The sequence below is a fragment of the Marinomonas sp. AWM4_232 genome (assembly GCF_056158325.1).
Window position 1 is genome coordinate 3,086,744 of the sequence record NZ_JBSWTA010000001.1, and the last position, 115,343, is coordinate 3,202,086.

At 45.1% G+C, this 115,343-nt stretch carries 107 protein-coding genes and 1 tRNA gene (2 of these 108 running past the window's edge); 76 read left to right on the forward strand and 32 right to left on the reverse strand.

Annotation, left to right across the window (positions count from 1 at the left end; genetic code table 11):
* On the forward strand, positions 1-181 hold the 3' portion of the coding sequence (locus tag ACXAC1_RS14565) for a DUF1289 domain-containing protein (RefSeq protein WP_133564090.1). It extends 35 nt beyond the left edge of the window; the window shows 181 of its 216 coding nt (coding positions 36-216); its start codon lies beyond the left edge, outside the window; its stop codon occupies positions 179-181.
* Between the two features lie 5 nt (positions 182-186).
* Here the strand turns inward: ACXAC1_RS14565 and ACXAC1_RS14570 are convergent, their stop codons facing one another.
* Positions 187-1,422, reverse strand: a complete 1,236-nt coding sequence (locus ACXAC1_RS14570) for a glycosyltransferase family 4 protein (RefSeq protein ID WP_475062370.1) — start codon at positions 1,420-1,422, stop codon at positions 187-189.
* Positions 1,423-1,565: 143 nt separating this feature from the next.
* On the opposite strand from ACXAC1_RS14570, the gene fabV reads away from it, so the two are divergent.
* Positions 1,566-2,768: an enoyl-ACP reductase FabV gene (gene fabV, locus ACXAC1_RS14575; RefSeq protein WP_475062371.1), complete on the forward strand. Its 1,203-nt coding sequence runs from the start codon at positions 1,566-1,568 to the stop codon at positions 2,766-2,768.
* Between the two features lie 100 nt (positions 2,769-2,868).
* A complete protein-coding gene (locus ACXAC1_RS14580; RefSeq protein WP_475062373.1) occupies positions 2,869-3,465 on the forward strand; it encodes a hypothetical protein in 597 nt (198 codons plus the stop codon).
* A gap of 14 nt (positions 3,466-3,479) precedes the next feature.
* Here ACXAC1_RS14580 and ACXAC1_RS14585 read toward each other — a convergent pair whose 3' ends face one another.
* The 3 genes from ACXAC1_RS14585 to ubiG are packed head-to-tail and all read right to left on the reverse strand — an operon-like array spanning position 3,480 to position 7,870.
* Positions 3,480-6,338, reverse strand: coding sequence for an insulinase family protein (locus tag ACXAC1_RS14585; protein WP_475062375.1), 2,859 nt, complete (start codon positions 6,336-6,338; stop codon positions 3,480-3,482).
* Positions 6,339-6,384: 46 nt separating this feature from the next.
* Entirely contained in the window at positions 6,385-7,131 is a 747-nt protein-coding gene (locus ACXAC1_RS14590) for a YciK family oxidoreductase (RefSeq protein ID WP_475063837.1), read from the reverse strand.
* Positions 7,132-7,141: 10 nt separating this feature from the next.
* Complete coding sequence (gene ubiG, locus ACXAC1_RS14595) at positions 7,142-7,870, reverse strand: bifunctional 2-polyprenyl-6-hydroxyphenol methylase/3-demethylubiquinol 3-O-methyltransferase UbiG (protein ID WP_475062376.1); 729 nt, start codon at positions 7,868-7,870, stop codon at positions 7,142-7,144.
* A 342-nt stretch (positions 7,871-8,212) separates the two neighbouring features.
* Here ubiG and gyrA point away from each other — a divergent pair, with 342 nt between their 5' ends.
* The 6 genes from gyrA (at position 8,213) to rpsA (ending at position 17,979) form a co-directional block, all read left to right on the forward strand.
* Positions 8,213-10,900, forward strand: a complete 2,688-nt coding sequence (gene gyrA / locus ACXAC1_RS14600; RefSeq protein ID WP_475062378.1) for a DNA gyrase subunit A — start codon at positions 8,213-8,215, stop codon at positions 10,898-10,900.
* 72 nt (positions 10,901-10,972) lie between these two features.
* Positions 10,973-12,055, forward strand: a complete 1,083-nt coding sequence (serC, locus tag ACXAC1_RS14605) for a 3-phosphoserine/phosphohydroxythreonine transaminase (protein ID WP_475062379.1) — start codon at positions 10,973-10,975, stop codon at positions 12,053-12,055.
* Between the two features lie 22 nt (positions 12,056-12,077).
* Positions 12,078-13,199, forward strand: coding sequence for a prephenate dehydratase (gene pheA / locus ACXAC1_RS14610; RefSeq protein ID WP_475062381.1), 1,122 nt, complete (start codon positions 12,078-12,080; stop codon positions 13,197-13,199).
* A 27-nt stretch (positions 13,200-13,226) separates the two neighbouring features.
* Positions 13,227-15,431, forward strand: a complete 2,205-nt coding sequence (locus ACXAC1_RS14615) for a prephenate dehydrogenase/arogenate dehydrogenase family protein (RefSeq protein WP_475062382.1) — start codon at positions 13,227-13,229, stop codon at positions 15,429-15,431.
* Between the two features lie 15 nt (positions 15,432-15,446).
* Entirely contained in the window at positions 15,447-16,130 is a 684-nt protein-coding gene (gene cmk / locus ACXAC1_RS14620; RefSeq protein ID WP_475062384.1) for a (d)CMP kinase, read from the forward strand.
* Between the two features lie 166 nt (positions 16,131-16,296).
* Entirely contained in the window at positions 16,297-17,979 is a 1,683-nt protein-coding gene (rpsA, locus tag ACXAC1_RS14625; RefSeq protein WP_475062386.1) for a 30S ribosomal protein S1, read from the forward strand.
* A 141-nt stretch (positions 17,980-18,120) separates the two neighbouring features.
* On the opposite strand, the gene ACXAC1_RS14630 is transcribed toward rpsA, so the two are convergent.
* Complete coding sequence (locus ACXAC1_RS14630; protein WP_475062388.1) at positions 18,121-18,381, reverse strand: hypothetical protein; 261 nt, start codon at positions 18,379-18,381, stop codon at positions 18,121-18,123.
* Positions 18,350-19,099 carry a tRNA (N6-threonylcarbamoyladenosine(37)-N6)-methyltransferase TrmO gene (gene tsaA, locus ACXAC1_RS14635; protein WP_475062390.1) on the reverse strand — a complete coding sequence of 250 codons (750 nt, stop codon included), beginning with the start codon at positions 19,097-19,099 and terminating at the stop codon, positions 18,350-18,352. Before tsaA ends, ACXAC1_RS14630 begins: the two co-directional genes overlap by 32 nt.
* A gap of 131 nt (positions 19,100-19,230) precedes the next feature.
* On the opposite strand from tsaA, the gene ACXAC1_RS14640 reads away from it, so the two are divergent.
* From ACXAC1_RS14640 to ACXAC1_RS14700, 13 genes are all read left to right on the forward strand, one after another.
* Positions 19,231-20,487, forward strand: coding sequence for a glutamate-5-semialdehyde dehydrogenase (locus ACXAC1_RS14640; RefSeq protein WP_475062392.1), 1,257 nt, complete (start codon positions 19,231-19,233; stop codon positions 20,485-20,487).
* Positions 20,477-21,139 carry a nicotinate-nucleotide adenylyltransferase gene (gene nadD, locus ACXAC1_RS14645; RefSeq protein ID WP_475062394.1) on the forward strand — a complete coding sequence of 221 codons (663 nt, stop codon included), beginning with the start codon at positions 20,477-20,479 and terminating at the stop codon, positions 21,137-21,139. Before ACXAC1_RS14640 ends, nadD begins: the two co-directional genes overlap by 11 nt.
* 14 nt (positions 21,140-21,153) lie before the next feature.
* The gene (gene rsfS, locus ACXAC1_RS14650) at positions 21,154-21,507 is read left to right on the forward strand and encodes a ribosome silencing factor (protein ID WP_133564121.1); all 354 of its coding nucleotides are present in this window, start codon (positions 21,154-21,156) and stop codon (positions 21,505-21,507) included.
* Between the two features lie 9 nt (positions 21,508-21,516).
* A complete protein-coding gene (gene rlmH / locus ACXAC1_RS14655) occupies positions 21,517-21,984 on the forward strand; it encodes a 23S rRNA (pseudouridine(1915)-N(3))-methyltransferase RlmH (RefSeq protein ID WP_133564123.1) in 468 nt (155 codons plus the stop codon).
* Positions 21,985-22,101: 117 nt separating this feature from the next.
* On the forward strand, positions 22,102-23,871 hold the full coding sequence (mrdA, locus tag ACXAC1_RS14660; protein WP_475062396.1) for a penicillin-binding protein 2: 1,770 nt from the start codon (positions 22,102-22,104) through the stop codon (positions 23,869-23,871).
* Positions 23,868-24,989 (forward strand): rod shape-determining protein RodA, encoded by a 1,122-nt coding sequence (rodA, locus tag ACXAC1_RS14665; protein ID WP_475062397.1) that lies wholly within the window; start codon positions 23,868-23,870, stop codon positions 24,987-24,989. The genes mrdA and rodA overlap by 4 nt, the downstream gene beginning before the upstream one ends.
* Positions 24,989-26,005, forward strand: a complete 1,017-nt coding sequence (mltB, locus tag ACXAC1_RS14670; RefSeq protein ID WP_475062399.1) for a lytic murein transglycosylase B — start codon at positions 24,989-24,991, stop codon at positions 26,003-26,005. The genes rodA and mltB overlap by 1 nt, the downstream gene beginning before the upstream one ends.
* Positions 25,992-26,900 (forward strand): septal ring lytic transglycosylase RlpA family protein, encoded by a 909-nt coding sequence (locus ACXAC1_RS14675; RefSeq protein WP_475062401.1) that lies wholly within the window; start codon positions 25,992-25,994, stop codon positions 26,898-26,900. The genes mltB and ACXAC1_RS14675 overlap by 14 nt, the downstream gene beginning before the upstream one ends.
* A gap of 81 nt (positions 26,901-26,981) precedes the next feature.
* Positions 26,982-28,130, forward strand: a complete 1,149-nt coding sequence (locus tag ACXAC1_RS14680; RefSeq protein ID WP_475062403.1) for a D-alanyl-D-alanine carboxypeptidase family protein — start codon at positions 26,982-26,984, stop codon at positions 28,128-28,130.
* An 18-nt stretch (positions 28,131-28,148) separates the two neighbouring features.
* Positions 28,149-28,454 carry an HP0495 family protein gene (locus ACXAC1_RS14685; protein ID WP_475062404.1) on the forward strand — a complete coding sequence of 102 codons (306 nt, stop codon included), beginning with the start codon at positions 28,149-28,151 and terminating at the stop codon, positions 28,452-28,454.
* A gap of 3 nt (positions 28,455-28,457) precedes the next feature.
* Positions 28,458-29,096, forward strand: a complete 639-nt coding sequence (gene lipB / locus ACXAC1_RS14690) for a lipoyl(octanoyl) transferase LipB (protein WP_475062406.1) — start codon at positions 28,458-28,460, stop codon at positions 29,094-29,096.
* Between the two features lie 8 nt (positions 29,097-29,104).
* Entirely contained in the window at positions 29,105-30,064 is a 960-nt protein-coding gene (lipA, locus tag ACXAC1_RS14695) for a lipoyl synthase (protein WP_475062407.1), read from the forward strand.
* 302 nt (positions 30,065-30,366) lie between these two features.
* On the forward strand, positions 30,367-31,245 hold the full coding sequence (locus ACXAC1_RS14700) for a GNAT family N-acetyltransferase (RefSeq protein ID WP_475062409.1): 879 nt from the start codon (positions 30,367-30,369) through the stop codon (positions 31,243-31,245).
* 1 nt (position 31,246) lies between these two features.
* Here ACXAC1_RS14700 and ACXAC1_RS14705 read toward each other — a convergent pair whose 3' ends face one another.
* Positions 31,247-31,930 carry a hypothetical protein gene (locus tag ACXAC1_RS14705; protein ID WP_475062411.1) on the reverse strand — a complete coding sequence of 228 codons (684 nt, stop codon included), beginning with the start codon at positions 31,928-31,930 and terminating at the stop codon, positions 31,247-31,249.
* Positions 31,931-32,119: 189 nt separating this feature from the next.
* Here ACXAC1_RS14705 and parC point away from each other — a divergent pair, with 189 nt between their 5' ends.
* The 3 genes from parC (at position 32,120) to bfr (ACXAC1_RS14720) (ending at position 35,418) form a co-directional block, all read left to right on the forward strand.
* Positions 32,120-34,378, forward strand: a complete 2,259-nt coding sequence (parC, locus tag ACXAC1_RS14710) for a DNA topoisomerase IV subunit A (RefSeq protein WP_475063839.1) — start codon at positions 32,120-32,122, stop codon at positions 34,376-34,378.
* A gap of 78 nt (positions 34,379-34,456) precedes the next feature.
* Complete coding sequence (gene bfr, locus ACXAC1_RS14715; RefSeq protein WP_133564154.1) at positions 34,457-34,924, forward strand: bacterioferritin; 468 nt, start codon at positions 34,457-34,459, stop codon at positions 34,922-34,924.
* An 11-nt stretch (positions 34,925-34,935) separates the two neighbouring features.
* Positions 34,936-35,418 (forward strand): bacterioferritin, encoded by a 483-nt coding sequence (gene bfr / locus ACXAC1_RS14720; RefSeq protein WP_475062413.1) that lies wholly within the window; start codon positions 34,936-34,938, stop codon positions 35,416-35,418.
* Positions 35,419-35,431: 13 nt separating this feature from the next.
* Here the strand turns inward: bfr (ACXAC1_RS14720) and ACXAC1_RS14725 are convergent, their stop codons facing one another.
* From ACXAC1_RS14725 to ACXAC1_RS14735, 3 genes are all read right to left on the reverse strand, one after another.
* A complete protein-coding gene (locus tag ACXAC1_RS14725; protein ID WP_475062414.1) occupies positions 35,432-35,629 on the reverse strand; it encodes a (2Fe-2S)-binding protein in 198 nt (65 codons plus the stop codon).
* Positions 35,630-35,773: 144 nt separating this feature from the next.
* Positions 35,774-36,418 (reverse strand): DsbA family oxidoreductase, encoded by a 645-nt coding sequence (locus tag ACXAC1_RS14730; RefSeq protein WP_475062416.1) that lies wholly within the window; start codon positions 36,416-36,418, stop codon positions 35,774-35,776.
* A 10-nt stretch (positions 36,419-36,428) separates the two neighbouring features.
* Positions 36,429-37,106, reverse strand: a complete 678-nt coding sequence (locus tag ACXAC1_RS14735) for a DNA-3-methyladenine glycosylase I (RefSeq protein WP_475062418.1) — start codon at positions 37,104-37,106, stop codon at positions 36,429-36,431.
* 134 nt (positions 37,107-37,240) lie between these two features.
* On the opposite strand from ACXAC1_RS14735, the gene ACXAC1_RS14740 reads away from it, so the two are divergent.
* From ACXAC1_RS14740 to ACXAC1_RS14760, 5 genes are read left to right on the forward strand one after another with little or no spacing between them, the layout of a single operon-like run.
* Positions 37,241-37,966 carry a pyridoxine 5'-phosphate synthase gene (locus tag ACXAC1_RS14740; protein WP_475062420.1) on the forward strand — a complete coding sequence of 242 codons (726 nt, stop codon included), beginning with the start codon at positions 37,241-37,243 and terminating at the stop codon, positions 37,964-37,966.
* Positions 37,966-38,616, forward strand: coding sequence for a tRNA-uridine aminocarboxypropyltransferase (locus ACXAC1_RS14745; protein WP_475062421.1), 651 nt, complete (start codon positions 37,966-37,968; stop codon positions 38,614-38,616). The genes ACXAC1_RS14740 and ACXAC1_RS14745 overlap by 1 nt, the downstream gene beginning before the upstream one ends.
* Entirely contained in the window at positions 38,609-38,905 is a 297-nt protein-coding gene (locus tag ACXAC1_RS14750) for a DUF1244 domain-containing protein (RefSeq protein ID WP_475062423.1), read from the forward strand. The genes ACXAC1_RS14745 and ACXAC1_RS14750 overlap by 8 nt, the downstream gene beginning before the upstream one ends.
* Positions 38,906-38,911: 6 nt before the next feature.
* The gene (locus tag ACXAC1_RS14755; RefSeq protein WP_475062425.1) at positions 38,912-39,604 is read left to right on the forward strand and encodes a transglutaminase-like cysteine peptidase; all 693 of its coding nucleotides are present in this window, start codon (positions 38,912-38,914) and stop codon (positions 39,602-39,604) included.
* A gap of 10 nt (positions 39,605-39,614) precedes the next feature.
* Positions 39,615-41,570: a bifunctional diguanylate cyclase/phosphodiesterase gene (locus tag ACXAC1_RS14760; protein WP_475062427.1), complete on the forward strand. Its 1,956-nt coding sequence runs from the start codon at positions 39,615-39,617 to the stop codon at positions 41,568-41,570.
* On the opposite strand, the gene ACXAC1_RS14765 is transcribed toward ACXAC1_RS14760, so the two are convergent.
* The gene (locus tag ACXAC1_RS14765; RefSeq protein ID WP_475062429.1) at positions 41,567-41,917 is read right to left on the reverse strand and encodes a hypothetical protein; all 351 of its coding nucleotides are present in this window, start codon (positions 41,915-41,917) and stop codon (positions 41,567-41,569) included. The genes ACXAC1_RS14760 and ACXAC1_RS14765 overlap by 4 nt on opposite strands.
* A gap of 118 nt (positions 41,918-42,035) precedes the next feature.
* On the opposite strand from ACXAC1_RS14765, the gene ACXAC1_RS14770 reads away from it, so the two are divergent.
* The 5 genes from ACXAC1_RS14770 to ACXAC1_RS14790 all read left to right on the forward strand — a co-directional run bounded on the left by ACXAC1_RS14770 (position 42,036) and on the right by ACXAC1_RS14790 (position 48,716).
* Positions 42,036-45,674 (forward strand): type I secretion system permease/ATPase, encoded by a 3,639-nt coding sequence (locus tag ACXAC1_RS14770; RefSeq protein WP_475062431.1) that lies wholly within the window; start codon positions 42,036-42,038, stop codon positions 45,672-45,674.
* A 2-nt stretch (positions 45,675-45,676) separates the two neighbouring features.
* Entirely contained in the window at positions 45,677-47,017 is a 1,341-nt protein-coding gene (locus ACXAC1_RS14775) for an HlyD family type I secretion periplasmic adaptor subunit (RefSeq protein WP_475062433.1), read from the forward strand.
* A 100-nt stretch (positions 47,018-47,117) separates the two neighbouring features.
* A complete protein-coding gene (locus ACXAC1_RS14780; protein ID WP_475062435.1) occupies positions 47,118-47,648 on the forward strand; it encodes a hypothetical protein in 531 nt (176 codons plus the stop codon).
* Entirely contained in the window at positions 47,573-47,785 is a 213-nt protein-coding gene (locus tag ACXAC1_RS14785; protein WP_475063840.1) for a helix-turn-helix domain-containing protein, read from the forward strand. The genes ACXAC1_RS14780 and ACXAC1_RS14785 overlap by 76 nt, the downstream gene beginning before the upstream one ends.
* Before the next feature lie 346 nt (positions 47,786-48,131).
* Positions 48,132-48,716 carry a molybdenum cofactor guanylyltransferase gene (locus ACXAC1_RS14790; RefSeq protein WP_475062436.1) on the forward strand — a complete coding sequence of 195 codons (585 nt, stop codon included), beginning with the start codon at positions 48,132-48,134 and terminating at the stop codon, positions 48,714-48,716.
* Here the strand turns inward: ACXAC1_RS14790 and ACXAC1_RS14795 are convergent.
* The 3 genes from ACXAC1_RS14795 to purM are packed head-to-tail and all read right to left on the reverse strand — an operon-like array spanning position 48,688 to position 51,186.
* Positions 48,688-49,464, reverse strand: a complete 777-nt coding sequence (locus ACXAC1_RS14795) for a DUF3108 domain-containing protein (protein WP_475062438.1) — start codon at positions 49,462-49,464, stop codon at positions 48,688-48,690. The genes ACXAC1_RS14790 and ACXAC1_RS14795 overlap by 29 nt on opposite strands.
* A 10-nt stretch (positions 49,465-49,474) precedes the next feature.
* Positions 49,475-50,134 (reverse strand): phosphoribosylglycinamide formyltransferase, encoded by a 660-nt coding sequence (purN, locus tag ACXAC1_RS14800; RefSeq protein ID WP_475062440.1) that lies wholly within the window; start codon positions 50,132-50,134, stop codon positions 49,475-49,477.
* Entirely contained in the window at positions 50,131-51,186 is a 1,056-nt protein-coding gene (gene purM / locus ACXAC1_RS14805; RefSeq protein WP_475062442.1) for a phosphoribosylformylglycinamidine cyclo-ligase, read from the reverse strand. The genes purN and purM overlap by 4 nt, the downstream gene beginning before the upstream one ends.
* 174 nt (positions 51,187-51,360) lie before the next feature.
* Here purM and ACXAC1_RS14810 point away from each other — a divergent pair, with 174 nt between their 5' ends.
* Positions 51,361-52,398 (forward strand): DUF2066 domain-containing protein, encoded by a 1,038-nt coding sequence (locus ACXAC1_RS14810; RefSeq protein WP_475062443.1) that lies wholly within the window; start codon positions 51,361-51,363, stop codon positions 52,396-52,398.
* A complete protein-coding gene (locus ACXAC1_RS14815) occupies positions 52,391-52,624 on the forward strand; it encodes a hypothetical protein (RefSeq protein WP_475062445.1) in 234 nt (77 codons plus the stop codon). Before ACXAC1_RS14810 ends, ACXAC1_RS14815 begins: the two co-directional genes overlap by 8 nt.
* A 63-nt stretch (positions 52,625-52,687) precedes the next feature.
* Here the strand turns inward: ACXAC1_RS14815 and gltA are convergent, their stop codons facing one another.
* The gene (gene gltA, locus ACXAC1_RS14820) at positions 52,688-53,971 is read right to left on the reverse strand and encodes a citrate synthase (RefSeq protein WP_475062447.1); all 1,284 of its coding nucleotides are present in this window, start codon (positions 53,969-53,971) and stop codon (positions 52,688-52,690) included.
* 567 nt (positions 53,972-54,538) lie between these two features.
* Between gltA and sdhC the strand changes: the two genes are divergently transcribed.
* The 11 genes from sdhC (at position 54,539) to ACXAC1_RS14875 (ending at position 68,468) form a co-directional block, all read left to right on the forward strand.
* Positions 54,539-54,916, forward strand: a complete 378-nt coding sequence (gene sdhC, locus ACXAC1_RS14825) for a succinate dehydrogenase, cytochrome b556 subunit (protein ID WP_475062449.1) — start codon at positions 54,539-54,541, stop codon at positions 54,914-54,916.
* The gene (sdhD, locus tag ACXAC1_RS14830) at positions 54,910-55,257 is read left to right on the forward strand and encodes a succinate dehydrogenase, hydrophobic membrane anchor protein (protein WP_133564212.1); all 348 of its coding nucleotides are present in this window, start codon (positions 54,910-54,912) and stop codon (positions 55,255-55,257) included. The genes sdhC and sdhD overlap by 7 nt, the downstream gene beginning before the upstream one ends.
* 3 nt (positions 55,258-55,260) lie before the next feature.
* The gene (gene sdhA / locus ACXAC1_RS14835) at positions 55,261-57,033 is read left to right on the forward strand and encodes a succinate dehydrogenase flavoprotein subunit (RefSeq protein WP_475062451.1); all 1,773 of its coding nucleotides are present in this window, start codon (positions 55,261-55,263) and stop codon (positions 57,031-57,033) included.
* Between the two features lie 12 nt (positions 57,034-57,045).
* A complete protein-coding gene (locus ACXAC1_RS14840; protein WP_133564218.1) occupies positions 57,046-57,750 on the forward strand; it encodes a succinate dehydrogenase iron-sulfur subunit in 705 nt (234 codons plus the stop codon).
* A 348-nt stretch (positions 57,751-58,098) separates the two neighbouring features.
* Positions 58,099-60,936 carry a 2-oxoglutarate dehydrogenase E1 component gene (locus ACXAC1_RS14845; RefSeq protein WP_475062452.1) on the forward strand — a complete coding sequence of 946 codons (2,838 nt, stop codon included), beginning with the start codon at positions 58,099-58,101 and terminating at the stop codon, positions 60,934-60,936.
* A gap of 31 nt (positions 60,937-60,967) precedes the next feature.
* Entirely contained in the window at positions 60,968-62,482 is a 1,515-nt protein-coding gene (gene odhB / locus ACXAC1_RS14850; protein WP_475062454.1) for a 2-oxoglutarate dehydrogenase complex dihydrolipoyllysine-residue succinyltransferase, read from the forward strand.
* Positions 62,483-62,563: 81 nt separating this feature from the next.
* Positions 62,564-64,003, forward strand: coding sequence for a dihydrolipoyl dehydrogenase (lpdA, locus tag ACXAC1_RS14855; protein ID WP_133564225.1), 1,440 nt, complete (start codon positions 62,564-62,566; stop codon positions 64,001-64,003).
* 87 nt (positions 64,004-64,090) lie between these two features.
* The gene (gene sucC / locus ACXAC1_RS14860) at positions 64,091-65,257 is read left to right on the forward strand and encodes an ADP-forming succinate--CoA ligase subunit beta (protein ID WP_475062456.1); all 1,167 of its coding nucleotides are present in this window, start codon (positions 64,091-64,093) and stop codon (positions 65,255-65,257) included.
* Positions 65,258-65,259: 2 nt separating this feature from the next.
* The gene (sucD, locus tag ACXAC1_RS14865) at positions 65,260-66,132 is read left to right on the forward strand and encodes a succinate--CoA ligase subunit alpha (protein WP_067210799.1); all 873 of its coding nucleotides are present in this window, start codon (positions 65,260-65,262) and stop codon (positions 66,130-66,132) included.
* A 520-nt stretch (positions 66,133-66,652) separates the two neighbouring features.
* Positions 66,653-67,882, forward strand: coding sequence for an L-2-hydroxyglutarate oxidase (gene lhgO, locus ACXAC1_RS14870; RefSeq protein WP_475062457.1), 1,230 nt, complete (start codon positions 66,653-66,655; stop codon positions 67,880-67,882).
* A 127-nt stretch (positions 67,883-68,009) separates the two neighbouring features.
* Positions 68,010-68,468: a hypothetical protein gene (locus ACXAC1_RS14875; RefSeq protein ID WP_228191124.1), complete on the forward strand. Its 459-nt coding sequence runs from the start codon at positions 68,010-68,012 to the stop codon at positions 68,466-68,468.
* 16 nt (positions 68,469-68,484) lie between these two features.
* On the opposite strand, the gene ACXAC1_RS14880 is transcribed toward ACXAC1_RS14875, so the two are convergent.
* Entirely contained in the window at positions 68,485-68,973 is a 489-nt protein-coding gene (locus ACXAC1_RS14880) for a MarR family winged helix-turn-helix transcriptional regulator (RefSeq protein WP_475062459.1), read from the reverse strand.
* Between the two features lie 111 nt (positions 68,974-69,084).
* Between ACXAC1_RS14880 and ACXAC1_RS14885 the strand changes: the two genes are divergently transcribed.
* On the forward strand, positions 69,085-69,963 hold the full coding sequence (locus tag ACXAC1_RS14885) for a DMT family transporter (protein WP_475062460.1): 879 nt from the start codon (positions 69,085-69,087) through the stop codon (positions 69,961-69,963).
* On the opposite strand, the gene ACXAC1_RS14890 is transcribed toward ACXAC1_RS14885, so the two are convergent.
* From ACXAC1_RS14890 to ACXAC1_RS14905, 4 genes are all read right to left on the reverse strand, one after another.
* Positions 69,929-70,612, reverse strand: a complete 684-nt coding sequence (locus tag ACXAC1_RS14890; RefSeq protein WP_475062462.1) for a response regulator — start codon at positions 70,610-70,612, stop codon at positions 69,929-69,931. The two genes, ACXAC1_RS14885 and ACXAC1_RS14890, sit on opposite strands and share 35 nt — an antisense overlap.
* 1 nt (position 70,613) lies before the next feature.
* Complete coding sequence (locus ACXAC1_RS14895; protein ID WP_475062464.1) at positions 70,614-72,221, reverse strand: ATP-binding protein; 1,608 nt, start codon at positions 72,219-72,221, stop codon at positions 70,614-70,616.
* A 61-nt stretch (positions 72,222-72,282) separates the two neighbouring features.
* Positions 72,283-73,569: a 2-hydroxycarboxylate transporter family protein gene (locus tag ACXAC1_RS14900; protein WP_475062465.1), complete on the reverse strand. Its 1,287-nt coding sequence runs from the start codon at positions 73,567-73,569 to the stop codon at positions 72,283-72,285.
* 231 nt (positions 73,570-73,800) lie between these two features.
* Positions 73,801-75,375 carry a methyl-accepting chemotaxis protein gene (locus tag ACXAC1_RS14905; protein WP_475062466.1) on the reverse strand — a complete coding sequence of 525 codons (1,575 nt, stop codon included), beginning with the start codon at positions 75,373-75,375 and terminating at the stop codon, positions 73,801-73,803.
* A gap of 232 nt (positions 75,376-75,607) precedes the next feature.
* On the opposite strand from ACXAC1_RS14905, the gene ACXAC1_RS14910 reads away from it, so the two are divergent.
* Positions 75,608-76,645 carry a pirin family protein gene (locus ACXAC1_RS14910; RefSeq protein WP_475062467.1) on the forward strand — a complete coding sequence of 346 codons (1,038 nt, stop codon included), beginning with the start codon at positions 75,608-75,610 and terminating at the stop codon, positions 76,643-76,645.
* Positions 76,646-76,661: 16 nt separating this feature from the next.
* On the opposite strand, the gene ACXAC1_RS14915 is transcribed toward ACXAC1_RS14910, so the two are convergent.
* Positions 76,662-77,060: a GtrA family protein gene (locus tag ACXAC1_RS14915; RefSeq protein WP_475062469.1), complete on the reverse strand. Its 399-nt coding sequence runs from the start codon at positions 77,058-77,060 to the stop codon at positions 76,662-76,664.
* Between the two features lie 127 nt (positions 77,061-77,187).
* Between ACXAC1_RS14915 and ACXAC1_RS14920 the strand changes: the two genes are divergently transcribed.
* From ACXAC1_RS14920 to ACXAC1_RS14930, 3 genes are read left to right on the forward strand one after another with little or no spacing between them, the layout of a single operon-like run.
* Positions 77,188-78,072, forward strand: coding sequence for an EamA family transporter (locus tag ACXAC1_RS14920; RefSeq protein ID WP_475062470.1), 885 nt, complete (start codon positions 77,188-77,190; stop codon positions 78,070-78,072).
* 12 nt (positions 78,073-78,084) lie between these two features.
* Positions 78,085-78,447 (forward strand): VOC family protein, encoded by a 363-nt coding sequence (locus ACXAC1_RS14925; protein ID WP_475062471.1) that lies wholly within the window; start codon positions 78,085-78,087, stop codon positions 78,445-78,447.
* Positions 78,448-78,467: 20 nt separating this feature from the next.
* Entirely contained in the window at positions 78,468-78,665 is a 198-nt protein-coding gene (locus ACXAC1_RS14930) for a CPXCG motif-containing cysteine-rich protein (protein ID WP_475062473.1), read from the forward strand.
* A gap of 3 nt (positions 78,666-78,668) precedes the next feature.
* On the opposite strand, the gene ACXAC1_RS14935 is transcribed toward ACXAC1_RS14930, so the two are convergent.
* The 3 genes from ACXAC1_RS14935 to ACXAC1_RS14945 all read right to left on the reverse strand — a co-directional run bounded on the left by ACXAC1_RS14935 (position 78,669) and on the right by ACXAC1_RS14945 (position 81,628).
* On the reverse strand, positions 78,669-79,073 hold the full coding sequence (locus ACXAC1_RS14935; protein WP_133564259.1) for a DUF2721 domain-containing protein: 405 nt from the start codon (positions 79,071-79,073) through the stop codon (positions 78,669-78,671).
* A 119-nt stretch (positions 79,074-79,192) separates the two neighbouring features.
* Positions 79,193-80,209: an asparaginase gene (locus ACXAC1_RS14940; RefSeq protein ID WP_475062474.1), complete on the reverse strand. Its 1,017-nt coding sequence runs from the start codon at positions 80,207-80,209 to the stop codon at positions 79,193-79,195.
* Between the two features lie 9 nt (positions 80,210-80,218).
* On the reverse strand, positions 80,219-81,628 hold the full coding sequence (locus tag ACXAC1_RS14945; RefSeq protein WP_475062476.1) for an aspartate ammonia-lyase: 1,410 nt from the start codon (positions 81,626-81,628) through the stop codon (positions 80,219-80,221).
* Between the two features lie 236 nt (positions 81,629-81,864).
* Here ACXAC1_RS14945 and ACXAC1_RS14950 point away from each other — a divergent pair, with 236 nt between their 5' ends.
* Both ACXAC1_RS14950 and ACXAC1_RS14955 read left to right on the forward strand, forming a co-directional pair.
* On the forward strand, positions 81,865-82,677 hold the full coding sequence (locus tag ACXAC1_RS14950) for a helix-turn-helix domain-containing protein (protein WP_475062478.1): 813 nt from the start codon (positions 81,865-81,867) through the stop codon (positions 82,675-82,677).
* 15 nt (positions 82,678-82,692) lie between these two features.
* Entirely contained in the window at positions 82,693-83,934 is a 1,242-nt protein-coding gene (locus tag ACXAC1_RS14955) for an amidase family protein (protein ID WP_475062480.1), read from the forward strand.
* A 63-nt stretch (positions 83,935-83,997) separates the two neighbouring features.
* On the opposite strand, the gene fhuB is transcribed toward ACXAC1_RS14955, so the two are convergent.
* Genes fhuB through ACXAC1_RS14970 form a run of 3 tightly spaced genes read right to left on the reverse strand, consistent with a single transcriptional unit; the run spans position 83,998 to position 87,661 of the window.
* Positions 83,998-85,977, reverse strand: a complete 1,980-nt coding sequence (fhuB, locus tag ACXAC1_RS14960) for a Fe(3+)-hydroxamate ABC transporter permease FhuB (protein WP_475062481.1) — start codon at positions 85,975-85,977, stop codon at positions 83,998-84,000.
* The gene (locus ACXAC1_RS14965) at positions 85,974-86,888 is read right to left on the reverse strand and encodes an ABC transporter substrate-binding protein (protein ID WP_475062482.1); all 915 of its coding nucleotides are present in this window, start codon (positions 86,886-86,888) and stop codon (positions 85,974-85,976) included. The genes fhuB and ACXAC1_RS14965 overlap by 4 nt, the downstream gene beginning before the upstream one ends.
* The gene (locus tag ACXAC1_RS14970) at positions 86,879-87,661 is read right to left on the reverse strand and encodes an ABC transporter ATP-binding protein (RefSeq protein ID WP_475062484.1); all 783 of its coding nucleotides are present in this window, start codon (positions 87,659-87,661) and stop codon (positions 86,879-86,881) included. Before ACXAC1_RS14970 ends, ACXAC1_RS14965 begins: the two co-directional genes overlap by 10 nt.
* Positions 87,662-88,043: 382 nt before the next feature.
* Here ACXAC1_RS14970 and ACXAC1_RS14975 point away from each other — a divergent pair, with 382 nt between their 5' ends.
* Positions 88,044-89,945, forward strand: coding sequence for a PhoX family protein (locus tag ACXAC1_RS14975; protein WP_475062486.1), 1,902 nt, complete (start codon positions 88,044-88,046; stop codon positions 89,943-89,945).
* 97 nt (positions 89,946-90,042) lie between these two features.
* On the opposite strand, the gene ACXAC1_RS14980 is transcribed toward ACXAC1_RS14975, so the two are convergent.
* Positions 90,043-91,044 carry a LacI family DNA-binding transcriptional regulator gene (locus ACXAC1_RS14980; protein ID WP_475062487.1) on the reverse strand — a complete coding sequence of 334 codons (1,002 nt, stop codon included), beginning with the start codon at positions 91,042-91,044 and terminating at the stop codon, positions 90,043-90,045.
* Between the two features lie 162 nt (positions 91,045-91,206).
* Between ACXAC1_RS14980 and iolG the strand changes: the two genes are divergently transcribed.
* Complete coding sequence (iolG, locus tag ACXAC1_RS14985) at positions 91,207-92,193, forward strand: inositol 2-dehydrogenase (RefSeq protein ID WP_475062489.1); 987 nt, start codon at positions 91,207-91,209, stop codon at positions 92,191-92,193.
* Between the two features lie 69 nt (positions 92,194-92,262).
* Here the strand turns inward: iolG and ACXAC1_RS14990 are convergent.
* Positions 92,263-92,348 (reverse strand) — tRNA-Leu (locus ACXAC1_RS14990).
* A 222-nt stretch (positions 92,349-92,570) separates the two neighbouring features.
* Between ACXAC1_RS14990 and queA the strand changes: the two genes are divergently transcribed.
* The 5 genes from queA (at position 92,571) to secF (ending at position 98,043) form a co-directional block, all read left to right on the forward strand.
* Complete coding sequence (gene queA, locus ACXAC1_RS14995) at positions 92,571-93,632, forward strand: tRNA preQ1(34) S-adenosylmethionine ribosyltransferase-isomerase QueA (RefSeq protein ID WP_475062491.1); 1,062 nt, start codon at positions 92,571-92,573, stop codon at positions 93,630-93,632.
* A 32-nt stretch (positions 93,633-93,664) separates the two neighbouring features.
* Complete coding sequence (gene tgt, locus ACXAC1_RS15000) at positions 93,665-94,783, forward strand: tRNA guanosine(34) transglycosylase Tgt (RefSeq protein WP_133564322.1); 1,119 nt, start codon at positions 93,665-93,667, stop codon at positions 94,781-94,783.
* A gap of 85 nt (positions 94,784-94,868) precedes the next feature.
* Positions 94,869-95,195 carry a preprotein translocase subunit YajC gene (yajC, locus tag ACXAC1_RS15005; RefSeq protein WP_199463365.1) on the forward strand — a complete coding sequence of 109 codons (327 nt, stop codon included), beginning with the start codon at positions 94,869-94,871 and terminating at the stop codon, positions 95,193-95,195.
* A 74-nt stretch (positions 95,196-95,269) separates the two neighbouring features.
* Positions 95,270-97,123, forward strand: a complete 1,854-nt coding sequence (secD, locus tag ACXAC1_RS15010; protein ID WP_228191144.1) for a protein translocase subunit SecD — start codon at positions 95,270-95,272, stop codon at positions 97,121-97,123.
* 14 nt (positions 97,124-97,137) lie between these two features.
* Positions 97,138-98,043, forward strand: a complete 906-nt coding sequence (gene secF / locus ACXAC1_RS15015; protein WP_475062493.1) for a protein translocase subunit SecF — start codon at positions 97,138-97,140, stop codon at positions 98,041-98,043.
* 96 nt (positions 98,044-98,139) lie between these two features.
* On the opposite strand, the gene asd is transcribed toward secF, so the two are convergent.
* Positions 98,140-98,997, reverse strand: a complete 858-nt coding sequence (asd, locus tag ACXAC1_RS15020; protein WP_475062494.1) for an archaetidylserine decarboxylase — start codon at positions 98,995-98,997, stop codon at positions 98,140-98,142.
* A gap of 17 nt (positions 98,998-99,014) precedes the next feature.
* Positions 99,015-100,490 (reverse strand): HDOD domain-containing protein, encoded by a 1,476-nt coding sequence (locus ACXAC1_RS15025; RefSeq protein WP_475062496.1) that lies wholly within the window; start codon positions 100,488-100,490, stop codon positions 99,015-99,017.
* Positions 100,491-100,618: 128 nt separating this feature from the next.
* Between ACXAC1_RS15025 and motA the strand changes: the two genes are divergently transcribed.
* A complete protein-coding gene (motA, locus tag ACXAC1_RS15030; protein WP_475062498.1) occupies positions 100,619-101,473 on the forward strand; it encodes a flagellar motor stator protein MotA in 855 nt (284 codons plus the stop codon).
* 8 nt (positions 101,474-101,481) lie between these two features.
* Positions 101,482-102,384 carry a flagellar motor protein MotB gene (locus tag ACXAC1_RS15035; protein ID WP_475062499.1) on the forward strand — a complete coding sequence of 301 codons (903 nt, stop codon included), beginning with the start codon at positions 101,482-101,484 and terminating at the stop codon, positions 102,382-102,384.
* 29 nt (positions 102,385-102,413) lie between these two features.
* Here the strand turns inward: ACXAC1_RS15035 and rsgA are convergent, their stop codons facing one another.
* Positions 102,414-103,448 carry a small ribosomal subunit biogenesis GTPase RsgA gene (gene rsgA / locus ACXAC1_RS15040; protein WP_475062501.1) on the reverse strand — a complete coding sequence of 345 codons (1,035 nt, stop codon included), beginning with the start codon at positions 103,446-103,448 and terminating at the stop codon, positions 102,414-102,416.
* Between the two features lie 74 nt (positions 103,449-103,522).
* Here rsgA and orn point away from each other — a divergent pair, with 74 nt between their 5' ends.
* The 12 genes from orn to ACXAC1_RS15100 form a co-directional block, all read left to right on the forward strand.
* Positions 103,523-104,071, forward strand: coding sequence for an oligoribonuclease (orn, locus tag ACXAC1_RS15045; RefSeq protein WP_475062502.1), 549 nt, complete (start codon positions 103,523-103,525; stop codon positions 104,069-104,071).
* Between the two features lie 115 nt (positions 104,072-104,186).
* Positions 104,187-105,665 (forward strand): NAD(P)H-hydrate dehydratase, encoded by a 1,479-nt coding sequence (locus ACXAC1_RS15050; RefSeq protein WP_475062504.1) that lies wholly within the window; start codon positions 104,187-104,189, stop codon positions 105,663-105,665.
* A 42-nt stretch (positions 105,666-105,707) separates the two neighbouring features.
* Positions 105,708-106,175, forward strand: coding sequence for a tRNA (adenosine(37)-N6)-threonylcarbamoyltransferase complex ATPase subunit type 1 TsaE (gene tsaE, locus ACXAC1_RS15055; protein ID WP_228191151.1), 468 nt, complete (start codon positions 105,708-105,710; stop codon positions 106,173-106,175).
* Positions 106,176-106,284: 109 nt separating this feature from the next.
* Positions 106,285-107,613, forward strand: a complete 1,329-nt coding sequence (locus ACXAC1_RS15060; RefSeq protein ID WP_475062505.1) for an N-acetylmuramoyl-L-alanine amidase — start codon at positions 106,285-106,287, stop codon at positions 107,611-107,613.
* 24 nt (positions 107,614-107,637) lie between these two features.
* Positions 107,638-109,650 carry a DNA mismatch repair endonuclease MutL gene (mutL, locus tag ACXAC1_RS15065; RefSeq protein ID WP_475062507.1) on the forward strand — a complete coding sequence of 671 codons (2,013 nt, stop codon included), beginning with the start codon at positions 107,638-107,640 and terminating at the stop codon, positions 109,648-109,650.
* 3 nt (positions 109,651-109,653) lie between these two features.
* A complete protein-coding gene (gene miaA, locus ACXAC1_RS15070) occupies positions 109,654-110,586 on the forward strand; it encodes a tRNA (adenosine(37)-N6)-dimethylallyltransferase MiaA (RefSeq protein ID WP_474975046.1) in 933 nt (310 codons plus the stop codon).
* Between the two features lie 88 nt (positions 110,587-110,674).
* Entirely contained in the window at positions 110,675-110,920 is a 246-nt protein-coding gene (gene hfq / locus ACXAC1_RS15075; protein WP_067097470.1) for an RNA chaperone Hfq, read from the forward strand.
* Positions 110,921-110,955: 35 nt separating this feature from the next.
* Entirely contained in the window at positions 110,956-112,245 is a 1,290-nt protein-coding gene (gene hflX, locus ACXAC1_RS15080; RefSeq protein ID WP_475062509.1) for a ribosome rescue GTPase HflX, read from the forward strand.
* Between the two features lie 38 nt (positions 112,246-112,283).
* On the forward strand, positions 112,284-113,522 hold the full coding sequence (hflK, locus tag ACXAC1_RS15085; protein WP_475062511.1) for an FtsH protease activity modulator HflK: 1,239 nt from the start codon (positions 112,284-112,286) through the stop codon (positions 113,520-113,522).
* The gene (gene hflC / locus ACXAC1_RS15090) at positions 113,522-114,388 is read left to right on the forward strand and encodes a protease modulator HflC (protein WP_475062513.1); all 867 of its coding nucleotides are present in this window, start codon (positions 113,522-113,524) and stop codon (positions 114,386-114,388) included. Before hflK ends, hflC begins: the two co-directional genes overlap by 1 nt.
* 119 nt (positions 114,389-114,507) lie before the next feature.
* Positions 114,508-114,705, forward strand: coding sequence for a DUF2065 domain-containing protein (locus tag ACXAC1_RS15095; protein ID WP_273101900.1), 198 nt, complete (start codon positions 114,508-114,510; stop codon positions 114,703-114,705).
* A 14-nt stretch (positions 114,706-114,719) separates the two neighbouring features.
* Positions 114,720-115,343 carry the 5' portion of an ATP phosphoribosyltransferase regulatory subunit gene (locus ACXAC1_RS15100; protein ID WP_475062514.1) on the forward strand. It continues 552 nt past the right edge of the window, so the window shows 624 of its 1,176 coding nt (coding positions 1-624); its start codon is at positions 114,720-114,722; its stop codon lies beyond the right edge, outside the window.

Genomic DNA, 115,343 nt, shown 5'->3' on the forward strand with positions numbered 1-115,343 from the left:
ACAAAAGGCCGTGCGCTCTCCTTGTATCAATGTCTGCAGTTTGGATGACAATGACCTTTGTATAGGTTGTTATCGTACTGGGCAAGAAATCAGTTACTGGGGGCGTATGACCTATAAAGAGCAGCTGGCAGTCATGGAAAAAGTACGCCAGCGCGAAAGTGAAAGTGGGTTTGTTAGCTAGCCGTATTATTTTGTCTCAGTATTGGCTTGTTGGTTTTTAAGGGTGATCCACTGAGACATATATTGAGTGCTTTTCATTGAATGGTGGCGTACCAATTTGCCTAAGAAGAAATTATCTCTCAGACGCTCTTTCAGCTGTTGCTGAATAGTTAAGCGAGACACCAGCTTGTTCATCCAATCGTCTTTATCATAACGCTGCTTAATAATAGCGTGGCCATTTTGTTGCATGAGTTCAAAGCTTTGTTGGTCTTGGTAAAGACTCACCGACGCATTAACAAATTCCTCTACGTCATCTGTCACGATACCATTCCACGGCATACTGCCATGCATAGCTTCCGCGCCAATAGATGTAGTGATGCTTGGTGTGCCGATTTGCATGGCTTCTACTAGCTTGCCTTTTATACCTGCGCCAAAGCGAATTGGGCTGAGCATGATGCGCGCATCTTCGATGACTTCAAACGCATTTTCCGCCCAGCCTTTGGCTAAAAAGCCTTCCTTTTCATTATGAAGTTGGGTTGCTTTTGGTGGCGGGTAGGCACCGTAAATATTGAGTTTGGCATCGGGTAAATGTTTGCGAATTTTTGGCCAGTACACTTGTTTTAACTGTAATACCGCATCCCAATTTGGTGCATGGCGAAAATTGCCAATAAAAACGAAGTCTTGTCGATCAGCGAAAGGTTTTGCTGTTAATGACTGTGTATCCAGCATAAATGGCAGGTGCATCATATGTGTTTCAGGTACATTGAATTCACGTTTTAAAAGCTCTGTTTCATACTCAGAGATCATTAATGTAAGGTCGCTACGATAAATCGATGCAATCTCGCGAATGCCTAGGTCGCTGTACATGTCAGATTGAGCGAAAGGGCGAGCTTGCTTAATCGCTGTATGGCGTGCATCACGTAAAGAGTGTAAGTCTTCGGTATTCAAAACACGTAGTGCGTTAGGGGCAAACTTCTCCACTCGCCAGCCGAACTGTTCTTCCATCATAAAGCGATCAAATACCACCATATCGGGATTGTAAGCCGCAATATAGTCGTTAAAGCTGTCATGGTTTAGTTCAATATGAGCTGTGTTGACTTCATGTTGTGCAAGGTCTTCCATATGTTCAGTAGTCTGCGCTGGCGACGCAAACTCTACTTCCCAATTTTGAGCGCGAAAAGTTTTGATAAGCTGCATCATACGGCTGCCAGCAGCAGAGGAATTGGGTTCAGGCCAAACATAGCCAATGATTAATGTTTTCATAGGAGGCGAGTGATTGATTTTTATGGAAATAAAGAAAAGGGACAAGTATTGCTGGGTATTGTATCATGTGCGCCAACTTTGTGTTGCTGTGCGGTAAAAGGGCTCAGTAACATGCTATGGAAACATGACGTTGAGACTTAACTATGATCATTAAGCCGAAAATTCGTGGATTTATTTGTACGACAACTCACCCAACAGGTTGTGAGAAAAACGTTTTAGACCAGATTGCTAAAACGAAAGCTAACGGCGAAATTAAAAACGGCCCGAAAAAAGTATTGGTGATTGGTTCATCAAGCGGTTACGGCCTATCTTCTCGTATCGCTGCGGCATTTGGTTCTGGTGCTGCGACAATCGGTGTATTTTTCGAAAAACCTGCTACTGAGAAAAAACCAGGCACTGCTGGTTGGTACAATGCTGCGGCATTCGACAAAGCTGCTCATGAAGCGGGTCTGTACGCGAAAAGCATCAACAGCGACGCATTCTCAAATGAAGCACGCGATAAAGTAATCGAGCTGATCAAAGAAGATCTTGGTGAGATCGATCTAGTGGTTTACTCACTTGCGTCACCTGTTCGTAAAATGCCTGAGTCTGGCGAAGTAATTCGCTCAGTACTTAAGCCAATCGGCGAACCATACCGTTCTACAGCGATTGATACCAACCGTGATGTGATCATCGACGCAGAAATCGAGCCAGCAACTGAAGAAGAAGTGGCGCAAACGGTTACTGTAATGGGTGGTGAAGACTGGGAGCTTTGGATGTCTGCGCTTTCTGAAGCTGGAGTTCTAGCTGAGGGTGCACGTACGGTTGCTTACTCTTACATTGGTTCTGATATCACTTGGCCAATCTACTGGCACGGTGCCCTAGGTAAAGCAAAAGAAGATTTGGATCGCGCGTCTCAAGCAATCAATGCTGACCTTGCGAAGCAGGGCGGTGGTGCGAACGTAGCGGTACTTAAGTCTGTTGTGACGCAAGCGTCTTCTGCGATCCCAGTGATGCCACTATACCTATCTATGGTATTTAAAGTGATGCGTGAAAAAGGTCTTCACGAAGGCTGTATGGATCAGATTTACCGCATGTTTGCTGAGCGCTTATACAACGACAATAATCCAGCTGAGTTGGTAGATGATAGTAATCGTCTGCGTCTAGATGACTGGGAACTTCGCGAAGACGTGCAGCAGGCTTGTCGCGACCTTTGGCCGCAAATCACTGACGAAAACCTATTTGCTGAAACAGATTACCAGCTTTATAAAGATGAGTTCTTGAAGTTGTTTGGTTTCGGTGTTGAAGGTGTGGATTATGAAGCTGAGGTTGACCCTCAAGTTGAGTTTGATGTGATTACACTTTAAGACATTCGTTTACATGACGATAAACAAAGGAGACCAATGGTCTCCTTTTTTTTGGTCTGGGTTTCTTCTATAGTGAGGGAACTGATTTTGGAGTGGTGCAATGTTCTCTGTAAGATATTCTTGGCTGGCGTTTTCATTGATTCATGTGAGTGGATCTTGGGCGCAGACAATTTATACCCAGCCTGTAGAGGTGATGTATGGGAACCAAGTGTACCGTGGTGAGCACCAAGTGGTTGTAAACTCTCCAGAAGCTGTCACCATTATCCCAGCTGAACAGCCTAAAAATATCAATTTGCCAAACATGGTTGTCTCGGCCAATCCCAACAAGCTTTCTTATCTAGAAGAATCTGCTATCGCCAAGCGTGAGCAGGAGATTTACCGTGAGGTAAATCGCCGTACAGAAGAGTCTCCTTTCACTGTATTGTTTACAGGGCACATTCCTGAAGAAATTCAAAAGAAGCGTCTAAGTATGATGCCTGAGATCGGTATCTTTGGTGATCAGAAAGAAAAGCTTGAACGAGATCAGGCTGAGTTAAATGGTGGGTCGACTGTTGCACCAGATGAAGGAGAGTTTAGTCAAGTAACGCCTGGAAACCTGGTGCAGCCGCCAACCCAGCCTGCCGATGCGTCTGAGCAAGGGCAGGATCAAGCTGAGTTAACGAATGAGCAGAAGTTAGAGCAGCTGATTGGCGGCTAGTAGTTGCGCTGCCGCTAATTTATAGTGATTGGCTTCCACCCGCTTGTATCGTCCCATTGATTAGTGATCAGCAGGCGAGCTGCTTGGTTGTTTTCAACTTTCACGCGCATGTAGGCCAAGAATTCCTCTTTTTTCATGGATTGTAAAGCATCAATCCAGTGTTGTCGGTCACCAAAGTTTTGCTCTGGCTCGACAATATGTGGCCACTCTTCCAGGGCTTGCTCTTTTAGGTTGGTTGGTTGCTTTTGGTAGGCGGCAAGTACTGCTTGTCGGGCCTGCTCAAATGCCGTATCAGAAATGTCCTTGTCACCCCATCTTCGTTCATCAATGAAGCGCTCGATTTCCTCTACTAGCACCTTGGTTGAAGTGTTGGGAGACTGGATCAGAAAGCCTAAAGCAGGTGTTTTTTCAATGGTCTGATTGGTTACTGCGACGATGTAGCCGTACTGCTTCTCGGTGCGAAACTCGTTATAAAATTGTGCGCCCAGAAGTTGCGCGAGTATTCGAATGTAGCAGCGCTCTAAATAGGTGGCATTATTGTTGTCGGTGGCAATTAGGCTATATAGCACAACGCTGTCTGCGCTGCGGGTATTGAACTGGTATAAATAGTGCTGTTGTGCCTCAAAACTCTTCAGCTCAACATGGCGGTATGGGTGATCATAGAGGCAGCTTTTGACAATCGACATTATGCGCTGTGATAAGTGTGTGGCAGCCGTTTCTTTAAAGTTCCCCGTCATGTACCCAGCAAACTCAAAATGCTGGGAGTGTTGCTGGATAAACTGATTGATGTCCTCGATAGTGATTTGTGTAACCAGCTCTCGTAGTTCGCGTGTGGGGGCATTGCCTTGAATGGCGACTTGGCTAAAGTAATGTCTTGCTAGAGCGTAAGGGGGCTGGCTCTCAAGGTTGTTTAGGCCTTTTAGGATGTCTTGTTTGGCGATGGCTAAACGCTCAGAAGAGGCTTTGAAATCAAGAAGCATTTCAACCAGAGAGTAAAAGAAGTCGTCTTGTTTGTCGTTGTAGCCACTGGTCCGCAGGGTTAGACCGTTTCCGTGGGCATACAGTTGGTATCCTAGTCCAGCCATGTAGGGCTGATAAGTGCTTTCGCTGGCTGCATCGTTAAACAGTTTAGCCCAAAGTTGTAACAATAAGCGGTCTTTGGTTGTCGGGTTTTCCAGAAAACCAAAATAACCAAAAATCATGCCGGTGGGCTTATTATATTTGCTGTTTTGTTTGTACCAAAAGTGGAAGCCAGAGTCTGATGTAATGGGTCTAACATTGGCCTGTTCTGACTGGCTAAGTACCTCAAGGTTTTCTGGCATAAATGGATTTGCTTCGGGTAAACCGAAAGAGCTTGATAGTTGGCTATTCTTTAATAGTGTCTCTACTTGAAAGGCGATGGTGCCGTTGGCGTAATGACCGTTGTAAAGAGGTTCTACTTCCCAGCTAGGCGTCTTTGTCATCCAGTTCTTAGGGAATTGGCTGGGGTTGAGCCACTGAATGGTTAGGTTGTCTTGAGTTAGTTGTTTGAGTAATTGCTTGATATCGCTCTCGTCAGCATGTTGAGTAATGTGGAAACTAGAGAGCAAATCATGGGCGCCAACATCCAGGGCTCTACTGGACAGTATCTGAGATAGCTTCATTGGCTGGAGATAGTCGTGGAAGTCGTAGTTGAGCGTACTTAGAGTTTTTGTTTCAGTTAGGTACTGTTGTGAGATAGGCGCAGATTTTAGGTTTTTAATCGTTGTGAATAGACGTTCTAGCACCTTGTCGCGCTGTGCAATGCCTTCATCGGTTAGTTTGATGGTGACGGTAAATAGGGCGTTTTTACCATCATCTTGATTTATGCCAGCATGCAGCGCCTGAGCCCAATGATTCTGTTTGAGGCCTGCAAATAAGGAGTTTCTCGACTCATCGCCTAATACATAAGATAGATAGCGAGCTGGCTGCGAAGCGTGATTTTGGTTTTGGCTTGGTATTTGAAAAGAAAACTTAACCACGTTCTTTTCTGTGTTGGTTTTAAAGAACTGAATACTGCCTTGCTCTGTGCTTTTAAATTGCTCAGGTAGTGTTTTTTTAGGTTGGCTAGTATTTGGTTTAATGTCCCCAAAATAAGTACGTGCGTAGGTTGCCAGCATCTCGATTGGTAGGTTGGCTGTCAGCGTCAGCATCATGTTATCTGGCGTGTAGTAGCCATGGTAAAGCTCCAATAGCTTGGTGCGAAGCTGATCTGCTTTTATGTTGGCTAACGTTTCTTTGTTCCCAACGGTAAATCGACTGCCAGGGTGTTGTGGGTTTAGAAGCGTCTTGAAAGCTTGGTTGCTGCGTCTTTGCTCGTCGTCTAATTTTGCCCGGTATTCTGAGTCCACAGCATTGATCTCTCTCTCAATATACTGAGGATCGAGAGTGGGGGTGATAAAAAATTGCGCGAACCGATCCAGAGCTTCAGGGTACGCGTCTGGTAAAATATCAAAGTAGTAATTGGTGATTTGACTGCTGGTGTAGGCGTTGTGAGTTCCGCCGTGCTGCCTAATAAAAGCTTGGTAAGCGTCAGCTTCAGGATATTTCTCGGTTCCAAGAAAAAGCATGTGTTCTAGTAAGTGCGCTAAGCCTAAATGCTCGTCAGGATCCTGATAGCTGCCGACTTTGATGGCCAGTGCTGCAGCAGGTCTTTCGGCATTAGGGTCGCTTACTAAAATAGTGGTAAGTCCATTTTCTAGTGTGATGTAAGCGTAGGTATGTTGGTCTGACTGACCTTTTCCAGGGATTGTTTGCATAGTGGAAGCGAGCGTGTTGAAGCTAAAGAAAATGGCGCTTACTAAAAGGGCTGTAAGCTGTAATGATGCGCGTGTGAATAAAGTGATTTTCAGCATGAGAACAGGTTAGCGTGTTCTCATGCTGCAGTGCAAGATACCTAGGTTATTTAGGTTGGGCATCGAGTGATTGGCCGTTAACATCTGCACTGTCGTTGCCCATTAAATATAGATAGAGGGGCATAATATCCAGAGGGGTTTTTAGTGTATTTGGGTCTTCCGCAGGGTAAGCGTGTGCTCGCATGTTAGTGCGGGTGCCACCTGGGTTAATAGCGTTGACGCGTATGTTGGATATGTTTTCAAGTTCATCTGCTAGCAATTGCATCATGGCTTCTGTTGCAAATTTTGAAACAGCATAGGCGCTCCAATAGGCCTTGGCTTTTCTGCCAACGCTTGAGCTTGTAAAGATGATGGAAGCCTCAGGTGCCTTTTGTAACAAAGGTATAAGGGCTTGGTTTAATAGAAATGCTGCCGTGACGTTGACGCGCATGACCTGTTCAAACGTACTTGGCTCAAAATTTGCCAGCGGCGTCCGATCCCCGAGGATACTGGCATTATGCAGGATGCCGTCTAAGCGCCCAAACTCGGTTTCAATGGTGTTGGCAAGCTCGATGTAATCATGCTCGGCTGCAGTATCCAAATTAAGCGGCACTATGGCTGCTTGCGGGTAGCCAAGGCTTTCAATTTGATCGTAAACGGCTTCCAGTTTTTTAGTGGTGCGTCCAAGTAAAATTACGGTAGCACCGCAAGCAGCATAACTCAGTGCTGCCTGCTTGCCTATGCCATCACCGGCGCCTGTTACTAGGATTACTTTGTCTTTTAATAGATCTTTAGGTGCTTGATAATTCAGCATCATAGACCTCCTAGTTTTGTGTTGGTTTTTGTGTATGCATCAAATAGTTAACGGATACATCGCGCTCGTTCAATTTATACACTTTCGTTAATGGATTATAGGTCATGCCAGTCATGTGAGTGACATTTAACCCTGCTTGGCGTGCAAAATTGCTCAGTTCAGCCGGTTGAATGAATTTGGCGTAGTCATGAGTGCCTTTCGGTAGCATTCTTAGCACATATTCAGCGCCAACAATGGCAAATAGGTAGGCTTTCGGGTTGCGATTAATGGTTGAGAAAAAAACGTGGCCGCCAGGTTTGCAAAGTTTCATGCATGCGCGAATCACGGATGCCGGATCTGGGACGTGCTCTAGCATTTCAAGGCAAGTAACCACATCATATTGCTCTGCTTCGCGCTCAGCAATCTCCTCCGCGGTAATGCGTTCATAATCAATGTTTAGGCCGCTTTCTTCCTTGTGAAGGTTGGCAACAGCAAGCGGTGCTTCACCCATATCGATACCTTTTACATCTGCGCCCATTTGAGCAAGCGCTTCTGACAGGATGCCACCGCCACAACCAACATCAATGGCTTTTTTACCGTGTAGTGATGCGCGTTCATTGATGTAGTTGGCGCGCAGAGGGTTGATGTCGTGTAGAGGTTTGAACTCACTGTTTTTGTCCCACCAGCGACTTGCAAGCGCTTCAAATTTTGCGACTTCGTCTAAATCTACATTGGTGCTGTTGGTTTGGTTAGAGGTCATCTCTTAATCCTATTCTGTAAGGGCTACTGCAGTAACGTATAGTTACTTCCTAGTATTCGTGCGAATGTTGTTCTTTGGATCAACGCATTATAGCGATTATGTTCATGGCAACAAACTTTGCGTGATCAAAGTTTGATGTGAAGAGTTCGTTGTTCTCAGCCGATTTTATGCAGTGGATCTAGCCGTGATCAAGGTGTGCTCATAGTTCATTGATCGTCAAATAAAACCTGCATTGATAATGGGTGTTCGAGAAATGCTTGTGGTATAATGCCGCGCTTACAAAAAGATGGCCGGAGCGGTCGTATTGTTATCTCGCTCCAAACATAAGGAACGGTAGTATCTATGGGTGAATTAGCCAAAGAAATTATTCCCGTCAGTATCGAAGATGAGCTGAAAGGTTCTTATCTTGATTACGCGATGAGTGTAATCGTTGGGCGTGCATTGCCTGATGTTAGAGATGGTTTGAAACCGGTTCACCGTCGTGTTTTATACGCGATGAATGAGCTTAAGAACGATTGGAATAAGCCCTACAAAAAATCGGCGCGTATCGTCGGTGATGTGATCGGTAAATATCACCCTCATGGTGATTCAGCTGTGTATGAAACCATCGTTCGTATGGCACAGCCATTTTCAATGCGTTATATGCTGGTTGATGGCCAAGGTAACTTTGGTTCGGTAGACGGTGACAGCGCAGCAGCAATGCGTTACACCGAGATCCGTATGGCACGTATGTCGCACCATATGCTGATGGATCTGGAAAAAGAAACGGTTGATTTTGTACCAAACTATGATGGTACAGAGTTTATGCCGGATGTGTTGCCGACTCGTATCCCAGGCTTGCTGGTGAACGGCTCTGCAGGTATCGCAGTAGGTATGGCAACCAATATTCCGCCGCATAACCTAGGTGAAGTCATCGATGGCTGTTTAAACGTTATCGATAATCCAGAAGTCACCATCGATGAATTGATGGAGCATATTCCTGGTCCAGATTTCCCAACAGGTGCCTTTATTAATGGTCGTGCAGGCATTGTTGAAGCCTACAAGACTGGTCGTGGCCGCATTTATATGCGTGCTCGCCACCATGTGGAAGACATGGAAAAAGGTAATCGCCAAGCGATAGTCTTTACAGAGATTCCTTACCAGCTTAACAAAGCAAAAGTCATTGAAAAGATCGCTGAGCTGGTTAAAGAAAAGAAAATAGAAGGTATTAGCGAACTACGTGACGAATCTGATAAAGAGGGTATGCGTATCGTGATCGAGCTACGTCGCGGTGAAAATCCAGATGTGGTGGTGAATAATATCTTTACTCAAACTCAGCTTCAGTCTGTGTTTGGTATCAACATGGTTGCCCTAGTGGATGGTCGTCCAGAGCTATTGAACTTGAAGCAAGTTCTTGAGTGCTTTGTAAAACACCGTCGTGAAGTGGTCACTCGCCGTACCATCTTTGAACTGCGCAAAGCGCGTGAGCGTGGGCATGTTCTGGAAGGTTTAGCTGTAGCGCTTGCTAATATCGATCGCGTGATTGAATTGATTCGTCAATCGCCTACGTCTGCAGAAGCAAAAGAAAAGCTGATCTCAGAAACGTGGCAGCCTGGCAATGTCATGGCGATGCTTGAGCGTGCGGGTGCAGATGCATGTCGCCCAGATGATTTGGATGCCGCTTATGGTTTCAACGATGGTGTATACCGTTTGTCTCCAGAGCAAGCGCAAGCGATCCTTGATCTTCGCTTACACCGTCTAACGGGTCTTGAGCATGAAAAACTGCTTGGAGAGTACAAGTCTTTGATCGACTTGATTGCTGAGTTGTTGGAAATCCTTGGCAACCCTGATCGCCTAATGGAAGTGATTCGCGAAGAGCTGGAAGACGCTCGCGATCAATTCGGCGATGCGCGTCGCACAGAGATCCTGACATCCAAGCAAGATCTAACCATTGCGGACTTGATTGATGAAGCGCCAATGGTCGTGACGATTTCTGACACGGGTTATGCGAAAACACAACCGCTAGAAGAATACAAAGCTCAACGCCGTGGTGGCCGTGGTAAATCTGCATCGGGTATGAAGGATGAAGATCATATCAGTCACCTGCTGGTGACCAGCAGTCACGACACGGTCATGCTGTTCAGTAACTTCGGTAAAGTGTACTGGTTGCGTGTGTTTGAGATTCCTGTCGGTAGTCGTGCATCAAAAGGTCGTCCAATTGTTAACTTGCTGCCATTGGCGGAAGGTGAGCATATTTCGGCACTGTTGCCTTTGACTGCACCGGAGAAAACCGATGCGGACAGTGATGTTGATACAGAAGTTGACGAAGCGGAAGACGTTGCGGCAAGTAGCTACATCTTTATGGCGACTGCTAATGGTACGGTTAAGAAGACGGCGATGGAGCATTTCGCTCGTCCACGTTCAAGTGGTTTGATCGCGCTGAAGCTAGATGAAACAGATGCATTGGTAGGTGTCGCACAAACATCTGGCAATGATGACATTATGTTGGTTTCAAGCTCAGGCAAGACTATCCGCTTTAAAGAAACGGATGTTCGCCCAATGGGTCGTACAGCTGCCGGTGTTCGCGGTATCAAGTTGGCTGAAGAGGCGAAAGTGGTTTCTTTGATCGTGCCAAGTGCTGAGCAGGAAACAGCTGTACTGATGGCCTGCGAGAATGGTTACGGTAAGCGTACTATGATCAGTGAATTCCCTGTTTACGGTCGTGGTGGTCAAGGTGTCATTGGTATTCAAGTGTCCGAGCGTAACGGCCCAGTAGTGGGAGCAACGCAGGTTGAAGATACGGATGAAGTCATCTTGATTACAGACATGGGGACCTTGGTCCGTACCCGTGTTTCAGAAATTTCATGTCAGGGACGTAACACACAAGGCGTTACGCTTATTCGACTCTCGAATGAAGAGCGTTTAGTGGGTGTGGAGCGTGTCGTAGAGGATGACGATGCAGAAGCTGAAGCCGAGTTGGTGGATGCTGATGCTGAAACAACCGATACAGCAGACGAACTTCAGAGTAATCCCCCAAGCTCTGAAGAGTAAAGTTCTAGGCGCACCTTGAGTGCGCCTTCTTTTGTGCCATAGGGTACATTTTTAAATGAGGTTTTAGGCAGAATGAGCCGCGTTTACAACTTTTGTTCTGGTCCCGCCGCGCTTCCAGAAGCCGTATTGGAAAAAGCGCAAGCAGAGTTACTTGATTGGCATGGTAAAGGCGTGTCCGTCATGGAAATGAGTCACCGAAGCGAAGAATTCATGTCGATTTTGGCATCGACTAAAGCTCGCCTAATGCGTTTGTTAAACATCCCTGACAATTATGAAATTGTTTTTGCTCAGGGTGGTGCGTCAACGCTGTTTGCTCAAATTCCAGCGAACCTGACAAATGGCTTTGACTCCGCGTGTTACTTAGATACCGGTGCGTGGTCGACCAAAGCGATTAAAGAAGCGAAGAAATACACTAATGTGGTATTGGCTGGCTCGACAAAAGATGTGAACTATACATCTGTGCCTGACTTTTCTTCTTTGAATCTTGATGACAAGGCCGCTTACTTACACTTGACGCCCAATGAAACCATTGGCGGTTTAGAGTTTGCAGACTTGCCTGAAACCAATCTTCCTATCGTAGCGGATTTATCTTCGACCATCCTATCTCGTGAAATTGATGTGTCTAAGTACGGTTTGATCTATGCCGGCGCGCAAAAAAACGTGGGTCCTGCAGGTGTTGTGATTAACATTATTCGCAAAGACTTATTGGCGCGCAGTAACAATGAAGCACTGCCGAGTGTTTGGTCTTTTGAGAATCTTGCGAAAAACGACTCCATGATCAATACACCGCCAACCTTTGCTATTTATCTGGCTGACTTGGTTTTTGAGTGGTTAGAAGCACAAGGTGGTGTGGCAGCCATGGAAAAAATAAACATTGAAAAAGCGGATTTGCTTTACGGTGCCATCGATAACAGTGGTTTCTACTCAAACCCTATTGATGTTCGCTACCGCTCGCGAATGAATGTGCCATTTGTGTTGGCGGATGAGTCACTTGAAAAGACTTTCCTAAAAGAGTCTGAAGAAGCCGGGCTTCGCACCCTTGCTGGGCACCGTTCAGTAGGTGGTATGCGTGCAAGTATCTACAATGCTATGCCGATTGAAGGCGTGAAAGCATTGATCGATTTCATGCAAGCATTCGAAAAACGCTACGGTTAATTGTAACTAGGATACACGCTCTATGACGACTAAAAATGATACAACAACGATCACGCTGCCCATGCTTCGCGATCGAATTGATGCGATTGACGCGCAAATTCAAGACTTAATAAATGAGCGCGCAGCCTGTGCGCAAAAGGTAGCTGAAGTTAAGCTAACTGAGCAGGGCGATCAGAATGTTGTCTTTTATCGTCCAGAGCGTGAAGCCCAGGTATTGCGCCGTGTGATGGAGCGTAATAAGGGGCCATTAGGCAATGAGGAAATGGCGAAGATCTTTCGTCAGGTGATGTCGTCTTGTCTGGCTCTTGAGCGTCCAATGCGTATTGCCTTTTTAGGTCCTGAAGGAACGTTTACACAGCAAGCAGCACTGAAGCATTTTGGTCAATCCATCATTAGTGCGCCTATGGCAGCTATTGATGAGGTGTTTCGCGAGGTGGAGTCTGGTGCAGCGAATTATGGTGTGGTGCCGGTCGAAAACTCTACAGAGGGTGTAGTAAATCACACGCTTGATAGTTTCAGAAATTCGCGTTTGAAAATTTGTGGTGAAGTAGAGGTTCGTATTCATCATAACTTGCTGGTTGCGCCGAACATCAATCCTGATGATGTGACACATATTTATTCGCATCAACAATCTTTGGCGCAATGTCGAGCATGGCTGGATCGTTATTGGCCGCATGCTGAGCGTGTGGCGGTTAGCTCAAATGCAGAAGGTGCACGCCTGGCTGCTGAGGCAGGTAAAAATGGTAAGGCGGTTGCCGCTATTGCAGGTGATATTGCTAGTCAGCTTTATGATCTTGTTGTGGTGTCAGCCAACATTGAAGATCAACCTGATAACACGACTCGATTCCTAATTATTGGCAATGAAAAAGTGCCGCAAAGTGGCAAAGATAAAACGTCGTTGTTGGTTAGTGCCAAGAATGAACCTGGCGCTTTGTATCGCCTGCTTGAATCTTTTGAGCGTCATGGTGTCGATATGACGCGCTTGGAAACTCGTCCGTCCCTAATAAGTAAGTGGGGTTATGTCTTCTATATAGATTTCTGGGGGCATTGTGAAGATGAGGAGTGCCATGCAGTGATCGATGAGTTGCGTGAACGAGCGTCAGAAGTAAAAGTTCTAGGTTCATACCCTGTCGCAGTTCTTTAGGCGATAGTTCAGGAAAAGGCACTTGCGATGCAAGACAGTAAGAAAGAATTTGGCAATGTCTTAATTGTCGGTTTAGGCATGATTGGTGGCTCTTTTGCGAAGAGTCTTAAGCTACAAGGCTTAGCGACACTTTTTGGGGCTGACCGTCGAGCGGGTGAGCTAACGCTTGGGGTGTCTACAGGGGTGATTGATCACCCGGCTCAGTTGGACGAAGCTACAATTTCTAGCATGGATATCATTATCTTGGCGACGCCTGTGCGTGCTATGGAGTCTGTGCTGACAGAAATCAAACCATTTATTAAGCCTACGACATTAATCACGGATGTGGGCTCCACTAAAGGTAGTGTCGTAGCGGCTGCGAAAAAAGTGTTTGGCGAAGCACCTGCTAACTTCATTCCAGGTCACCCGATTGCGGGTGCGGAGAAAAGCGGTGTCTTGGCTGCGAATCCTCATCTATTTGAAAAGCATATGGCTATTGTGACGCCATTGCCGTATTCCGATCCTGAGTTGTTAGACCGGCTGCACCGTTTATGGCGTGCAGTAGGGGCTGATGTGGTTAGCATGGATGTGGATCACCATGACCATGTATTGGCGGCGTCAAGTCACTTGCCTCATTTGTTGGCGTATACGTTAGTCGACGCCTTGGCCAATGCGGAACGAAGCCAAGATATTTTCCGCTTTGCAGCCGGTGGCTTTAGAGATTTTACTCGAATTGCATCAAGTGACCCGGTGATGTGGCGAGATGTTTTCCTTGCAAATAAGGATGCAACATTAGCCACGCTAGATTTATTTACTGAGCGTTTAGATGAAATGCGCCAAGCGATCGTTGAGGCGGACGGTGCTTCAATGTATGGCGTGTTTACTCGAGCTAAGTCTGCACGTGATCACTTCTTGCGCTTACTAGAGCAGCGAACCTTAGGTAAGCCCCAAGAGAAAGCGGTCGCAATCAGTGTTAGCCCAGCTTCGGCGATTAATGGTGAAATCAAGTTGATCGGTGACAAATCTTTGTCACATAGAGCGCTTATAATGGCCGCCCTTGCCAAAGGGGTCAGTGAATTAAGTAATATTGACCTTACCGGTGATGTCAAAGTAACCATGCAGGCCCTTAAAGATATGGGTGTGGTTATTGAGGAGTTTGGCTATGGGGCAGTTAGGGTTCATGGTGTTGGTCGTCGTGGGCTAAGAGCCCCCATTGCGCCGATCAATGTTCATAACTCTGCAACCTCGCTGTATTTGCTTGCCCCGATATTGTCTGGGCAGACGTTCCACGTGGAAGTGATTGGTGAAGAGACGCTTCTTAATACACCGTTTACGCATTTGTTGGCATTAATGCGAGAAGCAGGGGCTTCTGTTACGAGTGCTGCTGCTGACTGCCTACCATTTAAGTTTGCACCGGCAGAATTGACGCCTGTGAAAATTGAGCTACCTGGACCTCCTTCATCGCGCTTGATGTCCAGCGCGGTGTTATTAAGTTTGTTTGCAGAAGGGCAAAGTCAGTTTTCTACGGTATTGCATTTCGATGACCAAGTCCGTGCATTGTTTGCGAGTTTTGGCGTGAGCATTGATGGAGAGTCTGACATTTCGGTTTTAAGTAATGAGCTGAAAGGAACGACTTTGGATTTGCCTGCAGACATGCAGCAAGCGCTTTGGTCTGTGTTGCTGGCGACTCTTTTGCCAGGATCGTCGCTTCGCTTAAGTGGTGTTTCTAGTCAAGGGCGTATGGCTAAGGTGCTGTCCTTGTTGCAGGGTGCTGGAGCAAAAATTGATTGGGTGGGTGAAGCTATTGGTGTGTTCGCTGCTCAAAGTGTTCAAGTAAGTTTTGCTAAACTCACGTCCTTTAATCTGGATGCCGCGCAATCTTACGAGATGAGAGAGTTTTTAACTCAGCTGGCGACGGCTGCGACATATGCAGAAGGTGATAGTCAGTTTGAAGGAATTTCACATTTACCTTATTTCTATGAAGATCGTATCACGACATTTGTAGATGGTGTGAATCACATTGGTGGTGTTGTTGAATGGCACGCCGGAACATTGTTATTAAAGGGATGTACCCCTCAAGGTGGGGATTTGGACAGTGCGGGTAATGAATTGGTTGCATTGGCATTTCTATTGCTTGCAGCCCGTTGCCGCAACGGTGCGACAGTCAGGGATTGTCAGAAATTGTTAGCGCAAATTCCAAACTTAGAAGAAATTGCTGCGCAACTAGGTCTTAAGTGCTTAGTGCAAAGCTAAATAAGAGGAACAGATATGATTAATCAAGCCCCAGTTATTACGATTGATGGCCCAAGTGGTGCTGGTAAAGGCACAGTAAGTCAATTAGTCGCGGAGAAGCTGGGTTGGCATTTGCTTGATAGTGGTGCGCTTTACAGATTGTTAGCGTTAGCGGCGTCTCATCATGGTATTCAATCGGATGATGTTGAGGCGTTGAAGGTATTGGCAGAGCATTTGGATATTCAATTCCAGCAGTCAGAAGAAGGCAAGGTTGAAATTATTTTAGAAGGTGAGGTTGTCACCCAGGCGATACGAACTGAAATTATTGGTAATCAAGCCTCAAAGCTTGCTGCTATACCTGATGTGCGTGAGGGGCTTTTATTGCGTCAAAGAGCCTTTGCTCACTCGCCGGGGCTAGTGGCAGACGGTCGCGATATGGGGACGGTTGTGTTTCCTGAGGCAAGTATTAAAGTATTTCTAACCGCTTCTCCTGAAGAGCGGGCTCAGCGACGTTTACTTCAATTAGAGCAGAAAGGTGAGGTTGTTGATTTTCAAGAGCTAGTTCAGAGCATAAAAGAGCGTGACGAACGTGACGCAAATCGCCCCATTGCTCCACTTGTTCCGGCGGCTGGAGCTGTTGTAATAGATAGCACAGACATGTCGATTGAGCAGGTTGTTGAAGTTGTGCTGGCTGAAGCGGCAAAAGCTTCCTACATTTAAGTATGCAACTATCTTAACGCTCATTCTTTGTGCTAAAATATTGCGATTAAAAATTTAGTCGACTTGGTGCCAGCAATAACCAAGTCGCAATCAATGTAAATTAGCCCCACATAAGCTGGCGATGTGGCAGGGAACATTTAGTTGTTCCGTATATATAGGAATCACAATGACTCAAAGCTTCGCAGAACTGTTTGAAGAAAGCCTAAAAAGCGTAGAAATGGCGCCAGGCTCAATTGTTACTGGTATCGTTGTTGACATCGATAGCGATTGGGTAACTGTTCACGCAGGTCTTAAATCTGAAGGCGTTATCCCACGTTCTCAATTCCTAAACGAGAGCGGCGAATTCACTCTAAACATCGGCGACGAAGTTAAAGTAGCTCTTGACGCTGTTGAAGACGGTTTCGGTGAAACTAAACTTTCTCGTGAGAAAGCTAAGCGTGCTGAAACTTGGTCTGTGCTTGAGAAAGCATACGAAGAAGGTGAAATCGTTAAAGGTATCATCAACGGTAAAGTTAAAGGTGGCTTCACTGTTGATATCGCTAACATCCGTGCTTTCTTGCCAGGTTCTTTGGTAGATGTTCGTCCTATCCGTGACACATCTCACCTTGAAGGTGTTGAACTTGAGTTCAAACTTATCAAGCTTGATCAAAAACGTAACAACGTTGTTGTTTCTCGTCGTGCTGTTATGGAAGCTACTAACAGTGCTGAGCGCGAAACTCTTCTTGCTAACCTTGAAGAAGGTCAAGAAGTTAAAGGTATCGTTAAGAACCTTACTGACTACGGTGCATTCGTTGACTTGGGCGGTGTTGATGGTCTTCTACACATCACTGACATGTCTTGGAAGCGCATCAAGCACCCAAGCGAAATCATCGCTGTAGGTGACGAGATCGACGTTAAAGTTCTTAAATTCGATCGTGAGCGTAACCGTGTATCTCTAGGTCTTAAGCAACTAGGTGAAGATCCATGGGTAGCAATCAAAGCTCGTTACCCAGAAGGTACTAAAGTTACTGCACGCGTAACGAACCTAACTGACTACGGTTGCTTCGCTGAGCTAGAAGAAGGTGTTGAAGGTCTTGTTCACGTTTCTGAAATGGACTGGACTAACAAAAACATCCACCCTTCTAAAGTTGTTCAAATCGGCGACGAAGTAGAAGTTATGATCCTTGATATCGACGAAGAGCGTCGTCGTATTTCTCTAGGTATCAAACAGTGCACTCCAAACCCATGGGAAGAGTTCGCTACATCTTTCAACAAGAACGACAAGATCTCTGGTGCAATCAAGTCTATCACTGACTTTGGTGTATTCATCGGTCTTGACGGTGGTATCGACGGTCTTGTTCACCTATCTGACCTATCTTGGGACGAAACAGGTGAAGAAGCTGTACGTAAGTACAAGAAAGGTGACGTTCTAGAAACTGTTGTTCTTTCTATCGATGCTGAACGCGAGCGTATCTCTCTAGGTGTTAAACAACTAGAGCAAGATCCTTTCGTTGCATTCGTTGCTGAAAACGACAAAGGCGCTATTGTAAACGGTACTGTTGCTGAAGTTGATGCGAAAGGTGCTGTTGTGACTCTGGCTGAAGGTGTTGAAGCTTACTTGAAGGTTTCAGAAATCAGCCGTGAGCGCGTAGAAGATGCTTCTTCTGTTCTTAAAGAAGGCGATTCTGTTGAAGCTGCAATCACTAACGTTGATCGTAAGGCTCGTACAATTGCAATCTCTGTGAAAGCTAAAGATGCAACTGAAGAAAAAGCTGCTCTTAAATCTCACGCTGAGAAGCAACAAGCAGAAGTTAGTGGCCCGACTACAATCGGTGATCTAATCAAAGCTCAACTTGAGAACCAAAACTAATTCTTATTAAGCTTTAGCTTAGTAAGACTTGTTTAAAAAGCGGACCCAAATGGGTCCGCTTTTTTTATGATTTTTTGAAGATCAGATTGACAAATAAACTATGCACAGAAGATGTGGATAAATGTGGGTATAGCTCTAAGTTCAGCGAAAAGTGGTCAGAAGCTTTTTGATGTCAGCTTCATCCCACTCTTCCTTTTCTAGTAATTCAGCAAGTTCTGGGCTGTTCTGAATAAGATCTAAATTCTTTTTAAATTTAGCGAAATGGTATTCTTTTATCAGTTTTTCGTCGTATTCTGAACGATAAAGTGGTTTGGGCTGATCTTCGGGTGAACATGTCTTCGATTGATCTGTTTTTAAGTTATTCACAGCTTTATAAGCGCTCAGCATTTTTGATTTGTTCATGTTGCTCACCTACCGGATATTCTATTTGCGTAATGAGGAAATGATCCTCTTTTGCTGTCCACTTAATATTAGCATTCCAAAGCTGATTGCCGTGGTTGCGGCTTTTAGATGTTTGCAAATAAGATGGGCGAGGGTCTTGACCGATCACTTGCTCAATTAACGGTACTAGATCTCTAGCATAGGTGGCTTTGTATGACTTTGCTTGGTCTAGTGCTAATTCAGAGAATTTGACGTTTTTTAATGTGGTAGGTAGTGGTGCAAAGCCGCCTTTTGCATTGGGTAGAGCATCTGCGTAAGGAAGATAAGGTTTGATATCGACGATAGGAGTTTTATCGAGTAGGTCTGCACCAATGATGTCAATGAAAACGCGATTGCCTTCTTTTCTTACGCCTTTGATCTCCACAACCGATAATCCTAACGGGTTAGGGCGATGGGTGGCACGCGTCGCGAAGATCCCTACTTTCTCTTTGCCACCTAGGCGTGGTGGACGAATTTTGGCCTTCCAGTTATCTGTCATGCACTGGTGGAAAATAAAATGTACCCAGATGTGTGAAAAGCCATCTAGGCCATCTAGTACATCAAGACGGTTAAAAGGAGGAAGCAACTCAATGGATGCTGTTGCTTCAGTAACTAAGCCTGGCTGCTTGGGTATGCCAAACTTTTGCGTGTAGCAAGAGTGGGCGAGGCCGATTTGTTGAAATGTGAAGGATTGGCTCATGATTATTTAGTTGCTAAGTAATGAATAATACGGAATCAGATAGGATAAGTTGTGTTAGTATACCGCTTATCTATTTTTATAGCGTCCCTACGATGGGAAATGAAATCGCTGGATAAAGAAGAGAGAAAATAATGTCCTTAGAATCTTACATGAACGAAGTTGGTCAAAAGGCTCGCGCAGCGTCGCGCCAATTGACTCGTGCAACCACTGAGCAAAAGAACAAAGCATTGTTCGCTATGGCTGATGCTCTGGAGCATGCACGACCTCGACTGAAAGAAGAGAATGCTAAGGACTTGGAAAATGGTAAACAGAAGGGGTTAGAGCCGGCGTTGCTGGATCGACTTGAGCTAAATGATGCACGCATTGATGGCATGATTGAAGGTCTAAAGCAGGTCGCCACTTTACCAGATCCTGTGGGTGAAATTACCGATATGGTTTACCGTCCTTCTGGTATTCAGCTTGGTAAGATGCGTGTTCCGTTGGGCGTGATCGGTATTATCTACGAGTCTCGCCCAAATGTGACGATTGATGCTGCGAGTCTTTGTTTGAAATCAGGTAACGCAACCATTTTGCGTGGTGGTAGTGAAGCATTTTACTCAAACCAAGCCATTGCTCAGGCGGTTCAGTCAGGTCTTGTGTCAGCGGGTCTACCTGAAGATGCGGTGCAAGTGATCAATACCGTAGACCGTGAAGCGGTGGGCCGTTTGATCTCTATGCCAGAGTTTGTAGACGTGATTGTTCCTCGTGGTGGAAAAGGGTTGATTGAGCGCATTAGCAAAGATGCCCGCGTACCTGTGATCAAGCATCTAGATGGTAACTGTCATGTTTACATTGATGATGAAGCTGACCTAGAAAAAGCGTTCAACATCGCAATGAATGCCAAAACTCGCCGTTACGGTGTATGTAATGCAATGGAGTCATTGCTTGTTAACACGAATGTTGCGAAAGAAATCTTGCCTCGTTTAGCTGACGCCTTAGCTGAAAAAGGTGTTGAATTAGTCGGTTGTGAGCAAACGCGAGCAATGATTGATGCAGCGCCTGCGACTGAAGAAGATTGGTACACTGAATATCTAGCGCCTAAGTTATCGATTAAGTTGGTAGCTGATATGGATGAAGCCATTGCGCATATTAACCAATATGGCTCGCACCACTCTGATGCTATTGTGTCTCAGAACTATTCAAAGACACGTGCTTTTATGACCGAAGTAGATTCCTCTTCTGTGATGGTTAACGCTTCAACGGCATTTGCAGATGGTTTTGAGTACGGTCTTGGTGCGGAAATAGGTATTTCGACCGATAAGATTCATGCCCGTGGTCCAGTCGGTTTAATGGGTCTAACCAGCCAAAAATACGTAGTGCTAGGGGATGGTCACACCCGTGACAACTGAGGCTTCCCAAGCGTTAAAGAAAGGCACGGTTGTGATGGGGGGAACTTTTGATCCAATCCATCACGGCCATCTTCGCTCTGCTGTTGATATCCTCGATTGCTTTCAATTCGAAACGCTGCGCTTAATTCCATGTTTTCAACCTGTGCACAAGGGTGAACCGACCGTTAGTGCTGAACAGAGACTGAAAATGGTGGAGCTTGGTATTGCCGCTGATAGCCGGTTAAGTGTGGATGCCCGTGAGATTCTCCGAGCGGGGCCTAGCTATACATTTGAAACGCTGGCCGAATTGCGTGCTGAGCTGGGTCAAGACGAGCCTCTCATTATGGTGGTGGGAATGGATAGTTTTCTGTCTCTACCAACCTGGGCGCGCTGGCAAGAGCTGGTATCTGTTGCGCATATATTGGTTATTTCAAGGCCAGGCTGGGAGCCTGATTTTATTTCGACCTTAGAGTCTTTTTATGAAAAACATCGAGCCGAGAGCGCGACTGAGTTACAATGCGCGCCCGCTGGCAAGATTTGGATGCAAAGTTTTACGCCATTAGCGATTTCATCCAGCCAAGTACGAAACCTTTGTCGCAAAAAAGCGTCTATTGCTTACTTGGTTCCAGAAACAATACAACGCTTCATTGAAGCACATTCTTTATATAAATAGGGTTATCTGAAACTATGAGCCAAAACCAATTATCTGCTGATCAAATTCTCGAAATTGCTGTTGAATCACTTGAGGATGTGAAGGGCGATAACATCACTGTACTGAACGTCAGTGAACTGACAGATATGATGGACTTTATGGTGATTTGTACTGGTACATCAAAGCGTCACGTAAACTCTTTGGGCCAAAACGTAGTAGAGCACGCAAAAAGTAAGGGTCTTCAGCCACTTGGCAGTGAAGGTCGTGACATGGGCAGTGAATGGGTTCTAGTCGACCTATACGATGTAGTGGTTCATGTGATGACGGAAGAAGCTCGTTCATTCTACGACCTAGAAAAACTTTGGGATATCAAACCAGAGCAACGTTAAGGCTTTAACATGCGCGTTAGGTTGATAGCAGTCGGTACAAAAATGCCGAAATGGGTAACCGAAGGCTACGAAGAATACGCCAAGCGTTTACCAAAAGACTTCGCCCTAGAATTGGTTGAGTTGCCAATGTCACCGCGTGGTAAGAACACGGACATTGCCAAAGCCATTCAAAAAGAAGGGGATGCAATGCTGGCCGCGATCCCAGCTGGCGATAAAGTCATTGCTCTTGAAGTCTTAGGTAAAGCGTGGAGCACTGAAAATCTGGCCGATCAGACCGCTAATTGGCGCATGGATGGATATAACATCTCTTTGCTAGTCGGTGGGCCGGACGGCTTGGATCCACGCTGTACTGCTCGTGCAGACCAAGCGTGGTCTCTCTCAAAATTGACATTACCTCATCCTATGGTGCGAATTCTGCTTGCAGAGCAGATATATCGCGCTTGGACACTGATGAATAATCACCCTTACCATCGGTAGGATTTTGCTTTGGGTAAACACCATCAAGTTTTTCGGAATTATCGCCAAGAACATTCTTTAACGAAACGAAGAGTTGTAGTCGCTGCTGTTTTCGTGTTGTTCATGGTTGGGGTCTTGATGGCTCGTTTGTTTTATCTTCAGGTGATGGAATACGAGCTATACCAAACTAAAGCCAACGATAACCGAGTCATGCTGGTGACTGAGCCGCCACCGCGAGGTTTGATTTATGATCGCAACGGCGTTGTGCTCGCTGACAATCGACCCATTCACAGTTTAACCGTCATTCCAGAACGTGCGGCCAGTTTGCCTGAACTTAAAGCAGAGCTTTCATCTATTATCGACATTTCGGAAGAGGACTGGAATGAGTACGAAAGTAAGCTAAAAGAATACCGTCGCCCGTATCAGTCTATTACATTGAAATCTCAGTTATCAGACGATGAATGGTCTAAAGTCTCTGTCGATCTCTATAAATTAGATGGGGTTCAAGTCGAGGCACAATTAACTCGTTATTACCCATATGGCGAGGCATTTGCCCATGCAATCGGCTACGTTGGACGAATCACTTCCCGTGACCTTGAACGTGTGGATAGAATGGCTTATCAAGGCGCTCTTTTCATTGGTAAAACCGGCGTCGAAGAGTATTACGAATCGACATTATTCGGTAAACCTGGGATATCGAAAGTTGAGGTGAATGCTCGCGGGCGGATCATGACCGAGATAGAGCGGCAAAACCCAACGCCAGGTAAAGATTTACACCTATATATGGATGCCCGTCTGCAACAGTATGCCTATGACCTCTTAGGCAACTATAAGGGGGCTGTCGTTGCCATTGACCCAAATAATGGTGGTGTTTTAGCGATGGTTTCTAAGCCAGGTTTTGATCCTAATTTGTTTGTCCGAGGCATTTCGGTGGATCAATACGCTGAACTTCGTGATGATAAGCGTCTTCCCCTCTTTAACCGCGCTTTGCGAGGAGGCTATCCTCCAGCCTCAACGATTAAACCCTTTATGGGGCTTGCTGGACTTGAATACGGTTTTTCTTCTTGGTCTGAAACCTATTATGCCCGTGGTTATTACCAGATAAATCCAAATGGACGCCGTTATCGCGATTGGAAACGAGGTGGGCATGGTTGGATTGATTTAGAACGATCCATCATTGAGTCTGTTGATACATATTATTACCAACTTGCTCATAAAATGGGGATTACGCCGATTCATACGTTTCTTTCAAAATTTGGTTATGGGCAGTCGTCTATTCTGGATTTAAATGGCGCTAGTAGAGGCTTGTTGCCATCGAATGAATGGAAAAAAGCACGCTACAAAGAACCATGGTATCCCGGTGACTCAGTAAACGTTGGTATTGGTCAGGGCTTTATGGTGGCAACACCAGTGCAGATCGCAACGGCGAATGCTGCTATTGCAGCGCGTGGGCACATGTATTATCCCCGAATGGTGAATGAAATTGATAATGCTCCCGCCACGTTTGAAGATAATGAAGGGGTAGAGCATGAAATTGTTCTAAAAGACCAGCGCAACTGGGAGCGTATGGTTCGAGCAATGGAGAAAGTAATTACCGATTCTCGTGGTACAGGCCGACGTCTACAAGGCACGGAGTATACCATCGCAGGGAAAACAGGAACGGGACAAGTGTTTAGCTTGGCAGATGACCAGGAGTATGACGCAAATAGCTTAGATAAAAGACTTCATGATCACGCCTTATTTATCGGTTTTGCACCGGCGGAAAAGCCCAAAATCGCAGTCTTTGCGATTTTTGAAAATGGCGGAAGCAGTGCTAAACCTGCAGATCTAACTAAAGCCCTTTTTGATGCGTATTTGTACGATGAGTACCCTCAAGAATATGATTACTTTGAGGAGCAGCACCGATGAACTGGCAGGTTTATCACCGATTTATAGCGTTTACGAATGCTAGGCTATGGCGTCTGACACACGTTGATGTGTTATTGCTGGTAGCGCTGTTAATCTTGATGTCAGGTGGCCTGTTTATTTTGTACTCGGCTTCTGGACAAGATGTTGCCATGGTGGAGCGTCAAGTATTCCGTCTAGGAATCGGTATGGTTACATGTCTTGGTTTAGCGCAGTTGCCGCCAAAGTACATGCGTCGGGCTTCCCCCTTTCTGTTTGTTGTACTGGTGGGCTTGCTTGCTTGTGTGTTGTTATTCGGTGTCGGGGCAAAGGGTGCTCAGCGTTGGCTGGCGTTGCCGGGTGGACTGAGGTTTCAGCCATCTGAAATCATGAAAATAGTCATGCCGATGATGGTTGCATGGTATTTTGCAAACCGCCCATTGCCTCCAAGTTTTAAAGAAATTGTCACGGTGCTTGTGATCATTGCGGTGCCGTCGCTGATGGTCGCTAAACAGCCCGATCTGGGTACCGCTTTGCTGGTCGGCGTGTCTGGTATCTTTGCGTTATTTCTTGCGGGACTTGGCTGGCGTTACATTATTGGCGCAGCGGCAGCGGTTCCAGTAGCGGCTTATGGTCTTTGGCAAGTGATGCGAGACTATCAAAAACAGCGTGTATTAACGTTCTTAGACCCCGAAAGTGATCCGCTTGGGTCAGGCTGGAATATTATCCAATCCAAAACCGCTATTGGCTCAGGTGGATTGCACGGAAAAGGTTACCTTGAAGGCACGCAAGCTCAGTTGAACTTTTTACCAGAGAGCCATACTGATTTCATTATAGCCGTGTTGGCAGAAGAATTTGGCATGATAGGGTGTGCATTGTTGATGTGCGCTTATCTGTTGGTGATTGCTAGAGGGTTGTATATTGCCGCTTATGCTGAAGATAATTATGCGAGACTACTAGCTGGAAGTGTCACTTTAACTTTTTTTGTATACATGTTTGTAAATATTGGCATGGTTTCTGGGATCTTGCCTGTTGTCGGTGTACCGTTACCGCTTGTTAGTTATGGTGGTACATCCATTATTACCATTATGGCAACATTTGGAATTTTAATGTCGATACAAACGCATAAAAGGGCAAGGTAATGTTCAACAAAGTACTGACAATCAGCTTAACGTTAGGATTATTGGGATGTTCCGCGACTGGCAGTCATGTCGAGGCGCAAACCGCGCAGCAAATTCCTTATATTAATCAGCCTGAAGTACAGCAATTTATCGATAAAATGGTTTCAGAGCACCGTTACGATCGCGATAAGTTGGTAGAAAAATTCTCTAATACCTTTAAGCGCACCCAGGTCATCACAAAATCTGATAACCAGCCAGAAGTTCTCGTGCCATTCCATAAGTACCGAACTAATTTCATTGATCCTGTTCGAGTTAAGCAGGGTGTGGATTTTGCAGAGCGCAATACAATTTGGTTGCAAAAAGCTGAGAACGATTACGGTGTTGATTGGCCTGTTATTGTAGCCTTGATCGGCGTTGAAACTGCCTATGGTAAGGTGACCGGTAGCAAAGATGTGTTCACATCGTTGACAACCTTATCATTCGATTACCCTCGTCGTGGTGGGTATTTTCAAAGTGAGTTGGAAGCGTATTTGTTGCTAGCGCGAAACCAAGGTTGGCCTATAGGTACGACGAAAGGATCTTATAGTGGTGCATTAGGTATGGTCCAATTTATGCCTAGCAATTATATGAAGTTGGCTGTGGATTATGATCAGGACGGACAGGTCGATCTTTGGCGCTCCGAAGCAGATGCCATCGGGAGTATTGCAAACTATCTGCGTCATCATGGTTGGATGTACCACGAAAAGGCTGCTGTCACAGCTAGGGTGGATAACCTTGAGTCTGTTCAAGAGTTGGTCAATAAAGGTCGTGCTCCCATTATGTCGATGAAAGAGTGGGCTGAAAAAGGGGTTTGGTCAACGACTCACTATAATAGCGCTAAAGCTGGTTTAATTGGTTTAAGAGAAAGTGATAGTCATGTTGACTATTGGCTTGCTTATGAAAATTTTTTCACCATTATGGATTACAATCCTAGCCGACGATACGCCATGTCCGTTTTAGAATTAGCAAATAGGATCGAACAGTATGAAGGTAGCTAAATATTTGGCTGCAGTGTCTGCTATGTGGTTGGTTGGTTGTACGAGTACTAGCCATATAAATGGTTCCTCTGTCGATTATGAAAAAGCATCTGGGGGAGGGCGTTATAGTATTCTGCAAGACCATGCACCTTCTGGGGATATCAAAGTAGATCATTTGCCAGATCTAGTTCCTAAGTATGAGCCTAAGAGTAGAGGTGGTAATAAGTCGCCGTATGAGGTTTGGGGTAAAAAATATTATGTCATGGACTCAGCTCAAGGCTATAAAGCCGAAGGCACGGCTTCATGGTATGGGCAGAAGTTTCATGGACATAAAACTTCAAATGGGGAAACATATGATATGTATGCTTTCTCGGCTGCCCATAAATCCTTGCCACTACCCACTTACTTAAAAGTCACCAACATCGATAATCAGCGCTCAGTAATTGTTCGAGTGAACGATCGAGGTCCTTTTCACGGTGATCGCTTAATCGATTTGTCTTATGCGGCGGCAGCACGTCTAGGGTATCACAAGAAAGGATTGGCTAGAGTGCGTATCGAAGCCATTACGCCAAGTCCCGGCGAGCGCTACTCATCAACTCCTGTTGCCGCTACGCAGTCAAAGGCAGCTGTTGCGCCTAGTGTTGCACCGGTGTCGGCACAAGCGCCAGCCAATGATTTACTATTTAGCCATCTTCAACTCGGTGCATTTTCACAACAGGCATCAGCTACGCGCCTAAAACAAAGACTTTATGAACGGTTCGATACACGTATTAACATTGAAGTGCTACATGCGCCGGATGGACTGTATAAAGTGTTAGTTGGTCCCTATGAAACGGATGCTTTGTTAGAAGATTGGCAGACAAAATTGAATGCAGCGGGCTTTGGCAAAAGTGTAAAAGTCGCGTTAGCTCCCTAGGGAACTTTATATAGGCTAGAGATTCAAAGCTCCCTCTAGTATCATTCTCGCCACCCAGTTTAGACAAAGACGTTTAAAATTATGAAACGACTGTTATCTCTATTTATTGTTATCTATTCACTTTCTATTTCCATTGCTAATGCAGCACCTTCATTGATACCAGCGCCACCGCAGTTATCTGCCAATAGCTACGTGTTAATGGATGCTTATACTGGTGATGTTTTAGTGGAACACAATAGCCGCGAAGAACTGCCGCCAGCCAGCTTAACAAAGCTAATGACGGCTTACATCGCTGAATACGAACTTGCGAAAGGGAATATTTCTTTTAATGATCAGGTAACGATCAGTGAAAAAGCGTGGCGCATGGAAGGCTCACGAATGTTTATTCGTGAGGGGACCCAGGTCCGTCTTGAGGATCTAATGCGTGGCATTATTATTCAATCAGGTAATGATGCAAGCGTTGCCGTGGCTGAGCACATTGCTGGCGGTGAAGCGGCTTTTGCTGATTTGATGAATCAGCATGCCAAACTGCTCGGCATGAACAATTCTCACTTTGTTAATTCAACGGGCTTCCCTGCTGAAGGACACTATTCAAGTGCCTATGATATCGCGCTACTGTCTCGTGCCACCATTGTGCATTTCCCTGAAAACTACAAAATGTATTCAGAGCAATACTTTACTTACAACGATATTCGCCAACCAAACCGAAATAAACTTTTATGGCGTGATAAAACCGTCGACGGTCTAAAAACCGGTCACACGGAAGCCGCTGGTTACTGCTTGGCAGCCTCTGCTGTTCGTAATGGCACTCGCTTGATTGCTGTTGTGATGGGTACCAGTTCTGATGAAGCGCGTGCTTCTGAGACTCAAAAACTGTTGAACTACGGATTCCGTTATTACGAAACGCGTAAGTTGTATAGCGCTGGCCAAGTATTGAGTGATGCACGCGTGTGGGGTGGTGAAGCAGATACGGTAAAAGTTGGTTTTGCTGATGATGTGTTGGTGACTATGCCACGTCAGAATGCTGATTCTATTCCTGCATCTTTAGAACTCACCCCTGAAATCGAAGCGCCGATTGAGGCGGGTGATGTATTAGGTAAAATTATCGTCGGTACAGCTGATAATGTACTGCTTGAAAGAGAAGTGGTGGCATTAGAACCTGTCGCGGAAGGTGGCTTCTTTAAGCGCCTGTTCGACAAAGTTAAATTGTTCTTTATGAACTTATTTTAAATGATGGTATAGCAAATAATGGCTTTAATTAATAAGCAAGGTGTTGTAGCAGCGGATGCGCCAGATGCCCCGAAAATCGAGTTTCCCTGTGACAATTACGTGATTAAAGTTGTCGCGATGGATGAGGCGGATATTCAAGCAACCGTGATTGCACGTGTCCGTACTCATGCGCCTGAGTTTGATGAGTCTTCGATTAAGAAGAATGTCTCTTCGAAAGGACGTTTTGTAAGCTTCAGTTTGCGTATTCGTGCTCAAAGTGAGACACAATTGGCTCGTTTACATGAAGATCTTATGGCGGTCGAATCCATCAAAATGGTTATGTAATTCATGCCGAACGCAATTCTATGTCGTGATCTTGGGGTTGTTCCGTATGAGTCTACATGGGAAGAAATGAAGCAGTTTACCCAGACTCGTACTAAACAAGACCAAGATCAGATTTGGCTCCTAGAGCACCCATCAATTTTTACGCAAGGGCAAGCAGGCAAGGAAGAGCACCTGTTAGATGCAGGGGATATTCCTGTCATTCAAGCGGATCGTGGCGGGCAGGTCACGTATCATGGGCCAGGCCAGTTAATCGCATACATCATGATTGACCTTAAACGCTTAGGAATCGGTGTGCGTGATCTGGTGACGCTTATTGAAAACTCAATTGTCGATGTCTGTAAGCAGCACGGCATTGAGTCTTACCCCAAGCCGGATGCGCCGGGTGTTTATGTGAATGGAATGAAAATATCCTCACTGGGCTTAAGAGTCCGTAGAGGATGTTCTTTTCACGGCGTTGCGTTGAACGTAGACATGGATTTAAATCCATTTCTGCGAATTAATCCCTGTGGTTATCAGGGACTTCAAATGATAGATATGAAGCGCTTGCAGCCACAGACCAGCATGGCGCAAGTTAAAGTTCAGCTAGCCAACATACTGGCCGAACGTCTCGGATATCCTCATCCGATTATCCAACAAGGGTGAATATAAGAATGACTACTCAGCAAAAGCGAGTTGTGCAGGGTGAAAAACTGCGCGGTGCCGACAAAATGGCCCGTATCCCTGTAAAAGTTATCCCAACAGAAGAGATTCCTCGTAAGCCTGATTGGCTTCGAGTACGTATGCCAGCATCGCCAGAGATTGCTCGTATTAAGAGTACTCTGCGTGAACATAAACTGGCGTCCGTTTGTGAAGAGGCAAACTGTCCAAACCTTGGCGAATGTTTCTCTAACGGTACCGCGACCTTTATGATCATGGGTGATATTTGTACTCGTCGTTGTCCGTTCTGTGATGTGGCACACGGTCGTCCCAATGCTCTGAGTCCAGATGAGCCAAAAGAACTGGCGACAGTGATCCGTGATATGCGTTTGAAATACGTGGTCATCACCTCAGTTGATCGCGATGATCTTCGTGATGGTGGTGCGCAACACTTTGTTGACTGTATCCGTGAGACCCGAGCGCAAAGTCCAAATATCGAGATTGAAACCCTAGTACCGGATTTCCGTGGTCGTATGGACGCTGCGTTAGACATTCTTGAAATTGCTCCGCCAGATGTGTTTAACCATAACCTAGAGTCGATCCCGCGTTTATACCGTCAAGTTCGCCCTGGCTCTGACTACCAATGGTCTCTTGATCTGCTGAAGAAATTCAAAGATCGTTGCCCAGACGTACCAACGAAATCTGGTTTGATGGTTGGCATGGGTGAGTCTTTTGAAGAGATCGTCGAAGTGATGAAAGACCTGCGTGCTCACAACGTTGACATGCTAACGATTGGTCAGTACTTGCAACCATCTAAGCATCACTTCCCAATGGATCGTTTTGTGCATCCAGAAGAGTTTGAACGCTACGAACAAGTGGCGAAAGAGCTTGGCTTTAAACACGCAGCCTGTGGCCCATTGGTACGCTCTTCGTACCATGCCGACAAACAAGCCCACGGTGAGCGCGTTTCGTAACAAGCAAAGCTATACAGGTAGTAGTTTGATTATGAAGAAACGAGAAGTGCTTTTTGTGCTTCTCGTTTTTTTATAAAAAAAGCCCGCCAAAATGGGCGGGCTAAGCTGTCCGTATCAGACGCCAAGGGGTAAGCGCCATATGTATGTTGGAACTAATGTCTACGTGGGCATTGTGCAAAGGTGTACGCTGCATTGCCCTAGTCAAGATCTAGCTCACTGTCCTTAATCTCAACTGGTTATATTATAGACAAATTGCTTGGGGCTTGGTTCCAATATTGTGAATATTTTTATGAGTATTGTTTATGGAAGGTGACTACGCAACGCCGTATTTTGCTGTCAGTATTGAAACATCGGAGTTGCGTGATGATGTTATGTACCGGGTAATGACTGAGAAGGTCATGGATTTGGCTGCCGAGCAGGCTGGGTATTTGTACGCTGATTGGGTGGTGGATGAATCGGCAAAGCTTGTTTTCTATTGGCGTAAAAAGGAGCAAGCTGAGAAGTGGATGGATCACTCTATGATGACTCGTATCTTATCGATAGGCAGTCAGTTTTGGTTTGATCGATATAGCTTGAAACTGTTAGAGGTACATAAAGAGAAAGTGGTGAAGAATCATACAAGTTGGCAAGACAATGCCAGATTTCCTGTGATTAAAACACCAAGAGGTGTGCTAAAACTATTGAGCTTAGAAGAAGCGCCACTTTTAAAAACTTACGTCAATGAGCAGCGGGAGCACCTCGCGCATTGGGAGCCGCTTCGAGGAGAAGATTACTACAGTGATGAGACATGCTTCCTTCGTGTAAAAGAGATGCGCCGCGATTTCATTGAGGATAAAGGTTGTGTCTTATGTTTGTTGAACCCTGAGCGGGACCGCATGTTGGCGTACAGTAACTATTCACAATTCGTTAGAGGCATTTCTCAATCCTGTTTTCTGGGCTACAGTTTGGCGGCAGATCTTCAGGGTCAAGGTTATATGCATGAATGTTTATCGGCTGGTATCGAATACATTTCAAAAGAGTTAAATATCGATCGAATTCAAGCATGTTATATGCCTAGAAATCACAAGAGTGCTGCCGTGCTAGCGCGCTTGAATTTCGAGAAAGAAGGTATTGCTCGCAATTATTTAAAGATAAATGGGCAATGGGAAGATCACTTAATGACGGCATTAACACTTCGTTAGATCACGCCTTGTTGTGAGAGTGGGCTTTGATAACTCGATCTTTATGAGGATAAGGCGTAGTAATGCTAAGGAAGGTGATTGGTTTTGAGGAATGGTTGAGTAGGCTTCTTGGGCATTGTTTAGGCACAACAGTACCCTTTTGAGAAACGGCTTGGGCAGTTTTTTGATCGAAGGTAATGCTTAGTGTGCCATCATAGTTGAGCGGTAGGATAAATTGCTCGCATTGCTTAAGATAATGGTCAGGCTCTTTGTATCCGGCCGGTAGCATGACCCATTCGACCTTGCCAAGTTCTTTATTCTCAACGGTCCAGCGTGTGACACCATTACTTGATTGCTGTTTATGTTCAGTACCACTGGCAAAACGCTCGCATTTTTTATGTTCTCGTTTGCTTTGTCCGACAAAGACAACCACAAACAGCCTTGCTAAATCTGAAACGGCAACACACTTTAAAGCTTGTTCATGGCTCAACCACGCCGCTTGGTTGGCTTTTAGAGAGGTTTCTTCACCCTCTGATTCGATGAATATTTGACCATTTGTGACAGTGATTAAGCTGTCGTATGGAAAAATTAGGTTATGGTTCGCGTGCGAGTTCATCGAGAGTTGTAATTCGTACACTCGTAGGGATCCGGAATGGTGAGCGATCTGTTGCCAGCTATCCTGCCCAAGTGTTGCTTTCATATTCATGTCTCTTCCTAAATGACGCTTTTGAGTTTACAACGTCCTGAAAGAAACGACTAATGTAGAATTAGTATAGGGTTTCGGTTGCAGCTCAAATGGTGCCTGATTATAGTAGGTGGCAATATTTAAGTTATAGAAATGCTTAGGCTTTTTACTAAGTATTCTCATATTGTAAGGATCCTGCTTTTGAGTGAAATGACTACCTTCGAAGCCAATGAAACGCTTTCATTAAAAGACTACACCGAAAAGGCTTATCTGAATTATTCAATGTACGTCATTTTGGATCGAGCTTTGCCGCACATTGGTGATGGGCTTAAGCCTGTTCAGCGACGTATTGTGTATGCAATGAGTGAATTGGGGCTGAAAGCCACGGCTAAATACAAAAAGTCAGCAAGGACCGTGGGTGATGTGTTAGGTAAATTCCACCCTCACGGTGACAGTGCTTGTTATGAAGCAATGGTACTGATGGCGCAGCCGTTTTCATATCGCTACCCATTAGTTGACGGTCAAGGTAACTGGGGCGCACCAGACGATCCTAAGTCCTTTGCTGCGATGCGTTACACAGAGTCACGCTTGTCCAAGTATGCCGATGTGCTATTAAAAGAAGTGAATCAAGGTACCGTAGATTGGGTGCCAAACTTTGATGGTACGTTGGATGAGCCCGCTGTTCTTCCAGCTCGATTGCCTAACCTTTTGCTAAACGGCACGACCGGTATTGCTGTCGGTATGGCGACAGATATTCCTCCACATAACTTGCGTGAAGTGGGGGGAGCTTGTATCCATATGCTTAAGCATCCAAAAGCGGACTTGGATGAACTTTTAGAATATGTGCAGGGACCAGATTTTCCGACTGGCGGTGAAATTATCACTCCGCGAGAAGATCTGCGTAAGTTGTACGAGACAGGTAAAGGGCAGGTTAAGGCTCGTGCTCGTTACAATGTCGAAGAGGGCGAAATCGTTGTTTACGAATTGCCCCATCAAGTTTCTGGTAGCAAGATCCTAGAGCAAGTAGCAGCGCAAATGCAGGCTAAGAAGCTTCCGATGGTGGTGGATCTTCGCGATGAATCTGACCATGAGAACCCGACTCGCTTGGTGATTGTGCCGAAGTCCAATCGAGTGGATATTGAAGGGGTAATGACACATCTGTTCGCGACCACAGATTTAGAGAAATCTTATCGTGTAAACATGAATGTGATTGGCCTTGACGGCCTGCCTCAAGTGAAAAGCCTGCCGGTATTTATTAGTGAATGGCTCAGATTTCGAATCGGTGTGGTTCGTAAACGCTTAGAATTCCGCCTCGATAAGGTTTTAAAAAGGCTGCACATTTTAGAAGGTTTGCTCGTTGCCTTCCTAAACATCGATGAAGTCATCGAGATTATTCGAAATGAAGACAAGCCTAAGCCGGTTCTAATGGCTCGTTTTGATTTGACGGACACTCAAGCGGAAGCCATTTTAGAGCTGAAGTTGCGCCACTTAGCAAAGCTTGAAGAGATGCGTATTCGAGGAGAGCAAGACGAGCTGGAAAAAGAGCGTCAGCTTTTAGAGGGTTATCTTGCGTCTGATGCGAAGCTTAAAAAGCTAATCATCAAGGAGATCGAAGAGGCAATTAATGACTTCGGTGATGAGCGTCGTACTCCAATTGTTGAGCGTAAAGAAGCGCAAGCTTTCAGTGAAGAAGACTTGCTGTCAAATGACCCTATCACGGTAGTGTTATCGAAGCAGGGTTGGATTCGAGCAGCTAAAGGTCATGAGATAGATGAGCGCGGACTTAGCTATAAATCTGGTGATGAGTTCCTGTTGTCAACCAAAGGGCGCTCAAATCAGACATTGGTCTTGCTAGCTTCAAATGGCCGCACCTATTCCATAAAGGCGCATACGCTTCCTTCAGCAAGGGGGCAAGGAGAACCCATTACTGGGCGCATCAGTTTAGATAAAGACACGCATATCGTAGCCGCTGTATTGGATACGGACGAGTCTTATTACCTTGTTGCTTCAGATGCGGGATATGGTTTCGTAGCCAAGCTTGGTGATTTGCATGCGAAAAACAAAGCGGGTAAAGCAACCTTAACATTGCCGGTCAATGCTAAAGTGATGGCACCTGTAAAAGTAGCGGATCCTGAGCGTTCTCGAGTGGTAGTGGTATCAAATGAAGGGCGTATGCTGGCATTCAATGTCGCATCATTGCCGCAAATGGCGAAAGGAAAAGGGAATAAGCTGATCAGCATTTCATCAGCACGAGCTAAGGATCGAGAAGAGTGGGTCTGCTCTCTAGCAACCTTGTTGCCTGAAGATTTGCTGTGTGCACACAGTGGCAAGCGCTTCATGACGTTTGCTGAGAAAGAATTGTTGGATTACGTTGGTGAGCGTGGGCGCCGTGGTTTAAAACTGCCACGAGGTTTCCAGCGTATCGATCAGCTAGAAGTAAAGGCAGGGGAAGGGAAGCCTTCTAATTAGGTTTCTTAGTTAAAGTTAATATTGAAACAAATTGATGCTATTTTTAAATAGCCACTAAGAATTAAGGGGTATATCCACATGAAAGGCAGTCAAAAAGTTATCGATAGCATGAATGCGCTATTAGAAAATGAACTGGCAGCGATCGATCAGTACTTCATCCACTCACGTATGTATGATGACTGGGGATTAAGCAAGCTTTACGAGCGTTTAAACCATGAAATGGATGAAGAAAAAGATCATTGTGATTGGCTAATTAAGCGTATTTTGTTCCTAGAAGGTACTCCTTGTTTGACTAAGCGCCGTGACTTACTTGTTGGTAGTGATGTTCGCTCCATCATGCAAAATGACCTTACGCTTGAGTTAGAGGTTGTTGCAGCGGTGCGTGATGTAATCGCCATTTGTGAGCAAGAAGGTGATTACCAGACTCGTGAGATGCTTGAGAAATTACTATTTGATACCGAAGAAGACCATGTTTACTGGCTAGAAAAGCAGTTGCGCTTGATGGATACCATCGGTGAGCAAAATTACATCCAGTCGCAAATGTAATAGGAGTTCCTATGAAAGGTGATAAGCAAGTCATTGCCAGCTTAAATAAGGTGTTAGCCAACGAGCTTGTGGGAATTAACCAGTATTTTTTGCACGCGCGCATGTTTAAAGATCAAGGCTTTGAGCTGTTAGACAAAGCAGATTACAAAACGTCAATCCAAAAAATGAAAAATGCAGATCGCTTGATTGAGCGTATTTTGTTTTTGGAAGGGCTGCCTAATTTGCAAGATCTAGGAAGACTTCGCATTGGTGAAGATAGCGAGGAAATGATTGCCTCTAATTTGTCTTTCGAATTGGCTACATTGCCTGATCTTCAGGAGGGTGTAAAACTTTGTGAAGAGAAGAAAGATTTCATCAGTCGTGAAGTGCTTGAGCACATCCAAGATGAGCAGGAAGAGCAGATTGATTGGCTGGAGACTCAGCAGCATTTGATCAAGACCGCAGGGCTAGAGAATTACTTGCAGTCTCAGATGGGTGAATCTTCTTCAGATTAAGTCTTGCTTTTTCTTAAGCAACTTTGACGAGGAGTTCGTCTGCCAGTTTCAAGAGCTCCTCGTTAAGGATTCCTTTTACGTCCTTACAGCACTTTCCACATTGGTTGCCTACACTATGCTCAGCATAAAGCTCGCGCATGGTCGTAGCGCCTTCGGCAATAGACTTTTTGATTGCTTTATCAGAAACAGCGTTGCAAAGACAAACGTACATAAAATGAAAATCACTCTCAGTTCGATTTGTTTTCGATTTTATGTGTAGTGATAATAGTTATCAATAAAAATAAATTTATTTAAACTTGAGGTCTGATAGATTTTCTGTACAAGGGAAGTGCAATGTACATAAAGAGAAGGACGCTTATGCGTCCTTCTCTTTTGTAATGTCAGTTAAGATTTCAGCAAAAGTCTCGGGCGGGTGAGCCCCTTGCACTAAGAACTGCTCATTGATGATGTAGGTGGGGACAGATTGGATGTTCAGTTTTACTAACTTTTCCATTTTCTCATCCACTAAGTATTCTGCCTCTCTCGACAACGCATCTTCTATGTCTTCAGGTTGGAAGCCTACTTCTTTTGCAATACGTTCTAGAATACTTTGATCGCCTATATTCTCCCCTTTGGTAAAGTAGGCATAAAAGAGAGCAACCATCATAGGTGTGGCTAAGTTGATTCGACTGGCCTGGGCAATAAATTGATGGGCTAGTTTTGTATTTGGGATGACGTCTTTTTCTGAAAAGTTAAACTCTAAACCAGCTTCATAGCCCACGTTTTGTAAGGCATGAGAGACTTCATTTAACTTTTCTTGGCTACCAAACTTTTTCCCTAGGAACTGAGCTCTAGGTTCTCCTAGTTTGGCTATGTCTGGGTGTAGCTCAAAAGGAAGCCAATGGATATCAAACCGGAAGTCGTCACCTAGATGCTCCATTGCAGCTTTTAAGCGAGTGTAACCAAGGTAACACCATGGACAAACTGGGTCGGCTACAATATCAATAGTTAAGTCGGCCATTTCTTCTCCGTTAGTTGACGCTGTAAGCAATGCACTGACTGATTTGACAATAGGGTAAGTTGGATTCCTTGTGCCAATGATTAAATGCGGATTGCGCCGCTTTTAGTGCAGCCTGAGTATCGCGCCCTGTTGTCAGTATCTGTTGATTACGCAAGTAACCTTCAACGTCTTTTGTTAGTAAAAAAGTATCTTTACCCATGATTCTTAGGGTGTAAGCACCAGTGTTGCCTCCGAGGCGAGCGCCATGCTTTTTAAGGTATTGCCACAACTCAACAATATTATTGCTAGGGTATGTTGCTACAAACTGTGCAAAGCTATCATGTTTAGCCTGAACTTCAGACATCATGATTGCGTTCTCACGAATCGTCATGACTTTACCAAAGTGCCGGATAATACTTGGGTCTTTGGCTTTTTCTTCCCACATTTCATCGTGGATTAGCAGCATTTTTTCCACATCAAAATGGAAGAATGCGTTTTCAAAATTAGGCCACTTATTACGGACTACTTGCCAGTTCATACCTGATTGAAAAATCTTTTGAGTGAAGGCAGATAGCCAACGATCATCTGATATGTTTAAAAGCTGCTGCCCTGACTTGGGGCTAATGAGCTGATTCCTCAATGTTGTCTCACTACCAAAACGTGAGACAGCCCTGCTGTAAATGTCTGAAAAAGGTTCGTATGAAGACAATGTGAACTCCTTCGCAAAAGTGATGGTGATTGTAGCATAAACGTAACTATGACGTTGATCCGCCGCATTTATTTCTTAAAGTTCGGCACGGCTATCGCGTATACTTGGTATGACGTGAAATGATAGGAAAGACCATGACTCATCTAAGTGTAAACCTAAATAAAATTGGCCTACTGCGAAACTCACGCGGCCGTGATTACCCCAATATGTTAACGATGGCCCAACGTACGTTAGAGCTTGGCGCGTTTGGTATTACTATTCACCCACGCCCAGACCAACGACATGCGACTTACCGTGATGCGTACGAATTAAAAGAATTGCTGAAGCAATATCCAGGTCGAGAGCTGAATATTGAGGGTTTTCCTGATGCTAAATTCCTTGAAGTTGTATTAGAGGTTATGCCTGATCAGTGCACACTGGTACCTGACGACCCGAATCAATTGACCTCAGATCATGGTTGGAATGTTGCGAGAGACCAAGATGCCCTGCGCCCTGTAATAGCCAAACTTAAGGAAAAAGGTATCCGAGTTGTGCTGTTTATGGATCCTGAGCCAGAGAATATGGCGATGGCTAAAATGGTTGGTGTCGATCGAGTAGAGCTTTACACTGAATCTTATGCGCAAGCATACCAAACCGAGAGAAAAGAAGCCGTTAATCAGCAATACCAAGAAGCCGCGCAAGCAGCAATGGACGCAGGGCTTGGCGTTAATGCTGGCCATGATTTAGATCTAGAGAATGTTGGTCTACTTTGCTCCGAACAACGCATTACTGAAGTCTCTATTGGTCATGCGCTGACAATTGAAGCACTAGATTACGGTTGGGATGATGTGGTTAAACGCTATTTGGAACAATTAGGTTAATGAATAGTGGTCGTCACGGTGTCGCTACCTCTACCTCTAAAAAGAGAGTTGTATGCCAGCGCTGCCACTATCCTGAAAGGCAATGCATTTGTCATTTGGTTGTGTCCATCAGTGGCGATAAGACCGTATGGATTATTCAAGATAAATTGGAAGCAAACCATGCTAAGAACAGTACTAGACTGTTTAAGCTCTGCTACGCTAATACGAATGTTATTGCTTTTTCTGATTCGTCAGCCATGCAATGCTTTTATGAACAAGTTGATGTGGATGCTGCGGTTCTGCTCTACCCAAGTGATACCGCGATTGCAATTGAAGCCCTAGATGAAGACAAAGCAAAGCAAATTAAGCACGTTATTTTGTTAGATGGTACGTGGCCTAAAGCAAAGAAAATGTTCTTAACAGATAGTCGATTGAAAAAATTCGCGACAGTGAATTTTGCGACGCCGCCAGTGTCTCATTATGAAATACGTAAATCACCTAACGCTAAAGCATTGTCTACCTTAGAGGCTGCGGCGTACTGTTTGGAAACGCTAGGAAGTTTACAAATGTATAAGGTTCGTAACTTTTTTAGTGAGGTAATCGAACTACAATGGCAATTACAGCCAGATTCTCATAAGCACCGAACAAGTAAAGAGATTAAAAGTGGATAAACAAACTGAACTTGAAGTACAAGCAGCTGCCTTTCGTCGCCTTTTAGAGCATTTAGATGAGCGAAAAGATGTGCAAAACATTGATTTAATGAACCTGGCTGGATTTTGCCGCAATTGCTTAAGTAAATGGTATGCGTCAGCTGCTGAAGAGCGAGGTATACCTGTTACGTATGAAGAAGCGAGGGAAGTCATATACAAAGAGCCGTACTCCTCCTGGAAAGAGAAATACCAGAAAGAGGCCACCCCTGAGCAACTTGCCGCCTTTAAAGCGAGCCAGCAAGGCGAGTAGTGCTTTATGACTCCGCACCTAGGTCGCTTCTTTTTACCGTTTGCCCGACGTATGCCATTTCTGATAATTGTATGCTCGTTAATGGTTTGGGGATCTGCATCTTACTTGATCGCTGATGTGTCACAAAAATACATTAATCTGGCAAAGCGAATAGGTGCCCAGTATGGCCATCGAGCTGAATTGCGCATTATGGCATGGCGTCGAGCCGTCGATGAATCCCGCGGACTGAGTGTTGGCCAACAACTGCAATCTATTAATAACTTCTTTAATATGTTGCAGTTCGTCGATGACTTGCCTCATTGGGGTAAAAAAGACTACTGGGCGACACCAATTGAGTTTTTAGCGACAGGTGGTGGTGATTGTGAAGATTTTACCATTGCGAAATATTTTGCTCTTCGAGAATTGGGGGTGCCAGATGAAAAGCTTAGGCTCGTTTATGTCAAAGCTCTTCGGTTAAACCAGCATCATATGGTTTTGGCGTATTATCACACACCCACTTCTGTACCAGTGATTCTAGATAATTTAGATAAAACCATTAAACCTGCTGTTCAGCGAAATGATTTGTTGCCGATTTACTCATTTAATGCTGAGAATCTTTGGCTAGCGAAAGAGAAAGGCCGAGGTCAATTAGTGGGAGGATCATCTCGATTAAGCTTGTGGACAGATTTAAATAACCGGTTAACAGATTTAGAGGGGTAGGAGGTCATACATGACGCTCTTTAGACAGTTATTACTGACAATCGTGTTGCTATTATCACTGATGTTAATGGTTGTAATGGCCATCAACTTTCAAACAACCAAGGATTATTTGATCGAGCAGTTACGTTCGACCACACAAGATACTGCGACGACGCTGAGTATGCAGATCTCCGATTTTATGGCGATGGAAGATTACACGTCCGTGGAAACAGCTGTAAATGCTGTATTTGACAGTGGGTACTTTTCTCAAGTTCGTGTACACGCTTACGCTAAAGATGAAGATATTATCCGAAGTAATAAGACCATTATTTCTGGTGTCCCCCATGGCTTTGTTGATTTGATTGATTTTGAAGTACCAACAGCGAGTGCGGTGATATCCAATGGTTGGAATGAGTTAGGGCAAGTTTATGTGACGGGTAGCGCTGGTTATGGTTATTATCAGTTATGGACTGCGACGCGCGATTTGTTTCTATCATTCTTGGTGATAGGTACGATATCGGTCCTAATGGGGGGCTTATTACTTCGTTGGCTGTTTAAGCCATTAGTGCAAGTCGAAAGGCAGGCTGAGGCGATTCAGCAGCGTCGCTTTATACAAATGGAAACCTTGCCAAAAACGCGAGAGTTGAAGTCGGTGGTCGAGTCAATGAACCGCATGGCTGCCAAATTAGAGCGTGAATTTGCTGCCGAGGCTCAGACCGCGCAATGGCTGCAAGCGAAAGCTTTTAAGGATCCAGTCAGTGGCTTGGGCAACCGTAATTTTTTTGAAAGCCAAGCTTCAGCGCATTTTGCAGATTCCGAAAGGGCTTTTGATGGGCTAATTTTAATCAGTTTGCTTGATCTAGCAAAAATCAATAATGAGTTTGGCTACGAGGCAGCTGATAGTTTTATAAAACGCTCAGCTGATATTCTTGAGAGGCATATTAGTACTTTTCAGAATGTAACCTTGGCGCGCTTAAATGGCGCTGACTTTATTGCGCTTGTGCCAAATATTGAAACCGAGAGTCTTAAGGTTTTAGTTGAGTCGATTATGTCCGATCTGCACGAGCTGGTGGGGGCGCGTGTAAGTTACTCAGAGAAAGTGGCTAACATTGGTGCGGTAGTTATTAGCGCTGATGTGGACCGCTCTAGCGCCATGGCTCAGGTCGATGCTGCTCTGCGTTCTGCAAAGCAGGCGGGTCCAAACAAATTCAATGTATTCGACTCCGAAACGGGTCAGCAAATGGCAATAGGTCGGATAGCTTGGAAAGAGATGCTTGAGCAAGCGATTGCCCATCAAAGCTTTGTCCTACGACGACAAGTGGTCGCTTCTTCTCATGATCTTAACAAATTGTTACAACAGGAATTGTATGCAAGTTTAGAATTCGACGGTAAGCAGTATCATGCAGGATACTTTATAGGTTTAGCGGAGCAATTCGATTTAGGCGATCAGGTTGACCAAGTGATCATTCTGCGTGTGATCAAAGCTATTCAAATGACCACGATTGAAGGCCCTTTCGTGATTAACTTGTCAGCGTCAGCCTACGCGAAAATGTCTTTTGTTAGCTGGCTTGATAAAACACTCAGTACTTTGGCTCCTACTATTAAGCAAAAATTAGCTTTTGAAGTTTCTGAGCAAAGTGTTTTAGGTACAGAGGATCATGCCTTTCTGCTGGCGAAAACCCTTAAAAGTCATGAAATTAAGTTTGGTATTGATAATGTAGGTAAGCAGTTTTCGGCTTTTCAATATTTACAGGATTTGATGCCCGACTATGTGAAAGTAGACCCGTCTTATACCAAGTTGGCCGTTGGCAAAGAGTCTGAGTCTTTCTTTATGCATACCTTGTGTAAAATGTTTAACAGCTTGAATATTGATGTGATTGCAACAGGAGTGGAAACTGACAAACAAGTTGAATTGCTGAAAAAATTTGATATCAGTGGCGTGCAAGGTTACGGTGTGGGTCGACCTGTAGGGCTCGATGATGCTTAGATTAAAGCATCATCATCACGAATTTCGCCAATTAAGCTGTCGTTGTTGCCTGAGTGTATGCCTCGGACGAACTTGCGACTGAGAAGTTTTTTCTGAGCTGCCATCGGTAACTCAGTAAACTGGATAAGGCGCTTTTCTGTTAGAAGATCTATCAGGTCTTCTAGTATCCGCATCATGTCTTGGTCGGAGGAGGTGAGTAATTCTTGTGAAGACGATTGATCAAGTTTTGCAGCAAGAATATTTGCAACATGAGGATCGTTTGGAGCAACGAGCTGGGTAAACTCATCATCCTGATATGGTGCGACATCGATGATTTTTCCTTGTTCATCGAACTTTGCGTAAAGCATGCGATTTACCCTCGAATAGTTAAGCGGTCATTAAGTAAAGATAATAGTATTATTTTTTGTTTTTAGAACCTAGTTCCGATATTTAGAGTGAACTAAGAAAAACTCAGAGCTAATTTATATGGCATTATTCTGGAAAAAGAAACTTACTAAGGAAAGTAACCAAGGATTGTCACAAGATGATCGAGTTAAGGAAAATGCGCATGCTTGGCTGGCTCGTGAAGAAGTGCAGCATGATATAGAGCTATCAACGGAGAAAAGCGAAAACCCTGTTTCTGTTTCAAGAAACAATAATGTTGATGCAGCTAAATCAGATGACATCAAAGCGACAGAGCCTCTGTCCATGCCAAGGGAAAACACAACTCCACAAGAAGAAAAGGAAGCACAACAGGATTCTAACGACAATTCATTAGGGAAAACACTTACCCACCTTGAGTCATTAGTTCAGGGATCTTCCAGTAAAACTAATGTGCCGACATCGACCGACGATAGCTTATCGGCGACCGTTCCAGCAGTAGAATTAGCGCAGGTTGAAAAAGAGTTTGAGGGCTCTCATCAGGCAATTAATGATGATACTGAAAACGATAATAATGATACGTTGTCAGAACCGAAAAATAATGAGTGGTCGGGCTTGTCTGCTTTTAAGCAAATTGAGAACGACAAGGCCAGTGAAATTAACTCTGATAATACACAGGTAGTGCAAAGCATAGAGCAGCTGTTATCTGAACAAATGGCAGGTGAAAGCACTGCTCCGAGTGATTCTGATAAAAGTGCAGAGCTAACGCAGGAACAAGCCTTTCCAAATTTACTTAAAGAGCAAAGCTCTGCAGCGCAAGAATCTAAAACAAGAGAAACGGAGCTTTCTTCATCAAGTTTGTTCTCAAAATCTTTTGCGGCGAGCGCTGATGAAGATGAGCCAATTGAAAAGACTGAAGCAAATTTATTTCGTACAGAGAACCTAACTGAACAGCTAGATAACGATAATGAAGCTCAAAAAGGGCTTTCTGAAGAAACAAAACTTTTTTCTAAGGTGCTATTGACTGACGTTGAACAACGTCCACCCTATGAGCCAGAGCCAGAGCCAGAGCCAGAGCCAGAGCCAGAGCCAGAGCCAGAGCCAGAGCCAGAGCCAGAGCCAGAGCCAGAGCCAGAGCCAGAGCCAGAGCCAGAGCCAGAGCCAGAGCCAGAGCCAGAGCCAGAGCCAGAGCCAGAGCCAGAGCCAGAGCCAGAGCCAGAGCCAGAGCCAGAGCCAGAGCCAGAGCCAGAGCCAGAGCCAGAGCCAGAGCCAGAGCCAGAGCCAGAGCCAGAGCCAGAGCCAGAGCCAGAGCCAGAGCCAGAGCCAGAGCCAGAGCCAGAGCCAGAGCCAGAGCCAGAGCCAGAGCCAATTAAAAAACGCTCTACGTTTTTTAATTTATTCCAACGTAAGTCTGAGACACATGTTTGGAAGGACGACTCTCAACAAAAAAAACCTCAGGTTAGTGAAAGCAGGGTTCCGGCAAGCGAAAATGCCAATGTTTCAGACTCACACCAACAGTTTGAAGGTGTTAATCCCCAAGCTAATGAAGAATTTTTTAAACCTGAACCTAAAACACAAGAACAGGCAAAAGTTGATCAATCATGGGCTGGTGACTTAGAGAAACTAGACAGTGTGGACCCACTTCTAGATTGCTTGGTGCTCATATCGAGATATTTTGATAATCCCTATACAGCTGATGGGGTGAAAGCGGGGATGCCTGTTTCAGATGAGGGGATGACGCCTGAGTTATTCATGCGGGCGTCAAAGAAAATTGGCTTTATTTCTCGCTTTGTTAAGCGTCCAATCGATCAAATTTCAGATGCCCTAATGCCGGTCGTTCTTTTACTTAAAGAGCGTAAGGCGTGCGTTGTATTGAGTATTGATTCTGAAAATGACTCAGCGGTCGTTATGTTGCCTGAATCTGGTGATGGTGAAGTCAATATGTCTTTATCTGACCTGAAGGCGTTGTACTCAGGCTATTGTTTTTTTGTTAGACCTCAGTTTCGTTTTGACAAACGTTCTGGTGTAGAAACCAATAATACAGGCCGTTCGCACTGGTTCTGGGGAACATTAGCCAGTTCTTGGCGCATTTATCGCGATGTATTCATTGCCTCTTTGTTAATTAATGTGTTTGCTTTGGTTAGTCCTCTTTTTGTTATGAACGTATATGACAGAGTTGTGCCAAATAACGCTTTTGATACATTGTGGGTGCTGGCCGCAGGCGTTTCTGTTGTTTACATATTTGATTTTATACTTCGCTCTTTACGTGCTTACTTCATCGATGTTGCAGGGAAAAAGTCGGATATTCTGATATCTGCTAATATATTTGCAAAAGTGAATAATATCACAATGGCTTCTCGACCAAACTCTATTGGAGGGTTTGCTAAGAACCTTCAGGACTTCGATAGTATACGTGACTTTATTACCTCTGCATCGGTAACGACTCTTGTAGATATTCCATTTATGTTTTTGATTGTGGCGGTCATCTATTTTGTTGGCGGTCCTTTAGCGTTAATTCCTGTCGTTACAATAGTATTAGTCTTGCTGTACTCTTTAGCTATTCAAAAACCACTGAAGCGCTCTATTGAAGAGAGTCAGAAAACGGCTACTCAAAAAAATGCTGTGCTAATTGAAAGCTTATCTAATGCGGAGATTGTTAAATTAAATAATGCACAAGGAACGCTTCAGCAACAGTGGGAGCAAGCTGTCGGTAATATTGCAGATTGGGGCTTAAAAACACGCCAGCTGGCTCAATCCTGTTCTTCTTTTGCGATGGTCGCTCAGCAAATGACTACTGTTGCGATGGTTATTTTGGGCGTGTATATGATCTCTGAGCGTGAAATGTCAATGGGAGCTTTAGTTGCTTGCGTGATGTTAACCGGTCGAGCACTTGCTCCAATGGCACAATTTGCTGCCTTGGCTGCGCGATACAATCATGCAAAATCGGCCTTTTCTGGTTTAAAAAGCATTATGGAGTCGCCTGTTGAGCAACCGGATGATGTTAAATTTGTTCACCGTCCAAAATTTGAAGGTGCATTCGAGTTCGATAGCGTCTCATTTGAATATCCTGAACAAGAGCAAAATGCTATTTCTGATATAAATCTTACTATTCGCCAAGGAGAAAAGGTTGGCATCATTGGGCGAATTGGTTCCGGAAAATCTACACTAGGCAAATTAATGATGGGGTTGTACGAGCCGAAGGAAGGAGCGGTTCGTGTTGACGGTGTTGATTTGAGACAAGTAAACCCCGTTGATTTACGCCGTAACATCGGAGCAGTTTCTCAAGATGTGTCTTTATTTTACGGAACAATTAAAGAAAACATTTGTTTTGGAGTACCTTACATAGAAGATGAGGCCATTATAAGAGCTGCAAATTTATCTGGTGTTTCTGAGTTTGCAAATAAAAAGGCGACCGGGTTGGACAGTATCGTCGGTGAAAGAGGTTATCGCCTTTCTGGTGGGCAAAGGCAAAGTGTCGCTATTGCTCGATCGTTACTGTTTGATCCGAACATTTTGATCTTAGACGAGCCTACCGCTTCCATGGATAATACTACTGAGACTCGTATGCGGCGTAGATTGGCTAAAATTATTGACGATAAAACCTTTATTCTGATCACTCACAAGTCGTCTATGTTGGATTTAGTTGATCGGTTAATTGTCATGGATAATGGTCGTATTCTAGCAGATGGACCTAAGGCTCACGTATTCGAAGCGTTGCGCCAAGGCAAGTTAAAAGTGAGTTAGTTATGTTTAAGCGAAGTAAAAAGCATCTCGTTGATCAGTCCGATTTGGAGTTCCTCAGTGATCGCAATGCGGCGATGATGTTAAAAACTCCTAAAGGAGGGCGTTTACTTCTTTGGTGTGTTTTCGTGTTTTTGATTTGCGCATTGGTATGGGCTAACTATACACAATTGGATGAAGTCACTGTTGCTCAGGGAAAAGTGATCCCTTCTAGTCAAGTACAAATTATTCAGAACCTTGAAGGTGGGATTTTAAAAGAGGTCAATGTTAGAGTTGGTCAGCCAGTTGCTCAAGGAGAGCTTTTAATGACCATTGAGAATACTGAAGCCGTTTCTTCATTAAGAGAACGTCAAGTGGAAAGAATGAATCTGATGGTTCGTGCTGTTCGTTTGACTGCGGAAGCGACAGGAGAAAACCCAAAGTTCACTTCTGAGATGCAAGAGCAGTTCCCAGATCTTATAAATCGTGAAATGGACTTATATCGAAATCGGCAAACTTCCCTTTCTGCTAACCAGGCTATTTTCGAGCAACAGGTTGTGCAGAAACAACAGGAAGTTATTGAGCAAAATGCCAAGCTTGGTAATTTAGAGGACAGTTTTCAGCTGGCGAGTGAAGAGTTAAGGTTGACGAGGCCTGCCTTCGAACAAGGGGCTGTTTCGAGAGTAGAGTTGTTGCAATTAGAGCGACAAGTGAATCAACTTCAAGGGGACCTTGAAGCCACTAAATTGGCGATCCCTCGTGCTCGTTCTGCACTACAAGAAGCTCGAACCAAGCTGGCTGAAAGTATTGCAAAATTCAGAGCTGAAGCCCAAGAACAATTAACCGATGTGCAAGCGCAGCTTGACCAGTTGAGAGAGTCTAGTGTTTCCCTAGAAGATAAAGTTGATCGTACATTGGTGCGTTCTCCTGTTAAAGGGGTGGTAAAGCAAGTTCAAATCAACACGGTTGGTGGTGTTATTAAGCCTGGGATGAGTTTAATGGAGATCGTTCCAGTAGATGACTCCTTGCTAATCGAGGCAAAAGTTCGTCCTGAAGATGTCGGTTTTATTAAGCCTAACTTAAAGGCTGTCGTAAAACTTTCTGCTTACGACTTTTCGATCTATGGTGGTTTGGAAGCAGAAGTAGAGAACATATCTGCAGATACTATTTTAGACGAAGAGGGCAACAGCTTTTATGTCGTGCGTGTGCGAACCACCAAGAATTATTTGGGCACAGCTGAATCGCCACTTAATATCATTCCAGGTATGCAGTCCACTGTAGATATCATTACTGGCAAAAAAACAGTGCTAGACTATCTTTTGAAGCCTATATTTAAAGCGCAGCAGAACGCGTTACGTGAACGATAGTTACAATATTTTCCGTTTTTTTTACAAAAGTTAACATATAGGTTGCAAAATCATTTATAAAATCGAATCTGGAAAAGAGCTTTGATTTAAGGGGCAGATTTTGAGAGTACTTTGCTGGAATACTAATGAGTCTGTTCGTGAGCATTGGAGAAAAGTATGCTCTGATGAGTCAGATTTGGTAATTAGTCAAAGTCTAGAAAATACCGTTAACCTTCTCGAGAGAGAGTCATTCGATTATTGTTTTATTTATCTTGATAAGACAGAGTTTTCCGAAAAAGTAGAGCAAGTTGTTATGCTTTGCACCCGATTTACTGAGATTGATTTTGTCGCATTTCCTTACATGAGAAGCCAGACGGCAGCGATACGTATGCTCTCTGCTGGCGTCAAAGGGCAGTGCTCCCCGTTTATTGCTAAAGAACAGTTAGGTTTGGTGTTGTCTGTCATCAATTCGGGAGAGATTTGGGGTGGTAAAGAGTTTATTGAGCAACTTATTAAGCAATCAGATGCAACTGCTGAGCTATCAGGTGATTTGACATCATTTGAGGGGGGGAGCTACTGTCTGAGCGAGAATTATCTGTCGCTTTACGCGTTGCTGAGGGCCTTTCAAACAAGGATATCGCATTATCCCTAAATGTGACAGAAAGAACCATAAAGGCTCACCTCACTTCGATTTATAAGAAGCTTCATATAAAAGATCGTCTTTCATTAGCGCTATTAGTTAAGAAAGGACGGCAACCTCAAGATGATTACATTGCCTCCAATAATTAAATAAGGTGTATTAAATAAGGTCAATCTTATATTTTGATGTGCTAAGAGTATGCGTAAAAAAGTCCTTTATAACATTTATTTCACTTGAATTGTTTTAACTCTCTGAGTTATAAGGGCTTTATTTTTGACACGAACTCTACCTGCTCAATGCATGCTTATAATAGTTTGTCCCTACAATGACGTAGGCAATTACATTGAAAACAAAAGGTTTTGCAAACTATGGCGGGCGTACTGGGATTAATCCATAATGAGCCGGATCAGGCCCACTGTTTAGAGTTGGCGGCTTTACTCTGGCAGTAGTCAAGGCATCGTGAGTATTTGCAATACAATCAAGTAGTATAGGTATATGGTCTCAAGGGACGATGTTTCAGTTTTGATTTTGGCGGGTGGGCAGGCTCTGCGTATGGGAGGCGTCGACAAGGGGCGCCAGCTTTACCATGGTGCTCCTCTGATTGAGCATGTCATAAGTGCGGCACAGCCCTATACCAATCGTATTGTAATAAGCGCCAACCAGAATATTGAGTACTATAAAACATTGGCTGATGACGTCATTGTTGATCAACCTCCTTGGCAAACTATCGGTCCATTGGGCGGCTTGTTTGCCATGTTACCGAGTTTAGAGAATCAGCAGTCTATTCTGATTTTGCCTTGTGATACGCCTCGAATTTCAACGCTTGCGTTAGAAAGTTTGTTGGCTGCCTCGAAAGAAGCGCCGAGTAAGGTTCATTGTCTGAAAACGGATAATGGGTGGCAGCCTCTGCATGCAGTTATACCTGCCTCCAGTTTAAAGCAATGTTTATCAGACTATTTGGATAGAGCAGAGCACTTCGGGGTAATGGGCTTTTACAAACTTCTTGGATGTGAGGCCGTTTTTTGGGATCGACAGGACGAATTGCTCAATATTAATCGTATTGAGGAGCTGGATCTTTAGTTGTATTGGATAGTTCTACTTTATCCACATTGAGAGTATACGACTCTCCCTTTTCAAAGTGCTCCATCTTAACAAGTAAATAGTCGAGTTTTGGAGCGAACCAAAAGTACTGATGGCGTTTGTCAGAGAGGTTGTCAGTACGAATGACTTTGATTGTTTCAAGCTCGCCTAATTTTGTCTGCACTAACTCTTTAGCTTTAATTTCGAATGTGTATTGCTTGAGCTTGCCACCATCAGCAATATTGTAAGTAAGCTGTTCTCTCCCGCTTAACAGGTCATATCGCAGTTGTAGCTGAAGTGTTAGACGATCTAGTGAAATATCGTCAATAGGCATTTGCCAAGTGTTATCTTTTGCCGTATTCGACGCTACCATTTCATCCCAATCAAACGCTACTTTGACATTTTTACGTTTGCCTAGGATTCTTGAGCTGTAGTGATACTCAGTTGGACGTAAGCTTCCTGATTGGAGGCTGAACTGGCTCGTTTCTTTTAAAGAGGCTAGCAGTGTGTCGACATGAAAGTTGAATTGCCAAAGGTCAGGCGCTTGCTTGGTCAGAGTTTGAGTGCCTTCGACTTTAAGGGTAATGCCTTTTTTGTACAGTGTGCTGTAGGTGACTTGATAGGGTGCAAAGAATTCATGCTCTGATGTTAGAGTTGGGATTCCCGAATTCTGTGAAATGTCTTCGGCGTAAGAGGGTACTATCAAGAGCAAACAGGTTGCGATAAACAGCGTTTTGATAATACCCATCTTGGTGTTCCTAATGTTCGTTTAAATCCGTTGTGTAACGAACGCCTGACTCAGGCAAAGGCTGTCCATCTAATATGGATTGTCCACTTTCAAGTTTCAGCCTACCTGAGCTAAACCATTTAACACTGAGTGGATAAATGATGTGCTCAAGAGCATGAACTTTTTGAGCTAAAGAGTCTGCCGTATCGTTTTCGTTTATCTCAGTACTTGCTTGTAAGACCACTGATCCTGCATCAAGTTCCGAAGTCACAAAATGAACCGACACACCATGCTCCGATTCGCCCGCATTAATGGCACGTTGATGAGTATTCAAGCCTTTGTATTTCGGTAACAAAGAAGGGTGAATATTCAACATGCGACCTTCATAATGGCGCGTGAATTCTTCGGTAAGAATACGCATAAATCCAGCCAGTACAACCAGCTTAGGTTGATATTGATCAATTAGGCTCATTAGGGCTTGATCGAACAACTCTCGGCTTTCAAATTGCTTATGATCCAAGGCGTGGTTTGCAATGCCAGCTTGACTGGCGCGCTTTAAACCGTACGCAGACGCGTTATTGCTGATAACGGCTTTGATATCAATGTCTAATTGACCTTGCAGGCTTTGATCAATCAAAGCCTGCAAATTGCTGCCGCTGCCAGAAATTAGCACAACGACTGGAAAACTCATGCAGAAGCCTCAAGGTCAGAGATCACAACCTCTTTTCCGGCTTTCTCACGAATATCACCGATTACCCATGCGTTTTCGCCTTCGGCTTTAAGAATTGCAAGAGCGTTTTCTACATCTGCTTTATCGATCGCAAGTACCATACCGACACCACAGTTTAGTACGCGGTACATTTCTTCTTGTTCAACGTTGCCTTGCTCTTGCAGCCAATCAAAGATGACAGGACGAGTCCAGCTTGCAGCATCAATGTAGGCCGCAGCACCTTCAGGAAGAACGCGAGGGATGTTCTCAAGTAGACCGCCACCCGTGATGTGTGAAAGGGCTTTTACGTTTACTGACTCCATCAATTTAAGGATAGATTTAACGTAAATTTTAGTTGGCGCAAGCAGAGCGTCTTTTAGTGCTACACCGTCAACTTCTTGATCCAGTTTGGCACCACTTACTTCAAGGATCTTGCGGATCAAAGAGTAGCCATTTGAGTGTGGACCAGATGAGCCAAGTGCGATCAGGGTGTTACCTGCTTCAACTTTGCTACCATCAATGATTTGGTCTTCTTCAACCACACCAACACAGAAGCCAGCTAGGTCGTAATCACCGTCATGGTACATGCCTGGCATCTCTGCAGTTTCGCCACCAACTAGCGCACAACCAGATTGAAGACAGCCTTCACCGATACCTGTTACAACGTCCGCAGCAACATCAACGTCTAGTTTGCCAGTTGCGTAGTAGTCAAGGAACAACAGTGGCTCAGCACCTGCAACAACAAGGTCGTTAACACACATCGCTACCAAGTCAATACCAATCGTATCGTGCTTGTTAAGGTCCATTGCCAAGCGTAATTTTGTACCCACGCCATCAGTACCAGAAACTAAGACAGGGTTTTTGTACTTTTGAGGTAGGCGTGTCAGTGCGCCAAAGCCACCTAAGCCACCTAGTACTTCAGGTCGGCGTGTTTTTTTACTGACGCCTTTAATACGTTCAACCAATTCGTTGCCCGCGTTAATGTCTACGCCTGCGTCTTTGTAACTAATCGAGGTTTTTTTCGATCCGGTCATTGCCTATGCCTTATCATGGTGTGGGAAAAACGGCATTTTAACACAGTGGAAAATAAGGGCTATGGTTCTTTGCACAGAAGGCAGTAGAATAGGGTAAATACGTTTAATGAGGGGATTGCTTTGAAGCGTTTATTAATATTTGGTTTGCTATTGGTGTCAACTGTTAGCCATGCTGTGCAAGTTTCAAACTTATACTCAGCTGTGGTCCGATTACCGGCAAGTCTAGATGATCGACAAATATTAAATCGAGCTTTTAATGAAGCTATCGATAGGGTCCTTGTACGTGTTTCTGGTCAAAAACAAAATCTTTCTCAATCCATACTGAATCAAGCTCATCGTTCTGTTTCTAGTTGGGTTTCTCAGCATTCTGTTCAAAATAGCGAGGCCATGGTCGAAGGTGAAGCTGGTATGGAGCCAGCTAAAGAGATAACAGTTGCCTTTTATAAAGAATCTGTCGATACGTTTTTATTTGATAATGGACTGCCTGTTTGGGCTGATAATAGACCTAGTATTCTTGTATGGGTGATTGAAGATAATAATGGTCAGCGCCAAATGTTCGGTGCAAATCAGCCATCAGTGACATTGTCAAAACTTTTTGAACAGGCAAAAGGTTTCGGTTTGCCTGTATATGCTCCGCTTGTGGATGAGACAGATTTAAAGGCTTTGAGTGCTAGTGCTTTGTGGGGATTCTTTGAAGAGGACATTCAAGCAGCGAGTAAGCGTTATCAAACAGATGTTGTTTTGGCTTTGAGGTTGAGTCGATTCAATGGTGAAGCAGTTGTTGACTCATTACTTATTTCGCCAAATCAGTCTTCAAACCTTATGTCTATTACGAAGCCAACCCGTGAAGAAGCAATCAATGAAGTTCTGGCTAGCTTGTCGACTCTACTATCTAATCGGTATGCATCAGTTCGTATGCTTAACCCGCAGCAAGTTTTTGTGAAGGTTGAAGGCGTCCATAATTACTCAGCGATTGAAACGCTGCGTCAATATATGGCTTCGATTGGTGTGGTAAAGCAGGTCCAGTTAGCAAGTATTGTTGATGGTCAAGTGGGTTTTGATATGCTTTTAAATGGTACACCTGAAAAGTTTGCAAATACTGTTGCTTTAAGTTCAGTATTAACTATTAGGCCGCAAACTTCCGGTATAGCAAATCCCCTTTCTCAGACTCTGAAATACCAGTATACAGGTAAAGGTAAAGTAAATGACTAATGATGCCGATATTAAACCAATAGAGAAGGATTTTTTTGCTCGCTCTCCGGAAGAACAGGACGACTTTTTACTGCAGACTTGGTGTAACCAATGTATGGAAATGGACTTAGGGATGAAGAATCCGAAAGAGTTTGAGGCTGGGGAGCGCACTTGGATTGAAGGTGAATGTGTTAAATGCGGCTCTAAAGTTGTAACAGAGCTTGTTTTTGAGGATGACGAAGAATAAATCTTCATCCATCTAATGCAAAAAAAAAGCGGCTTTCAAGCCGCTTTTTTTATGATTATCCAATTACTTGTCAGTTGGGTAATCGCGTTCAGCATGTCCAACATACAGTTGGCGAGGACGGCCGATCTTGTAGTTGCCACTGATCATTTCATTCCAGTGCGAGATCCAGCCAATCGTGCGAGACATAGCAAAAATCACTGTAAACATTGACGTCGGAATACCGATAGCTTTCATGATGATGCCAGAGTAGAAGTCAACATTAGGGTACAGCTTACGCTCCACAAAGTAAGGATCTTCAAGCGCAATTTGCTCAAGGCGTTTCGCAATCTTAAGCATAGGATCATCCGACTGGCCAAGCTCGGCAAGAACTTGATCACATGTTTCACGCATAACTTTTGCGCGTGGATCGAAGTTCTTGTAAACGCGGTGACCGAAGCCCATTAAGCGGAATGGGTCGTTTTTGTCTTTGGCCTTAGCGATGAATTCATCAATTTTCGATTCGTCGCCAATTTCTTCAAGCATGTTCAGAACTGCTTCATTAGCGCCGCCGTGAGCTGGCCCCCAAAGCGTAACAAAACCTGCTGCAATACATGCAAATGGGTTGGCGCCCGATGAACCTGCAAGACGTACTGTGGAAGTAGATGCATTTTGCTCGTGATCCGCATGTAGGATAAAGATGCGGTCCATGGCCTTAGCAAAAACAGGGTTTACTTTATATTCTTCACAAGGTGTTGCAAACATCATGTGGAGAAAGTTCTCTGCGTAGCTCAAGTCGTTACGTGGGTACATGGTCGGTTGACCTTTAGAGTACTTGTAACACATCGCCGCAAGAGTTGGCATTTTTGAGATCAATCGGAATGCAGCGATTTCGCGGTGCTTAGGATCATTAATATCCATGTGATCCTGGTAGAAGGCAGACAGTGCACCTACTAAGCCCACCATGATCGCCATAGGGTGAGCATCGTTGCGGAAGCCGTCTAAGAACTTCTGCATGGATTCAGCAACCATCGTGTGGTTTTTAACTGTTTCTACGAATTCCGCTTTTTGTTCAGCGCTAGGAAGCTCTCCGTACAAAAGTAGGTAACAAGTCTCAAGATAATCTGAGTTTTCTGCTAGATCGGCTATTTTGTAGCCGCGATGTAGTAAAACACCTGCATCACCATCGATATAGGTAATTGCAGATTCGCATGAGCCTGTAGACATGAAGCCGGGATCGTAAGTAAAGATGCCATGAGAACCAAGAGTTCTTACATCTATCACGTCCTGACCAGCTGTACCTGATAATACAGGAAGTTCAATCGATTGGTCGATACCGTCTACGGTTATGCGAGCTTTTTTATCAGCCATTTTTGTTCTCCTTCGTACTCTGGTCCGGGCAAAGAGCATTGAGTTAGCTCTCCAGGCCCAGAAGGTTCGGAAAAAATACTTTCTTAGTGGTTGCAAAGTCAATTAGACAAATTTCTTAGCGTTAATTAGATACTAGTAATTTCTATGTAAATTTATAACAAGAAAATAAATTAAGTTTGCTTAAAGTATGCACAAATAAACTGTAAGCTTTTGAAAAATATACATTAAAAAATTATTTTCTATGTTTTATGAGATGTAATTTTATACCATTATTGCTTAAATTTATGGCTCCATTCATTTTATGAATGGCGACCATTAAAAACCCTGCGTTCTGTCTATTTGTCTTAGGTTTTTGGCCTAGTCTATAATTGCGGCCCGATGATTTCATTGATTTGTCGGTGTTATTTGGCAAGTTTGAGTCGCTTGTAACAATATCGTTTGCAAATCGATGGGATTTTCATGGAGGCCTATGTAAACCTTTTGTACGTTTTTAAACGTAAGAAGAAGGTGACAATAGAACTTGGGTCGTGATTGACCATTCAATCAAACAAAGTGGTGTAAAGAGTCGTGAACAAAAAAAGACCAGTCAACCTTGATATTTCCACAATATCAATGCCCGTAACAGCAATAGTCTCTATCCTACATCGTGTAACAGGGATCATCCTATTTATTGGATTGGTATTCTTGTTCTACGCGTTCGATAAATCATTGTCTTCACAGCAGGGCTTTGATCAAGTGGTAGAGGTGCTGCAAAGCAACTTCCTAGCGAAATTTGTCGTTTGGGGTGTTGTATCAGCTTTGATGTACCATTTCGTGGCAGGTGTGAAGCACTTGTTTATGGACTTGGGACATTTCGAAGAACTTGAAAGTGGCCGCGCTGCGGCGAAAGCGAACCTTGTGATCGCTGTTGTTCTGATTCTACTAGCAGGGGTGTGGATATGGTAACTCAAATAACTAGCTTTGGCCGTTCAGGTCTGTATGACTGGATGATGCAGCGTATTTCTGCACTAGTTCTTTCTGTCTATAGCATCTTTATTATCGGCTACCTTCTGCTAAATCCAGATCTTACATACGAACAGTGGAGTGGGTTGTTCGAAACTACTTCTATGCGCATTTTCTCATTGTTAGCTCTTTTGTCTGTTGGTATTCACTCTTGGATCGGTTTGTGGTCTGTATCAACTGACTACATTAAAGCAACAGGCGTTCGTTTCTTTTTTCAATCTCTATGTGGCTTAGTAATGTTTATCTATGTCGTATGGGGTATTCAGGTTCTTTGGGGGCTGTAAATAATGGCTAATATTCGTACTATTTCTTTTGATGCCATTGTAATTGGTGGTGGTGGCGCAGGTATGCGTGCGGCACTTCAATTGACTGAGTCTGGTTTGAACACTGCGTGTGTAACAAAAGTTTTTCCGACTCGTTCTCACACTGTATCTGCACAGGGTGGTATTACTTGTGCGATTGCAAGTGAAGACCCAAATGATGATTGGCGTTGGCACATGTACGATACCGTTAAAGGTTCCGACTACATCGGTGACCAAGACGCTATCGAGTACATGTGTTCTGTAGGTCCACAAGCTGTATTTGAGCTTGAGCACATGGGTCTACCTTTCTCTCGTAAAGAGAATGGCCGTATCTACCAGCGTCCTTTCGGTGGTCAGTCAAAAGACTTCGGTAAAGGTGGTCAAGCAGCGCGTACTTGTGCAGCAGCTGACCGTACTGGACACGCTCTTCTACATACTCTTTACCAAGCAAACCTTAAAGGAGGCACAACATTCTTTAACGAGTGGTATGCAGTCGACTTGGTTAAAAACTCTGACGGTGCAATCGTCGGTGCGGTTTCTATCTGTGTAGAAACGGGTGAAGTAGTTTACCTTAAAGCGAAAGCGACGGTTCTTGCTACAGGTGGTGCAGGTCGTATCTACCAGTCAACGACTAACGCCCATATTAACACTGGTGACGGTGTAGGTATGGCACTGCGTGCTGGCGTACCAATGCAAGACATGGAAATGTGGCAGTTCCACCCAACTGGTATTTACGGTGCGGGTACACTAGTTACAGAAGGTTGTCGTGGTGAAGGTGGTTACCTGATCAACAAAGACGGCGAACGTTTCATGGAGCGTTATGCGCCAAATGCGAAAGACCTTGCAGGTCGTGACGTAGTGGCTCGTTCAATGATTCTTGAGATCCTTGAAGGCCGTGGCTGTGGTGAAAACGGTGACCATGTTCTTCTAAAGCTTGACCACCTTGGTGAAGAGACGCTAAACAAGCGCTTGCCAGGTATCCTTGAACTGTCTCGTACATTTGCGCACGTTGACCCAGTTAAAGAGCCAATTCCTGTTATTCCTACTTGTCACTACATGATGGGCGGTGTTCCGACTAACGTTGGTGGCCAAGCGTTGATGCAAAATGAAGCTGGCGAAGACGTAATCGTTCCTGGTTTGTATGCATGTGGTGAGATCGCTTGTGTATCCGTACACGGTGCGAACCGTCTAGGTGGTAACTCTCTACTAGACTTGGTGGTATTCGGACGTGCAGTGGGTCTACAGGTTAAAAAGTCTCTAGATGAAGGTTTTGACTCTATGGATGCCAATGACACTGATGTTGAAAAAGCGATGGCTCGTCTAAATCGTTTGAACAACACTACAGGTGGTGAGTCTGTAGCTGAGGTTCGTGCAGAGCTGCAAAAAGTAATGCAGCTTTACTTTGGTGTATTCCGTGAGGGTGCATCAATGCAGAAAGGTTTGCAGCAGCTCGAAGAGATTCGTAAGCGTGTTGAAAACCTTCACCTTGAAGATAAGAGTATGGCTTTCAACACAGCTCGTATCGAAGCGCTTGAGCTTGAAAACTTGCTAGAAGTGGCGGAAGCAACAGCGATTCCTGCTGAATTCCGTAAGGAAAGTCGTGGTGCGCATGCTCGTAATGACTTTACTGAACGTGATGATGAAAACTGGTTGAAGCACTCTTTGTATCACCCAGCGGATAAGAAAGTGACCAAGCGTGATGTGAACTTTGCGCCGAAAACAATGGAAGCTTTCCCACCTAAAGTACGTTCATACTAAGGAGTTATGTCGATGTTAGTTAGTATCTACCGTTACAATCCTGAGAAGGACGATGCTCCTTACATGCAGGATTACGAAGTTGAATTGCCAGCAGGTAAGGACCTGATGGTACTGGACGTATTGAACCTTTTGAAGGCTCAAGATCCAAGCATTTCCTACCGTCGCTCTTGCCGTGAAGGTGTATGTGGCTCTGATGGTATGAACATGTCTGGTAAAAACGGACTTGCATGTATCACGCCTGTTTCTGCAGCGGCTAAGAACAACAAGCTAGTTTTGCGTCCACTTCCTGGTCTGCCAGTAGTGCGTGACCTAGTTGTGGATATGGGGCAGTTCTACAAGCAGTACGAAAAGATCAAGCCGTTCTTGATCAACGATACGCCAGCGCCTGCAATCGAGCGTCTACAAAGCCCTGAAGAGCGTGAGAAGCTTGACGGTCTTTACGAGTGTATCTTGTGTGCGTGTTGTTCAACGTCATGTCCATCTTTCTGGTGGAACCCGGATAAGTTCATCGGTCCTTCTGGTTTGCTACAAGCTTACCGATTCTTGGCCGATAGCCGTGACACAGCGACACAGGATCGCTTGAGCGACCTTGATGATCCATTTAGCGTATTCCGTTGCCATGGCATCATGAACTGTGTGAATGTTTGTCCTAAGGGCTTAAATCCTACGAAAGCAATTGGTAACATTCGTACCATGTTGATCCAACGAGCGACCTGATACTCGTTGAGCGTAAGGCATTAGTATTTCGTTAAGATGCCCGTTAGCGACTTCATTTTATGAAGTCGCTAACCTGCTCAAGCGCAACCTTGAGCAAAAAAAACATAAAAATAAGTTGCGAAGAATTTAGTTTTTCATGGCAGATATTTATTTGCGCATGAAAAAACACTAAATAGTCCCATTTGTTACTAAAAACTCTAGTCTTAGTGATTTAAAATAGGGCTGTTTAAGTGTCGTTAGGCAAAAAAGTAAATAATAAGCTGGCAACTATTTATATAGTTTAACCAGAATGAAAATTTGAGTTATCACGTGGTGATAGCTGGCTCGAACATAAAAGGGTGATCGAGAATGCATGAAAGTTTGATGGAGTTGCTATGGAGCACTTCTCACTTTTCAGGGGGCAACCTTGAATATGTTGAGGGGCTGTTTGAGAGCTACTTAGTTGACCCCAACTCAGTATCGGAAGAATGGCGGAAATGTTTTGATCAGTTGCCGAGAATTAGCGAAGCGCAGTCAACCGATCTTCCTCACTCTGTTATTCAACAACAATTTTTAGAACTTGGTAAAAACAAGTTTCGCAATATTCCTGTTTCTACAGGTGTCGCTGCAAGCTCAGATCATGAGCAAAAGCAAATCAACGTACTTCAGCTTATCAACGCGTATCGTGTTCGAGGACACCAACACTCCAATTTAGACCCACTAGGTCTACAAAAACGAGATAAAGTTGCTGACCTTGATTTAGGTTACCACCAGCTAACTGGTGCTGATCTTGATACGTCTTTTAATACCGGTTCTCTTTTCTTTAACCAAGAAACAATGCCTTTAAAAGACATTGTGACTGAGTTAGAGAAAACTTACTGTGGCTCTATCGGCTACGAATTCATGCACATCGTCGACACCCAAGAAAAAGCTTGGTTGCAACAGCGCGTTGAATCCGTTCGCTCTCGTCCAGAGTACTCAGCTGAAACTCGTAAAGCTTTGTTAGAGCGTCTTACTGCAGCGGAAGGCCTTGAAAAGTATTTAGCAAGTCGTTACCCAGGTGCGAAGCGTTTCGGCCTAGAGGGTGGTGAAAGCTTAATTCCAATGGTGAACGAACTGATTCAACGTTCTGGTGCGTTAGGCGCTAAAGAAGTTGTTATCGGTATGGCTCACCGTGGTCGCTTGAACGTACTTGTTAACACTTTAGGTAAGAACCCTAAAGACCTGTTCGATGAGTTCGAAGGTAAGAAATTGGTGAATACGTCTGGTGACGTGAAGTACCACCAAGGTTTCTCTTCGAATGTTATGACCGCTGGCGGCGAAGTTCATACGGTGCTCGCGTTCAACCCTTCACACCTTGAAATTGTTTCACCGGTAGTGGAAGGTTCAGTGCGCGCTCGCCAAGATCGTCGCGAAGACAAAACAGGTAAAACAGTTGTTCCAATTTCCATCCATGGTGATGCAGCATTTGCTGGCCAAGGGGTGGTGATGGAAACGTTCCAAATGTCACAAACACGCGCCTATAAAACAGGCGGTACAGTGCACATTGTTGTGAACAACCAAGTAGGTTTTACAACCAACCGCCAAGAAGATTCTCGTTCAACTGAATACGCAACGGATGTTGCGAAAATGATTCAGGCTCCGATCTTCCATGTTAACGGTGATGATCCAGAAGCAGTTCTATTTGTTACTCAACTAGCGCTGGATTACCGTTACGAGTTTGGTCGTGACGTGGTCATCGATATGGTGTGTTACCGCCGTCGTGGTCACAACGAAACAGATGAGCCTTCTGGCACTCAGCCACTGATGTACAAAATCATCAGTAAGCTAAAAACGACTCGTACTAAATACGCTGAGTTCTTGATTGCTAATAATGTAGTAACAGAAGCCGAAGCGGATGAACTAGCGAATGAAAACCGTGAAGACCTAGATAATGGCCGTCACGTTGCTAAGAGCTTGGTTCTAGAGTCTAAGTCTGAGCTGTTTGTCGATTGGACACCTTACTTAGGTGTTGAATGGACGGATGCAGGTGATACAACTTATCCACTAGATAAATTGCAAGAACTTGCTAAGAAGACAACCACTGTTCCTGATGGTGTTGTTGTGCAGCGTCAGGTAATGAAGATCTATGAAGATCGCAATAAAATGACTGCTGGTGCCATGCCTCTTAACTGGGGTTATGCTGAAACCATGGCATTTGCGACTTTGCTAGAGCAGGGTTACCCAATCCGTATTACGGGACAGGACTCAGGTCGTGGTACGTTCTCTCACCGTCATGCTGTTGTTCATAGTCAAAAGGACGGTAGCACTTACATTCCTCTTAAGCACTTGTCAGACGACCAGCCAACGCTTGATCTTTACGACTCTTACTTGTCTGAAGAAGCGGTATTGGCTTTCGAATACGGTTACTCAACGACTTCACCAAAAGGTTTAGTGGTTTGGGAAGCTCAATTCGGTGACTTTGCTAACGGGGCACAAGTTGTAATTGACCAATTTATTACCAGTGGTGAGCACAAGTGGGGCCGTTTATGTGGTCTGACAATGCTGCTACCGCATGGCTATGAAGGCCAAGGCCCAGAACACTCTTCTGCACGTCTTGAGCGATTCATGCAGTTATGTGCTGAGTACAACATTCAAGTGTGTGTGCCTACGACACCATCGCAGATTTTCCACATCTTGCGTCGTCAGGCCATTCGACCAATGCGTCGTCCACTGATTATTATGTCTCCTAAGAGTTTACTGCGTCATAAGCAAGCAATCTCTACATTAGAAGATTTATCTGAAGGTAGCTTCAAAACGGTATTGCCTGAAGTGGCAGATAACATCAAGCCAGAAAACGTAAAACGCTTGGTTATCTGTAGCGGTAAGGTTTACTACGATTTATACAATCGTCGTGAAGAGCTGGCTAAGGATGATGTGGCTATCATTCGTCTTGAGCAATTGTATCCGTTCCCATACGCTGACTTTGAAGCGATTTTGGAACCGTACAAAAATGTTGAAGAGTTAGTTTGGTGTCAAGAAGAGCCTAAGAACCAAGGCGCTTGGCATGCAAACCGCCACCGTATGAGCCGTGTGTTAGAAAAGCTGTATCCTGAAATTAAGATCCGCTTTGCTGGACGTATTTCTTCTGCTGCTCCGGCTGCAGGTTACATGTCCGTACACGTTGAAGAACAAGAAGCGCTGGTTAACGACGCGATTGTCGGCTAGCAACACTGCCTGTCAGAGATAAGGGTTAAAAATGAGTATTGAAATTAAAGCACCTACTTTTCCAGAATCTGTAGCGGATGGCACTGTCGCTACTTGGTACAAACAACCAGGTGAAGCGTGTAAGCGCGACGAGCACATTGTAGATATCGAAACAGATAAAGTTGTTCTTGAAGTCGTTGCACCAGCTGATGGTGTACTAAAAGACGTACTGAAAGCTGAAGGTGATATCGTTCTTAGTGAAGAAGTTCTTGCGGTATTTGATTCTGGTGCATCCGCATCTGAAGCACCCGCTGCAAAAGCAGAATCGGCGCCATCTGCACCAGCTGCAACTGAAGCTAAAGAAACAGTTCAAATTAAAGCACCAACTTTCCCAGAGTCTGTTGCAGACGGTACGGTTGCTGCTTGGCACAAACAACCAGGTGAAGCTTGTAAGCGTGATGAGCACATCGTTGACATCGAAACTGATAAAGTTGTCCTAGAAGTCGTTGCTCCAGCTGATGGTGTGATTGCTGACATCGTTAAAGCAGAAGGCGACACAGTACTGAGTGAAGAAGTGCTAGCGAACTTCGCTGTTGGCGCAACGGGTGGTGCAGCGGCACCAGCTGAAGCGCCAGCCGCAGCACCTGCAGCAGAAGAAGCTGGTGATGAAGATGGCATCGCAGGACCTGCGGCGCGTAAAGCACTTGCTGAAGCTGGTCTAACAGCGGCTCAAGTAAAAGGTACTGGTAAAGGCGGTCGTATCACTAAAGAAGACGTTGAAGCAGCGGCGAAGAACAAGCCAGCTGCAGCGGCGGCTCCTGCAAAAGCAGCGCCTACAGCGCCAGCCCCACTAAGTGCTGACGGTCGTGTTGAGAAACGTGTACCAATGACACGTCTACGTGCAACCATCGCTAAGCGCTTGGTTGAAGCTCAGCAAACAGCAGCAATGTTGACAACTTACAACGAAGTTAACATGGGCCCTGTAATGGAGCTTCGCAGCAAGTACAAAGACTTGTTCCAGAAGACTCATAACGGCACTAAACTTGGTTTCATGTCATTCTTCGTTAAAGCAGCGACTGAAGCTCTAAAACGCTTCCCAGCAGTAAACGCTTCTATCGATGGTAACGACATGGTTTACCACGGTTACCAAGACATCGGTGTAGCAGTATCGACTAACCGCGGTTTGATGGTACCTGTATTGCGTAACACCGAAGCAATGGGCCTTGCTGACATTGAATCTGGCATCATGGACTTCGCTGTTCGTGGTCGTGACGGCAAGCTAGGCATGGAAGATATGCAAGGTGGTACATTCACTATCACTAACGGCGGTATCTTTGGTTCTCTAATGTCTACTCCAATCCTGAATCCGCCTCAAACAGCGATCTTGGGTATGCACAAAATCCAAGAGCGTCCAATGGCGGTTAACGGTCAGGTTGTGATTCAACCGATGATGTACTTAGCGTTGTCATACGATCACCGTATGATCGACGGTAAAGAAGCGGTGCAATTCCTTGTAACCATCAAGGAACTACTAGAAGATCCAGCACGTCTACTGCTTGAAATCTAAGTAATTGCACCCACTTCTGTGGATGAGAGTAAAACTTGCTAGGGCGCAAAATGCCCTAGCAAACAACAATGGATAAATCCTATGTCTGAAAAATTTGATGTAATCGTAATTGGTGGTGGCCCAGGTGGTTACGTTGCCGCAATCCGTGCAGCGCAATTGGGTCTAAAAACAGCTTGTATCGAAAAATGGCTGGATAAAGACAACAAGCCAAAGCTAGGCGGTACTTGTCTAAACGTAGGTTGTATCCCATCTAAAGCTCTATTGGACTCTTCACACAAATACCACGATGCGAAAGAAGAATTCGCAGTACACGGTATTGGTGTTGATGGTGTATCGATGGACGTTAATGCGATGGTTGATCGCAAAGACAAAATCGTTAACCAGTTGACTGGTGGTATTGCTGGTCTGTTCAAAGCAAACGGTGTAACAAGCTTTGAAGGTTTCGGTAAGCTACTTGCTAACAAAAAAGTTGAATTCACTGCGCACGACGGCTCTGTTCAAACACTAGAAGCTGGCAACGTAATTCTTGCGACTGGTTCTGTACCTGTGAACATTCCACCTGCTCCACGTACTGGTGACATCATCGTTGATAACGAAGGTGCTCTTGAGTTCCGTGAAGTGCCTAAGCGTCTTGGCGTGATCGGTGCGGGTGTTATCGGTCTTGAGCTAGGTTCTGTATGGAAGCGCCTAGGTTCAGAAGTCGTTGTACTTGAAGCACAAGATCAATTCCTAAGCCTATGTGACCAAGATCTAGCGAAAGAAGCGGCTAAGATCTTCAAAAAACAAGGTCTAGACATTCGCGTTGGTGCTCGTGTAACGGGCAGTGAAGTGAAAGGTGAAGAAGTTGAAGTGACTTACCTTGATGCGAAAGGTGAAGAGCAGAAGCAAACTTTCGACAAGCTAATCGTAGCGGTTGGCCGTAAGCCATTCACAGACGGCTGTCTAGCCGCTGATTCTGGTGTAAACCTAGATGAGCGTGGTTTTGTGTTCGTTGACGAACAGTGCCGTACAAACGTTCCTGGTGTTTTCGCGATCGGTGATATCGTTCGTGGCCCAATGCTAGCACACAAAGCATCTGAAGAAGGTGTAATGGTTGCTGACATCATCGCTGGTCACAAAGCGCAAATGAACTACGACTGCATCCCATCTGTTATCTACACTCACCCAGAACTTGCTTGGGTAGGTAAGAACGAGCAGCAACTTAAAGCTGAAGGCGTGAAATACAAAGTGGGTAAATTCCCATTTGCTGCGTCTGGCCGTGCAATGGCAGCTAACGATACTGATGGTTTCGTTAAAATGCTTGCTTGTGAAGAAACAGACCGTATCCTAGGCTGCCATATCATTGGCGGTCATGCTGCAGACCTAATCGCACAAGCAGTTATCGCGATGGAATTCGGCTCTACAGCTGAAGACATTGCTCTGACTGTATTCGCTCACCCAACGGTAAGTGAAGCAGTGCATGAAGCAGCACTAGCAGTTGACGGTCACGCTATCCACGTAGCAAACCGTAAACGCAAATAACAAAATTCGATTTGCCGGCTGAGAAGCCGGCAATTTCTGTCAAACAGACAGACTTATGTCAATCATTAAGATGAGCGGAAGAATCAAATGAACCTACATGAATATCAGGCTAAGCAGCTTTTTGCTGAATACGGCCTGCCAGTATCTACAGGGTACGCAGTAGACACGCCAGAAGAGGCAGTAGAAGCAGCGAAAAAAATTGGTGGTGACAAGTGGGTTGTAAAAGCTCAAGTTCACGCTGGTGGTCGCGGTAAAGCGGGCGGTGTAAAGCTTGTTGATTCTTTGGATGAAGTAAAAGAATTCGCAGCGAACTGGTTAGGTAAAAACCTAGTAACTTACCAAACTGACGAAAATGGTCAGCCAGTTGCTAAAATCCTAGTTGAGTCTTGCACAGACATCGCTAACGAATTGTACCTAGGTGCTGTAGTAGACCGTTCTACTCGTCGCGTAGTTTTCATGGCATCTACTGAAGGTGGTGTTGAGATCGAGAAAGTAGCTGAGGAAACTCCTGAGCTAATCCACAAAGCGGAAATCGATCCACTTGTAGGCGCACAGCCATACCAAGCTCGTGAAATGGCATTCAAAATGGGTCTTAACCCAGCTCAAATCAAGCAGTTCACTAAGATCTTCCTTGGTTTGTCACAAATGTTCCACGACTACGACTTCGCTCTACTAGAAATCAACCCTCTAGTAATTACTGACGAAGGTAACCTTCACTGTCTAGACGGTAAGATCAACATCGACAGCAACGCTGTTTACCGTCAGAAGAAAATGCAAGAGTTCCACGATCCGTCTCAAGAAGATGAGCGTGAAGCGCATGCAGCATCTTGGGAACTTAACTACGTAGCTCTAGACGGTAACGTTGGCTGTATGGTTAACGGTGCAGGTCTAGCGATGGGTACAATGGACATCGTAAACCTACATGGCGGCAAACCAGCTAACTTCTTAGACGTTGGTGGCGGCGCAACGAAAGAGCGTGTAGCGGAAGCATTTAAGATTATTCTTTCTGATAGCAATGTTAAAGCGGTATTGGTTAACATCTTCGGTGGTATCGTACGTTGTGACATGATCGCAGAAGGCATCATCGGTGCAGTTGAGCAGGTAGGTGTAAACGTTCCTGTTGTTGTACGTCTAGAAGGTACTAATGCAGAGAAAGGCCGTGAAGTTCTAGCGAACTCTGGTCTAGACATCATCGCTGCATCAAGTCTAAAAGACGCAGCTGAACAAGTTGTTAAAGCTGCGGAGGGCAAATAATAATGTCTGTTTTAATTAACAAAGATACTAAAGTAATCTGTCAAGGTTTCACTGGCGGCCAAGGTACATTCCACTCTGAGCAAGCGATTGCTTACGGTACAAAAATGGTTGGCGGTGTAACACCAGGTAAAGGTGGTCAAACTCACCTTGGTCTACCTGTATTCAACACTGTTAAAGAAGCTGTTGAAACAACTGGTGCTGAAGCATCTGTAATCTACGTTCCAGCTCCTTTCGTTAAGGATTCTATCCTTGAAGCAGCGAACGCTGGTATCAAGCTGATCGTTTGTATCACTGAAGGTGTTCCTACTCTTGATATGCTTGACTGTAAAGTTAAGTGTGACGAGCTAGGTGTTCGCCTAATCGGTCCTAACTGTCCAGGTGTTATCACTCCTGGAGAGTGTAAAATCGGTATCATGCCTGGCCACATCCACATGCCTGGTAAAGTAGGTATCGTTTCTCGTTCTGGTACTTTGACATACGAAGCAGTTAAGCAAACTACTGACGCTGGTTACGGTCAATCTACTTGTGTTGGCATCGGTGGTGACCCAATCCCAGGTACTAACTTCATCGACGTACTAGAAATGTTCCAGAACGATCCTCAAACTGAAGCGATCGTTATGATCGGTGAGATCGGTGGTACTGCAGAAGAAGAAGCGGCTGCTTACATCAAAGCAAACGTTACTAAGCCTGTTGTTTCTTACATCGCTGGTGTTACGGCTCCTGCTGGTAAGCGTATGGGTCACGCTGGTGCGATCATCTCTGGTGGTAAAGGTACTGCTGACGAGAAATTCGCAGCACTACAAGACGCAGGCGTTAAGACTGTTCGCTCTCTAGCGGATATCGGTGCTGGTCTTAAAGAAATCACTGGCTGGTAAGCAAAACGCTTATTAGTAATGGATTCTAAAAATCCCCGCCTAGTGCGGGGATTTTTTTGTCGTAAAAAAAGTGCATAAACTGTAAAACAGTGCAAATAAGCATGCATAGTTCGATGATGAAAGTAGTATGGATCTACTAACGGTAAGATATGGAAGGATTATGAAGTTATTTGGACTCGTTGTAGGCACTGCAGCACTGATGGATATAAGTAAAATGGCTTGGGTTGTGGCAGTTCTACCTTGCTAAATCTAGCCTATATCTCGGATGTGACCTCTTCTAAAAACTGAATGACCGCTCTGACTCGTGTAGATCTAAATAAGCGGCTCGGGTATGCACATCTTTAGGTGTGCTGATTCGGTATGAGGCGCAAAGTCTTTGTACACATCAACTAACTCACCTTGAGTTATCTGTCGCTTACAGTATTGCTCTGGCAGAAAAAAAATACTGCCACTCGTTAATGACGACAGTTGTTTAGACACCATATAATGCTACAAATAGTAGTATTAGCACGGAGCAATCATGGCATCTCTCAGTCCTCATTCTTCCTCTCCAGATCACCAGTACGACATTGTTATTATCGGAGCGGGTATTGTCGGTCTATCAACCGCTTGGCAAATGAAAAACAAATACCCGGATAAACGCATCGCAGTGCTTGAGAAAGAGAGTTCTGTGGCACTGCATCAAACGGGCCATAACTCGGGGGTGATTCATGCCGGTGTGTATTACGCGCCAGGAAGTCTAAAGGCGAAGTTTTGTAAAGAGGGTGCCGCCGCAACCAAATCGTTTTGCCAACAACATAACATCCCTTTTGAAGAGTGTGGAAAACTGTTAGTTGCAACGGATGAGCTTGAATTGCAGCGTATGGATGCACTATTTGAACGCTGTAAAACGAATGATTTAGAAGTACATTATCTAAGTCAAAAAGAGCTAAAGGAGCGTGAGCCAAATGTTGTCGGCAAAGGGGCTTTATTTGTGCCCTCAACGGGTATTGTCAATTACAAGCGCGTTTGTGAAAAATTGGCTGAGCTGTTAACCAATCAGGGTGGTGATATTCACTTGGCAACCACCGTCACTCACCTCGCCGAAGATGCTTCTAATGTCATGATTGAAACGACAAGAGGAGTGTTTAAAGCTAAGTATTTGGTGTCTTGTGGGGGGCTAATGGCTGACCGTTTGACTAAGATGTTGAATATTCCGACTGATTTCCAAATTGTGCCATTTCGTGGTGAGTATTATCGACTCAGTCCGCATCACAATCAGATTGTTAACCATTTAATTTATCCCATTCCTGATCCCGAGCTACCTTTCTTAGGGGTTCATCTGACACGTATGATTGATGGCTCTGTCACCGTTGGTCCAAATGCTGTTCAAGGCTGGAAGCGGGAAGGGTACAGTCGTATCAATTTTGATGTCAAAGATGTTACCGAGATGCTGAGGTTTAAAGGTTATTGGCGCCTTCTTAAAGATTATTGGAAGGTAGGGATTAAAGAGACCTACAATTCTTGGTGCAAAGATGGCTACCTAAAAGAAGTGAAGAAATACTGTCCTATGGTGCAGCGATCTGATCTTGAGCCTTATCCCGCAGGCATTCGTGCTCAAGCTGTATTGCGTGATGGTAAGCTGGTTCACGACTTTTTGTTTGCTCAAAGCCCGAGAACGCTTCATGTCTGCAATGCACCGTCTCCAGCTGCTACCAGTGCTTTTCCAATCGGTGCCTACATTCTCGCCAAGCTTGAGGAGCAAATGTAAAGCAACTGGTTAGAGCTCTAACTATTGTGTTAAAAGCAAGTAAACAATAGCTAAGAGAGGTTCCATTGCTTGCTAAATAAGCGTCATGAAGCCAAATTAGACTTATTAAATGATTAAGGAGAGCTTTATGAACGTTACATCTAAAGGCATTGCTAAAGTGGTTGCTGGTTCGCTCATTGCATCTCAACTGGTTGCATGTGGTACGTTAATATACCCTGAGCGACAGGGGCAAAATGGCGGCAAATTGGATTTAGGTGTTGTCGCATTGGATGCATTGGGTTTGCTGTTTTGGTTCGTGCCGGGCGTGGTAGCGTTTGGTGTTGATTTTATTACTGGTGCTATTTACTTACCCGGCGGTACAGTCGCGCAGATGTCTGCAGACGATATGGAACGCATGAAGCTTCCTGGCGGCCAGCTAGACCAAGCTGCGCTACAAGAGTGGCTAGTTGATAACCACTACTTAGATGCATCACAAGTGGAAGGTCAGCAATTCATTACACAAGTGTACCAGACGCCAGAAGCACTTCAGCGTGCGGTGAACATGTCTTCTACTGAGCAATACGCGTCCTTAAGTGCAGTGAAATAGTTGCGCTAATTTCTAACTAAATATCTCGTTCATGCTGGCCAAGCCATTTGGCCAGCAGCATAGAGAGGTTAGCCTGTTCTTCCAGAGTAAGACTTTGGAGGAGCAGTTTTTCGTTTGCAACATGAGCCTCAACGGCTGCATCAATGATGCTGACTCCATGTTGCGTTAACGCAACTCGGCAACTGCGTCGATCTTCCATATTCGCCAAACGTTGAACCCAATCGCGATCTACTAGCTTATCTAGCTTGCTGGAGACTGCTCCAGATGAAAGAATGGTTGTTTTGTATAGCTCTGTTGGTGTTAAAGGTTGATCGGCTCTTCGTAACGTGGCCATCAGGTCAAACTCAATGCGACTCATTCCATGCTCATTGATGACTTTCTCAACTGCTGGACTGATGAACTTTTCCATTCTTCCTATTCGACCGATAACGCCCATTGGACTGCAATCTAAGTCTGGGCGAACGTTTTGCCACTGCTTTAATAACTTTTCTACGTGATCAGGCATAAATCATCTTTCTGTATATTTGTCTTTTGTAAAAGATACTTGATTTGCGGAGTGTAATACAATATCTTTCACGAAAGTATCTTTTGTGAAAGATAAATTTCTGGAGGTTTCTTGTACCCGTTTCTTTTGACAGCGCTTGCCCCGATTTTATGGGGCAGTACGTACGCCGCAGTTGGCTTATATTTAACGGATTTATCACCACTTTGGGTCGCTGTTTTTAGGGCGCTTGGAGCGGGAGTATTCTTGATGTTGCTATTACGCCGTTTGCCTAGGATGGCGATGAGCAAGGTCGTGATCCTTGGTTTCTTTAATATCGGTGTGTTTTTTATTTTGCTTATGGTTGCAGCGTATCGCCTTCCGGGTAGCGTCGCTGGCACGCTAGGTGCCACATTGCCATTGTTACTAATCGTTATTCAGTGGTTGGCTCAAGGGAAACGTCCCGCTGTTAAAGCAACTTTGAGTGCTGTGGTAGGGTTGTTTGGGGTTCTTTTGCTATTAAACCCATCCGCTAATCTTGATCCAATAGGCGTAGCGTGTGCATTAGGCGCAACCTTTGTCATTGCTATCGCAACATTACTCACCCAACACTGGCAGGTGAAAGATATTCTAGGTGTGGCGACATGGCAGTTGCTGACCGCGGGCACATTGCTCATTCCAGTTGCTTGGTTGTGGGAAGGAGCGCCAACAATGGTCACATTGGAGCAGTTACCTGGGCTTTTCTGGTTAATTATCTTAAATACCGCATTGGGCTACATCATTGCAGTTAATGGTATTAAGCAGATAGGCCCAAATGCATTTGGCATGCTGTCGCTGCTGAACCCAATGATGGCCGTGGCATTGGGGATGTTTTTAATGGGCGAAACTTTAGGGTTTTGGCAATGGTTTGGCGTTATCTTAATTATCGGCTCTTTAATTGCTTCAAATGTCCGCTGGCGAGGGACGGTACGCAGCAACGTTACCCTTGAGCGACAATGTGATAAAGCTGCTTAGGGCGTCCGCCAGTGTTGTAATTTAGGCTCATGCTAACCATACCTTGCTCTTCTAGATACTCAAGGTAGCGTCTCGCGGTGATGCGGCTTAGATCTAATTCATCGCCAATTTCTTGCGCAGAAAATGGTGCGCTACGCAGTTTGATGTGCTCGATCATTGTTGCGAGCGTGGTGGCGTCGATGCCCTTAGGCGTTTTTCGAGTGCGAGGTTGAGCCTTGTTTTTCCGCATAAGATCATCAATCTGCAGTTGGTCGATTCGCTCTGACTCTTCCAGTTTGTTTTGAAATGCGGCGAAATCGTTAAGCGCTTGATGTACCCTCGACAATCTAAGTGGCTTAACTAAGTAGTCGTTAACACCAAATTGAATGGCTTGGGCAACGGTTGATGACTCTCTCTCTGCTGTGGTCATAATAACGGAGGCGCCAATGTTTTGTTGGCGTATCTCCCTCAATAGCGTCATACCATCGCCATCAGGCAAGGTGATATCCAGCAATATTAAGTCTGGGTTTTGCGCTAGGCACTGGCGAGTTTCTTCGGCTGTTTCGGCGGCCGCGCAAACAGTAAACTGCGGGTTCTGATTGACGGCTTGTTCTAAGGTGTAGCTTGCTTGCTGATCATCTTCGACGATCAACACAGTGTATTGACTCATATTAAAGTAACTCACGTTTATCTAAGTAGACGCTAAAAACGGTTGTCTGATCATCGCTGCGTTCCCAATCAAGGGTGCCGTTGTAGCGTTTAACAATGCGGCTGACAAGGTATAAGCCAACACCGTGCTGTGTTTGGTCTGGTTTACTGCTGACCCCTAGGTCATAAATGCGCTGTGCGATACGCTCATCAATGCCTAATCCCGTATCTTCAATGGTGATCATGACATAGTTCGTACGATCACTGATAAAAACATCGACGGATGGTGGTAAGTGCGGGTTCTCCTTGGCAGCGTAAAACGCATTTTCAACAATATTGCCGATAAGGGTCACTAAATCATCATTCACGGATTGGCTATAAGCGTTTAGCTTACTGTCTTCATCCAGTACAAATGTGATGCCAGCTTCTGCTGCGTAATTGTACTTGGACAACAGCATGCCTGCCACAGGGCTATTCTCAATATTTTTAACAAGCGTAGCCAAAATAGACTGATGATAATCACTTTCTTGTTGGAGATAGTCGATGGCTGAAGAGTATTTCTCCGCTTGTAAAAGCCCTGATATGACGTTCAACTTATTGTTATGTTCGTGGGTTTTCGCCCGTAATTGATTGGCGTAAGCGGTTGTTCTAGCCAGTTCTAGCTCTAATTCTGACATGTCCTTTTCGTGGTTCAGCACGATCAGGTAACCACTTGCGTCGCGGCTTTCATCCGTTAGGGGGTAGAGCGAAGTGGCAAATTCATGTCGACCCAATGTGAGGGTATGCTTGTGTCGATTATTTAATGAATCCAATATCAGCAGAGACAATGCCTGCGATACATCCGATAGGGTGAAACCAACTAATTGGTGGGGTTCCTTTTCCGGTGCAAGCCAAGCACTGGCGGCATCATTAATGGCTGTAATCCGGTGGTGTCGATCAATAGCAATGATGCCTTCACGTATGCTGCCTAACAATAAACTGTGTTCTTTGAAGCGCTGTACGATTTCTTCCGGCTCGTACTCTAGGAAGGTACGTTTTAATTTACTTAACAGCGAGAGTGTTAACAGTATCGCGCTAACATAGAGAAAGCCCAGCCATGCAATCGCTTCTTTGTAATATGTAAACAGCAAATCAGTGATCGACTGCTCTAGATAGCCAATACTGATCGCTCCAATAATGACACCGTCAGACTGAATTGGCACAAAGTTACGGATCGCCGAACCGAGGGAGCCTGTCGCGAGCGTTGTACGTGTGATGCCCTCGTTTAAAGTAGGGTAGATATCACTGCCAATAAAGGTTTTCCCGATGCGCTCTAATGTCGGGTGACTCAGGCGGATGGCATTTTGGTTGGTGATGACGATATAGGACGCATCTGTTTTAGCACGGATGGACTCTATGTAGTTCCTCAGGCTGACATGCTGCCCTTGGTTTGATAGCAAGGTTGCTTCTATCACTCTTGGGTCATGTGCGAGAACACGGCCTAATTCGATACCACGCTGACTGACGCCATCTAAATAGGTTTGCTTGGTGACAAATACCAGTAAGGTTCCTGATACCGCCGTAATTAAGGTAATGGTAATGAGAATGATGGCGGTGAGATAGGATTTTAGAGTCATGGTATTGGCGGTCATTGGCGAATACCCAGCATTATAAAGGAGGGGAAAGAGCCCTCATAGAGGGCTCTTGAAAGGTTTATGCAAGCAGTTGGATAGCGAAGGTCGCTAAGATCAACATAAATGCACCACCAATACGCGATGAAATTTGCGCAAACGGCATTAACTGCATACGTTTGCTGGCAGCCAGTACCGCTACGTCACCTGTACCGCCCATGTTAGCCATACATAGACCACCAGTAATTGCCGATTCGATTGGGTAGAAGCCCATTACACGTCCGATAATACCTGCACCAATTGCTGCACCCAGTACAGTGGCGAAAACCATAGCGAAGTACATAGGGCTTAGCGCGTCAATGATCTGGTTAAGATCTGTGTAGGCAACACCGATACCCACAAGTAAGGCAGGCGTTAAGTTGCCAACAACAAACGTGTACCAAGCATGAGCGGCTTTTTCTAGGCGCTCAGGCATTAAACCAGAGACTTTGATCAAAGCGATAGATAGGATCATCAATGCATAAGTGTGCATACTGATAACCGTTGATAGCAATGTGCCTAGGAAGAACATGCTAATAGCAATCAGTGCGCCCATGCCAAGCTTTTTAACATCCATAGAATCGGTTGACGTTGAATTGTCTTCAATCGCTTCTTCTGAGCCACGGATAAGCTCGCCGTTACCCGTCCAAGAAGGCTTCATATTGCCCACTTTGTTCAACAAACCCGCGATGACAATGGCAATAGCGTTACCGATGGCTAGCGCTGGAACCATTTGTGACATTAGTGTCGAAGCGTCCATACCTGTACGGCCAGACATAATCTCAACAAGCGGTACTGCACCAGCGCCCATGCCGCCACCCATGATAGGTAGAGCGATTAACATTAGAGATTCAAACAGGTTCTTGCCGAAAAACAGACCAACAACGCCTGCGAATAGGAAAGAGATTGCAACCGCACCCAAGATAACTGGAATGTACTTCAGTGCTGCTTTTTTGAGAGTATCCGTACTCATACCCAAAATAGAACCTGTCACTAGGCTGGCTACATAGAAAGAAAGGAAGCCACCGCTCTTTGTGAACGTTGTGATTTGCTTTTCGATATCGCCTGACAAGAATCCACTGTGGAAAAGGTATGATGAACCGAAGATAACCACGATAGCACCACCACCAAAGAATTGGTTAATAATAGGGGTACGGTCACCTAGGTAGTTCAGGATGAAACCAACAATAACCATTGCGCCTAATGCGCCAATCATACCGCCTGGTAACTGGTTAAAAAAGGTTGCAAGTAGGATGACAAACGCCGCGATCAGAAGAACAATTTTAACTTCACGCTGGTCGTTTGGGGAGACTGCTTCGTTTGTAATCATGAAGAATACTCTCTATTGGTTTGTGATTATTATTGCAGCGCAGTCTACCAATCTTTGATATTTACAGAAGTCCCCGAGAGATTAAGAAAGTAAAAGGTGAATTTGTAACTTTTGAAACCTTTAAATCTTATTTCAATGGTTTTGTAGTTTTATATAAAGGCGAGGGAGGTGTTTTATGGAGATGATAAAAAGCGCCATTTTCATGGAAAAAACAGCGCATTTAGCGGGTTTTTAGTGAGAGTGATTGGCTTTAAAGCCTATTCTGAACCCTCCCCAATGCTTACCCTTAACATAGATCGGGATGGATAAGTCATGCAGAATATCCCCTGTATCACGCTTGTAAGTTTGCAATAAAAAAGAATCTGTATGGCTGCCACAGCGTCTTCCAGTCGGGTCATCAAAGATGCGTTTGGTGCGATTATTTATCAAATCTTTATCATAATCTCCGCTTAATGGCTGTGTATAACGGCGATTATGGGTCGGAAAATAGCCTTTTTTATCTACGGCCCCAGCATACAAAATATGTTGATGACGCTCTAAAATGGGCTCTTGAATATCGGGTAGCCCCTGATCTGTCATTTGATCGTAAGCCGTCGAATATTTAGTAGGGTTAGTGTTAGGGATCGGGGTATAGTTCTGCTCAAACAATGCACTTTCTATAATGCGCCCCTGATCAATCCACGATTCAAATAATTGGCCAATAGATTGTGCCGCGGTTCTGCCTTCTGCCAACGTTTCGGCAAAGAAACTAGCGTGCGGAATACCATCCAGTGACAGAAATACACTCTCTGCGCCTTGGCTAAGCCCACTGGCTTGACCCGAAAGTTCTTCACTGCGGCGTGATAAAGTTGCCAAAGCTGCACTGATGTCATCAATTGAACTGTTGATTTGCAAGCTAGTGGTTTGAAAGCCTAAGCTGGATTGTTTGATTTCTTCCATGGATTGGGACGCTTCTTGTACATCCTGAGTAATGCCTAAGAAGGTTTGTGTGACTTCGGTGAGTTCTGATTCTAATAACTCACTTTGCTGAGTGACTTGGGACATATCATCACGGGTGCGAAGGGTATTGCTACGCACCTCATTTAACATATCTGCAATCTGCTGTGAGGCTTCGGCGCTTTTTCCTGCAAGGGTACGCACTTCATCCGCCACTACGGCAAACCCTCGACCTTGTTCTCCTGCACGGGCCGCTTCGATGGCTGCATTCAACGCCAGTAAGTTGGTTTGTTCCGAAACGCCTTTAATAACATCTGTAATCGTCTCGATGTCGTCCGCACTCTGCTTTAGTCGTTCAAGTTGCTCAGCTGCACTGTTTACAGCCAATGCCAGTGATGAAACCCGTTCGGCGCCTTCACGTAGTTTATGCTCGGACTGCGATGCTGCTTGAGCGGTTTGTTCCATGGTCTGATTGACTGTCACGATGTGGCTAGAAAGTTGTTCACCCGTTTGGCTCAAATCCGATGTGGCGCCAGAAATCTGCTGACTGTGATTTTCAACATCCTGAATACTGGTAGTAAGGCTGTCTACCGCAAAAGAAACCTCGGCTGACCTGATGGCCATTTGTGAAGCCGTGGAGGAAACGGTGGAAGCGATCGTTGAGGTGCTGCTCGGAGCAGAAACTTGCTCGCTACGAGTGAACTTATTAGAGGAATGGTTTGTGTTGAGATGGCTCGCCATCGCAATGATCCCATTTAAAGCACAGATGGCGCTAGCAAGCGCAGCGAACCAGATAGGGATACCACCCAATAAAACAGCTGTTATGGCAACAATCACCATAATCACTGTCGCAATCCAAATGCGCACCATACTACATACTCCAAGCAATTTAGTTTTTCTTTGATTACAACATTAGGCTCAGCTTATTGCATCAGTGCTACGACGAAAGTAGTACGAGCAATGTAAATTAGCAAAAAACGATTTAATGTGAACAAAGTGTAGCTCTAATTCATAAAAGCGTATCAATGACGGCTCAGGATATCGTGCCATCACGCGACATACGTTAACCTACAAACATTACATTGTTTTCTAGAGGTGACAGATGACGTCGGTTATAAAACAGCGCTTAAAGCTTGATATGTTTTGGCCAACCTTGGATCCGTTTTTATTTTGTGCTTTCCATAATGACCGCTTTCCAAAGGGCAACGGCGCATTAGGACCTTCGGCTTCGCTAGCGGGACGTAACATTGGTCAGGATTTCGCAGGTATGGATGGCTGGCGTATGTACCATGGCAGTAAAGTGCCAGGTTTCCCAGCGCATCCGCATCGAGGCTTTGAAACCGTGACCATTGTTAATGAAGGCTTTGTCGATCATGCTGATTCGATGGGCGCTGCGGGACGTTATGGCCAAGGTGATACCCAATGGATGACCGCTGGTAAAGGGGTTCAGCACTCAGAAATGTTTCCACTGGTCTTCGAAGACAAGCCTAACCCTATAGAGTTATTTCAGGTGTGGTTAAACTTGCCAGCTAAAAACAAAATGGTTGAGCCTCATTTTGCCATGTTATGGAATGAGCAAACGCCAGTTGCTACGGTTAAAGATGAGTCTGGCCACACAACTCAGGTAAAAGTGGTGGCTGGGACATACCATACCCCAAGCGGTGAAGTGATTTCTCCACTTGCACCACCGCCGGATTCTTGGGCCGCTGATGCAAACAATGATGTCGCCATATGGATTGTAGATCTTGAACCTAATGCGAGTTGGACGTTACCAGCAGCCAGCGCTGGGCTGAATCGAACGTTGTACTTTTTTGAAGGGGAAAGCGGCACTTTTGATGGGGTTAAGGTCGCAGTGCAAGAAGCCTATGTTGTAGACAGTCAATCCGCCGTCGATATCCACAACACAGGTTCAAAAGCACGTTTTCTGTTACTGCAAGGCCGCCCAATCAGTGAGCCTGTGCAGCAGCATGGTCCGTTTGTCATGAACACGCGCCAAGAGCTTCAGCAAGCTTTCTATGACTATCAACAAACTCAGTTTGGCGGATGGCCATGGCAGGCGAGTGATCAAACTCACGGTAATAATAAGGGCCGTTTTGCAAAATATGCCGATGGAAAGGTCGAAGAGCCAGACACGGTCTGAACTCTAAGCGACCAAATTATGCTTTAAATACCCAGAACTTCGACAATGAGAAGTTGACCAGCATTCCGGCAAGGACGCCAGGAATCATAGCGAGGTATGGGTAGAGAGGCATATCAATAAGTGCCTGTTGTTCACCAAAACCCATCAGCAAGACGAATACGCCCCAATTCGGGATAAAACCTATTAGCGAAGCTAAGAAAAATTTGCCCCACTGCTGGTGGGCCTTTTCACTATGCTCCGCATCTTGGAAGGTAAACACCCGGTTTAGCCACCAGTTTGACGTGACAGCAGCCCAAAATGAAATGGCGCGGGCGCTTGGATAGGGGAGCCCATGAGAGGCTAGCCAGAGAACTAAAGCATCGACTAGGAAGCCAATCGCTCCTACCATGCCGAACTTAATAAATTGTTGTTTCACAGTCTGCTTTTTAAATTTGAACCATTCCAAGGTGTTATGTGAAATATTCTAATTATTCCTTTTACAAATAGAACCCAAAACACCATCCTACGCCCATCAGCTATGGGTAACGGGAGAATACTAGGCTATGTGGGTCTTTGTCACACTATTTGCTGCAGCATGCCAAGCAATGCGTACCGCGTATCAAAAAACCTTATCACAAGAGCAAGGTTTTCTTCACGCTACCATGGCACGTTCGCTTTATGGCCTTCCTTTGGTCTCTGTGTACTTGATTGTCTGCTGGATCTTCATTGGCGGTGTTCGATTTCCCGAGGCGGGGAGCTTTATATTGTTTGCCACTATTTGTGCTATGGCTCAAGTGTTGGCGACTTACTTAATGCTTAGGGTGTTTCAGTCGGGCAGTTTTGCATTGGGTACATTACTGGCGAAAACGGAAGCTGTGCTGGCTGCTTTAATTGGTATCCCTCTATTGCACTACTCCTTAAGTCTTTTGGGATGGGGAGGGATCATATTGGGGGTTGCTGGAGCTTTGGTAATGAGTTTGCGTTTAGAAACATTACGACACGCCCACAAAGACATTTCTCTCATGGCAGGGCTTGGTAGTGGTTTATGCTTCGCTGTCACGTCTGTTACCGCGGCGATGGCCAGCCACTCATTACAGGGATCCTTGATTACAAGTGCTGGCGTCACCTTATGGTATGTACTAGCCTTTCAGTCAGTGTTGCTATGCGCTTTACAGATTTATAAGACGAAAGACATCAAAGCACCGATAAATAGATCAGTACGCTTGAGTTGGAAAGTGGGGATTTTAAGTTCCTTAGGCTCGATTGGCTGGTTTACCGGATTTGCCTTGGTGAACCCCGCGCTAGTCAAAACGCTCGGTCAAGCTGAAATACTGGGGACTTTGTATTTATCTAAGCGACGCTTTAATGAACGCATCACAGCCCAACAGTGGTTTGGTGGTGCAATGATTCTGGCCAGTGTGATTTTAGTAACACTGGCAACGATTTAGAATGAGAGAGTTATGCAAACGCATCATAGTATTAATTACGTAGAAATGGCTGCCTGTGACTTAGAAGCCAATAAGCGCTTTTTCGAACAGGCCTTTGGTTGGAGCTTTGAGGACTTTGGGCCGGATTACACCGCGTTTAAAAACTCAGGCTTAGAAGGGGGCTTCTTTCGCGCTGATTTTACCTCACGACCTCAAAATGGCGCAGCTTTGGTGGTGTTATACAGCGATAACTTAGAGGCCAGCTTGGACACTGTTCGTCTTTATGGCGGTAGTATTGAACAAGAAATTTTTGAGTTTCCGGGTGGTCGTCGTTTTCACTTCCTCGACCCATGTGGTAATGAATGGGCTGTGTGGTCTAAATTAGCTATAGAGTAGAAAGAAGAGAGGTACTCACAATGCAGCCGTTGTCCGAAGAAGAGATCTTTTGCCCCTACTGCAACGAATGTATTTCCGTGCTGATTGAAGTCAGCTCGGAAACGGATGAATACATTGAAGATTGCCAAGTCTGTTGCCGCCCCATCGTTTTTCACATTGAAGTTGATGAGATGGGCGAACAAAGTCTTAGTGTTAGGGCTGAAAACGATGTTTGGTAACGTTTAACGTTTAAAACGTGCCTTGAAGTCGACTTTGAAGGTTTTAAGGTGTACGTCTAGCGCGTCACAAGAAATATTAATTTCTCTGACTGACAAAAACAGAGAATAGAGTAGGCATGCCAAGCTTGCTGCAAAAATATAGCCACCAATTGCCTCATACCCCCAATACAAAGCCATCATAGACACCACACATAGACAGAAGCTGATAACGCCGGCTTCTTGCATGCGACGAATCAAATAGATTCTTTTACGCAGATTAGCAATTTGCTGTTGAGTATTTTCAGTACTGTGCTCAGGATCGAAATTACGGATCAATGAAGCCAGTGTGACGAAACGGTTTGTGTAGGCGAGAAGTAACAATGAAACCGCAGGAAAAAGCATGGCAGGAGTGGTTAAAGAGATGGACATAATCAGATTCTCGATCACATTGTAGTGATTTAAATCATCCTCTATGGCCGCTCTTGTTTCAACCTGCCATGCGCATTTTTTCAACGCTTAATGCTATTGTAAGTTTCGTTAATGCTGAATTAGCACGAATACTCGCCAATAATATTATCAGACCAGAGAGTCTGAATTTCATCAAAGCTATGGCCCTTGGCAAGTAGCCAGTGAACTTTTGAGAACGCAGCTTCTAAGGTCATGTCTTTACCATCAAGGATCGACAATCGTTCAAGTAGCGAACCTGCAGCATAGGCTCCTGTCGAAGTGCCACCATGAGCACACTGGGTGACATTAATCACCAGCTTTTTATTGGCTTGCATGGCTTCTAAGAATGCTACCAAGTCTGGGTTAGAGTCGGCAATGTTACCTGCGCCATAGGTTTGTAAAACGATGGCTTGGCATTGGTCATCCCGCAAAAAACCTTGGTAAGCACTGCTTGGCAGGCTGGGGTATAAAGGTAAAATCCCAACGCTGTTGGCAGCAAAATCATAGTCTCTAGGGCTTGGGGCATGAGTTAACAAGTGATTTAACTGCACGCCAGTAAATTGCTTATGGATGGATAGCTTTGCAAGTGGCTCGGCATTGAATGACTGAAAAGCCGCAAAATCATGACTGCTGAACTTGGTCACTCGGTTTGCTTGCATCAAAGTATGGTGGAACAACACTGTCGCCATACCAAAACTTTCTTCTCCTGCAATGGCAAGTGCCGCTTCCAAATTGCTGATACCATCACTTCGACTCATGCCTAACGGAATCTGTGAGCCCGTAATAATGACATTTTTGTCACAAGCGCCCAGCATGTAAGACAAAACAGAAGCGGTGTACGCTAATGTGTCGGTGCCATGCAGCACAATGAAGCCTGAGTAGGCTTGCCAGTTTGACTGCAATGTATCGTAAATTTTACACCAATGGTCAGGTGTGATGTTTGAACTGTCAATTAATGGATTAAGCTCAATAACATCGAACTCTGGCAGCCCTTGTAAACTCTCACCAAGGGTGTCAAGGATACGCTCATTTAGTCCCGCAGCAGGCGCTAATCCTTGCTCGGTTTGAACCATTCCAATGGTGCCACCTGTATATACGATAAGAATTTTGTGTGTCACGTTATCTCCTTATGATCCGCTCTTTGCTCGAGTTGGAGCGATCATGTTCTCTGGCTTAAGCAGTTCATTAAGCTCATCTTCGGTCAGTAATGACTCTTCTAAAATAAGCGATTTCACCGTTAAGCCGCTAAGCAGTGCCTGGCGCGCAATGCGTGAAGCGTTTGCGTAGCCAATATGGGGCACCAACGCGGTAATGATGCCAATGCTGTTCTCAACATGCGCAAGACAGACGTCTTGGTTGGCTTGAATACCACGAATACATTTGTTTTCGAGCATCTCACAAGCCTGCTTTAGCATTTTTAATGAGTTCAACAGATTATAGATAATCATTGGCTCCATCGCGTTTAGCTGGAGCTGGCCTGCTTCGGCTGCAAGGGTGACAGCTAAGTCAGATGCCATGACCTGATACGCCGTTTGGTTCATGGCTTCAGGAATCACAGGATTAACTTTGCCTGGCATAATAGATGAGCCAGGTTGCATTTCAGGTAGTTTTATTTCCCCAAATCCAGTTCTAGGACCACTTGAAAGTAAGCGCAAGTCATTGCTCATCTTACTTAATTTGATGGCCAAACGCTTCAAAATCCCTGAGAAGAATACAAATGCGCCCATATCTGAGGTCGCTTCCACAAGGTTCGATGCAGGAACCAGTGGCTTCTTAGAGATAATGGCAAGCTTCTCGATCGCTTTTTTAGAGTAGCCTTCAGGTGTGTTGATACCTGTACCGATAGCGGTTCCGCCTAGGTTTACTTCGCATAGCAGGGCACAGGCTTCTTTGATGCGATCAATGTCTTCACCGAGAGTGACTGCAAATGCGTCAAACTCTTGTCCTAGTGTCATGGGGACGGCATCTTGTAGCTGTGTGCGACCCATTTTTAACACATGGGAAAACTCTTTGCCTTTATCTTCCAAGGCATTTTTCAATGATGCCAAGGCTGGCACGAAATTATCAGCCGCAAACTGAATACCAAGACAAGCAGCAGTTGGGTACGCATCATTGGTCGATTGAGAGCGGTTTACATCGTCATTTGGATGCAGGAACTGGTACTCGCCTAGACCGTGGCCTAATTTTGTCAAAGCGATGTTGGCAATGACCTCGTTGGCGTTCATGTTGGTCGATGTACCAGCCCCCCCTTGAATAACGTCCACAATAAATTGCTCATGGTACTGTCCGTTAATCAAATCTTGGCAGGCATAGACAATGGCATCCGCCTTGTTTTCATGCAGCAAACCAAACTCTTGGTTTGTTCGAGCAGCAGCAGCCTTCACCATAGCAAGTGCCTTAATCAACTCTGGGAAGTGCGAAATTGGTACGCCAGTGATAGAGAAGTTTTGCGCAGCTCTTAATGTCTGAATGCCATAAAAAGCATCGGCTGGGACATCTAAATTGCCTAGTAGATCGTATTCGGAGCGAGTATTCATAGTAGCATCCTAAAAAAGATGGGCGGCACCACCGAGCCTGTTGCCAGAATCTGATGTGATTGTACTTTTTAAATCATGATAGATATTGAAACGAATACGGCAGGGAAAAGGGAGTTTGTAAGCTGGTTTAAATTGATGTTGTTTGGTGTTTTAATAGCATCAGTTAACGCTATTATGTGAGTTTAACTACTCTTTTAGTAGGGGGGCTATGCGAAAAACATGTTGGGGGGAGTGTTATGAATGACAGTTTTCCAGAGAACCTGAGGTTACTCTGCAGTTATTACAAGTCGATTGCTGATGTCTGTCGGCGCTTATCTATTAATCGGCCACAGTTTAACCGTTATTTAAGCGGTACGACCTTTCCATCGAACAGTACCTTGCGCAGAGTATGTGATTTTTTTGGTGTAGAAGAGCATGAGATTCTACTCCCTCACAGCCAGTTTAGACGCTTGTTGCAAGTACGGCCAATTGCTGAACAAGAACCGGTCGCGGCAACACCTGAGCAACAGTTTTTCGACAAGTTAAACAGTATCGGGCAGCATGGCATTGAAAAATACGTCGGCTACTATTTTGAATACTACCTTTCCATGGCGTATCCGGGCAAAGTCCTACGAACTCTGGTTTGCTTGGAGCGTCAAGGCAACAAAACCTACTATCAACGTACAGAGCGTTTAAATCCTCGCCGTTCAGGTAAACCTTTTCATGGTATGTACAAAGGGGTTGTGCAATTTTTGGGGGACCGAATATTTCTGCACGACTATGAAACACTAACCAATCTTGAGATGACCCAGACAATTTTGTACCCAACCTTTAAGAATAGGGTAGATCGATTAACCGGTTTACGTTTAGGCGTGTCTGGCAGTGGTGAGCGTATGCCTTGTTGTACTCGTGTGGTGTACGAATTTATTGGTAAAGAAATAAAGCGCAATAAAGTTTTCCCTCTTTTAGGGTTATATGACTTTGACGATGAGCGCTTAGACGATGATATTCGCGACTCAATCAAAAATGATATCGCAACAGGCGAGTGGCATTTCAGGGCTCGATTTTAAAGAAAAGGTATGGACATGATGGATTCTAAACATTGGTCAGAGCGGGACTTAGATACGCATTTGGATAAGCTTAAATCTGAAGTAATAGCGTGTTCAGAGCCGATCTTTATTGCACCGTTTGTTGAACCCGCGGACAGTAAGGATGGAGCACTTTCTGGTGCTGTCGTCTCGGTAAAAGCGACATTTGATGTTGCTGGTCACTCGACGACAATGGGATCCAAGTTGCTGGGAAAGAAGCATGCTGAAAAAGATGCGGATACTGTCGCATTTTTACGGGCAGCGGGTGCAAGCCTAATTGGCCATACCAATATGACAGAGTTGGCGTATTCAGGTGTAGGCCTCAATCCACACTTTGGAACGCCTGAAAATCCGCTCAAACAAGGCCGTATCCCTGGTGGTTCTACAAGTGGTGGAGCGGTTTCCGTTGCAACGGGGCTTGCTGATATCGCCTTGGGAACAGATACCGGTGGTTCACTGAGAATTCCCGCTGCCTTTTGTGGTTTAGTGGGGTTTAAACCGAGTCAGCAATCTGTATCCAGCAAAGGCTGTTTACCACTTTCTCAGTCTCTAGACAGCATCGGCGTAATGGCTAACTCGGTTAACGATTGTTCTCTAGCTTGGCATGTATTGAGTGACAAAAAAGAGGTGCATGTTGATCACGACTTTGTCTTAAAAGTCCCGACGAACTTTGGTATGGATGAAGCTTCTTCGATAGTGAGAGAAGCTTTTGATTCTGTAATCAAGTCTTTGCAAGATCAAGGGCTAAAGATTGAGCGTGGTAGCTATCCCATTTTTGAAGCCTATCAACAGTTACCCGTTTGGCAGTTTTCTGCGGTGGAGAGCTGTCGTTACTTTGCTAGTCTTATTGATCTAGAAAGTGATCTGCTGGACCCGCGAGTGCGTCAGCGCATTGCTAGGGGGGAGGGGGTTACTGACGAAGAATTCAACAACACTCAGCGTTTAAGGCATGACTTGATAGAACGTATGTCCATTGAGGAAGCAAACACGGTATTTATCATGCCAACTGTCGCTTGTATTGCACCTGACTTTTCCGATTTTGCAACAGACGAAGATTTTAATCGCATCAATTTGCTTTGCTTACGAAATACATCGTTTGCCAATGTGGTTGACGGTTGCAGCCTTTCACTTCCGTTTACCTACCAAGGCGAGCCAATCGGATTAATGCTAACCGCTAAAAATGGTGACGATCAAAAACTTCTGTCGTTGGCACAAACGATTGAGCGACTGCTTTGCTAATTCTAAAGCATATTTGCAACACTGAGCTCCGAGTGTTTTTATCGGAGTTCAGTGTTGAAGCGGCTATGACTTCTTAAACCGCCCAATAACCAACAGAGTAATGAAATAAAGCCCGCCTAGGATAGAAACTAGAGTGCCTGCTGCAATCTGCGCTGGGTAAAGCAAACTTTGCCCTAGCCAGTCGGCCCATAGCAGCAATGTTGCGCCTAATATCGCGGCGCATAAAATTTGACTGCGAGTGCTTCTGGCTCCCAGCATGATCGCTAAATGGGGGGCGATTAATCCAATGAATGCGATTGGGCCCATCGTTGCGGTGGTGGTGGCGCAGAGTAATGCAACAAGCGTCAGAATGATTAAACTGGCTAAATTGAGAGGGACACCGCGGGCCAATGCAAAGGCTCTTCCGACAGAAAGTAGGGTAAGCCAGCGCGAGCTAATCAGAGCAAAGCTTAATAGTAATAGGCTACTAGCGAGCAATGCTAAGCTTTGGGCGTTTGTGACGCGATAGGTGGAACCTGCTAACCACAACAGAATACGGTAACTATCTTGAGTGCCCTTAGCCAAGCAGAACTGAATCACCGCATCAAGCAGAGCAGTCAACGCAATGCCCGTCAGGATTAAAGTGGAAGGGGCGAATTGATGCTTGCGAGCTAAAGCAATCAATACCAGCAAGACTGCGATACTACCTAAGGCTGCTACGAGCCAATTGTTTGACAGGGTTGCGTTAGCAAACAAAACAGTTGTGGACACCAAGGCAAGGGTTGCACCTGCGGATACACCGAGAATATCAGGGCTGGCTAACGGGTTATAAATCAGTCTTTGTAACAACACCCCAGCGATCGCTAAACTTGCACCAGCAGCGACTGCGGTCAGCAGTCTTGGCTGTCTTATTTGCCACTGATAGTCACTGAGCCAATGCCACTCAAAAGAACCACTAGAAAAGTCTGCGAATGTGTTGAGTAAGAGTATCGTGACGGCACTCATCCCGATACCTGACAGTGCTTTAAATGAAAGACTACGTCCACCTGTTGGCAATATAAACGCTAAATTATCTTGTGCTTTGAGCTGGCGCCGACTGAACCAAACCAATGCTGGCGCGCCAATTAATGCAGCAGTGACGCCGCTGGTTACGACATCATTGGTGTACTGGGTTAACCAAAAAGCCATGCGATCAGTGGCGAAGAGTAATCCCGCACCTAGAATCATACTGAATACTAATTCTTGGCGTGCTGTACGAGCGCCCATTGCTCTTGCTATGTTTGGTGCAATCAAACCAATAAAGCCAATGACGCCAATGCTGCTGACGATAGCAGAGGCAAGCCAAATGCCTGTTGTCATTAACACAAAAAAGGTTGGTAGCACGGATAAACCGCGTGCGCTGGCGCCATCTTTTCCTAGTCGTAGTAGGCTTAGCGCCCTGGGTGCAAAAAACAAAATAGGCAGCCCGATAAGTAACTGAGGGACTACACTTGTAAAAGTGTCCCAGCCATTTTGCGCTAGGTCTCCTGCCCCCCACATGAAGATGTTTTGAGCAAATTGTTCATTGAGCAGTATGATGCCCGTCGCGATAGCGCCCAGCAATAAATTAACAACCATGCCTGCCACAACGATGGGCAAGCCCGTCATATTATTGAGGCCAACGATGGCGAGGATAAGCCCAAAGGCTAGCATCGCACCCACCATGGCGGCTAAATCCCCATAGTCATTTACATACTGGGCAAACCAGACATTCATAATGATAAGGGCCAGCCAAGCGCCTGAAGAGGAGCCGAGCGTGAGTGGAGAGGTTAGAGGGTTTTGTGTTAGTTGCTGCATCAAACTGCCTACCAACCCTAATGTGGCTCCGATAATCAGAGCCATCGCAATGCGCGGTAGGTGCCCAAATAGGAAACTAAAATCGTCAAAACTTTCCGGTGCTTGTGCTCCCTGAAGTAGACTCCATTGATGGTCAATGGATAGAGGGCTGCCGAAAATCGTGAGTAAAATGATCAGTAGGGCGAAGCCAGTGCCAACGCCCCAAATAGGAAAATGCTTTAGGTTCATTGGGCAATTTCAAGCAGGCTTTTTGTGTAGGCTTCAGCCATGTAGCGTAATGACATGGCACCACCAAAACTCCAAACTGGCGCAACTCTATTGTAGTGTTTTGCTCTAACGAAAGGCATGGCTTGCCATAAGAATGATTTCTTTAATTTCGCTTCTTCGTTAAACGGCAAGATATATAAGAAATACGCATCGGTAAGGTCTTTTAATTGATCAATACGTATTTGCTTTGTGCCCCAAAGCGTTGGCGGCAGGGGGAGCGCATTTTTCAGTCCGAGCTGTTTCAACACCCAATCAGAAGAAGAGTTTTCAGTATAAAGAAACACGGTTGTTTCACTGCCAAATCTGGCAGGTAAAACACTGGGCAACTCTTGCCCAAATGATTGCTCTAGTTGCTGCTTTAAAGACGCTAAATCAGAATGTAACTGTTCAATTTTAGCTTCCGCCAGCGCTTCTTTTTTAAATAGCTTGGCTAAAGTTCTGAAATTGGCAATGGCTTGCTCACCCGCATCATAATCACCTTGATAATTTTCAAGTAGCACGACGGGAGCGATTTCTGAAAAGCTGTCTAATAAGTCCTTCTGAGGCGATGCAGCAATGATGACATCAGGCTTTAGTGCTGCGACTTTTTCTAAGTTAGGCTCAGCGCGTGTGCCGATGTCTGCTAATTGTTCTGATGCATGAGGTTGTGCTACCCAAGTGTTGTAACCCTCAATATTAGGGCCTCCAAGAGGAGTGATATCTAGCTCAAGTACTTGTTCAATAAGATCCCAATTCAGAACAACAACACGCTCTGGTACCTTCGAAAAGGTTTTCTCGCCTTCACTGTCATGGATGGTAATGTCAGCTAATGAAGCGCTACTGGCAAAAAGGCTGAGTGTTAACAGCATCAGTTGAGGGAGGTTTAAGGACATACGACGGCCACCTTTGATGGTTGTTGTGGAACGGAGTTAGGATGATCAAGTAATTTTATTGGGGTTTGGTAAAGGTTACTTAAACGTTCTTCATCAAGCAGTAGCTCGGCACTGCCTTCAAAGACAATTTGACCTTTTTTAAGAGCAATGATTTGCTGAGCATATTGCAGTGCCAGATTGAGATCATGAAGTATGACAATGATGCCGCGTCCTTGCTGCTGGCAGAGATCAGACAATAAGCTCATTAGCTGATATTGATGTTGAATATCTAGAGCGGAAGTCGGCTCATCTAGAATCAATACGGGCGATTGTTGAGCGAGCAGCATAGCAACCCAGGCGCGCTGACGTTCTCCACCTGATAAGCTGTCTGCGGCAGTGTTGGCAAACTCACTGATGCCGGTTTCTTCGATGGCTTGGTTAATAATCTGTTCATCTTCTTTTTGCCATCTCCCAAGCAAGCCACGCCAAGGAAACCGCCCTAAACGCACGACTTCGCGGACAGTTAATCCGGCTGAAGAGGGTAACTTTTGCGGTAGAAAAGCAATGTTACGAGCGAGTATTTTGGCAGATAAGCTGTTTACCTCATCCGAGTGCAACATGACTTGGCCTTGATCTGGCGCCTGCTGCCCTGAAAGAAGACTTACCAAGGTGGATTTACCGGATCCGTTATGACCAAGGACCACGGTAAGCTTATCCGTAGGAATGGTCAGGGAGGGAATATCTAAAATGACTCGCCCTGAGCGAGCCATCTTAATATTTTTAAGTGAGAACATGAACGTCGAAATTCCTCATACGACAGATGGCTCATGAAATGGAGTCATCGCGTAGTCAATGATCGCTACCAGCGATACTGTGTGCTTAACATAATGGAGCGAGATTAGATGAAATATCGATAATGATACAAAAACAATTCTGTTATCGCTATCAGTTCTCATTTGCATTCTGATTGTTTACATAAAGATTGGTGGTTACATAATGTTCCAATGCTGGTTTACATGGAAATCTTAATATCTCACTGACTTAACTTTGTTATTAAACTGTCATGTGATTTTCACGTAACTGACATGATTCAAAGGCTAAATATCTTTCGAGTTTATAAATAACTGCGCTGCCAGTGCGCACACAAATTAAAACGATAGATAATGGGGAATACAAATGCCAGTTAAGCAGGATCAAATGCTAGGTTTTGATGAGCATGATGAATTAGTACGTCCAGCTGCAGAAGTAGTGGAATTTGAAGAAACAGCCAAGGCAATGGTGTCTCGTCGCGGTTTCTTGACTGGGGGCGCTGCAGTAGGTGCAACAGCATTAGTAATGGGCTCAACAACTCTTGCTGCGAGTAATGCGATTGCGGGCGAAGAGATGAAAATGTCTCGTTTGGCGTTTGAAATGGTAAAAGCCAACGCCGAAGATACGATTACTGTGCCAAAGGGTTACAACTGGCAAGTACTTGCTTCTTGGGGCGAGCCATTGTTCTCAAATGCACCAGCTTTTGATCCAGCAACGGGTGGTACAGGCGCTTCTCAAGAAATGGCTTTCGGTGACCACAACGATGGCATGGCGCTTTTCTCTCATAACGGTCGTCAAATCCTTTGTGTTAACAACGAGTACACAAACTTAACAACGCTTCATGCTAATCGTGCTGATGGTAAACCTGTGAATGCTGATGACATTCGTAAGAGTAAAGCAGCGCACGGTGTTTCTGTGGTTGAGATCGCCCGCAAAGATGGCAAATGGGGTATCGTAAAAGATTCTGAGTTTAACCGTCGTATCACAGCGGATACTGAAATGGACATCACAGGTCCAGCTCGTGGTCATGATTTAATGAAAACCAAAGCCGACCCGAAAGGCGTCGTTGCGAAAGGCACTTGGAATAACTGTGGCAATGGTCAAACACCATGGGGCACTTACCTAACGTGTGAAGAAAACTTTAACGGTTACTTCTCATCTAGCAACAAGGACTTCCCATTAACACCGCAAATGAAGCGCTACGGTATCAGCCATGATGATTGGGGCTACAGCTGGGCGATGGCAGACTCTCGTTTTGATCTATCTAAAGATCCGCAAGAGCCGAACCGTTTTGGTTACATCGTTGAAATCGATCCGCTAAACCCAACGGCACGTCCTAAAAAGCGTACAGCGCTAGGTCGCTTCAAGCACGAAAACGCTGAAGTTGAAGTAGCAGCAAACGGCCATGTTGTAGTGTACCTAGGTGATGATGAGCGTGGTGAGTTCCTATACCGCTTCGTATCTAAGAACAAATACGTTGTTGGTGGTGACAACACTGACCTACTAGAAGAAGGTACGTTGTACGTTGCGAAGTTCAACGAAAACAACACTGGTCATTGGATCGCGCTAACGCCAAAAGCCACTGGCATGACGGAAGCTGAAATCGCTATCTACACTCGTGAAGCGGCTTCGAAAGTCGGTGCAACGACAATGGACCGTCCTGAGTGGGTGGCATCTAACCCAAATAAAGCAGAAGTTTACTGTGCACTAACGAACAACAAAAACCGTGGTGTTAAGCCAAATGCGGGCGGTGATGAAACCCCTGCAGTGGGTCCAAACCCACGCGTAAAAAACAACTACGGTCAGATCGTCCGTTGGCAACCGGCTAACCAAGATCATACAGCTGAGAAATTCTCTTGGGATCTATTCGTACTAGCCGGCAACCCTGCTGTTTACGATGACGCTTACGCGGGTTCTAAGAACGTCAATAAAGACAACATGTTTAACTCTCCAGACGGTTTGAAGTTTGATAAGAAAGGCATGTTGTGGATTCAAACAGACGGTAATTACTCAAACGAGAAAGGTTTCGCTGGCCAAGGTAACAACCAGATGTTGGTGGGGGATCCTGAGACGGGTGAAATTAAGCGTTTCCTTGTTGGTCCAAAAGAGTGTGAAATCACTGGTGCTGCGTGGAGTTCAGACCGTACGACTATGTTTGTAAGTATCCAGCATCCTGGAGAGAAAGGTAACTCGGTATGGCCAAACGGTGGTACACCGCGATCTAGTGTGATTGCTATTTCTCGTGATGACGGTGAAATGATTGGCTAATTAAGTTTTTTATAAAGCTTAATCAAGCGGCGCCTTAAAGGCGCCGCTTTCGTCTCAGTTTTGGGCCATTGGTTTTCTTTGCTCAGCTAAATTGTGCTTATATGGAGTTATATGGCGTGATAATGCTGATGGGAGATAGGCAATCTTGCTCATGCTGGTGGCGGATAATGTTCACTGCGGTTTTTACTTCTTGGTCTACATCATGGCCGATCACCAAATCCATTTCTCTTTGGTCTAATAGCTCTCGCGTGTGGTTGCTGATCTCGTGGCCGATGAAGACGACATGGCGTGTCAGGTTGTGTTCTCTGAGCGCTCTGGCGATCCCTCGGTTGCCGCCTGCTGCGTTATAGACTGCATCGAGGTGACGATCCTTTTTAAGGAACTTCAGCATGGACTGATACGAATAGTCTGAGTCATCTTGAGAGTGAAGGCATTCTTCGATTTTAAGGTGTGGGAACTCTTGTCTTAATGCTTGGCGAAATCCCAGTTCTCTTTGTAATTGACAGTCGTAGGGCGCGCTAGCTACGAACAGAATTCGTCCTGGCATGCGAGGTAGCATTCTTCCCAGTAAATAACCAGCGGTTGCACCAACACTTTTCTGGTCTGAGCCAACATACGCGGTGCGATTTGAGTTAGGTAGATCGCTTGTTAAGCAAATGACAGGAATATGCTGCTCAATGGCTTGATTAACGGCTCGATTCACCGGAACTGAGTCGGCAGCCATTAAAATAATGCCATCAACTTCTTGAGCTCTCTTAAGTATGATCTCGGCGATATCTTGGCTTGAGCCTTGGCCTGTTTTCAATGTGTCGAGTGAGTATTCTATTTCATATTCGTTTTCTTCAATAAAAGCGGTAATAGCGCCTTCGACTAGGCTAATAAACGTTGGCCCAGCTTCCACAATGAACGCAATTTTCGTCAGCTTAACTTTGTTGGTGTTGCTATGGCGATTTAGTTGATCAATTGCACTAAGCACCTTTTCGCGGGTCGAGGCTTTCACGCCATCGCGCCCATTGATCACTCTGTCCACGCTCGCAGTGCTGACGTTTGCTGTTTTGGCGATGTCTTTGATGGTCAGCTTTTTAATTCTTTCCCGCATTTCTAAAAACCAGTTTTGATGTCTTTTAAATCAAAATAGATTATTTTGATGTGAAAAACAAAAATATTTTGACCGTTTTGCTTGGGAGAAATATACATGATCTCACTCTCTGTACGTCACTGACGTGCATTTACAACAAGTACAAAATAAATGGAGTGAGTTATGCATACTTTCGCATTGTTTGGTTGTGGCCGTATTGGGCAGATCCATGGAGCTAACGTCGCAGCAAATCAAAAGTGTCACCTAAAATACGTCGTAGATGTTTACCAGCCGGCAGCTGAGGCGGCAGCGAGCAAGTTCAACGCGAGTGTTGCGACAATCGAGGAGGCCCTTGCGGATGCAGAAGTCGACGCTGTCTTGATTTGTACGGCAACCGAAACCCATGCCGACCTGATTGTTCAATCTGCGCACGCTGGTAAGGCTATTTTCTGTGAGAAACCGGTTGATTTGAACATTGATCGAGTACGTCAATGCTTAGCCGTTGTGAAAGAGTGTGATGTACCTTTAATGATGGGCTTTAATCGTCGCTTTGATCCAAACTTTGCTCACCTTAAAAACGCTTTAGATCAAGGGGTTGTGGGTGATCTAGAAATGCTGACGATTGCTTCTCGTGATCCGAGTGCGCCTCCAGTCTCTTACATTCAATCATCAGGCGGGTTATTTCGTGATATGACTATCCATGATTTTGACATTGCCCGTTGGTTGTTGGGGGAGGAGCCAGTCACCGTTTACGCTTCAGCCTCTTCACTTGTGTCGCCGGAAATTAAAGGGGCTGGTGATGTGGATACAGCAGTGGTCACTCTGACTTGTGCAAGCGGAAAGGTTGCTGTAATCACCAATAGTCGTCGAGCGTCCTACGGTTATGATCAGCGTGTAGAAGTGCATGGAAGTAAGGGAATGTTGGAAATCAAAAACGTTCCAGAAAGTACCGTAGTGGTTTCCACGGATGCTGGTGTGCAAGCCCAGAAACCAATGCATTTCTTTTTAGAGCGTTATGCCGCGGCATACAAAAGCGAACTAGAGTGTTTCGTAGAAGGTTTGGCGTCTGGTAACCACACATTCCCAAGTGGAAACGATGGCGAGAAAGCCTTGCTGTTGGCTGATGCGGCGGTTGCCTCATTGCAATCAGGTCAAGCGGTGGCGCTATAACGTAAGTTAGCCCATCAAACGAAAAAAGCCCCAAGGTTTGTAATCTTGGGGCTTTTCGCATCTTAAAGATGGTACCAGTGGCCGGACTCGAACCGGCACGCTTTATAGGCAATGGATTTTGAATCCATCGTGTCTACCAATTCCACCACACTGGCTTTGAAAAAGGTGAGGCGTATTATGGTGATTTCTCTATACCTGTCAACGGTTTTGCTAAAATTATTTTGATTTGGGCGCAGTAAATGCTGTTTTGTCTAAAAGCTGAGCAGAGTTTTCAGAAAACCAAGCAGTGATATGGGAAATACTCTTATATCGTACCCAATCGGTTAGAAATTCGCTAAAATGCCGCATCATTTTTCTTGGTGAATTAAATAGCTATTATGCGCGTTTCTGATTATCGCTTTGAGCTACCTGAAGAACTCATTGCACGCTACCCGATGCCCGAACGAACTGCGAGCCGTTTACTTAAGTTAGATGGCCCTTCGGGCGGGCTGACACACAACACTTTTAAAGACGTTCTTGATTTCGTTGAACCTGGGGATTTAATGGTGTTTAACAACACTCGAGTGATCCCTGCGCGTCTATACGGCCAAAAAGAATCTGGCGGTAAGTTAGAACTATTGGTTGAGCGTTTGCTATCAGAGCATGAAATCTTGGCGCACGTACGTTGTAGTAAGTCTCCCAAGGTCGGTAATCGACTTATGTTAGGTACAGATCGTGGTGTCGCTCATGGTGCAGAAATGGTAGGTCGTGAGGACACACTGTTTCACCTACGCTTTGACGAGCCAGTACTTGAAGTATTGGAAAAGGTGGGTCATATGCCTTTACCACCTTATATTGAACGCCCAGACGATGAGAGCGATCAAGAGCGTTATCAGACGGTCTATAACAAGACTCCTGGAGCCGTGGCGGCACCTACAGCAGGCCTGCATTTTGACGACGAATTGTTAGCAGCCTTAAAAGACAAAGGTGTAGATACCGCTTTTGTCACCCTGCATGTTGGGGCGGGTACTTTTCAGCCAGTACGTGTTGATGACGTGAAAGACCACGTTATGCACTCTGAGTATGCAGAAGTATCTCAAGAAGTTGTTGATAAAGTTCGTGCGACCAAGGCAGCAGGCAAGCGCGTTATCGCAGTAGGCACAACCAGCGTGCGCTCTCTGGAGTCGGCCAGTCAGTCGGGTCAGATCGAGCCGTTTGCGACTGATACGAGTATCTTTATTTACCCAGGTTATGAATTCAAAACGGTTGATGTGCTGGTAACTAACTTTCATTTGCCAGAGTCGACTCTCATTATGCTGATCAGTGCCTTTGCTGGTTATGAAAGTGTGATGAATGCTTACCGTGTCGCGGTAGAAGAGAAGTACCGTTTCTTTAGTTACGGCGACGCCATGTTTATTACTCGAAACCCAAAGGCCGAAGGGCCAACTACTGAGGAATAATTCGAATGTCAGAAAAACGTCCAGAATGTTTCATGGACTTTGAGGTGTTAGCCACCTCAGGCAAAGCTCGCCGTGCGCGCTTGAGCTTTCCACGTGGTGATATTGAAACCCCTGCTTTTATGCCGGTTGGCACCTACGGAACAGTAAAAAGTATGCTAACCAAAGATATTGAAGCCATTGGCGCTGATATCATTCTTGGTAACACATTCCATCTTTGGTTGCGTCCAGGTACGGATGTCATCAAGGCTCATGGGGATTTGCATGACTTTACCCAATGGCAGAAGCCGATCCTGACTGATTCAGGTGGTTTTCAGGTGTTTTCGCTAGGCGATATGCGAAAGATCACGGAAGAGGGTGTGAGTTTCCGCTCACCGGTTAATGGCGACAAGGTTTTCCTGAGTCCTGAAATCTCCATGCAGGTTCAGCGTGATTTGGGCTCTGACATTGTGATGATTTTTGATGAATGTACGCCATATCCTGCCACCGAAGATGAAGCCGCGCGTTCTATGCGCATGAGCCTTCGTTGGGCGCAGCGTTCGAAAGATGCTCACGGTGACAGCCCATCCGCGCTATTTGGTATCATTCAAGGCAGTATGTATGAGCAGTTGCGTGATGAATCACTTGAGGGCTTAACCAATATTGGTTTTGATGGTTACGCAATCGGTGGCTTGTCTGTTGGTGAACCAAAAGAAGATATGGTGCGCATTCTAGATCATTTGGCTTATAAGATGCCTGAGGACAAGCCTCGTTACCTAATGGGTGTAGGTAAGCCTGAAGATCTCGTTGAAGGTGTACGTCGCGGTGTCGACATGTTCGACTGCGTGATGCCAACTCGTAATGCTCGAAACGGTCACTTGTTTACGTCTGAAGGTATTGTGCGTATCCGAAACGCGTTTCATCGTCATGACACAAGCCCTTTAGATAAAGAATGTGATTGTTACACTTGTAAAAACTTTTCTAGGTCTTATTTACATCATCTAGACAAGTGTCAGGAAATGGTTGGTGCGCAATTAAACACTATCCATAACTTACGTTACTACCAGACACTTATGGCGGGATTGCGTAAGGCGCTCGATGAAGGTAGATTTGATGCCTTCGTAGATGAGTTTTACGCGAAACGTGGTATGGAAACTCCACCACTGAGTGAGTAACTGTCGAAAATAATAGTCAAAATGGCGCAACTATTTTTAAATAACATGCGCATACCGTTTTTTTAACCATTGGAGAGTAAACACCATGATCGCTTTGATCTCACCAGCTTACGCTGAAGGTGCTGCGCCAGCTGACGCAGGGATTTTTAACCTTGTATTGTTGGTTGGTTTCGTTGTTATCTTTTATTTCTTGATGTGGCGCCCTCAGGCAAAACGTACTAAAGAGCATCGCAACCTACTAGCGTCACTAGCTAAAGGCACTGAAGTGGTAACAAACGGTGGTGTTCTAGGTAAAGTGACGAAAGTTGATGACAACTACGTTGTTCTAGAAGTTGCCGACAACATTGAGATGAAGTTTCAGAAATCTGCAGTGGGTGCTGTGTTGCCAAAAGGCACACTAAAATCCATCTAATCTCAAGAGAAAAGCGCCATCTTGGCGCTTTTCTTCTTCTTGGTTTTTTATTTTATTAGCTCCAAGGACTATACATGCTCAACAAGTACCCCTTGTGGAAGTATTTGCTAATCTTGCTCGTGATCGCCTTAGGTGTGGTTTATGCGCTTCCTAATTTGTACCCCGATGACCCTGCATTACAGCTGTCCACTCAAAAAACAACCACCGTCGTTGATCAACGAACGTTAACTACTGCCGAAACTGCCCTTAAAAATGCGGGTATTACTCTTAAAGAGGCAGAGTTGACCAGTGCGGGTGGTACGCTTCGCTTTAATAATGGCGAAGATCAATTGGCTGCAAAACCTGTTATTGCTGCAGCATTAGGTGAGAATTACGTTGTGGCACTTAACTTAGTGCCAACGACTCCTGAGTGGTTGTCTTCGATTGGTGCGGGACCTGCGAAGCTAGGTTTGGATTTACGTGGTGGCGTACACTTCTTGCTAGAAGTTGATACACCAGCGGCGCTGAAGCAACGTTTGGATGTTGCGGCGAGCGAGATGAAGAACAGTCTTCGTACGGAGCGTATTCGTTACCGCAGTGTAGAAGTGACGAATGGTGTGATGTCGATTCGCTTCTTACGCGAAGAAGACCAGCAGGCAGCGCTTGAGCTGCTTCAAGATGAATTCTCCGAGTATGTTTACAACACGTCGAATCAAGGAAGTGACTACTTTGTTGAGATAGGCTTTACGGAAGCGGCTCGTGCTGAAGTGGAGGCTTATGCGTTACAGCAGAACTTAACGACTTTGCGTAATCGTGTGAACGAACTAGGTGTGGCTGAGCCTCTTGTGCAGCGTCAAGGTAGCAACCGTATTGTGGTTGAGCTTCCTGGTGTGCAAGACACGGCGGCGGCTAAGCGTATCATCGGTGCTACAGCGAACCTGGAGTTTCGCCTTGAAGCGGGTTTAGATGCCAATGCGTCTGATATCGATACGCTAACGTTCCGCGATGGTAGTGGTCGAACTGCACGTCTTGAGCGTGATGTAATCATCACTGGTGACAGTGTGGCGGATGCGAATTCATCTTTTGATGAAAACGGCCGTCCACAGGTAAACATCAGCCTTGATGGTAAAGGTGGCTCGCAAATGGCGCGTGTCACACGAACTGCAGTTGGCCGTAACATGGCAGTTGTGTTCATTGAGCATAAGAGCCGCAGCCGCTTTGTCGAAGATGAGAATGGTGAGTTGACGGAAGTACGTCGTAGTTACAGTGAGAAAAATATTATCTCTCTAGCGACGATCCAAACAACGCTGGGTAACTCTTTCCGTATCACTGGCTTGGATAGTCCGCGCGAATCGTCTGAGTTGGCGCTATTGCTTCGTGCTGGAGCACTGGCAGCGCCTATTTACTTTGTTGAAGAACGTACTATTGGTCCAAGCCTAGGTGCTGAAAATATCCGTTTGGGTGTATTGTCTGCACAAATTGGTTTGCTTGTAGTGATGGCATTTATGCTGGTTTACTACAAAGTGTTTGGTATTTTTGCCAACATTTCCTTGGCGCTAAATATCGTCTTATTGATGGCGTGTATGTCATTGCTGTCTGCAACGCTGACACTACCTGGTATAGCTGGTATCGTATTGACCATGGGTATGGCGGTGGACGCTAACGTACTCATATTCTCCCGCATACGGGAAGAGCTCAAAGCGGGCTTGCCAAGCCAGCAGGCGATACATTCGGGCTTTAACCGTGCATTCACCACTATTTTGGATGCAAACATCACAACATTGTTGGTGGCGGTGATTTTATTCGCAGTGGGTACAGGTCCTGTTAAAGGTTTCGCTGTCACACTTTCTCTTGGTATTTTGACGTCTATGTTTACAGCGATTGTTGTAACACGTGCCCAAATCAATTTGGTGTACGGCGGACGTAAAAATAAGCGCTTATTTATCTAGGAGACAGCGATACGATGAATATTCCATTTATGGCAATGCGTAAAGTCGTCGCGATGTTTTCGATTGCGATGGTGCTGGTGTCTCTAGGTTCGATAGCGGTAAAAGGCTTGAAATTTGGTCTAGATTTCACTGGTGGTAGTTTAATAGAGGTGCAATACACGGAGGCGCCTGCGCTTGATGATGTTCGAACGCTATTGGCGGAAGGAGATTATCAGGATGTAACCGTGCAGAACTTTGGTTCGCCCGTGGATGTTGTGGTGCGCATGGGTAATGCCTACACCCCAACGCTAGGGGATGAGGTGTTGAGTACACTGCGTGATAACGGCAATGTGAAAGTTGAGCTGATGCGCTCTGAGTACGTCGGTGGTCAAGTGGGTGAAGAACTGCGTGAACAGGGCGGCTTAGGTATGCTATTGGCACTTGCGATCGTTATGGTCTATGTTGCAGTACGCTTTCAGTTCAAGTTCTCAGTAGCATCTGTTGTGGCGCTTGCACATGACGTAATTATTACTTTGGGTATCTTCTCGCTGTTTGAGCTTGAGTTTGATTTAACCGTATTGGCCGCTATCTTGGCGGTAATCGGTTATTCCTTGAACGATACCATCGTAGTGTGTGACCGTATTCGTGAGAACTTCCGTATTATGCGTGATACCACACCTTACGATCTGATCAATGAGTCGATTAATCAGACGCTAGATCGTACTATTATCACCTCGATGACAACCTTGTTTGTGCTAGTGGTGCTGTTCTTCTTCGGTGGAGAAAGTATTCATAACTTCTCCCTAGCGTTGTTGATTGGTATTTTGATTGGTACTTATTCATCTGTTTTTGTCGCTGCTAATTTATTGCTTGCGCAAAATATTACACGTGAAGATTTGGTGCCAGCACCAAAAGAAGAGTTCGAAGACGAAATGCCGTAAGCTGTCTGGTCGTGAATGCAAAGAGGCCCGCACAATGCAATGTGCGGGCCTCTTTTCGTTTAGCTATTTGTAGCTGCAAGCCACTTGATGGAATCATCAAACAGCTACTCTGCCAAACTCCATGCCCATTTTAGTCGGCGTTTCAGCACTTAGTGGCTCAGACCAAGCGACTGCATCTTTTCCGAAAAGTACGATAGCAGTGGAGCCTAATTTAAAGCGTCCCATTTCATCGCCTTTTTTCAGCTCAACGTTTGCTAATTTTTCGTGATCCCATGTCTGAACATTTTTACTGAATGGGGTCACTTGACCAGTCCAAACCGTTTCAATGCTGGCTACGATCATTGCGCCAACTAAGATTACAGCCATCGGGCCTGCGGCTGTATCAAAAATACAAACGGTACGTTCGTTGCGGGCAAATACATTCGGGATTTGTTCAGCAGTGACTTTATTGACCGAGAACAGTTTACCTGGTACGTGGATGGTTTTTACTAATTTACCGTCTAGCGGCATGTGAACGCGATGATAATCTCTAGGAGATAGGTAGACCGTTGCGAATTTACCGCCTAGAAATTGATTCGATAGTTCAGCGTCGCCACCTAGCAATTCTGTTAGGCTGTAAGTATGTCCTTTAGCTTGATAAATGGTGCCATATTCAATATTCCCCAATTGACTGATTGCTCCATCAGCTGGGCAGGCAATGGTTTTCTCGTCTTCTACGATAGGGCGAAGCTCAGGTTTTATAGCTCGAGTGAAAAACTCATTAAAATTACGGTAGCTTTTTGGATCTTCGTTGATGGCTTCACTCATATCAACGTTATATTTTTTAATAAACTGCTCTATAAAAACGTTTTTAACTGAGGTGTTGGTACACTCCGCAACTCGCCCAACAAGGCGTGAGAGTGTTTTTTGAGGCGTAATATGCTGAAGAAATGCAAAAATTTGATCTTTGTTCACAGTCATTCCTAGTCTGGTTACTGGTCAGCAAGCTTGATGATTTTTTTAAAGGTATCAAACTGCTCACGATTAAGTTGGGTTTGGCCAAATAGCCAATATATGTAGGTGTTGGCTTCATCAATAGGAGATGAAGCCAAAAACAAATCTTGGGTACCCTCGAAAAGCTTATCCGTGCCTTCGGGCATGTCTTTACTCATGGCGTTCAGTTTAGCGTTATCAAAGTGAACAGCGACACGTTTGGTGTTGAGCTTTGATATAACGGAAGAGGGCGAGTTCCAGCGCACCCGCCTTAATATGTCGGTATCAAAACCAAATTGTAGGATCGGGCGTAATGTTTCATCTGCCTTGTTGTAATGAAGGATTAATACAGCGCTACTTGCCCCCTTAAAGAGTGACAGCATTGCTTTCATAGCGAGCGTGGCTCTTTGTTTACTATCAGTTATACCTTTTAGCTTCGACTGCAATTGGTTGAGTGGGTTTGCAGCAACTCTTTTAACAATTCCTGCTTGAGCACTGGATCGAGTAAATAGAATTGGTGAGAGTAAATGAGCTGCCAAATTTGGTTTCACTGAATTTGTAGCTTCTCTAGCGGCTTCAGTTGTGGCGAAGTGAGTGAGCTGTATGGCGTCACCTAGGCGGATATGTAAAATGGCAGCTACCACTCGATAAAAGAAGGGTAGATTTTTGCTGCCCCAGCCGACTACGTTTGCTTCTTGCGCTACTCGTGTTGCGCAGTAAGCTAATATCAATGGGCCATTCATCAAAATAGTAATGCGCTTATCTTCCGCAAACCCAGGCAGTTGATCGGGCGTATGCGTCAATCGAGCGATGCTTTGTAACTCTTCCGCAGTTGGAATCTGGTCAGTTAGAAAAGACTCAATAATTACCGTTGGAACCTTCCAATATTTGAAAAGCGCGACGGTTAATTCATCGATACGGCAGCCGAGCACAGCGTTTTCGGCTTGGCTAGTGCTGCTTCCTCGGCGAATTTTTTGGGTGATATGCTCCATTTCTTCGTGAGCATGGAACCATAATAACCAGCGAGTTACATCGCGGAAAAACGTAATCCAATAGACGTCATCGATATGGCTGATTTTCTTTTCTATCGCCCAACGCTTAGCAATCGCGGCTGCCTCATAACTTATTTGAACTTCTCTTAAAAATGCATCATGGGCATTGTTTTTGGATTGAATCGTAACGGGCTCAAGCAGATCAAACACCTGACCAATCCCTGTCATACCGATCATTGATGCAGCATGGATAGGGCTCTTGATGTCATTGCGCTTATATTCAACCATGGTGTTGGCTTGATTTAATATGGCGAAAGCGAGTAGTGGTTCCGACGCAATGTTTTTTTGCATTCGGTCAAGTGTTTCATCAGGCGTTTTAATTTGCTTCTTAAGCTTAGTAATGCTGTCAGAGCCAACTGGAAACTTCCTGTCTTGCAGATAGAGTAGCCATTCGTTGAGGCCAAAGGGTGACTTATTGTTCATAGCTCGTTACATTTAGGGCTCAAGGCATTGTTAACTAGTCGATTTAGCGTCTTTTTGATTGCTTATATAGAACAATCATACTTTATATTGCTAGGTGAGCATACACTGTAAAAATCTAGGATGAAAACATGTTTGTAATTGCGGGAATGCTTATCGTTATCGTAAGCGTGGTATCGGGCTATCTGGCTTCGCATGGTGAAATGCTTGCACTGTGGCAACCATTCGAAGTGTTGATAATTTGTGGTGCCGCTCTAGGGGCATTTTTTATAGCTAATCCTGCAGCCTTGCAGAAAAAGACGTTTAAACTTTTGCCGCAGGTCTTTTTAGGGAGTAGACACAACAGAGTTTTTTACACTCAATTGTTAACCTGCGTATATTCATTGTTTCAGAGAAGCCGCCAAGAAGGTTTTCTGGCGGTAGAGCAAGATGTTGAGGCACCCTTTGAAAGTGAATTGTTTCAGCGCTTTCCAGATGTGATTCGTGATCATGAACTGGTTGAATTTTTTACTGATAATTACAGAGTGTTCACCATTACAGGGATGCCTTCTCATGAACTTGAGGCGATGATGGATTCCGAACTGGAGCTTGTTGCTGAAGAGCTCGTGGCCCCTGGGCATGCGGTTAATAGGGTCGCTGAAGCGTTACCAGGGTTTGGTATTGTGGCGGCTGTGCTCGGTATCGTTATTACCATGGGGTCTATAGGTGGTCCCATGGAAGAAATAGGGGCTCATGTTGCAGCGGCCTTAGTGGGAACTTTTCTAGGCATTTTCTTTGCCTACGGTTTTGTTGGTCCTGTATCAGCTCACCTTGAGCGTCTTGGGGAGCAGCAAATGCAATCTTATTTATGTGTAAAAGCTTGTCTAAATGCTATGGCTTCGGGCCATCCGCCGACGATTTCGGTTGAGGCGGGACGAAAAATGTTGCCCCCACATTTACGTCCTAGCTTTATTGAGTTGTCAGACTTAGTGAAGCAATTTCGCTAGGTGTATCTATGAACAGTTACGAACCAGTTATTCGACGCGTTAAAAAAGTTAAGAAAGGTGGGCATCATGGAGGCGCTTGGAAAATAGCCCTTGCTGATTTTGCACTGGCGATGATGGCTTTTTTTCTTGTGTTATGGATTATTAATGTTGCTTCACCAGAGGAGTTGGCGGCCATAGAAGGGTATTTTAATGATCCTGCTGGTATGTCTGCTGCAGGTTACAGTAATACACCTATTGATTTAGGGGGCAGTCCAGCGAAGAGTCTTGAGCGTAAACTAGATACAGATTTACCTGAGCCTGGTAGTACTATGGATGCAACACATGAGCAAGCACAAGGAACAGGGAATGATGGCAGTGAGTTAGAAAAGATGAATGCCATGCTGATCGAAGAATTTAAAAGCATGGATCGCATTAATTCTAATGATAAGAACATGCGCATAGAGATCACCCCAGAGGGTGTGCGTATTACTCTAATTGATGATCCTGAAAGACCGATGTTTGAGCGCGGTAGTGCTCAGTTGGTGCCAGATATGGAAAATACATTGCTTTCTATGGCAGGCATTTTTAATCAAGTAAACAATCCTGTGGTCATTACTGGGCATACAGATTCCTCTGCTTTTATTGGTGATGGTTACGAAGATAATTGGGATTTATCAAGCGAACGTGCAAATGCCGCGAAAAGAGTCTTGGTGGAGGGCGGTTTAGCTCATCGAAGAATCGCACAGGTCATTGGATTGGCGGATACAGTTCCATACAACCGTGTAGACCCTGAAAGTGCTGAGAACAGACGTATTTCAATTACTTTGATGACAGACGATGCTTATAAGCGAATGCTAAACAGTAGTCGGTTAAAGTATGGTGGGGAGCAGGTTCAGCTAGATGCTGCCATGACCCCAGAGTCTGTATTCTAGGGGCATGGCCTACATGTGCCATTGGCTAGTTAAAATGCATCGTTATCACGGATCGATTGACGTATTCGTAAATAGCTTTCAAATCGATGGGGCGTGATTTCGCCTTTTTCTAACGCCTCTCTGATGGCGCAGCCAGGTTCTTGTTCGTGGGAGCAGTCGCGAAACTTGCAGTAGCCCAAATGAGGGCGGAACTCAGTAAAGCCTTCCAATAACTCATCTTCACTGATGTGCCACAAGCCAAACTCACGTATCCCTGGAGAGTCAATCAAGTCACCGCCAGAAGGCATGTGAAATAGACGAGCTGTTGTGGTGGTATGAGTGCCTTTTTTGCGCTTTTGTGATAGTTCGCCCACGCTAATTTCGATGTCAGGTAGGAGTGTGCCGATCAAAGAGGATTTGCCTACTCCAGATTGACCAACGAAGACACTGATACGATCTTGCAAGAAGTCGTAAAGCTGGCTCATGCCTTCAGCGTCTTTGGTTGATGTGCGAATAACGCGGTAGCCAAGATCCACATAAGTGCTGAGAAGGCTCTCAAGCTCTTCTTTGTTGGACTCATCAATCAAATCACACTTATTCAAAAGAATGACCGGCGGAATGTCGACCGTCTCCGCTGCGACAAGATATCGGTCAATCAGGTTGGCGTGTGGTACAGGTTCGGCAGCGATCACCACTACAATAAAATCGATGTTAGCCGCAACAGGCTTTAAGCGACCGTGCATGTCTGGACGCTGTAGCAAGGTGTCACGATCTGCGCGAGCGACCACGACGCCACCTTCATTTTGCTTTGGACGCCAAACGACCTTATCGCCAGTGACCAATTGGCCAAGATTAGCGCGCATATTACAACGAGTGCTGATGCCTACATGCGGTTCTTGTGTGCCCTCTACTTCTACTTGGGTACCAAAGTGAGAAATGATGATGCCCTCAGTTTCAGAGCCAAGATCCGATGACTGCAATGTCTCTTCTGCACGATCGGCACGCTTTTGAGTGCGCTCCATACGTTCTTTTTGAATACGCTCAATGCGCCAGGCTTGTTGTTTGGTCAGCTTTCGTTTTGACATTCGTATTTGTAGGTCGTTAATTTAAACGCATAGAGTATAATGGACGGCAATTAAAATACAGGATTGAGTGCGATATGAGTTACAGCGAAGACAACCTAATCTGGATTGATTTAGAAATGACCGGATTAGAGCCTGAAACAGACACTATAATTGAGATTGCGACGATTGTAACAGATAAGGATCTGAACGTTTTAGGTCGAGGCCCTAACTTGGCCGTTCATCAAGACAAAGTTGTAATGGATGCCATGGATGAATGGTGTACTACCCATCATGGTCAGTCAGGCTTAACTGAACGGGTGCTTAACTCCGATATTTCTATGGCTGAGGCTGAAGCACAGACCATTGCGTTTTTGGAGCAGTTTGTACCTGCTGGAAAATCGCCTATTTGCGGTAATAGTGTCGGTCAAGACCGTCGTTTCTTATACCGCTACATGCCAAAACTTGAAGCGTATTTTCATTACCGTTACATCGATGTGAGTACGATCAAAGAGCTAGCAAAACGCTGGAAGCCAGAAGTGTTGGAAGGATTTGAGAAAAAGGGCGCACATTTGGCTCTTGATGACATTATCGAGTCAATTGAAGAGCTAAAGCACTACCGCAAAACCATGTTTGGACTTGGCTAATAGGTACAAAGGGTATTGTTGCACTCGTGTCGATACCCTTGCTTTTTGAGTTGTGCTTGTTTCTACTGCATTGTCATAATGCGGGCAATTTTTACTGCAATAGGAGACAGCTGTGATGGCATCTGTACTTCCTCGTCGTTATCTAACTCCGCTTTTCGATATCCCTAGTATCCGCTCAATTGAGCAGGCAAGCTTTGCTCATGAAGGCGATAGCTTTCCAATGATGCAACGGGCTGGCCTAGCTTTGTATCAGCACATCATCCGTCGTCATCCTTCTCTGACTCGTATGGCTGTAGTGGTTGGCGGCGGTAACAATGGAGGCGACGGTTGGATTGTTGCCCAGCTTGCAGCGCAAGATGGTATCAATGTCCGAGTATATGATGTTGCCAGCTCACCGCGAAAAGGTGACGCTGCTAAAGCTGAAAGCTTGGCTGCTGCCCAAGAAAATATCCATTTATGTGCGATCGAGGAGCTTGCTGAAGAATCAGCAGTCGTCATCGTAGATGCTTTGCTAGGGATAGGTTTTCGAGCGCCTTTATCGGATGTCTTTAAACGTGCTATCACGATAATCAATGAACTGTCAGCTAAGCATGCTTGGGTGGTTAGTGTGGATTGCCCCAGTGGTTTGGATCTTCAATCTGGTCAGACTGAGTTGGCGGTTAGTGCTGATCTAGTGGTCACTTTTATTGGTGATAAGGTGGGGCATCATTTGCAGCAAGGGCCCATGTATTGTCATGAAATTGTCACAGAAAACTTGCAAGCTGTTGACTTGTCAGAGCAACACCAAGCATACTTTCTTGATCCTGCCGCACTTACTCTAATCACCCCGTGTAAACGTCAACTGAACTCTCATAAGGGAACTTATGGGCACGTCACTGTTATAGGTGGGGATTATGGGTACGGTGGTGCTGCAATTATGGCCAGTGAAGCGGCGGCCAAAAGTGGTGCTGGAACCGTTTCTGTTTATACCCAAGCAAGACATCTAACTGCCTCTTTGGTACGTAATCCTAATGTGATGGCGCTTGCGTCAGATGATACGCAGATTGAAGACACTCTTCGAAGTCTTGACTCAGTTATGGTGATAGGTCCTGGTTTAGGTAAAAGTAACTGGTCTAAGTCTCTTTGGAGTCAATGTGCGCAGCTACCTCATTCAAAAGTGGTTGATGCTGACGGTTTGTACTGGCTGAAACAAAAGCCCATCACTGGACAGGCATTAGTGTTGACACCGCATCCAGGTGAGGCGGCGGCTTTACTGGGTAAGACCGTTGCAGATGTTTTGTATGATTTGCCTAAAGCAGCTCGAAGTATTGCCAATCAATATCAGGCAATCGTGATCCTGAAAGGTACGACAAGTATTGTGGCATCTCCCGAAGGTCAAATGGTTATTGTGGGTAAACCTTGTCCGGGATTGGCGAAAGGTGGTTCTGGCGATGTCCTGAGTGGCATGGTAGGGGCGTGTCTTGCTTACTATCCCGATGCATTTGAAGCCGCAGTGATTGCAGCTGCTTGGCATAATGATGCAGCGTTAAAGTGCGGACAAGAGATTGGGATGGTGGCGATGCAGCCATATCAGCTACTAGATTATTTGGAATAAAAGTCGCACACAGGTGTGTGTAGAAAAGTGAGTAAATAGAATATGTTAGAAAAAGAAATTTTTGGCGAAGAAGCAATGGAGCTGTTTGGTGAAAAGCTGGCAGCATCACTTAAAAGTGGTGGGGTGGTGTATTTAGATGGCAACCTAGGTATGGGGAAAACAACATTGGTACGTGGGATGCTTAGAGGGCTAGGTTACAACGGTCCAGTCAAAAGCCCCACTTATACTATTGTAGAGCCCTATGAGCTGGCTGGTATTGAGGCATTCCACTTCGACTTGTACCGTATCAGTGACGCCGAAGAGTTAGAGTACATGGGAATTCGTGATTACTTCAAAGAAGGGGCGTTGTGTCTGATTGAGTGGGCCGAAATGGGGGAAGGAGTATTGCCAAAACCAGATCTAATTGTTCATTTGGACTTGGTGCGCCATGGCCGCTCTATATCGATTGAACCGAAGACTGACTACGGTGTCGAAGCTGTGAACAAGATAACCCAGCGGCTTGCTAGTTAAGGTTTATAGAGGAGGCCTTGTTGCCTCCTTTTTATTTCGTAGAACGGTCTATTTGAGATCATTCTCAGCAAACGTTATAGTGTGGTGATATATTTGCTAGCTGTCTGATATGTATAAAAAAATCTTTTCAATAAATTGGCTAATGCCACTGCTTTTGCTGACAATGAGCACTGTACTACAGGCTGCTCAAATCAAAGATATTCGGGTTGGAGAACAATCGGGTTCTACACGTCTAGTGTTTGAGTTAGATAGCTCTGCTGAGCACCGAATGTTTCCTTTGAGTAACCCTGATCGAATTGTGCTGGATATCAGCAACACCAGTATTTCTCAACAAGTCGTTAACAGTCTTTCTGCCTTATCAAGCGATGCATTGCTTCGGGTTCGGTATGCAAAGCGTGATACGGGTATGCGCTTTGTCTTGGATTTAAGTAAAAAGGTTAAGGCTAAATCGTCAGTTTTGGCGGCCTCGGGTGACTATGGCCCAAGAATTATGGTGGAGCTTGAATATGGCGCTAAGAAAAGTGAGATAGCCGTCGTAAAGAGCTTGGCTTCCATTTCTGATGAAAAACGTGATGTGATCGTTGTGATAGATCCTGGGCATGGGGGTAAGGACCCTGGTGCGTTGGGGCAATATAAAGTTCGTGAGAAAGATATCGTGCTGTCGATTGGGCGTGAGCTGGCTAAACGTTTGAATGCTATTCGAGGTATCAAGGCAGTAATGACTCGCTCAACCGATGAGTATCTTCAGTTGCGCGATCGTTCGCGTATTGCCCGAGAGGCAAATGCGGATTTACTGATTTCTATCCATGCTGATGCGTTTACTAAAGCCTCAGCGCGTGGTGCTTCTGTTTGGGCCTTATCTCTTGGTGGGAAAACGTCTGAAATGGGGCGTTGGTTAGCACAACAAGAGCAGGCTACGGACTTGGTTGGGGGGATTTCCTTAGACGACAAAGATCAGTTGCTTGCAGAAGTGCTATTGGACATGTCGATGAATTCGACGATCCAAATGAGCCTAGATATTGGTAGTAAAGTGCTTAGCGAAATGAAAACAGTTGCGGTTTTACATAAGAGCTCTGTTCAGCAAGCTGGCTTTGTTGTGTTGAAGTCTCCTGATATTCCTTCCATCTTGATTGAAACAGGGTTTGTCTCGAATAAGACTGAGGCGAAAAATCTCTCCAGCGGTACTTATCGTCGTAAGTTAGCCGCTTCAATCGCGAAGGGTGTTGAAGAGTTCTTCGAAAATAATCCTCCTGACGGCACCTACATTGCGTGGCGTAAGCAGCAGAAAGGTGGCTATACGTATACGGTTTCAAAAGGTGATACTTTGTCTGAAATCGCACGTAAAAATGGTGTGTCGCTTGATTCGCTACGCTCTGCGAATACTCTTCGTAATGACGTCATTTGGGTCGGTCAAAAGCTCTCTATCCCTGCTAGTTAATTAGTTGTCTCGCAAAGGAAATTTATGTCTAGAATTAATTTACTATCTCCGCGCTTGGCCAACCAGATTGCGGCCGGTGAGGTAGTAGAGCGTCCCGCTTCAGTTGTAAAAGAGTTGCTGGAGAACAGTTTGGATGCTGGCGCAACGCAGCTTGACATAGATGTTGAGCAGGGCGGTGTTCGCGGTATTAAAATCCGTGATAATGGCCGCGGCATTGTTAAAGATGATCTCTCATTGGCGCTTAGTCGTCACGCGACCAGTAAAATCATCACCCTCGATGACCTAGAGGCTGTATCCACACTGGGGTTTCGTGGTGAAGCTTTGGCCAGTATCAGCTCTGTTTCCCGTTTGCATTTAACTTCCTGCGCAGAAGGTGAAAGTGCTGCGTGGCGTGTTGAAGCAGAAGGAAAAGACATGGCAACGTCTGTACGTCCTGCTTCGCACCCTCAGGGTACTACCATTGAAGCTCGAGACTTGTTTTTTAATACGCCGGCGCGCCGTAAATTTCTTCGTACCGAAAAAACGGAATTTGGTCATTTGGAAGAAGTGGTCAAGCGTTTAGCGCTCAGCCGCTACGATGTAGGATTTCGTCTCAATCATAATAGTAAGCAAGTCTATGACTTAAGACCTGTGCAAGACCAACTGCATGCAGAGCATCGGTTAGCGACTTTGCTGGGTAAGAAGTTCATTGAAAATGCACTCACCATCGATGTTGAAGCGGCTGGCTTACGTTTATGGGGCTGGATTGGTTTGCCCACGTTTTCACGCTCACAGGCTGATTTGCAATACTTCTTTGTAAATGGTCGCGTTGTGCGTGATAAGTTGGTTGCTCACGCGGTGCGTCAAGCTTATCGAGATGTTTTGTATAATGGTCGTCACCCTACCTTTGTGCTTTACCTTGAGTTAGATCCGGGAACCGTGGACGTCAATGTGCATCCAACGAAGCATGAGGTTCGTTTCCGCGATGGGCGTCTGGTGCATGACTTCTTATTCAGTCGTATTCATAAAGTTCTTGCTGATGTTCGACCAGAGACTGGTATGTCAGGTAGTGCTGAGAACCCTATTCAAAAGCAAGAGGCTCAAATTCAAGAGCAGGAGAAATTGGGGCTGGGACACCCAGGTCAGGCTCGTGATGTTTCTTGGATGAGCTCTGGTCAAAATACGCCGTCAGAGGCTCAAAGTCATGCTGGAAGAAGTTTTTCTGGCCCAAGTAACTATACTCCTCAAGATAAGATAGATGGTGCTCGCATTGCTGGGCAGTTAGGTGTTGTCTCTGACATGAATGATTTCGCAGGTCAGTTTGTTACTGAGGAAGTGGACTCGGAAACAGGCGAAATTAAACAGATTGCTGCGCCTGTATCGCCTAATTCTGTTTCTTATACAGGCGCAGTTGTGCCGCAAACGGATGTTGGTACAGGTCGTGTACGTGAACCATTGCCAAGGGAGGGGGTGACACCGCCACTTGGGTATGCGGTGGCCCAATTGCACGGCATTTATATTCTTTCGGAAACAGAGCAGGGCATGATTATTGTGGATATGCATGCGGCTCATGAGCGAATTGTTTATGAGCGCATGAAAGCTGCATTCTATTCGAAAAATGTTCCGTCACAGCCATTATTAGTGCCCATTAATGTGTCTATCTCTCAGGCTGAGGCAGATTTAGTCGAAGATAATCATGATGTGTTTGTTCAGTTTGGCTTTAACATTGAGCGTTCAGGGCCTGAGAGTGTCATGGTCCGGGAAGTGCCAGTCATATTGATCAATGGCGATATCGAAAGTTTAGTGCGTGATGTCATCAGTGATCTTGTGGTAAATGGCACAACAGATTTATTGCAAGCAAGGGCCAATGAATTGATGGCGACTATGGCTTGTCATGGTGCTGTCCGAGCAAATCGAAAATTATCCATTGCCGAGATGAATAGTCTACTTCGAGATATGGAAGTCACAGAGCGCAGTGGGCAGTGTAACCATGGGCGTCCAACTTGGACTCAGTTGTCGATGTCTGATTTAGATAAATTGTTTTTACGAGGCCGTTAAGTTATGTCCAAACCTAAAGTTGTCTGTTTGATGGGGCCAACGGCTTCCGGAAAAACAGGCTTAGCAGTCGAACTGGCCAGCCAGCATGGCTATGAGATCATCAGTGTCGACTCTGCTCTTGTGTACAAAGGGATGGATATTGGTACGGCTAAGCCTGATGCTGAGACTTTGGCGCAGGCTCCCCATCGACTAATAGATATTATTGATCCAAGTGAAAGCTATTCAGCCGCAGATTTTATGGCCGATGCTTGTCGAGAAATAGATGACATCGTTGCGCATGGAAAAACGCCGCTATTGGTTGGTGGAACAATGATGTACTTCAATGCTTTGCAGAAGGGGCTTGCTCCGATGCCTGCGGCGGATCCTGCTATTAGAGCTGAGTTTGAGCAACATGCCGCCGAGTTTGGTCTGGCGAGTTTGCATGATCAGCTGAAACAGATCGACCCTGTGGCTGCCGAGCGCATTAACCCAAATGACCCACAGCGATTACAGCGGGCATTAGAGGTCTTTCGGTTAACAGGTAAAACAATGACACAGCTTTGGGCGGAGCAGGAAGCCCAAGAGCTGCCGTTTGATATGGTTAACTTAGCTGTGATGCCTCAAGACCGCGCAACCTTGCATCAGCGTATAGAACAGCGTTTCGATATCATGATGGAACAAGGTTTTTTGGCCGAAGTGGAGGCGCTATATCAGCGTGGAGACCTGACGATTGATATGCCTTCTATTCGCTGTGTGGGGTATCGTCAGCTTTGGCAATATCTTGAAGGAGAAGATTCTCTAGAGGATGCTATCTTTAAAGGGATTGTCGCGACTAGGCAGTTGGCGAAACGTCAGCATACTTGGTTGCGAGGTTGGGATAATTTGGTGATATTCGATAGTTTACAAAAGGATCTTTTAGGACAAACCTTGAAATACTTGCAAAGCGAGATTATATAAGGGGAAATCAGGAAAATTTTGTTGTATTATCTATAGTATTGTTTTGCCAATATTTTAATTATAAGTTTGCTTGCTTAAGGAGAATCCGATGTCAAAAGGGCAATCACTACAAGACCCTTACCTAAATGTGCTTCGCAAAGAGAGAGTGCCTGTGTCAATCTTTCTTGTGAACGGTATTAAACTACAAGGACAAATCGAGTCATTTGATCAGTTCGTGATCTTGTTGAAAAACACTGTTAGCCAAATGGTGTACAAACACGCAATCTCGACGGTTGTTCCTTCTCGTACAATTCGTCTACCGTCCCCTGATCAGGCGGAAGATGCTGCAGAATAAGTTTGCTCGACTAGAGCAAGCAGAGGTTAAATAACTTGTTTTTCGAACGCCCAGAAAGTGGTGAAATTGCTGTATTAGTCCATATCGATTTTAATGATCAAGAAGATAGGCATGGACCTGAAGAATTCGTAGAACTCGCTATCTCTGCTGGTGCAGACCCTGTCGCTGTCGTGACAGGGTCTCGTCAAAGACCTGATTCCAAGTTCTTTGTCGGCACTGGTAAGCTAGATGAAATCAAAGACATTGTGATTCGAGAAGAGGCTCAAGTAGTGCTTTTTGATCACGCCTTGTCCCCATCTCAAGAACGTAATCTTGAAAGTGTCCTCAAGTGTCGGGTACTAGACCGTACCGGTCTTATCCTAGATATTTTTGCTCAACGTGCGCGAACTCACGAAGGTAAGCTGCAAGTAGAGCTTGCTCAGCTTCAGCACATGTCAACTCGTCTTATCCGTGGTTGGACCCACCTTGAACGTCAAAAAGGTGGTATTGGTATGCGTGGCCCTGGTGAAACGCAGCTAGAAACTGACCGTCGTTTATTGCGAGATAGAATAAAAGCAATCCAAAAACGCCTTGAGAAAGTAAACTCTCAGAGGGATCAAAGTCGTCGTGCTCGATCTCGTTCTGATGTTCCTACAATCTCGCTAGTTGGCTATACCAATGCTGGTAAATCAACATTGTTTAATAGGGCAACAGGAGCAGAGGTTTACGCAGCCGATCAACTGTTCGCAACACTTGATCCGACGCTACGCCGATTGGATCTAGAGCAAGTGGGGGCAGTAGTTTTAGCGGATACCGTAGGGTTTATTCGAAAACTGCCGCACCGTCTTGTCAAAGCGTTTCAGGCGACTTTGAAAGAGTCAGCGGAGGCTGATTTATTGCTTCACGTTGTTGATGCTGCGGATGTTAATCGAGATGAGAATATTGCTGCAGTTGATGATGTGTTAAATGAGATTGGCGCTAATGAGCTGCCAATGTTGAAGGTTTTTAATAAGATTGATGCCTTGCCTACTGGTGAAGCCAGAATAGATCGTGATGAACAAGGGAACCCAACGAGAGTTTGGTTGTCTGCACGTGAGGGGAATGGCATTGATTTACTTGAGCAGGCAATTGCGGAACTGCTGTCTGAGGAAATCGTAAAGGAAACCATTATTGTGCCGTCGAGTTTGGGTCGTTTTAGAGCGATGTTGTTCGAGCAGGGTGCTGTAAAGGGTGAAACTTATGATGAGCTAGGGCGATCTGTACTTGAATTATGTCTGCCTCGTAAGGATTATTTACAGATTCTTGCTAGAGTGGGTATGTCTGAAGAACAAATTCAGGCAGCCTAAATAACCGGATTATCATTACAAGAAAGTGGAGATGTAGTATGGCCTGGAATGAACCGGGTAATAACGACAACGACCCATGGAACACGGATAAAAACCGTAACAACAATGGTGGGCGTAACCAAGAACCTAATAATGACCCGTGGGGTCGTCAAGGTCAGAACGGCGGTAAAGATCAATCACCTCCAGACTTAGATGAGGCTTTTGGCAAGCTGATGGATATGCTTGGAGTTAAAAAGAAGCGTGGTGGTAATGGCGGTTCTGGCTCAGGCGGTGGTCCAGGTATGGGAGGCAAGTTAAGCGGTGGCCTATTAGGTGTCGTTGTAATTGGCTTGTTTGCTCTGTGGGCGGCTACAGGTATCTATCAGGTGGACCAACAAGAACGAGGTGTTGTGCTTCGTTTGGGTAAATTCCACGAAACTGTTATGCCAGGTCTTCATTGGAATCCGCCAATGATTGATTCCGTTACTAAGGTAAACGTTACTAAGGTTCGTTCACATGACCACAAGGCTTTAATGCTGACGGTCGATGAGGCGATCGTTGAAGTTGGCGTTTCTGTTCAATACTCCATTGATAATCCGCGTGACTTTGTCATTAACGTACGTTCTCCAGAAGACTCTCTGGCGCAAGCCGTTGAAAGTTCTTTACGTCACGTTGTGGGTACAACTGAAATGGATCAAATCTTAACAGAAGGTCGTGAAGTATTAGCGGCTGATGTGAAGGAGCGACTTCAGTCATACATTAATGATTACGGCACTGGTCTTTTGATTTCCAAAGTTAACGTTGAGAATACTCAGGCGCCGAACCAGGTGCAAGAGGCATTTGATGACGTTATCAAAGCGAAAGAAGATGAGCAGCGTGTTCGTAACGAAGCTGAGTCTTATGCCAATGGCATCATCCCTGAGGCTCGCGGTCGAGCTCAGCGTATTCGTGAAGAGGCTGAGGCGTACCGTTCTGAGGTGGTTGCTCGTGCCCAAGGTCAAGCAGATCGTTTCGATCGTTTGTACCAAGAGTATGTGAAAGCGCCGCAGGTGACGAAGCAGCGTTTGTATCTAGAAACATTAGAAACGATCTACAAAGATTCAAACAAAGTGATCATCGACTCGAAAAATGGCAACAATATGATGTACTTGCCGCTAGATCAGATTATGAAACAGCGACCAGCAACATCAAGTACTGGCAGCACGAGTTCTTCTTCTATTAGCTCGTTAACCGATCAAGTGATTGCAGAGATTCGTAGCCGTCAATCAGGAAGTTCTGTGCGTGAGGGGAGAAACTAATGAAAAACCTATCTTTTGCGATTCTTTTTATCGTACTGGCTGCGGTTTTGGTGGCTTCTCAAACTCTGTTTGTTGTTAAAGAAACAGAGCGAGCAGTAGTGCTTAAATTTGGTGAAATCGTACGTGAAGATGTTCAACCGGGCTTGCACTTTAAATTACCTGTGATGAACGATGTTAAAAAGTTTGATGCTCGAATTCTAACCATGGATTCTCGCCCTCAGCGTTACCTAACGCTTGAGAAGAAGGCGGTGATCGTTGATTCGTATGTTAAATGGAAGATTTCTAACGTAGCTCGCTTCTATCAAGCAACTTCTGGTGATGAGTTTGTTGCTAACCGAGTGCTTTCATCTCGTGTAGACACAGGTCTACGTAACCAGTTCGGTGAGCGCACCATGCATGAAGTAGTGTCTGGAGAGCGTGAAGAGTTAATGACTGAGCTAAGAGATCGTATCGATAGTGTGGCTCAGACTGAACTTGGTATTACGATCGTTGATATCCGAGTGAAACGGATTGATCTACCACCAGATGTTAGTGAATCTGTTTACCAGCGTATGCGTACAGAGCGTGAGCGTGAAGCGCGTGAGCATCGCTCTAAAGGTTTGGAGCTTGCGGAAGGTATTCGTGCGGATGCAGATCGTCAGCGTGTTGTTCTTGAGGCAGAAGCTCAGCGTGACGCGGAAATGATCCGTGGTGATGGTGATGCGCAGGCTGCTGCAATTTATGCTCAGGCATACCAGCAGGATCCAGAATTCTTTGACTTCTACCGTAGCCTTCAGGCTTATCGTGAAAGTTTTTCGAATAATGGTGATCTGTTCGTACTGGATCCAAACAGCGAATTCTTTAAGTACTTTAAAGAGACCAATTAATTCTCTGTTTTTGGCTGACTTGTCAGTGCATTATGCCTGTAAGTCAGTCATCAATTCATGATAGAATCATCAAAACCGGGCAAGGCCCGGTTTTTTAATGGTCAAAATATAGAGAGTCTATGCAGGAATTGTTGCATTCGCTTCTGGTCGGCTTCAGTCTTTTGTTGATTGCCGAAGGGGTATTACCATTTTTAAAGCCTAATCTATGGCGTGAAATGATGGTAAAAGCGATCTCGAGCTCTGATCGGAGCTTAAGGTTGTTAGGGGCGGTGAGTATGTTTCTTGGATTAACGCTCCTATTTCTGACCCGAAGCTAAGAGGATACAGTTTAATGACACTAGCAGATCGCTGGTTGCTTCCAGATGGGGTTGATGAGGCTCTGCCAAAACAGGCTGCCAAAATTGAACACCTTAGAAGAACCCTGCTAAACCTACATGAAAGTTGGGGTTACCAATTGGTCATTCCACCTCTCATCGAGTACCTAGATTCTTTACTTATCGGTGCAGGTTCAGACCTTGAGATCGAAACGTTTAAAGTTATCGATCAACTAACCGGACGTCTTATGGGGATCCGGGCCGACTTCACATCTCAAGTAGCTCGTATTGATGCTCACTGCCTTAAAAATGATGGTGTTGAGCGACTAAGCTATTGTGGTAGCGTGTTACGCACAACGCCAGCAGGTCTCGACGGCACTCGCAGCCCCATTCAACTGGGTGCTGAGCTCTATGGTCACAGCGGTATTGAAAGTGACTTAGAGATTCTTTCTCTTATGCTGGATACCTTAACTCAAGCAGGTCTGAGTAAGCTCGTGTTAGATGTTGGCCATATTGATGTCGTGCGCGGAGTTATGGCGGCATCTGGGCTGACTAGCGAACAGGAAACGAAGATTGCTGCCTTATATCGTGCCAAAGGTTTGCCTGAGTTAGAGGTATACTTATCAACACAAAGTATTGAT

Bases quoted from the DNA above. Each gene is read 5' to 3' on its own strand.
- ACXAC1_RS14745 (WP_475062421.1), top strand. From the start codon at position 37,966: ATGAATAGTGGTCGTCACGGTGTCGCTACCTCTACCTCTAAAAAGAGA.
- ACXAC1_RS14755 (WP_475062425.1), top strand. From the start codon at position 38,912: ATGACTCCGCACCTAGGTCGCTTCTTTTTACCGTTTGCCCGACGTATG.
- ACXAC1_RS15095 (WP_273101900.1), top strand. From the start codon at position 114,508: ATGCAGGAATTGTTGCATTCGCTTCTGGTCGGCTTCAGTCTTTTGTTG.
- ACXAC1_RS14765 (WP_475062429.1), bottom strand. From the start codon at position 41,917: ATGCTTTACGCAAAGTTCGATGAACAAGGAAAAATCATCGATGTCGCA.
- ACXAC1_RS14590 (WP_475063837.1), bottom strand. From the start codon at position 7,131: ATGCTGAATTATCAAGCACCTAAAGATCTATTAAAAGACAAAGTAATC.
- iolG (WP_475062489.1), top strand. From the start codon at position 91,207: ATGCATACTTTCGCATTGTTTGGTTGTGGCCGTATTGGGCAGATCCAT.
- purM (WP_475062442.1), bottom strand. From the start codon at position 51,186: ATGACCGGATCGAAAAAAACCTCGATTAGTTACAAAGACGCAGGCGTA.
- ACXAC1_RS14970 (WP_475062484.1), bottom strand. From the start codon at position 87,661: ATGTTCTCACTTAAAAATATTAAGATGGCTCGCTCAGGGCGAGTCATT.
- ACXAC1_RS14955 (WP_475062480.1), top strand. From the start codon at position 82,693: ATGATGGATTCTAAACATTGGTCAGAGCGGGACTTAGATACGCATTTG.
- ACXAC1_RS14975 (WP_475062486.1), top strand. From the start codon at position 88,044: ATGCCAGTTAAGCAGGATCAAATGCTAGGTTTTGATGAGCATGATGAA.
- ACXAC1_RS14775 (WP_475062433.1), top strand. From the start codon at position 45,677: ATGTTTAAGCGAAGTAAAAAGCATCTCGTTGATCAGTCCGATTTGGAG.
- bfr (WP_133564154.1), top strand. From the start codon at position 34,457: ATGAAAGGCAGTCAAAAAGTTATCGATAGCATGAATGCGCTATTAGAA.
- queA (WP_475062491.1), top strand. From the start codon at position 92,571: ATGCGCGTTTCTGATTATCGCTTTGAGCTACCTGAAGAACTCATTGCA.
- lhgO (WP_475062457.1), top strand. From the start codon at position 66,653: ATGGCATCTCTCAGTCCTCATTCTTCCTCTCCAGATCACCAGTACGAC.
- yajC (WP_199463365.1), top strand. From the start codon at position 94,869: ATGATCGCTTTGATCTCACCAGCTTACGCTGAAGGTGCTGCGCCAGCT.
- ACXAC1_RS14685 (WP_475062404.1), top strand. From the start codon at position 28,149: ATGGCTTTAATTAATAAGCAAGGTGTTGTAGCAGCGGATGCGCCAGAT.
- lpdA (WP_133564225.1), top strand. From the start codon at position 62,564: ATGTCTGAAAAATTTGATGTAATCGTAATTGGTGGTGGCCCAGGTGGT.
- ACXAC1_RS14760 (WP_475062427.1), top strand. From the start codon at position 39,615: ATGACGCTCTTTAGACAGTTATTACTGACAATCGTGTTGCTATTATCA.
- ACXAC1_RS14730 (WP_475062416.1), bottom strand. From the start codon at position 36,418: ATGGCCGACTTAACTATTGATATTGTAGCCGACCCAGTTTGTCCATGG.
- gltA (WP_475062447.1), bottom strand. From the start codon at position 53,971: ATGGCTGATAAAAAAGCTCGCATAACCGTAGACGGTATCGACCAATCG.
- ACXAC1_RS14570 (WP_475062370.1), bottom strand. From the start codon at position 1,422: ATGAAAACATTAATCATTGGCTATGTTTGGCCTGAACCCAATTCCTCT.
- ACXAC1_RS14930 (WP_475062473.1), top strand. From the start codon at position 78,468: ATGCAGCCGTTGTCCGAAGAAGAGATCTTTTGCCCCTACTGCAACGAA.
- ACXAC1_RS14840 (WP_133564218.1), top strand. From the start codon at position 57,046: ATGTTAGTTAGTATCTACCGTTACAATCCTGAGAAGGACGATGCTCCT.
- ACXAC1_RS15060 (WP_475062505.1), top strand. From the start codon at position 106,285: ATGTATAAAAAAATCTTTTCAATAAATTGGCTAATGCCACTGCTTTTG.
- sucC (WP_475062456.1), top strand. From the start codon at position 64,091: ATGAACCTACATGAATATCAGGCTAAGCAGCTTTTTGCTGAATACGGC.
- sdhA (WP_475062451.1), top strand. From the start codon at position 55,261: ATGGCTAATATTCGTACTATTTCTTTTGATGCCATTGTAATTGGTGGT.
- hfq (WP_067097470.1), top strand. From the start codon at position 110,675: ATGTCAAAAGGGCAATCACTACAAGACCCTTACCTAAATGTGCTTCGC.
- ACXAC1_RS14680 (WP_475062403.1), top strand. From the start codon at position 26,982: ATGAAACGACTGTTATCTCTATTTATTGTTATCTATTCACTTTCTATT.
- fhuB (WP_475062481.1), bottom strand. From the start codon at position 85,977: ATGAACCTAAAGCATTTTCCTATTTGGGGCGTTGGCACTGGCTTCGCC.
- ACXAC1_RS15025 (WP_475062496.1), bottom strand. From the start codon at position 100,490: ATGAACAATAAGTCACCCTTTGGCCTCAACGAATGGCTACTCTATCTG.
- secD (WP_228191144.1), top strand. From the start codon at position 95,270: ATGCTCAACAAGTACCCCTTGTGGAAGTATTTGCTAATCTTGCTCGTG.
- ACXAC1_RS14790 (WP_475062436.1), top strand. From the start codon at position 48,132: ATGGTCTCAAGGGACGATGTTTCAGTTTTGATTTTGGCGGGTGGGCAG.
- secF (WP_475062493.1), top strand. From the start codon at position 97,138: ATGAATATTCCATTTATGGCAATGCGTAAAGTCGTCGCGATGTTTTCG.
- motA (WP_475062498.1), top strand. From the start codon at position 100,619: ATGTTTGTAATTGCGGGAATGCTTATCGTTATCGTAAGCGTGGTATCG.
- ACXAC1_RS14945 (WP_475062476.1), bottom strand. From the start codon at position 81,628: ATGAATACTCGCTCCGAATACGATCTACTAGGCAATTTAGATGTCCCA.
- ACXAC1_RS14795 (WP_475062438.1), bottom strand. From the start codon at position 49,464: ATGGGTATTATCAAAACGCTGTTTATCGCAACCTGTTTGCTCTTGATA.
- ACXAC1_RS14580 (WP_475062373.1), top strand. From the start codon at position 2,869: ATGTTCTCTGTAAGATATTCTTGGCTGGCGTTTTCATTGATTCATGTG.
- ACXAC1_RS14845 (WP_475062452.1), top strand. From the start codon at position 58,099: ATGCATGAAAGTTTGATGGAGTTGCTATGGAGCACTTCTCACTTTTCA.
- fabV (WP_475062371.1), top strand. From the start codon at position 1,566: ATGATCATTAAGCCGAAAATTCGTGGATTTATTTGTACGACAACTCAC.
- sucD (WP_067210799.1), top strand. From the start codon at position 65,260: ATGTCTGTTTTAATTAACAAAGATACTAAAGTAATCTGTCAAGGTTTC.
- lipB (WP_475062406.1), top strand. From the start codon at position 28,458: ATGCCGAACGCAATTCTATGTCGTGATCTTGGGGTTGTTCCGTATGAG.
- ACXAC1_RS14935 (WP_133564259.1), bottom strand. From the start codon at position 79,073: ATGTCCATCTCTTTAACCACTCCTGCCATGCTTTTTCCTGCGGTTTCA.
- ACXAC1_RS14700 (WP_475062409.1), top strand. From the start codon at position 30,367: ATGGAAGGTGACTACGCAACGCCGTATTTTGCTGTCAGTATTGAAACA.
- serC (WP_475062379.1), top strand. From the start codon at position 10,973: ATGAGCCGCGTTTACAACTTTTGTTCTGGTCCCGCCGCGCTTCCAGAA.
- rsgA (WP_475062501.1), bottom strand. From the start codon at position 103,448: ATGTCAAAACGAAAGCTGACCAAACAACAAGCCTGGCGCATTGAGCGT.
- ACXAC1_RS14895 (WP_475062464.1), bottom strand. From the start codon at position 72,221: ATGACCGCCAATACCATGACTCTAAAATCCTATCTCACCGCCATCATT.
- ACXAC1_RS14965 (WP_475062482.1), bottom strand. From the start codon at position 86,888: ATGTCCTTAAACCTCCCTCAACTGATGCTGTTAACACTCAGCCTTTTT.
- lipA (WP_475062407.1), top strand. From the start codon at position 29,105: ATGACTACTCAGCAAAAGCGAGTTGTGCAGGGTGAAAAACTGCGCGGT.
- ACXAC1_RS14920 (WP_475062470.1), top strand. From the start codon at position 77,188: ATGTGGGTCTTTGTCACACTATTTGCTGCAGCATGCCAAGCAATGCGT.
- ACXAC1_RS14630 (WP_475062388.1), bottom strand. From the start codon at position 18,381: ATGAACAAATCAAAAATGCTGAGCGCTTATAAAGCTGTGAATAACTTA.
- mrdA (WP_475062396.1), top strand. From the start codon at position 22,102: ATGGCTCGTTTGTTTTATCTTCAGGTGATGGAATACGAGCTATACCAA.
- sdhD (WP_133564212.1), top strand. From the start codon at position 54,910: ATGGTAACTCAAATAACTAGCTTTGGCCGTTCAGGTCTGTATGACTGG.
- ACXAC1_RS14705 (WP_475062411.1), bottom strand. From the start codon at position 31,930: ATGAATATGAAAGCAACACTTGGGCAGGATAGCTGGCAACAGATCGCT.
- parC (WP_475063839.1), top strand. From the start codon at position 32,120: ATGACTACCTTCGAAGCCAATGAAACGCTTTCATTAAAAGACTACACC.
- ACXAC1_RS15050 (WP_475062504.1), top strand. From the start codon at position 104,187: ATGGCATCTGTACTTCCTCGTCGTTATCTAACTCCGCTTTTCGATATC.
- tsaA (WP_475062390.1), bottom strand. From the start codon at position 19,099: ATGAGCCAATCCTTCACATTTCAACAAATCGGCCTCGCCCACTCTTGC.
- mltB (WP_475062399.1), top strand. From the start codon at position 24,989: ATGTTCAACAAAGTACTGACAATCAGCTTAACGTTAGGATTATTGGGA.
- ACXAC1_RS14615 (WP_475062382.1), top strand. From the start codon at position 13,227: ATGCAAGACAGTAAGAAAGAATTTGGCAATGTCTTAATTGTCGGTTTA.
- orn (WP_475062502.1), top strand. From the start codon at position 103,523: ATGAGTTACAGCGAAGACAACCTAATCTGGATTGATTTAGAAATGACC.
- gyrA (WP_475062378.1), top strand. From the start codon at position 8,213: ATGGGTGAATTAGCCAAAGAAATTATTCCCGTCAGTATCGAAGATGAG.
- tgt (WP_133564322.1), top strand. From the start codon at position 93,665: ATGGACTTTGAGGTGTTAGCCACCTCAGGCAAAGCTCGCCGTGCGCGC.
- odhB (WP_475062454.1), top strand. From the start codon at position 60,968: ATGAGTATTGAAATTAAAGCACCTACTTTTCCAGAATCTGTAGCGGAT.
- bfr (WP_475062413.1), top strand. From the start codon at position 34,936: ATGAAAGGTGATAAGCAAGTCATTGCCAGCTTAAATAAGGTGTTAGCC.
- rpsA (WP_475062386.1), top strand. From the start codon at position 16,297: ATGACTCAAAGCTTCGCAGAACTGTTTGAAGAAAGCCTAAAAAGCGTA.
- mutL (WP_475062507.1), top strand. From the start codon at position 107,638: ATGTCTAGAATTAATTTACTATCTCCGCGCTTGGCCAACCAGATTGCG.
- ACXAC1_RS14815 (WP_475062445.1), top strand. From the start codon at position 52,391: ATGACTAATGATGCCGATATTAAACCAATAGAGAAGGATTTTTTTGCT.
- ACXAC1_RS14585 (WP_475062375.1), bottom strand. From the start codon at position 6,338: ATGCTGAAAATCACTTTATTCACACGCGCATCATTACAGCTTACAGCC.
- rsfS (WP_133564121.1), top strand. From the start codon at position 21,154: ATGAGCCAAAACCAATTATCTGCTGATCAAATTCTCGAAATTGCTGTT.
- cmk (WP_475062384.1), top strand. From the start codon at position 15,447: ATGATTAATCAAGCCCCAGTTATTACGATTGATGGCCCAAGTGGTGCT.
- ACXAC1_RS14980 (WP_475062487.1), bottom strand. From the start codon at position 91,044: ATGCGGGAAAGAATTAAAAAGCTGACCATCAAAGACATCGCCAAAACA.
- ACXAC1_RS14875 (WP_228191124.1), top strand. From the start codon at position 68,010: ATGAACGTTACATCTAAAGGCATTGCTAAAGTGGTTGCTGGTTCGCTC.
- ACXAC1_RS14725 (WP_475062414.1), bottom strand. From the start codon at position 35,629: ATGTACGTTTGTCTTTGCAACGCTGTTTCTGATAAAGCAATCAAAAAG.
- ACXAC1_RS14770 (WP_475062431.1), top strand. From the start codon at position 42,036: ATGGCATTATTCTGGAAAAAGAAACTTACTAAGGAAAGTAACCAAGGA.
- tsaE (WP_228191151.1), top strand. From the start codon at position 105,708: ATGTTAGAAAAAGAAATTTTTGGCGAAGAAGCAATGGAGCTGTTTGGT.
- hflC (WP_475062513.1), top strand. From the start codon at position 113,522: ATGAAAAACCTATCTTTTGCGATTCTTTTTATCGTACTGGCTGCGGTT.
- ACXAC1_RS14925 (WP_475062471.1), top strand. From the start codon at position 78,085: ATGCAAACGCATCATAGTATTAATTACGTAGAAATGGCTGCCTGTGAC.
- hflK (WP_475062511.1), top strand. From the start codon at position 112,284: ATGGCCTGGAATGAACCGGGTAATAACGACAACGACCCATGGAACACG.
- ACXAC1_RS14890 (WP_475062462.1), bottom strand. From the start codon at position 70,612: ATGAGTCAATACACTGTGTTGATCGTCGAAGATGATCAGCAAGCAAGC.
- ubiG (WP_475062376.1), bottom strand. From the start codon at position 7,870: ATGACCTCTAACCAAACCAACAGCACCAATGTAGATTTAGACGAAGTC.
- pheA (WP_475062381.1), top strand. From the start codon at position 12,078: ATGACGACTAAAAATGATACAACAACGATCACGCTGCCCATGCTTCGC.
- ACXAC1_RS14740 (WP_475062420.1), top strand. From the start codon at position 37,241: ATGACTCATCTAAGTGTAAACCTAAATAAAATTGGCCTACTGCGAAAC.
- ACXAC1_RS14950 (WP_475062478.1), top strand. From the start codon at position 81,865: ATGAATGACAGTTTTCCAGAGAACCTGAGGTTACTCTGCAGTTATTAC.
- ACXAC1_RS14880 (WP_475062459.1), bottom strand. From the start codon at position 68,973: ATGCCTGATCACGTAGAAAAGTTATTAAAGCAGTGGCAAAACGTTCGC.
- ACXAC1_RS14900 (WP_475062465.1), bottom strand. From the start codon at position 73,569: ATGATTACAAACGAAGCAGTCTCCCCAAACGACCAGCGTGAAGTTAAA.
- miaA (WP_474975046.1), top strand. From the start codon at position 109,654: ATGTCCAAACCTAAAGTTGTCTGTTTGATGGGGCCAACGGCTTCCGGA.
- ACXAC1_RS14675 (WP_475062401.1), top strand. From the start codon at position 25,992: ATGAAGGTAGCTAAATATTTGGCTGCAGTGTCTGCTATGTGGTTGGTT.
- purN (WP_475062440.1), bottom strand. From the start codon at position 50,134: ATGAGTTTTCCAGTCGTTGTGCTAATTTCTGGCAGCGGCAGCAATTTG.
- ACXAC1_RS14905 (WP_475062466.1), bottom strand. From the start codon at position 75,375: ATGGTGCGCATTTGGATTGCGACAGTGATTATGGTGATTGTTGCCATA.
- ACXAC1_RS14910 (WP_475062467.1), top strand. From the start codon at position 75,608: ATGACGTCGGTTATAAAACAGCGCTTAAAGCTTGATATGTTTTGGCCA.
- ACXAC1_RS15035 (WP_475062499.1), top strand. From the start codon at position 101,482: ATGAACAGTTACGAACCAGTTATTCGACGCGTTAAAAAAGTTAAGAAA.
- ACXAC1_RS14640 (WP_475062392.1), top strand. From the start codon at position 19,231: ATGTCCTTAGAATCTTACATGAACGAAGTTGGTCAAAAGGCTCGCGCA.
- rodA (WP_475062397.1), top strand. From the start codon at position 23,868: ATGAACTGGCAGGTTTATCACCGATTTATAGCGTTTACGAATGCTAGG.
- rlmH (WP_133564123.1), top strand. From the start codon at position 21,517: ATGCGCGTTAGGTTGATAGCAGTCGGTACAAAAATGCCGAAATGGGTA.